The sequence below is a fragment of the Faecalicatena contorta genome (genome assembly GCF_022835095.1).
In the GTDB taxonomy this organism is placed as follows: domain Bacteria; phylum Bacillota; class Clostridia; order Lachnospirales; family Lachnospiraceae; genus Faecalicatena; species Faecalicatena contorta.
Window position 1 is genome coordinate 3,919,266 of sequence record NZ_BQNQ01000001.1, and the last position, 115,343, is coordinate 4,034,608.

83 protein-coding genes and 1 riboswitch (2 of these 84 cut by a window edge) are annotated in these 115,343 nt (G+C 46.3%); of the genes, 14 read left to right on the forward strand and 69 right to left on the reverse strand.

Translation table 11 applies throughout. The features are described from left to right. A protein-coding gene (locus MWG26_RS17565; protein ID WP_025656421.1) for an MFS transporter crosses the window boundary here: on the reverse strand, positions 1 to 460 show its 5' portion. 743 nt of this gene lie to the left of the window's left edge; 460 of the gene's 1,203 nt are visible here — the first part of the coding sequence; its start codon is at positions 458 to 460; its stop codon lies off the left edge, out of view. Positions 461 to 909: 449 nt separating this feature from the next. Continuing rightward, on the reverse strand, positions 910 to 2,439 hold the full coding sequence (locus MWG26_RS17570) for an ABC transporter substrate-binding protein (RefSeq protein ID WP_025656420.1): 1,530 nt from the start codon (positions 2,437 to 2,439) through the stop codon (positions 910 to 912). A 421-nt stretch (positions 2,440 to 2,860) separates the two neighbouring features. On the opposite strand from MWG26_RS17570, the gene MWG26_RS17575 reads away from it, so the two are divergent. From MWG26_RS17575 to MWG26_RS17590, 4 genes are read left to right on the forward strand one after another with little or no spacing between them, the layout of a single operon-like run. Beyond that, complete coding sequence (locus MWG26_RS17575; protein ID WP_025656419.1) at positions 2,861 to 3,808, forward strand: ABC transporter permease; 948 nt, start codon at positions 2,861 to 2,863, stop codon at positions 3,806 to 3,808. Between the two features lie 18 nt (positions 3,809 to 3,826). After that, complete coding sequence (locus MWG26_RS17580) at positions 3,827 to 4,708, forward strand: carbohydrate ABC transporter permease (protein ID WP_025656418.1); 882 nt, start codon at positions 3,827 to 3,829, stop codon at positions 4,706 to 4,708. 13 nt (positions 4,709 to 4,721) lie between these two features. Then, entirely contained in the window at positions 4,722 to 6,182 is a 1,461-nt protein-coding gene (gene gtfA / locus MWG26_RS17585; RefSeq protein WP_025656417.1) for a sucrose phosphorylase, read from the forward strand. A gap of 30 nt (positions 6,183 to 6,212) precedes the next feature. Beyond that, a complete protein-coding gene (locus MWG26_RS17590) occupies positions 6,213 to 7,052 on the forward strand; it encodes an alpha/beta hydrolase (protein WP_025656416.1) in 840 nt (279 codons plus the stop codon). A 942-nt stretch (positions 7,053 to 7,994) separates the two neighbouring features. On the opposite strand, the gene MWG26_RS17595 is transcribed toward MWG26_RS17590, so the two are convergent. From MWG26_RS17595 to MWG26_RS17630, 8 genes are all read right to left on the reverse strand, one after another. Further along, positions 7,995 to 9,125 (reverse strand): DUF362 domain-containing protein, encoded by a 1,131-nt coding sequence (locus MWG26_RS17595; RefSeq protein ID WP_025656415.1) that lies wholly within the window; start codon positions 9,123 to 9,125, stop codon positions 7,995 to 7,997. A gap of 327 nt (positions 9,126 to 9,452) precedes the next feature. Further along, complete coding sequence (locus MWG26_RS17600; RefSeq protein ID WP_244062759.1) at positions 9,453 to 11,690, reverse strand: serine hydrolase; 2,238 nt, start codon at positions 11,688 to 11,690, stop codon at positions 9,453 to 9,455. Positions 11,691 to 11,714: 24 nt separating this feature from the next. Beyond that, positions 11,715 to 12,827 (reverse strand): carboxylesterase family protein, encoded by a 1,113-nt coding sequence (locus MWG26_RS17605; protein WP_244062760.1) that lies wholly within the window; start codon positions 12,825 to 12,827, stop codon positions 11,715 to 11,717. 90 nt (positions 12,828 to 12,917) lie between these two features. After that, positions 12,918 to 14,417, reverse strand: a complete 1,500-nt coding sequence (locus MWG26_RS17610) for a CE1 family esterase (RefSeq protein ID WP_025656413.1) — start codon at positions 14,415 to 14,417, stop codon at positions 12,918 to 12,920. A 69-nt stretch (positions 14,418 to 14,486) separates the two neighbouring features. Beyond that, entirely contained in the window at positions 14,487 to 15,980 is a 1,494-nt protein-coding gene (locus MWG26_RS17615) for a CE1 family esterase (RefSeq protein ID WP_117441321.1), read from the reverse strand. A 159-nt stretch (positions 15,981 to 16,139) separates the two neighbouring features. Beyond that, complete coding sequence (locus tag MWG26_RS17620) at positions 16,140 to 17,657, reverse strand: stalk domain-containing protein (protein ID WP_025656412.1); 1,518 nt, start codon at positions 17,655 to 17,657, stop codon at positions 16,140 to 16,142. A gap of 53 nt (positions 17,658 to 17,710) precedes the next feature. Then, positions 17,711 to 18,520, reverse strand: a complete 810-nt coding sequence (locus MWG26_RS17625) for an alpha/beta hydrolase (protein WP_025656411.1) — start codon at positions 18,518 to 18,520, stop codon at positions 17,711 to 17,713. 74 nt (positions 18,521 to 18,594) lie between these two features. After that, positions 18,595 to 19,362, reverse strand: coding sequence for an alpha/beta hydrolase-fold protein (locus MWG26_RS17630; protein ID WP_025656410.1), 768 nt, complete (start codon positions 19,360 to 19,362; stop codon positions 18,595 to 18,597). Positions 19,363 to 19,651: 289 nt separating this feature from the next. Here MWG26_RS17630 and MWG26_RS17635 point away from each other — a divergent pair, with 289 nt between their 5' ends. From MWG26_RS17635 to MWG26_RS17645, 3 genes are all read left to right on the forward strand, one after another. Next, a complete protein-coding gene (locus MWG26_RS17635; protein WP_244062761.1) occupies positions 19,652 to 21,265 on the forward strand; it encodes a sensor histidine kinase in 1,614 nt (537 codons plus the stop codon). Between the two features lie 87 nt (positions 21,266 to 21,352). Then, positions 21,353 to 22,918, forward strand: a complete 1,566-nt coding sequence (locus MWG26_RS17640; protein WP_181969612.1) for a response regulator transcription factor — start codon at positions 21,353 to 21,355, stop codon at positions 22,916 to 22,918. A gap of 86 nt (positions 22,919 to 23,004) precedes the next feature. Then, the gene (locus tag MWG26_RS17645) at positions 23,005 to 23,595 is read left to right on the forward strand and encodes an HAD family hydrolase (RefSeq protein ID WP_025656407.1); all 591 of its coding nucleotides are present in this window, start codon (positions 23,005 to 23,007) and stop codon (positions 23,593 to 23,595) included. Between the two features lie 37 nt (positions 23,596 to 23,632). Here the strand turns inward: MWG26_RS17645 and aroD are convergent, their stop codons facing one another. The 26 genes from aroD to eno all read right to left on the reverse strand — a co-directional run bounded on the left by aroD (position 23,633) and on the right by eno (position 57,498). Then, a complete protein-coding gene (gene aroD / locus MWG26_RS17650; protein ID WP_025656406.1) occupies positions 23,633 to 24,394 on the reverse strand; it encodes a type I 3-dehydroquinate dehydratase in 762 nt (253 codons plus the stop codon). Between the two features lie 1,041 nt (positions 24,395 to 25,435). Then, positions 25,436 to 27,424 (reverse strand): glycoside hydrolase family 31 protein, encoded by a 1,989-nt coding sequence (locus tag MWG26_RS17655; RefSeq protein ID WP_117441318.1) that lies wholly within the window; start codon positions 27,422 to 27,424, stop codon positions 25,436 to 25,438. A gap of 95 nt (positions 27,425 to 27,519) precedes the next feature. Beyond that, positions 27,520 to 28,314 carry a response regulator transcription factor gene (locus MWG26_RS17660; protein WP_240285875.1) on the reverse strand — a complete coding sequence of 265 codons (795 nt, stop codon included), beginning with the start codon at positions 28,312 to 28,314 and terminating at the stop codon, positions 27,520 to 27,522. Positions 28,315 to 28,336: 22 nt separating this feature from the next. Beyond that, positions 28,337 to 30,118: a sensor histidine kinase gene (locus MWG26_RS17665; protein ID WP_025656404.1), complete on the reverse strand. Its 1,782-nt coding sequence runs from the start codon at positions 30,116 to 30,118 to the stop codon at positions 28,337 to 28,339. After that, entirely contained in the window at positions 30,073 to 31,362 is a 1,290-nt protein-coding gene (locus MWG26_RS17670; protein ID WP_025656403.1) for a uroporphyrinogen decarboxylase/cobalamine-independent methonine synthase family protein, read from the reverse strand. The genes MWG26_RS17665 and MWG26_RS17670 overlap by 46 nt, the downstream gene beginning before the upstream one ends. Then, positions 31,363 to 32,190: a carbohydrate ABC transporter permease gene (locus tag MWG26_RS17675; RefSeq protein ID WP_025656402.1), complete on the reverse strand. Its 828-nt coding sequence runs from the start codon at positions 32,188 to 32,190 to the stop codon at positions 31,363 to 31,365. Further along, a complete protein-coding gene (locus tag MWG26_RS17680; protein WP_025656401.1) occupies positions 32,190 to 33,098 on the reverse strand; it encodes a carbohydrate ABC transporter permease in 909 nt (302 codons plus the stop codon). The genes MWG26_RS17675 and MWG26_RS17680 overlap by 1 nt, the downstream gene beginning before the upstream one ends. After that, on the reverse strand, positions 33,095 to 34,372 hold the full coding sequence (locus MWG26_RS17685) for a sugar ABC transporter substrate-binding protein (protein WP_025656400.1): 1,278 nt from the start codon (positions 34,370 to 34,372) through the stop codon (positions 33,095 to 33,097). Before MWG26_RS17685 ends, MWG26_RS17680 begins: the two co-directional genes overlap by 4 nt. 334 nt (positions 34,373 to 34,706) lie before the next feature. Next, on the reverse strand, positions 34,707 to 36,887 hold the full coding sequence (locus MWG26_RS17690) for a YhgE/Pip domain-containing protein (RefSeq protein WP_025656399.1): 2,181 nt from the start codon (positions 36,885 to 36,887) through the stop codon (positions 34,707 to 34,709). Then, positions 36,887 to 39,418 carry a YhgE/Pip family protein gene (locus tag MWG26_RS17695; protein ID WP_117441317.1) on the reverse strand — a complete coding sequence of 844 codons (2,532 nt, stop codon included), beginning with the start codon at positions 39,416 to 39,418 and terminating at the stop codon, positions 36,887 to 36,889. The genes MWG26_RS17690 and MWG26_RS17695 overlap by 1 nt, the downstream gene beginning before the upstream one ends. Before the next feature lie 662 nt (positions 39,419 to 40,080). Next, positions 40,081 to 40,545: an SsrA-binding protein SmpB gene (smpB, locus tag MWG26_RS17700; protein ID WP_025656398.1), complete on the reverse strand. Its 465-nt coding sequence runs from the start codon at positions 40,543 to 40,545 to the stop codon at positions 40,081 to 40,083. Between the two features lie 13 nt (positions 40,546 to 40,558). Continuing rightward, positions 40,559 to 42,724 (reverse strand): ribonuclease R, encoded by a 2,166-nt coding sequence (rnr, locus tag MWG26_RS17705; RefSeq protein WP_117441085.1) that lies wholly within the window; start codon positions 42,722 to 42,724, stop codon positions 40,559 to 40,561. Positions 42,725 to 42,996: 272 nt separating this feature from the next. Further along, the gene (gene secG, locus MWG26_RS17710) at positions 42,997 to 43,239 is read right to left on the reverse strand and encodes a preprotein translocase subunit SecG (protein WP_025656397.1); all 243 of its coding nucleotides are present in this window, start codon (positions 43,237 to 43,239) and stop codon (positions 42,997 to 42,999) included. 88 nt (positions 43,240 to 43,327) lie between these two features. Then, positions 43,328 to 44,404 carry a PucR family transcriptional regulator gene (locus MWG26_RS17715; protein ID WP_025656396.1) on the reverse strand — a complete coding sequence of 359 codons (1,077 nt, stop codon included), beginning with the start codon at positions 44,402 to 44,404 and terminating at the stop codon, positions 43,328 to 43,330. Between the two features lie 168 nt (positions 44,405 to 44,572). Further along, positions 44,573 to 46,030, reverse strand: a complete 1,458-nt coding sequence (locus tag MWG26_RS17720; protein WP_181969592.1) for a PTS transporter subunit IIC — start codon at positions 46,028 to 46,030, stop codon at positions 44,573 to 44,575. A gap of 40 nt (positions 46,031 to 46,070) precedes the next feature. Then, positions 46,071 to 46,373: a PTS sugar transporter subunit IIB gene (locus MWG26_RS17725; protein ID WP_240285822.1), complete on the reverse strand. Its 303-nt coding sequence runs from the start codon at positions 46,371 to 46,373 to the stop codon at positions 46,071 to 46,073. 18 nt (positions 46,374 to 46,391) lie between these two features. Beyond that, positions 46,392 to 46,868, reverse strand: coding sequence for a PTS sugar transporter subunit IIA (locus MWG26_RS17730; RefSeq protein WP_025656393.1), 477 nt, complete (start codon positions 46,866 to 46,868; stop codon positions 46,392 to 46,394). Positions 46,869 to 46,882: 14 nt separating this feature from the next. Further along, the gene (locus MWG26_RS17735) at positions 46,883 to 47,161 is read right to left on the reverse strand and encodes an HPr family phosphocarrier protein (RefSeq protein ID WP_025656392.1); all 279 of its coding nucleotides are present in this window, start codon (positions 47,159 to 47,161) and stop codon (positions 46,883 to 46,885) included. Positions 47,162 to 47,184: 23 nt separating this feature from the next. After that, complete coding sequence (ptsP, locus tag MWG26_RS17740; protein WP_117441083.1) at positions 47,185 to 48,897, reverse strand: phosphoenolpyruvate--protein phosphotransferase; 1,713 nt, start codon at positions 48,895 to 48,897, stop codon at positions 47,185 to 47,187. Positions 48,898 to 48,916: 19 nt separating this feature from the next. Further along, on the reverse strand, positions 48,917 to 49,720 hold the full coding sequence (locus tag MWG26_RS17745; protein ID WP_025656391.1) for a Cof-type HAD-IIB family hydrolase: 804 nt from the start codon (positions 49,718 to 49,720) through the stop codon (positions 48,917 to 48,919). Between the two features lie 67 nt (positions 49,721 to 49,787). Further along, the gene (locus MWG26_RS17750) at positions 49,788 to 51,104 is read right to left on the reverse strand and encodes a RuBisCO large subunit C-terminal-like domain-containing protein (RefSeq protein WP_025656390.1); all 1,317 of its coding nucleotides are present in this window, start codon (positions 51,102 to 51,104) and stop codon (positions 49,788 to 49,790) included. A gap of 20 nt (positions 51,105 to 51,124) precedes the next feature. Further along, positions 51,125 to 52,174: a (Fe-S)-binding protein gene (locus MWG26_RS17755; protein WP_025656389.1), complete on the reverse strand. Its 1,050-nt coding sequence runs from the start codon at positions 52,172 to 52,174 to the stop codon at positions 51,125 to 51,127. After that, positions 52,174 to 53,481 carry an FAD-binding protein gene (locus MWG26_RS17760; RefSeq protein ID WP_025656388.1) on the reverse strand — a complete coding sequence of 436 codons (1,308 nt, stop codon included), beginning with the start codon at positions 53,479 to 53,481 and terminating at the stop codon, positions 52,174 to 52,176. The genes MWG26_RS17755 and MWG26_RS17760 overlap by 1 nt, the downstream gene beginning before the upstream one ends. Further along, complete coding sequence (glpA, locus tag MWG26_RS17765) at positions 53,474 to 55,126, reverse strand: anaerobic glycerol-3-phosphate dehydrogenase subunit A (protein ID WP_025656387.1); 1,653 nt, start codon at positions 55,124 to 55,126, stop codon at positions 53,474 to 53,476. The genes MWG26_RS17760 and glpA overlap by 8 nt, the downstream gene beginning before the upstream one ends. Positions 55,127 to 55,503: 377 nt before the next feature. Then, positions 55,504 to 55,920, reverse strand: a complete 417-nt coding sequence (locus tag MWG26_RS17770) for a secondary thiamine-phosphate synthase enzyme YjbQ (protein ID WP_025656386.1) — start codon at positions 55,918 to 55,920, stop codon at positions 55,504 to 55,506. Positions 55,921 to 56,226: 306 nt separating this feature from the next. Next, positions 56,227 to 57,498: a phosphopyruvate hydratase gene (gene eno, locus MWG26_RS17775; protein ID WP_025656385.1), complete on the reverse strand. Its 1,272-nt coding sequence runs from the start codon at positions 57,496 to 57,498 to the stop codon at positions 56,227 to 56,229. A gap of 142 nt (positions 57,499 to 57,640) precedes the next feature. Between eno and MWG26_RS17780 the strand changes: the two genes are divergently transcribed. Together MWG26_RS17780 and MWG26_RS17785 are read left to right on the forward strand one after the other, a co-directional pair. After that, positions 57,641 to 58,483, forward strand: coding sequence for a YitT family protein (locus MWG26_RS17780; protein ID WP_025656384.1), 843 nt, complete (start codon positions 57,641 to 57,643; stop codon positions 58,481 to 58,483). A 31-nt stretch (positions 58,484 to 58,514) separates the two neighbouring features. Next, positions 58,515 to 60,710 (forward strand): DNA topoisomerase III, encoded by a 2,196-nt coding sequence (locus tag MWG26_RS17785; protein WP_117441082.1) that lies wholly within the window; start codon positions 58,515 to 58,517, stop codon positions 60,708 to 60,710. Between the two features lie 238 nt (positions 60,711 to 60,948). Here MWG26_RS17785 and MWG26_RS17790 read toward each other — a convergent pair whose 3' ends face one another. The 4 genes from MWG26_RS17790 to MWG26_RS17805 form a co-directional block, all read right to left on the reverse strand. Next, on the reverse strand, positions 60,949 to 61,665 hold the full coding sequence (locus tag MWG26_RS17790; protein ID WP_025656383.1) for a cell wall hydrolase: 717 nt from the start codon (positions 61,663 to 61,665) through the stop codon (positions 60,949 to 60,951). A gap of 621 nt (positions 61,666 to 62,286) precedes the next feature. Further along, positions 62,287 to 63,096, reverse strand: a complete 810-nt coding sequence (phnX, locus tag MWG26_RS17795; protein ID WP_117441081.1) for a phosphonoacetaldehyde hydrolase — start codon at positions 63,094 to 63,096, stop codon at positions 62,287 to 62,289. Further along, positions 63,089 to 64,189 (reverse strand): 2-aminoethylphosphonate--pyruvate transaminase, encoded by a 1,101-nt coding sequence (locus MWG26_RS17800; protein WP_025656382.1) that lies wholly within the window; start codon positions 64,187 to 64,189, stop codon positions 63,089 to 63,091. Before MWG26_RS17800 ends, phnX begins: the two co-directional genes overlap by 8 nt. 189 nt (positions 64,190 to 64,378) lie before the next feature. Next, complete coding sequence (locus tag MWG26_RS17805) at positions 64,379 to 64,846, reverse strand: pyridoxamine 5'-phosphate oxidase family protein (protein WP_049915714.1); 468 nt, start codon at positions 64,844 to 64,846, stop codon at positions 64,379 to 64,381. A gap of 190 nt (positions 64,847 to 65,036) precedes the next feature. Here MWG26_RS17805 and MWG26_RS17810 point away from each other — a divergent pair, with 190 nt between their 5' ends. Beyond that, complete coding sequence (locus tag MWG26_RS17810) at positions 65,037 to 66,386, forward strand: MATE family efflux transporter (RefSeq protein ID WP_025656380.1); 1,350 nt, start codon at positions 65,037 to 65,039, stop codon at positions 66,384 to 66,386. Positions 66,387 to 66,437: 51 nt separating this feature from the next. Here MWG26_RS17810 and MWG26_RS17815 read toward each other — a convergent pair whose 3' ends face one another. From MWG26_RS17815 to MWG26_RS17885, 15 genes are all read right to left on the reverse strand, one after another. Further along, a complete protein-coding gene (locus MWG26_RS17815; protein ID WP_025656379.1) occupies positions 66,438 to 67,040 on the reverse strand; it encodes a response regulator transcription factor in 603 nt (200 codons plus the stop codon). Continuing rightward, positions 67,030 to 68,589 carry a sensor histidine kinase gene (locus MWG26_RS17820; RefSeq protein ID WP_025656378.1) on the reverse strand — a complete coding sequence of 520 codons (1,560 nt, stop codon included), beginning with the start codon at positions 68,587 to 68,589 and terminating at the stop codon, positions 67,030 to 67,032. Before MWG26_RS17820 ends, MWG26_RS17815 begins: the two co-directional genes overlap by 11 nt. A gap of 55 nt (positions 68,590 to 68,644) precedes the next feature. Then, positions 68,645 to 70,654 (reverse strand): ABC transporter permease, encoded by a 2,010-nt coding sequence (locus tag MWG26_RS17825; protein ID WP_025656377.1) that lies wholly within the window; start codon positions 70,652 to 70,654, stop codon positions 68,645 to 68,647. Continuing rightward, on the reverse strand, positions 70,651 to 71,412 hold the full coding sequence (locus MWG26_RS17830) for an ABC transporter ATP-binding protein (protein WP_025656376.1): 762 nt from the start codon (positions 71,410 to 71,412) through the stop codon (positions 70,651 to 70,653). Before MWG26_RS17830 ends, MWG26_RS17825 begins: the two co-directional genes overlap by 4 nt. A 207-nt stretch (positions 71,413 to 71,619) precedes the next feature. Next, on the reverse strand, positions 71,620 to 72,264 hold the full coding sequence (locus MWG26_RS17835) for a DUF4318 domain-containing protein (RefSeq protein ID WP_025656375.1): 645 nt from the start codon (positions 72,262 to 72,264) through the stop codon (positions 71,620 to 71,622). Beyond that, entirely contained in the window at positions 72,261 to 72,713 is a 453-nt protein-coding gene (locus MWG26_RS17840; RefSeq protein WP_025656374.1) for a LytTR family DNA-binding domain-containing protein, read from the reverse strand. Before MWG26_RS17840 ends, MWG26_RS17835 begins: the two co-directional genes overlap by 4 nt. Before the next feature lie 207 nt (positions 72,714 to 72,920). Beyond that, positions 72,921 to 73,547, reverse strand: coding sequence for an ECF transporter S component (locus tag MWG26_RS17845; protein WP_025656373.1), 627 nt, complete (start codon positions 73,545 to 73,547; stop codon positions 72,921 to 72,923). A 132-nt stretch (positions 73,548 to 73,679) separates the two neighbouring features. Continuing rightward, positions 73,680 to 73,806: riboswitch (FMN riboswitch) on the reverse strand. A gap of 375 nt (positions 73,807 to 74,181) precedes the next feature. Next, on the reverse strand, positions 74,182 to 74,670 hold the full coding sequence (locus MWG26_RS17850; RefSeq protein WP_025656241.1) for an HD domain-containing protein: 489 nt from the start codon (positions 74,668 to 74,670) through the stop codon (positions 74,182 to 74,184). 516 nt (positions 74,671 to 75,186) lie between these two features. Next, positions 75,187 to 77,550, reverse strand: a complete 2,364-nt coding sequence (gene yicI / locus MWG26_RS17855) for an alpha-xylosidase (protein ID WP_117441080.1) — start codon at positions 77,548 to 77,550, stop codon at positions 75,187 to 75,189. Further along, positions 77,547 to 79,976, reverse strand: coding sequence for a beta-glucosidase family protein (locus MWG26_RS17860; RefSeq protein ID WP_025656239.1), 2,430 nt, complete (start codon positions 79,974 to 79,976; stop codon positions 77,547 to 77,549). The genes yicI and MWG26_RS17860 overlap by 4 nt, the downstream gene beginning before the upstream one ends. A 53-nt stretch (positions 79,977 to 80,029) precedes the next feature. Continuing rightward, entirely contained in the window at positions 80,030 to 80,998 is a 969-nt protein-coding gene (locus tag MWG26_RS17865) for a sugar ABC transporter substrate-binding protein (protein ID WP_025656238.1), read from the reverse strand. Positions 80,999 to 81,022: 24 nt separating this feature from the next. Beyond that, positions 81,023 to 81,979 (reverse strand): ABC transporter permease, encoded by a 957-nt coding sequence (locus MWG26_RS17870; RefSeq protein WP_025656237.1) that lies wholly within the window; start codon positions 81,977 to 81,979, stop codon positions 81,023 to 81,025. Continuing rightward, positions 81,969 to 83,453, reverse strand: a complete 1,485-nt coding sequence (locus MWG26_RS17875; protein ID WP_244062762.1) for a sugar ABC transporter ATP-binding protein — start codon at positions 83,451 to 83,453, stop codon at positions 81,969 to 81,971. Before MWG26_RS17875 ends, MWG26_RS17870 begins: the two co-directional genes overlap by 11 nt. A 275-nt stretch (positions 83,454 to 83,728) precedes the next feature. Then, complete coding sequence (locus MWG26_RS17880; protein ID WP_025656235.1) at positions 83,729 to 84,748, reverse strand: LacI family DNA-binding transcriptional regulator; 1,020 nt, start codon at positions 84,746 to 84,748, stop codon at positions 83,729 to 83,731. 559 nt (positions 84,749 to 85,307) lie between these two features. Then, positions 85,308 to 89,165: a PAS domain-containing protein gene (locus tag MWG26_RS17885; protein ID WP_244062763.1), complete on the reverse strand. Its 3,858-nt coding sequence runs from the start codon at positions 89,163 to 89,165 to the stop codon at positions 85,308 to 85,310. Between the two features lie 366 nt (positions 89,166 to 89,531). Between MWG26_RS17885 and MWG26_RS17890 the strand changes: the two genes are divergently transcribed. Then, the gene (locus MWG26_RS17890) at positions 89,532 to 91,076 is read left to right on the forward strand and encodes a hypothetical protein (RefSeq protein ID WP_025656232.1); all 1,545 of its coding nucleotides are present in this window, start codon (positions 89,532 to 89,534) and stop codon (positions 91,074 to 91,076) included. A gap of 78 nt (positions 91,077 to 91,154) precedes the next feature. On the opposite strand, the gene MWG26_RS17895 is transcribed toward MWG26_RS17890, so the two are convergent. The 3 genes from MWG26_RS17895 to MWG26_RS17905 form a co-directional block, all read right to left on the reverse strand. Then, positions 91,155 to 92,102 (reverse strand): class II fructose-bisphosphate aldolase, encoded by a 948-nt coding sequence (locus MWG26_RS17895; RefSeq protein ID WP_117441078.1) that lies wholly within the window; start codon positions 92,100 to 92,102, stop codon positions 91,155 to 91,157. Positions 92,103 to 92,132: 30 nt separating this feature from the next. Beyond that, positions 92,133 to 93,257, reverse strand: coding sequence for a carbohydrate kinase family protein (locus MWG26_RS17900; protein ID WP_025656230.1), 1,125 nt, complete (start codon positions 93,255 to 93,257; stop codon positions 92,133 to 92,135). Between the two features lie 78 nt (positions 93,258 to 93,335). Beyond that, positions 93,336 to 94,367, reverse strand: coding sequence for a TIM barrel protein (locus MWG26_RS17905; RefSeq protein ID WP_025656229.1), 1,032 nt, complete (start codon positions 94,365 to 94,367; stop codon positions 93,336 to 93,338). Between the two features lie 290 nt (positions 94,368 to 94,657). Here MWG26_RS17905 and MWG26_RS17910 point away from each other — a divergent pair, with 290 nt between their 5' ends. Beyond that, on the forward strand, positions 94,658 to 95,596 hold the full coding sequence (locus tag MWG26_RS17910) for an AraC family transcriptional regulator (RefSeq protein WP_181969591.1): 939 nt from the start codon (positions 94,658 to 94,660) through the stop codon (positions 95,594 to 95,596). An 88-nt stretch (positions 95,597 to 95,684) separates the two neighbouring features. Here the strand turns inward: MWG26_RS17910 and MWG26_RS17915 are convergent, their stop codons facing one another. Next, positions 95,685 to 97,736, reverse strand: a complete 2,052-nt coding sequence (locus MWG26_RS17915) for a beta-galactosidase (RefSeq protein ID WP_025656228.1) — start codon at positions 97,734 to 97,736, stop codon at positions 95,685 to 95,687. A 354-nt stretch (positions 97,737 to 98,090) separates the two neighbouring features. Next, on the reverse strand, positions 98,091 to 98,423 hold the full coding sequence (locus tag MWG26_RS17920) for a nucleotide pyrophosphohydrolase (RefSeq protein WP_025656227.1): 333 nt from the start codon (positions 98,421 to 98,423) through the stop codon (positions 98,091 to 98,093). Between the two features lie 376 nt (positions 98,424 to 98,799). Between MWG26_RS17920 and dnaK the strand changes: the two genes are divergently transcribed. Next, positions 98,800 to 100,566, forward strand: coding sequence for a molecular chaperone DnaK (dnaK, locus tag MWG26_RS17925; RefSeq protein ID WP_025656226.1), 1,767 nt, complete (start codon positions 98,800 to 98,802; stop codon positions 100,564 to 100,566). Positions 100,567 to 100,792: 226 nt separating this feature from the next. Here dnaK and MWG26_RS17930 read toward each other — a convergent pair whose 3' ends face one another. The 9 genes from MWG26_RS17930 to MWG26_RS17970 form a co-directional block, all read right to left on the reverse strand. Further along, positions 100,793 to 102,004, reverse strand: a complete 1,212-nt coding sequence (locus tag MWG26_RS17930) for a hypothetical protein (RefSeq protein ID WP_025656225.1) — start codon at positions 102,002 to 102,004, stop codon at positions 100,793 to 100,795. Positions 102,005 to 102,250: 246 nt separating this feature from the next. Further along, a complete protein-coding gene (locus MWG26_RS17935) occupies positions 102,251 to 103,279 on the reverse strand; it encodes a LacI family DNA-binding transcriptional regulator (protein WP_025656224.1) in 1,029 nt (342 codons plus the stop codon). 151 nt (positions 103,280 to 103,430) lie between these two features. Next, positions 103,431 to 104,405 (reverse strand): glycyl-radical enzyme activating protein, encoded by a 975-nt coding sequence (locus MWG26_RS17940; protein WP_025656223.1) that lies wholly within the window; start codon positions 104,403 to 104,405, stop codon positions 103,431 to 103,433. A gap of 12 nt (positions 104,406 to 104,417) precedes the next feature. After that, entirely contained in the window at positions 104,418 to 106,682 is a 2,265-nt protein-coding gene (locus MWG26_RS17945) for a pyruvate formate lyase family protein (RefSeq protein ID WP_025656222.1), read from the reverse strand. A gap of 135 nt (positions 106,683 to 106,817) precedes the next feature. Next, entirely contained in the window at positions 106,818 to 109,358 is a 2,541-nt protein-coding gene (locus tag MWG26_RS17950; RefSeq protein ID WP_025656221.1) for an ABC transporter permease, read from the reverse strand. Then, complete coding sequence (locus MWG26_RS17955; protein WP_025656220.1) at positions 109,355 to 110,044, reverse strand: ABC transporter ATP-binding protein; 690 nt, start codon at positions 110,042 to 110,044, stop codon at positions 109,355 to 109,357. Before MWG26_RS17955 ends, MWG26_RS17950 begins: the two co-directional genes overlap by 4 nt. A gap of 81 nt (positions 110,045 to 110,125) precedes the next feature. Then, entirely contained in the window at positions 110,126 to 111,115 is a 990-nt protein-coding gene (locus MWG26_RS17960) for a sensor histidine kinase (RefSeq protein WP_025656219.1), read from the reverse strand. Beyond that, positions 111,102 to 111,788: a response regulator transcription factor gene (locus MWG26_RS17965; protein ID WP_025656218.1), complete on the reverse strand. Its 687-nt coding sequence runs from the start codon at positions 111,786 to 111,788 to the stop codon at positions 111,102 to 111,104. Before MWG26_RS17965 ends, MWG26_RS17960 begins: the two co-directional genes overlap by 14 nt. 246 nt (positions 111,789 to 112,034) lie before the next feature. After that, positions 112,035 to 112,982, reverse strand: coding sequence for an AraC family transcriptional regulator (locus tag MWG26_RS17970; RefSeq protein WP_055154661.1), 948 nt, complete (start codon positions 112,980 to 112,982; stop codon positions 112,035 to 112,037). 212 nt (positions 112,983 to 113,194) lie between these two features. On the opposite strand from MWG26_RS17970, the gene gnpA reads away from it, so the two are divergent. After that, a protein-coding gene (gnpA, locus tag MWG26_RS17975; protein WP_025656217.1) for a 1,3-beta-galactosyl-N-acetylhexosamine phosphorylase crosses the window boundary here: on the forward strand, positions 113,195 to 115,343 show its 5' portion. The gene runs 5 nt beyond the window's last position; only the first 2,149 of its 2,154 coding nucleotides appear in the window; the start codon lies at positions 113,195 to 113,197; its stop codon lies off the right edge, out of view.

Below are 115,343 nucleotides of genomic sequence, written 5' to 3' on the forward strand. Positions count from 1 at the left end.
TAATTCCGATTCCCGGAGCCACTGCAGAGCCGACCACCATGCCCAGTCCCAGATAGCCGATCCCTTCCCCCATTTTGGTCTTGGGAATATAACGGGAGGCCAGAGAAATCTGGCAGGTTCCTGATAACGCGAAGCCGATTCCATTGATAATCCGGAATCCGACTAAAAGGGGAATCTGAGTTGTCAGCGTAAAGCCGAGCAGTCCAATCCCCATGAGCACATTGCTCCATTTTAAAAGCGTCACATTGCTCAACCGATCCGCCATGATTCCGCTGAAGGGCCGGCAACACAGTGAAGTCAGAGAAAACAGTCCCACGATAAACCCTGCGATGGCCACAGTAGTCCCTATATTCACAAGATACTTGGACAGAATTGTGGCTGTCATATAAAATGAGAAAGCGTTCAATGTATTGACAAGAAGTACCGAGATATAATGTTTATTCCACAATCTTTCATTCATTATTTTATTTCCTTTATATTGTTAATTATGGAGTTTCGCTTGCGAAACTCGCGCCTGCGGCGGCCGCATCGCGGCATCTACCTTTACGCCGCAGTGCGCATCCCCCGGAGGGCCTTTTATCTTATAGACGAATTATTCTATAAGATAAAATGGAGTTTCGCTTGCGAAACTCGCGCCTGCGGCGGCCGCATCGCGGCATCCACCTTTTACGCCGCAGTGCGCATCCCCCGAAGGGCCTTTTATCTTATAGACGAATTATTCTATAAGATAAAATGGAGTTTCGCTTGCGAAACTCGCGCCTGCGGCGGCCGCATCGCGGCATCTACCTTTTACGCCGCAGTGCGCATCCCGCCGGGAGGGCTTATTGTTTAGCACGCAAGCGAGGAACGCTTGCCTGTTAAACAATAAGAGAGGGCGTTGCCCTCTCTTTCGTAATTACAACGGCTGGCTTATTGTTCTGCGAGCCATGCATCAAGCTGCGCCTGTTTCTCTGCGATGATCTCATCAATTCCGGCATTTTTAAGGTCTGCCTGGAATTTCGGAAGTGTGGATTCAATATCCACCTCACCGTACATCAGCGGCGTATAGTACTGCGCCACAACATTTGCACAGGCCGTCATCTGATCCGCAACCTTTGTGGAATCAAACGTAAATCCTAATGCCAGAGACTTATCACAGGTTTTATTCTTTTCCAGCATCTGATCGTAAATATCTTCCGGTTCGTAGTACCATGTCTTGCAGAGCATTACATTCGGCCAGTATGCCATAGATGCCGCTGCCCAGCCGAGGTCTGCCATGCCGCTCTTGCCCTCCGGATATACCATCTGTCCGTCTTCATTCAGTTCATAATCAAGTCCCTCGATGCCATTTGCAGCCAGCTGTGCCGCTTCCGGATCGGTATATAACACTTTCAGTATCCTCATAGCCGCTTCCGGTTCTTTACAGAAGGAACTGATATGCCACATATAGGTTGTTGCATCACTTGTCGTGGAAAGTGCATCTGTCACCTTTGTCCCCTCTAATTCGAGGTTGTTCTGTGCAATCGTTGCCTCCATAGACACCTCTGCATCCCAACCGTACCCGGTCGTTCCGTTTGCCACGCCCATCAGCAGGTTCATCAGGGACGCATTGCTGTTGCTGAGCGGATCCGGGCTGAATACGCCGGCTTCCTTCCACTCTTTTACATGTCCCAGCCAATTTTTAAAGTATTCGGATTCATAGAAATTCTCTACCTTTGTGCTTTCTGTCGGATTCGTCAGGACTCCCAGGTAATTTGTGTCGCCCAGGTAGTCAATGCTCTTTGGAACCCAGTAAGCCTCCGTTGAACCCGGGATGTAATAGCTGTCCGGATTCGCCGCTTTAATCTGCAGGATGGCGTCAGACATACTGTCAATATCCGTCACCTTACTCCAGTCTACATTTGCTTTCTGAGCGTCTTCTGTTCTGGCATAGTAAAGATTTTCGGTACAATAGGAATACATACATGGAATGCCGTACTGTTTTCCGTTAACCTCTCCGCATTTTAAGTACTGTTCCATTCCATCCGCGAATAAATCTGTAATTTCACTTCCTTCGGATTCCAGCAGGCCGTCAAGCTCCATAACCTGTCCGTTCGCTACGAGATTGGAAACCGATGTGTACCAGAAGGAGTTAAATAAATCCAGTGAATCATCTCCGCCGCCTGTCAGCATCAGGTTCAGCTGTGTTGCCCAGTTACCGAATTCAATCCCCACCAGATCCACCTCTGCATGGGCCTTTTCTCTCAAAATCTTATTCAGTTCTTCTTCAATTGCTTCTTCATCCGGTGATGGGAACACAACGGAATATGCCATTTTTATTACAGGGTAGTCTTCGTCTGCCGCCTGATCCTCTGTTGCTTTCTGCTTGTCGTCCTCCTTCTTTTCCGATGAGCTGCACCCCGTGAACAGAGCCGCCGCCATGCTGAGTGCAAGCAGGCTGGCAATTATTCTTTTCTTCATAAACTCTTCCTCCTTTTCGTGGATCTCTTCTTCATTTATAGCCTTTGCGCTTTGGCCTTTCGTTGTCTTGCATGGACATCATACCAAATCCGAATGTTGCTCTTCTATCATTTTTTTGTCCTAAAACATCAATTTTTTAATATTCCACACTATTTTTTTTACATTTTCGTCATCTTTATATACTATTTATTTTTTAAAATCAGAATTTTGACAGTTTGAATCCGTTTTTTGATAGAATTTTGTGCACCTTTCCACTACATTTATAAGTAAGACGCCAGATGCCCCGCCGCAAACAGCTTCAGATTTGCAGCACACCACACGGCAGAGCGTTTGGCCCTTCGGCATCTGCCAATTGGACATACATACCAGTCTGGCTCGCTGCCCACGGGAATAAAGGAACGTAAAAATCAAGGAGGTTCTTATGAAACAAGAAAAATTGAAAGTCAAGAAAAAGGGAATGTCAAGGCGCCGGATGAAAAGATATATCCCGCTTTATCTCATGATACTGCCAGGTCTGATTTACTTAATTATTAATAACTATATGCCAATGGCCGGGCTTGCACTGGCATTTAAAAAGGTCAATTATTCCATCGGCCTTTTCGAGAGTCCATGGTGCGGACTGGACAACTTCAAGTTCTTATTCAGTACCAATGATGCATTTATCTTTTTCAGGAATACAATCCTCTATAATCTGGGATTCATCTTCTTAGGGAATGCGCTTGGTGTATTTGTAGCTATCTGCCTGGATTCCATTTATAACAAGTTTTTCAAAAAATTCAGCCAGGTGATTATACTGATCCCCTACCTGCTTTCGACAGTCATCATCAGTTATATCGTATATGCATTTTTAAGCGGCAATAATGGTTTCATGAACCTTACTATTTTACCGATGTTAGGAATCGATCCGGTAAGCTGGTACAATGAGTCCCAATACTGGCCTTATATTCTGATACTCGTATATCTGTGGATGACGTTTGGATACAGTTCTATTCTTTACTATTCCACATTAATCGGAATTGATAAGTCCTATTATGAAGCTGCGGCAGTAGACGGCGCAGGTGTCTGGGCTCAGATCCGCCACATTACACTGCCGGCCCTGAAACCAACGATTATTACGCTGGTCCTTCTTGCCGTTGGCCGGATCTGCTACTCGGACTTTGGCTTGTTCTATCAGATCCCGATGAACAGCGGCCTTCTATACTCAACGACTCAGACCATCGATACCTATGTATACCGTGCCCTGTTAGAACTGAACGATATTGGCCGTTCCACAGCCGGCGGTTTCCTGCAGTCCATACTTGGCTTTATCTGCGTATTTACCGCAAATGCAGTCGTATCGAAGGTAGACAAAGACAGCAGCTTATTCTAAATACAGGAGGGAAATTTAATGATTTACAAAAATAAGATTTTTCGTTTTATAATGGGATTCATCATGATTTTATTCGTGTTGGCGTGTATCCTCCCATTCGTACTGTTAATTTCAAGTTCTTTTACTTCTGAGGTCGCGCTTGCCCAAAATGGATATTCCTTCATTCCTTCCGAATTCTCTTTATCCGCTTATAAATACATCTGGAGCGTAAAAGGAGATGTACTTAGGGCTTACGGTATCAGCTTTTTAGTTACAGGCGTGGGCACGGCAGTAAGCGTAGTTATGACGATGCTGTTTGCCTATCCGCTGTCCCGGAAAGATCTTCCCGGAAGAAGAGTTCTTTCCTTCATCATTTTCTTTACTATGCTGTTTAACGGCGGCTTTGTCCCGACCTATTTGATTTATTCACGGATCTTCCATATTACGGATACCATCTGGGCATTGATCGTTCCCTACCTGTTAATGAATGCCTTCTTTGTCATTATGGTCCGTACCTACATTAACACAAATGTACCAAATGAGGTGATCGAGGCTGCTACGATTGACGGTTCAGGCGAATTGCATACGCTGGTAAAAATCGTCGTTCCCATGTCCAAACCGATCATTGGCACCATTGCTCTGATGACTGCGATTGCATACTGGAATAACTGGACAAACGGCGTATACTTTATCCACACCAAAAGAGAACTTTTCGGCATCCAGAACTACTTGAATTCGGTTCTCAGCAACATCGCCTTCCTGCAGTCACATTCTGACCCAAGCGTAAAGATTACTGAACTCCCCAGTGTCAGCATCCGTATGGCGCTGGCTGTGATTGCCCTGTTACCGATCCTTGTCGCTTATCCGTTTTTCCAGAAATCCTTTGCCAAGGGAATCACGGTAGGATCTGTGAAGGGTTAGAGGAGGCCGCCCCATGAAGAAAATAGAAAATAAAATCATGCTCATCACTTATGCCGACAGCATGAGCAAAGACCTAAAAGAACTGGATGAAATACTGGACCGGCATTTCAGGGATGCCATCGGGGGGCTGCATGTACTTCCCTTCTATCCCGCATCCGGTGACCGGGGATTTGCCGTAATCAATTACGATCAGGTAGATCCCGCCTTCGGAACCTGGGACGACATCGACCGGCTGGCCGGACAATATTATATGATGGCGGATTTCATGCTGAATCATGTATCGATCCGTTCCGGAGAATTCCAGGATTATATGGAAAACGGCGATGCTTCTCCCTACAGAGATATGTTTATCCACTGGGAAGAATTCTGGCCCGAAGGAAATCCCACCGAAGAGCAGTACCAGGCTTTGTACCGCAGAAAAGCTGTATATCCATACATTGAATTTACAAGAAAGGACGGGAAAACCGTTCACTTGTGGAACACCTTTTTTGAGGAACAGATTGACATCAATCCCTATGCTAAAGCCACGAAGGATTACTATGCCAGAAATTTAGGCACAATCAGCAGCCATGTCCCCCTGGTCAGATTTGACGCCTTCGCTTATGCCTCGAAACGCCCCGGGACAAGCTGCTTTTTTGTAGAGCCGGACATATGGAACGTTCTGGATATCGGCATGGAGCCGTTAAGGAAGACGCAGACCGAAATGCTGCCCGAAATCCATGAGAATTATCAAATCCAGCTTAAGATGGCCAAGAAGGGCTATTGGGTCTATGACTTTGCTCTTCCTATGCTTTTACTCCACGGGCTGAAAAGCGGAAGAACCGACCGGCTGATCCACTGGCTTAACATTTGTCCGAGAAAGCAGTTCACCACCCTGGATACACATGATGGAATCGGTGTCGTTGATGTCGCTGGTTTACTCACAGAAGAAGAAATTGATTATGTGAGGGACGATGTGGATGAAATCACCAAAGAAGCAAAGCAGTACATCAAGCTTCCCAGCATGATTACATCAAAGGACGGCAAGTTTAAAAGCTACCAGCTGGGTTCCACCTACTACTCCGCACTCCGGTGCAGTGATCGTGCATACCTGATTGCAAGAGCCGTACAGTTTTATGCTCCCGGTATTCCCCAGATATATTACGTGGGCCTCCTGGCAGGAGAAAACGATATTGAGAGCATGAAGACGAACCCGGATCCCAGAACCATCAACCGCCACACATTCTCCAGGGAAGAGCTGGAAGCTGCGGTCCAAAAGCCGGTATGTAAGCGCCTGTATGAACTGATGCGTTTCAGAAACAATTATGAAGCTTTTAACGGAGACATCACAATCGGTGAAGACCGCGGCGATGGTACACTTACGATAACCTGGAAAAAAGACAATTATTACACGGCCTTAACAGCTGATTTCAAAGAGCTTACTTATCAGATTGTGTATTATGACGAAGCTTCCGGGCGGGAATGTATCTTATAGTTTTATAAAATATCAAAGGAGATTACAATTATGTCATTATTGACCTACAATTTTGAAAGCGAATATCTAAACAACAACCACCAGATCACCGTCATTCTGCCGGATAAGAAGCGTGGAATATCCCCCGCAGAGTTTTATGGCAGTAATAAAAAATATAAGGTTCTCTGGCTGCTCCACGGTACATACGGCGACGATACCGACTGGCTCAGAAAAACGAACATTGAGCTGTATGCCGCAGAAAAAAACCTTATAGTAGTATGCCCTTCCGCCTTAAACTCCAATTATTCAAACTGGCCGAATGCAATGCTGGGTTACAATATGTATGATTATTTCACAAAAGAACTGATGCCCCTGGTCTATGGCTGGCTGCCGGTATCCGATAAAAGGGAAGACAACTTTATTGCAGGCCTTTCCATGGGCGGGCGCGGCACCATTAAGTTTGCGGTAAACTATCCACAGTTATTTGCCGCTGCCGCTGTGCTCTCTGCAGTACCTGTTCCATTTGATGAACTAAGGCCCGGGCACCCATGTCTGATTATGGACACTGCGAATCCCCGAATGGTACAAACGATCGAAAATGCAGGAGGCTTCGAGGCTTACGTGAATTCAGAAGAAAATGTATGGGCCCTGATTGATGAACTGGCTCCAACTGGAGATCTCCCCAGGCTGATGTTCGCCTGCGGACACGAAGATGCAATCCTTTACGACAGATATAAGATATTCCGGGAGCATTGCAAAGAAATCGGGCTGGATGTCAAATGGTTTGATCTGCCAGGATATAAACATGAATGGCGTTTCTGGGATCTCGCAATACAGGAGGCACTGGTGTTCTTTGGGCTGGAAGATACGGACTGCGGGAATCCCTTCTAAATCGGGAGTTAGTTAACGAGCTTTAGACTCGTTGACGAATGGCGGACGCGAATGACGAGGTGAGTCCGGGAGCTGGCGGGGCAATGTCTGCTGGTGAAATGTCCTGACACTTCGCGAAGAAGCTGTAGAAGAAAACGGAACGGGAAGGGAGGTACATGCCGCATTTGGCCCGAATGCCGATGCATTCGCGCCGCAGGCGGCATCAGAATTTGCCTGGTAAGGCAAATTCTGCCCTCCCTTCCCGTTCCGTTTTCTTCAACAGCTTCTAATCGCTCGCTTTATGGACTTTTCACCAGCAGACATTGCCCCGCCAGCTCCCGGACTCACCTCGTCATTCGCTGTTGCATCCAAACGGTAGTTAAGAGCTCATTCCCCAGAGGGGCCCTCGTACGGTAGCAACGGATGGAACAGAATTGGTGATTCGTTTATATAAGTGTAAGTGTTAGATCGCCTTGTTACCCGTAAATATACTGGATTTAATGGGGACATAAAAGTCCCGCCAATTCAATACCATACGCTGCCCCCGTTTGAGGCCCCACCTTAGGAACGAGTCCTTTTCCTGCCGGTTGGATGCGCCAGCTCCATGAAGGGATAGCTGAAAGCCTCCCGGAGAACATCCATGTCCTTTCAAAAACGCTCAAAGCGGATCTTAGAAATTCTTGGTGGGAAACAGCCCTGAAAATGGAGAGATTTTTGGATTCCGAATCCAAAAATCAGCTGACCCAGCGCGAGAAATCATCGGATTTCTCGTGATGTGTCAGTGGTGCTCCATTTTCAGGGCTGTTTCCCGCCTAGAATTTCTTAGGTCCGCGGCCGCGTTTTTGAAAGGACGTGGATGTTCTCCGGGAGGTTTTCGGCTATCCCTTTATGGAGCGCCCCCATCCGCGCCGAGACTAAAGCTCGCCACTAAATCCCGATATAGTCCGCAGCTCTTCTATCCCCCTAAAGCTCAATCAAATCATACTTACGTGTCCCAAGCCCAATCTTCTCTGCATGTTCCAGACAGACACGCCACTCGGATTCCGGCGTAGAATTTTTGAAATGGTCATGATGATCCACGAAATCCGGGCTTTCCATATTATGCGCAAGCTGGCTTCCGGGAATTGGAGCTGCCTTCAGGCAGGCATCTGCACACGCCTGGTCCAATGCAAGAGGGTCAAAAGAAGCAAACATCCCAATATTCGGCAATATCGCCACATCGTTCTCTCCATGGCAGTCACAGTTCGGTGATACATCCACTACCAAAGAGATATGGAAATTCGGACGCCCATCCACGACCGCTTTCGTATACTCAGCCATCCGGCAGTTCAGCTCACTCACCGCCGAACTATTTGTAAACTCGATTGCATCAAAATTACACGCTCCGATACATCTCCCACATCCAACGCAATGCTCTGTAGCCACATGCATCTTATTCGCAGCCTTATCGAACACCAGTCCATTGTTAGCGCACTGCGCCTGGCAGCAGCCGCATCCTCTGCAGGCTTCTGCATCTATATGCGGCTTCCCGTTATAATGCTGGTCCTTCTTCCCTGCACGAGAGCCGCACCCCATGCCAATATTCTTAATTGTTCCGCCAAACCCTGTCAGTTCATGCCCTTTAAAATGCGTCAGGCTGATAAATATATCCGCATCCATAATGGCGCGCCCAATCTTAGCTTCTTTTATGTACTCGCCTCCCCTGACAGGCACATCGACATCATCCGTCCCCTTCAGCCCATCTCCTATCATAATCGGGCACCCGACGGTCATAGGAGTAAATCCGTTTTCCCAGGCACAGTAAAGATGCTCCAGGGCATTCTTGCGGCTGCCCGGATACAGAGTATTGCAATCCGTCAGAAAGGGTTTGCCGCCGAATTCTCTTACAACATCCGCCACTGCTTTTGCATAGTTAGGGCGGAGATAACTGATATTACCCATCTCGCCAAAATGCATCTTAATGGCGACGAATTTCTCCTCCATATCCAGATCTTGAACTCCTGCTTTTTTAATCAGCTTTTTCAACTTCGCAGGCAGGCCGTCTCCGAATGCTACTGTGTGAAAATCGGTAAAATATACTTTTGCTTTTTCCATATCTGTCTTCCTTCCTAAAAATAAAAGTCTGAGTAGTGGAGACTTTTTCCAACTCATAGATTTATTATATCTTTAATGACCGGAAAGGTAAATCCTAATTTTACTAACGAAAGACAGCATCAAAGCATCTATACAAAAGGGCCGCCCTTGATCATGATCGGACGGCCGTGTGTATAGGTTTGGCATTTTATTCACTTTTTTCATTCTGAATGTTAAACAATTGCATAACTTCCCCCAAACAACTCAATACGCCGCCCCCGTTAAAGATCCCCTCCCCAGTGCCTTCCCGGCCTCCCTGTCATGAAGCGTCCCCGTCCGTTGACAAGGCTAAAGCTTGTCACCTAATATCCCCTCATATGCAAGATCTCTGATTTTTGGATGTATCTCATGATAAGCTTTTGGATACCCAACAACATGCTGTGCATAGAAGATACTGACCTTATTCACCGTATCAATCAGCACATATGCTCCTGCCGCCCCATCCCAGCCAAACTCACCGACCGGTGATTTTGACATTCTGCCATCCACAAGTACTCTTACCCCCAGGCCGTATTCGTATCCGGCCTTGCCGCACATGGCAAAATCCCGGCTCATCTGCCCGGTTGTATATGGCACCGTGAACATCTTTACGGATTCTTCCGAGAGAATTCTGGCCCCATTTGCGCCTTCTCCTCCATTGCACAGTGCGTCGATAAATATGCTGTACGCATCCACCGTTCCGGCAAGGCCGGCCCCGCCGCTTTCATAATTGGCTGTGATCTGGAAACCCTCTGACAAGGAACCGTTATCCGGAACGATCTCATCCGTGCCAAAAACCCCCATATGCAGTGCGCAGACCCGGTCTGCCTGGCTCCGCTCCTGGCTCTTATGAAAATAGAGATCCTGTATGCCAAGGGGTTCAAAAATATTTTCTTTTAAGTAGTCTGAGTACTTTCGGCCTGTGATAACCTCGACTACCGCAGCCAGAACATCGTGCCCCAGCCCGTATGAATATCTGGCGGCAGGTTCATAAACAAGCGGCATCTTCGCGATCTCAGCAATGACTTCTCTTGTGGAAGCCTGATTGCCGCTCTTTTCCCGGACCGCCGTTATTTCTTCTGAATCGGTATCATAGGACAGCCCGGCTGTCATCGTCATAAGGTCTATAATTCGTATGGGATTGTGGGCGTAGTGGCATGGGTCTGATGACTTCGGCCATCTTATGGGAAACTCAAACTGAAACTCATCTGCCACTTTCATAATCCCGTATTCCGGAAGATACTTTCTTACTTCGTCATACAGCCCCAGGTTCCCCCGTTCGATCTGCTGCATCACGGCTGTCATCGTAATCAGCTTTGTAGCCGAAAAAAATCTGAAAAATGTTTGTTCCGTTATCGGCTTATTCTTTTCATAATCCGCATGTCCCACCATATGGCGGTAAATAACTTCATGGCCTTTTGTAATCTTACAATCTGCTGCCGGAATGCCATATTCTTTATTCAATGAATCCATATATTCTGTCAGCTTATCAAAATTCATTTTTTTAAGCTCCCTCTTATATTTTATCGTACTCTTTCTTTCGATCAAGCTTACCGGAAAGACAAAACGCCTGCTGCCTGCCTGTTCCTCAATTTCCTTCATAAGCTGGACTGCCGCAGCCGTTCCCATTTCTGCAATAGGCTGTGCAACAGAGCTTATCTGGAGCAGTTTGGATATTTCCAGACCATCGTAGGAAATGACCGGCATCTGATCCAGTATCCCTGTTTCCTGTACCTCAGGGCTGCAGATAATACTCGAGGCCAGCGCATCACTGGTTACAAATAATCCATCCATATTCCGGTGCTTCTCAAAACCGCGTAGAAACTCTGCTGCTGCCTCGCCCTCATCATTTCGGCGCTCGGAAGCCAGGATATGCCCCGGATCTTTCCCCAGTCTTCTGCACTCCTCAAAAAATCCGGTATTCCTGTCGTTCATAGGCATATATTGGGGAATATGGTCTCCAAAGAGCACCGGATGCGAACAGCCTAATTCAATTAATGCCCTGGCCGCCAGCGTTCCTCCCTGATAATTATCTGACATCACTGTGGAAAAGCCCTCAATCTCTCTGTCTATGCTGACGATCGGCATCGTGGTTTTTCCTGCATATATTCCGGTGTCTCCCAGCCTGCTGCAAAGGATAATCCCGTCTACCTTATTGCCCTCCAGCATGGATACCATCTCGATTTCCCGGTCTTCATTCTCGTCGGAGCGGCAGAGCATTAACTTATAACCATTTGCATGGCATGTCTCTTCTACCGCTTCGGCCAGTCTGCCAAAGAACTCATACTGAATTGACGGCACAATCAGGCCGATTATATTGCTTTTTTTCTTTTGCAGCGCCCTGGCCATTTCATTTGGCAGGTAATTCAGCTCCTTCATGGACTCATAAACCTTTTTCCGCGTTTTCTCGCTGATCGGCCCTTTATTGTTGATTATTCTCGAAACCGTTGCTATAGAGACATCTGCATGTTTCGCCACATCTTTGATTGTCGGCATCTTGTCAATCCCCTTTTTCCTTCTTTTATCCACATTCCTGTTACGATTCACGGCCTATGGACCGCGCATAGTAACTCATTCCTTTACATGTGAAATCATCCAGTCCAGAATCCCATTTTCATTGTGCAGGGTAAGGATCCAGCTGTTATGATTTTCTGCATCCAATTCTTTATCATTAATCCCTTCCGTGCTGCCAATTCCGTACTTTTCCAGTTCTTCCGGAAGATACATGGTATACTTCACATCCGTCCTTCCCTCGCCCCAAAGCTTGTTGCAGGCATTTAAGATGTATGCATGCCGGCCATGCTGATGATCCATATAAGCCGTTGAGATCCATACGGGCACCTTAGGCCAGTGCAGCAGCTGGGGATAGCTCTCCCCATTCATGCTCGGACAGATCGGCAGCGCTGCCGCAAACAGATCCGGAGCCGTGGAAACGGCATTGATCGTTCCGCCTCCGCCCATGCTCATGCCAATGACATAGACTCTTTTTGCGTCTACTTTTCCTTCCTCTATCATCCGGCGTATGATATCTGTGACCTTTCCCAGATAGTCCCGGTTCCAGCCCCTCTCTCCCTTGAGCGCAAACGGGGTCATTCCCATCTCCACACGGAATGGGTTGCCTCTTTTTCTCATGACTTCAAAGTTCTCCTGCATGGTCAGGGAACCGGCTGGGGCCTGGGGAGCCATAATATACATATCCGGCCACTTCTCGGCCAGCCTCAGGGCGCCCAGCGTCCCCGTCATCTGGAGCACATTGTCTTCCCCGCATTCACCCCCGCCGTGGAGAAACAGCACCAGGGGTCTCGCCGCAGCCGCCTCCGGTTCATATAGCCTGTAGATAACACCGTTTTCCTTCCTGGCAGTAAATGTATCCAAATCCTTTACGACTACTTCGTCAATGTTATCTTTTGTGACCTCTATGTCTTCCCCGCCGATCTTAACGGTGATTCTAAAATCATATCTGTATAAAAACGGATCAAACGCAGCCACAACACCGCCCTCAGTTTGTTCCACAGATAGTACGCCTTTGGAAAGGGCTTTTCCGCTCAAATCACAGAAATGTCCTTCTATATCAACCGATACATGACTCATAATTATTTCATTATCGGTGATAAACTTTATGTTGTCAACAGCCTGACCATAATCTCCTATATGCACATATGCAATGATTTTTTTCATATTCATCTCCATTCCGCCGCCTTTGGCCGGCGGCACAAATCTTGTCTCTTTTCACCTCTGCCAAATAGATAGTGCACCAGGCAAAAGCATAAACGCTTACAAAAGGTCACCGTAATTGCACGGAACCATTTCTCCCTTAAACAGATCCTTCATGATATCCGCCATAAACGCCGACAGATCCGCAAAATGGTCTGTGATGTATGTAACCCCATTACAGCTTGAGACCTGAAGGCCGTAGAAATATTTAGCAAACCATTCGATGGATACCAGCAGCTCGTTATCCCGGTGCAGTGCCTCACAGTACATACATCTGACCGTATCATCAATAACGCACCCAATGCTTCCCCTTGCAAACTGCAGCCTTCTTCCGTCTTTCAGGATCAGGACAACCGATGCCGCATGATCCTCCGCCTCATATTCCGCCTCAAATACCTCCGCGATAAACGACAGTGGAACACAAAGGTAGGATCCTCTGACAATCTGGTCTCCGTTCAGTCCGTGGTACTTCAGCTTATCCCATTGGACCGCTTTGGTCTTCAACTCCATCACCTGGTTTTTAAACCAGGCTTTGTCATATCCTCCTGCCACGGCGATCCCGAATTCATCGCCTGTTCTTGGAAGTTTACTTTCCTCATGGGTGATAGTTCCGTCTGGATTCCTCCTGGTACCGGAGAAAAGATAATCCCAATACAAAAATGCTTCATCCAGAGTCTGTCCATGGTCCCTGTTCTTAATATCCAGGTAAACCAGGTCTGCCTTGCTGCCTTTATAAAATGCAAAATTATTTTCCCCGATAATCCGGATCTGGGGGATTTGTCCGCAGTCATTCAGCTTCATCCAGTAGATCCTGTTCATCTTATTGATCGTATATTCATCGTATTCTTTTCCGGGAGGGAGGCCATTCTTTTCAGGTCTTGACTGCCAGACTGCAAGATGCCCCGCCCTGTTGATTATCTTCCCGTCCCGGTCGAAGATGTTCCTGAGCTCGCAGGGACCGCCCGACCCCGCCGCACCTGCCAGGATATCGCCGTACTGCCTTGCAAACTGCCCGGTCATGATATTGCCCATGGACATGCCCTGCATAAAGATTCTGCCCTCATCAATACTGTACTTTTCCTTCATCCTGCCGATCAGCGCAAGAATCATATTCATATCATGATTTTTCTCAATATCCTTAGGCGGCTTCACGATCGGAAGATCCGGTGCTGCTGCAGGATCAAAATCATCGAATACTCCGTAATTTGCCCACATTCTTTTTTCATGTGCATTGGGGAAAAGACAGATAAATCCCTCCCTGTCCGCCACCAATGTCCATGAGGTATAGACTGCATGGCCCCATCCCGTCATAAGGCCGCCATGCAGCCCGATGATAAGCGGGACCTTTTTGGATGGATCATAGCTTTCCGGAACATATTCATACCAGACATCTTCCACCCCGTCGATGACTGCCTCTTTGAATTCCTGAAGTCTTTTCGGATACACGATCGAATTGTTGCCGTTTTCATTGACAACAATGTCTGTATTTCTTATTTTTTCCGGCAGGTATTCCCGATTATCATCATCCGGTGTTCCCTGCAGAATTCTGATATCTGCCATATTGCTTTTCCTTTCACATGGGGTTTTGGGGAAAGGATAGCTTTTATTTCACGCTACCTCCCCTTCCCTTTAATCAATCACAATCTGCTCTTTCACGCCGCGCAGGAGATTGCGGATAAGATCCGCCATATTCACGCCTAATTCTGCGTGATGATCCGTGACATAAAGGACATCACCGCATTTTGATGCACACATATTCATGATAAAACGTGCAAACCACTCCAGTGAAATACACAATTCTCCATCCCGGTGCAGGGCCTCGCAGTACATACATCTGATCTCATTGTCAATCACACATCCAATGCTGCCTCTTGCAAACTGCAGCACTCTTTTATCTTCCAGATACAGATAGGCAATTGCCCCGTCCGCTTCATATTTATATTCCGCGCCAAACGCCTGTGCGATCAAAGAAACCGGAACACAGAGGTACTCTCCCCTGACCTTCTGGCCTCCGTTCAGGCCATGGTATTTTAACTTCTGCCATTTTACTGCCGGCGTTTTCATTTCGACTCTCTGGTTGCTAACCCATGCTGTCCTGCAGCCTTCTGCAACAGCTATGGCAAATGCATCTCCGGTCCGAGGAATTCTGGATCCTTCATCCACAATCGTTCCGTCTGCTTTTCTTCTAAGCCCTGAAAAATAGTAGTCCCACACAATCGCGGCCTCATCCAATGTCTGTCCATGGTCTCGGTTCTTAATTTCAAAAAACACCGTGTCTGCCTGATCCCCTTTATAAAAAGCGAAAGCATCCTCGCCAATAATACTGATTTCGGGGTCCTGGCGGCAGCCATTTACTTCATTCCAATACACTCTTGTGTATTTATAAATCGTCTGGTCATCAAATTCGCACCAGGGCGGGCACCCATTTGTTTCTGGGATGGAGGTCCACATTCCCACCGGACCGGCCTCATTTTTTATCTTCCCATTCTCATACAGAAGGCGTGGGTTCGGCGTGCCCCCTCCGGCCCCGGATGCCGCTGTCAGAAGGTTTCCATAATATCTGGCAAACTGGGAGGTAAACATATTTCCATTGGACATGCCCTGCATAAAAATCCGCTCTTCATCAATATTGTATTTCTCCTTGAGATATTCCAGTAAGGCAAATACCATTTTTATATCCGGGTTGCTCTCATTATCCGACAGATTTTGTTTGATATCATCGGGCATTTGTTCATCCACCCTCCGCTCAACCTCCGTAGCCTCCATGGTCCATAATCTTCTTGTATGGGCATTTGGAAATACCACGATAATATTGTCTCTGTCCGCCACCATTGTCCAGGATGTATAGACCGCCTGCCCCCAGCCTGTCATCAGGCCTCCATGCATGGCAAGTACCAGGGGCGTCTTCCTGGACGGATCGTAGCACTGTGGGACATATTCATACCATTCGTCTTCCGTTTCATTGCCCATAATCCCATGGAATTCCTGAAGGTTCTTTGGATAAGGCTGTGAATTGTTTCCGTTTTCATTCACAACGATGTCCGAGCCTTTGATCGCCTCCGGCAGATATTCCCTGTTGTCATCATCCGGCGTACCGGGCAGTATTTTTATTTTATTCTCCATTCTTCTCCCTCCTGTGGATTATCTGTTAAGTAACAGTTCAGGCACGCCCGAACTGTTACGCATCCAGCTCATCTAAATTCGCCAGCGGCGAAGAGCCGGATGCCTGCAGTTACCATGTTTTCGTACGGTCTGCGCAGACCTGTCTGAACTGTTACTCTGCTACAGCATATCGTCATAATAATCAGGTACAATCGTATCCATCAGTAAATCTTTTATCAGATCTGCCATGTTTGCCGACAGCTTATTGGAATGATCCGTCACATATACCACCTCTTCGCAGGCTGACACATGCATATTGCAGATATATTCTGAAAACCACTCCACAGAGACGTAAAGCTCCCCGCTTCTGTGCAGTGCCTCGCAGTACATCTGCACCAGGGAATTGTCCATGACACATCCGATGCTTCCCCTTGCAAACTGCAGTTTCTTTCCGTCTGACATAGTCATTCCTGCCGTCAGATTATCTTCTGCATATTCAAGTTCAGCGCCGAAAGCATCTGCCAGAAATGAAAGGGGAACCATGACATACTCCCCTCTGATTTTCTGTCCACCTTCCAGTCCGTGATATTTCATTTTCTGCCATTTCAGCGCCGGGCCGTGCATATTTTGAATGCGGTTTTGAAACCACACCTTCGAACTGCCGGGAGTAACAGAGAAAGCAAAGGCATCGCCGCGCCTCTCCCTGACGGGCTGCGTACATACGATGGTGCCGTCTTTTTCTCTTCTGATTCCGGAAAAGAAGTAATCCCAGATCAGCGCCGCATCATCAAATGTCTGCCCATGATCCCGGTTTTTAATGTCATAATATACCACATCTGCGTGCTTTCCTTTATAAAATGCCAGGTTATTTTCTCCCTGGATTGTAATCTCCGGAATCAGGCTGCTTTCATTGATCTGCATCCAGTACAGCCGGTTATATTTATGTACTTTCTTCTCAATCTCCCTTCCGGGGGGAATTGCATTGAGTTCCGGCCTAGACTGCCAAACGGCAAGCGGACCGCCCTGGTTGATTATCTTCCCGTCCTTATTATAAAGAAGAGACAAAAATGCGGCTGCTCCGGAGCCGGCGGCGCCAGCCAGAAGATTACCGAAATTTCTTGCAAACAGTCCCGTCATCATATTTCCCATGGACATTCCCTGCATAAATATTCTGCCCTCATCGATGTAATAGGTCTTCTTCATCAGCTCTATGAGCCCCTTCGCAAGCTTGATATCATGGTTCTCTGCTACATCTTCGGGACAGGACAGCACCCCCTGGGGTTCCCCTTCCATTGATCCGGGGGTGGGTTTTTCGGGGTCAATTTCCCATGTTCCCCACTGGACCTGCCAGAACCTGTTATAACTTGCATTCGGGAATACGACGATAAATCCATCCCTGTCGGCAGCCATTGTCCAAGAGGTGTAGACGGCCTGCCCCCACCCGGTCATCATGCCTCCGTGCATGGACATGACCAAAGGTGTCTTTTGCAGTGGGTTGTAGCTGTCCGGCACATAGACATACCACTCGTCTTCGATCCCGTCCGCTATCACGCCATGAAATTCCCTAAGGTTTTTGGGATACGGCTGCGAGTTGTTTCCGTTCTCGTTCACCACAATATCCGTCCCCTTCAATTTTTCCGGAAGGTACTCTCTGTTGTCATCATCCGGCGTTCCCGGTCTTAAATACATCTCTCCCATATTCTCCTCCTTGTGAACAGTTCAGACCGTTCCAAACTGTTACTCTCCTTATCCTATTCCGCATCCCGCTGAAAAGTCTCCCTGATGTCCAGCCAGTCCAGGAACTTTTTGACATGGCGGTTGCAGTACTCCCAATTATGCGCCCCATGGTCAATCGTCCTCTCGAATCTCAGCCCCATTGCCTCATATTTATCCATAAATGCAACGTTGTCTTCATAGTGCGTATCCTCTACCCCCGTAGCCATGTATCCCCTGGGGAGTTTTTTCCCTGCATCCAGCTGTTTCTTAAGCATATAGACTACATCGTCTTCTGTCCCCAGTGTATTGGCAGCATCTCCGAAGGCCGAGGCAAACATATAAAAATCGTCTTCCCTGTCCTCCTTTTCCGGAAGTATTTCCGGTACATTTTTAATTCCTGAAAACAGTCCGAATGCAGCAAACTTCTCCGGATCCCGCAGCATCCATTTGAGAGAACCATAACCGCCCATGGAAAATCCCGCTATATAGTTTTCCTTCGGATCCTCGGACAGGGGAAATAAATGTCTTACCACTCTCGGTGTTTCAATGGAAAGCTGTGTAAAATACTTGAAATCTCCATGTTTTGTATCCATATAACCTGAACAGTATGTGCCGCTGCATACCACTGCGACTCCTGCCTCCGCCGCATATAATTCCAGGGCCGTGTATCTCTGCCAGTCCGTATAGTCAAAGCCGCCGCCTGACTGAAGCCAAAGCACCGGATAACGGTATCCCTTCGGCCTGTCCGCCAGGGAATGCCCCCATGTATTTTCCGGGATAATTACGTTCACTCCTACCGTCATAAGCAGTGCCTCCGAAAAATAATGCAATCTGAAATTCGCCATTTTCTTTTCCTCCTACTCCAATATGTTTATGCCTCCTATGTCCGAGCCGTTCAGGACACGATCCATTTTTCATTTTATCTGCCGCATAACCATGCTATGGCCTTTTTCAATACCATTGGTTCACTGAAATCCATGATTTCCCCTTCTGTCTCCACCAGAACCGCCTGTTCCTTTAAGGATTCTGCCAGGCGATTTCTCTCTGCCGCATAGTTAGAAGTTTTGGTTCCTGTTATGTAAAACTCCCCTGCCCGGCACTTCTTCGCAAGCGCATACACATCATGCACGCTTCCCGGTATTTTTGTAATATCGCCGAACACGGCCCTGAGTGATTCCTCATTGTGGAAGATGCCTGTCGGTTCCCCGTTCATTGCCAGCCTGCAGATGTGATCCATATCAAAGATCCCGTCCATAGCAATACATTTTGTAAATATATCCGGGTGCTTAAGCGCAGCTTTTACCGCCCCGTAAGCGCCCGTCCCTGTTCCTCCGATCCAGTTCAACGCCGGATCTTCTGAAATGGGCAGATTATTTCTGCAGATCCCCGGCAGCTCCGATGCAAGAAATTTTTCGTATTTGGGGCCGTAATCCATGTTCGTACAAATGGAATGCTGCGCGTCTGGCGCGATGATAAATATGCCGTATTCTGCTGCACAACGCTCGGCCATCGTCCTGTTCCAGTCCAGCGACGTCCCGCCCTCGCTGTGAAGAAGCCATAATACCGGGTACTTTTTTTCGTGTTTTTCATCATCCAGGTCTAACCGGTCCATTTCCGGCAGATAGATCTTCGCACTGAATGATCCGCACAAAATCGTTGATAAAGCATTGAGTTCTAAATAAGCCATCAGTTCTCCTCCTGTTCTTGATGTACTAATTATATCTTCTCATCGCAGATGTAAAATGTCAAACGTTTACATTTTCGATTTTCCGGCTTATTTTATCGATTTCTTGACTTGCACTTTCGGTTTTGTTACTATGAAATCAGCTCTATCTTTATAAACGTTTAACCTGGGGGATTCTATGAAATTTTTAAAACAAAAGAGGCCATATTCTATTAAGAAATTTTTATATAGATACTTTCTGTTATTGTTTCTGTGCACTTCCGCAGTGCTGATCTTTTACTGTGTCGTTTTTATGAAGTCTTACTCCGACCAAATGTCCTCCAATGCAGCTGCCAGGATCGACTACTATTCCAGTTCCCTGGAAACTGAAATGAAAAAATGCACCTCCTTTGAGCAGAAGTTATGTTACTCGGACAGTTCATTTCAATTATTAACAATAAAAAATTTAAAGGATACCGATAAGGTTATCCTCCACTATAATGTCACCGAGATGCTGAAACGGCAGGTCGCCCCCTATGAATGTATCTTCATTTTCGATAAAGAAAGACGGGTATCCACCTATGCGGCAGGAGAATCCTTTTCTTCTAATGGGACACAATACATCTACCAGTTGAAGGATCATTTAAGAGATTATTGGTTAAATGAAAACCAGACAAGTTATAATAAATGGATCGTTTTCCAGGATACGCACCACACTGTTTTAATGAAGGCACTTAAAGTCAGAGATGTATACGTATGTACCACGATTGATCTGGAAAATTTTGACCTTCTGACGTATAATGAATCAGAGGACAATCCGGTTCAGTTCGGTTTTTTTAATAATACGGAAATTCTTACAAACCAGATAAGTGTCACTGAGGCAGGAATGGATTTGACAAATCTGACGTATCCTAAAAACCCGTTTTTTTCTAATTATTACATAATGACTACACCCATAGAGGAAACCGACATCAGCATGTTTTGTCTGGTCTATTCCGACTATATGGGGGATTTTGCCAAGGTATCCATTCTCGTATTCGTCCTGGCAGCGCTCGTGACCTGTATCATTATCGTTTATACATTTTATTCCTTTCATAAAATACTGCTGTACCCATTGGATCAGATCAATGCAGCAACAAAACATTTAGAACAGAACGATCCGGCCTCATTTTTATCCGACAGCCACAGCAATATTATCGAATACCAGAATATTAATAACGCACTGTCAAACCTGATCGAACAAAAGATCACTTTAACCAATGAAAAACAGGCGGAAGCCTTTGAAAAAGACCATGCACGCCTGCAGTATTACCAAATGCAGACCCGCTCCCATTTTTTTATCAACTGCCTGAAAAGCTTATACAATATGCTGGAAAGCAAAGAATACGAAAAAATGCAGCGGATGATCATCGCTTTCTCAAATCATCTCCGCTACATTTTCCATGACAACTTAAAACTTGTCACTTTACAGTCTGAGCTGGCGGAGGTAAACGACTATTACAATATCATTTTGCTGGACCGTGTCAGCCCGTTTATCCTGAATACACAGGTTGACGAAACATTGCTTCCTTACCGGGTGCCGTCGCTGATCATTCAGACGTTTCTGGAAAACACAGCCAAATACAACAGGGAATCCGGCAGCCTGCTCATCTTTGACATAAAGATAGAACGCGCTGAGCTGAACGGGAAGCCGGTTATGCAGATTATGCTGAGCGACAACGGAACCGGATATGACCAGGAGACACTTGACCGTCTCAACAGCTCGGAAAATGATCTGTTTGCCAGAAAGCACGTGGGAATTTCGAATTTGAAGCGCAGAATTGCTCTCATTTATAAAACAGATTATCAGTTTGCTTTCTATAATAAACCTGCCGGGGGCGCTTGCGGATTACTTTATCTGCCGCTCATAGAAGCGCCGCAGTTTTAGGCATCTGCCGGCAGAAGCCACCTGCAGCTGCCAGGCATGCCCTGGCCCGGACACTCAGAGTGCTCACTCATACAAAGGGGAGAAATCATGAATCTTTTAATCGTAGACGACCAGATCTCCGTACTGGATGGAATCCTTAAGGGGGTGGATTTTGCATCCCTTAAGATCGAAAACGTTTATACAGCAACCAATGTTTCAGACGCAAAAGATATCATCAAATCCAACGATATCCAGATCCTCTTGTCGGATATCGAGATGCCGGGGGAAAACGGCCTTTCATTAAATCGATGGATCGCCGAGAATTATCCGGTTATTGTCAGAATCCTCCTGACTTCCCATGCATCTTTCGATTACGTAAAAGAAAGCATGAAACTCGGATGTTTTGACTATATTGTGCAGCCGGCCCCCTACCACGAGATTGAAGATGTCCTTATGAGAGCCGTCTCCAAAATTCTCACCAGGCAGCAGCTCTCTGATTACTATAATTTCGAGGTGCTCAGCAATATCGTCCTGAATTTATTTTCTTCCAATCCGTCAAATAAGGAGCAGTCGCTGGTTTCCTTGAACCAGATGGGGTATATGATAAAAAATGAATCGAATGTGCAGGCCATTATTATTGATATTTATTCCTACACCGATTCTGTGGAACAGTCGCTTTCCGACTCCTCGATCTCGGTCATTCTGATGGAACATGCACTTAGAAACTTTGCCAAGCCTGACATTTACCCGCTAATCTGTCTGAACCGGTATAAGCAGTTTGTTCTCCTTATGTACTGTAACGGAGATTCTCTCACCACTCTTGCGCCCGATATGTACAGCTCCTACTATGAGGATATCTGCGGCAAGATCAGTTCCGAATTGGCCTGCTACGTTACGCCCCGCAGCCAGGTGGCTGCGATTAGGGATATCATATTACCCGGACATCAGCGGGCAGTAAATAATGTCTCCCGAAAACCGGGCCTGTATTTTTCTGACGAGGATATGCCCGTCCCTGAAAGTACGAGCCTTTCGGAAAATGTAGTACGGTGGGAGCGCCTTTTAGAGAATAATCAGTTTATATTTCTGGAAGACAATATCGATTCCTTTTTAGATTACAATACCTCTCTGAACAGATTCAACCTGGAGACACTTTCAGAATTCCACCAGGAATTAACCAAGCTGTTCTTTATTTATTCCTATAAACGGAAAATTGATATCATGAGCCTGTTTTCCGAAGAATACAGCTACAACGATTATATGAGCTGTTTTAAAGATATCCGGTCGCTGAAGACGGGAATCAGTTTCCTTATCACCGCCATATCAAACGCTTCCTGTGAAGATGACTCTAAAGATACCGTCCAGCGCGCCATTGATTATATCCTGGAAAATCTTTCGAAAGACATATCAGTGAAGGATGTGGCCGACTATGTATGTTTCAGTCCGGAATATTTTTCAAAATTGTTTAAGAAAGAAACCGGCGAAAATGTAAAGAATTATATACTCCGGATCAAAGTGGATGCCGCAAAAGACCTGCTGAGGAATCCCAATATTCCTGTCAGTATGGTTGCCGCAGAGCTGGGATACAGCAATTTTTCCCATTTTACTCAAATGTTTAAAAAACATGAAAATATGACTCCAAGCGAATACAGGAAACAGTTTTTAAAACATATTTAGTATGGAGCAATGGAAACGAAATACAGGAATGGTAACAGTTCAGGCCCGCCAGCACTGTTACCCAGAATGCGAAAGGGATTTTAATGATGAAATACAAACATATTATCTTTGATTTTGGAAATGTAATTGTAACGTTTGGAGAAAAGCAGCTTATCGGACCTTTCTGTCCGTCCCCGGAAGATTCTGCTATAATGAAACAGGCAATTTTTCATGCCTGGGACGACCTGGATCGCGGCACCATAGACTATGAAGAGTATATGGAACACGCCGCATCTCTGGCCCCTGAACGCCTGCGTCCAAATATCCGGCAGTTTGCCCGCGAATGGTGTCTGCACCTGACCCCATTAGAAGAAACATGGGAATTAATTCATGATCTGAAAAAGAAAGGATTTTCTCTATACATATTGTCAAACGCCTCCGCACATTTCGCCGCACACGCCGATTACTATGAGATTACGAAGGAATTCGATGGAATTGTATTCTCCGCCCCGGTTCAGATGATGAAGCCGGAACCGGATATATACCGGTATCTGTTCGAGACCTATCATCTGAATCCTGAGGAATGCTTCTTCCTGGATGATAAAGAAGAGAATGTCAGAAGCGGCAATGCTTTTGGTATGGACGGAATTGTGTTTACCGGTAATGTTGCCGAGGTCAGAAAGATTCTGGAAGTATAGATGCGCCAGATATGCCCTGCCCTGCAACCCACCAGGCTTACAGGTTATTGTGAAGCAGCTCGAGCACTGTGCGCAGATCCTCTGCCTTCATCTGCCCCGGTGCCGAAGCCTTCCCCGCAGATCCAAAAGTCAGAGCCGAACCGAATACTTCCCCGCACAGGCGGCTGATCACACCGGCGCCGGCCATAGACATCGTAATAATCGGCCGGTCTGCATGTACAGACACCATCTCTTCCGTAGCTGCCAGAAGTGTCAGCACGTCTTTTTTATTCCGGGGCATAACAGCGATCTTGGGGATATCTGCTCCCAGTGCCTGCATCCTGCATAGTCTGGATACAATTTCCTCTTTCTCCGGCGTTTTCTGAAAATCATGATTGGAAGCAATCACTTTCACGCCGTGCCCATGGGCCGTTTTTACCACCCGTTTCACTGCCTCATCCCCTGTAAAGATTTCTACATCTACCAGATCTACATATCCAGTCTCTGCAGCTTTTATATTCAGTTCTGCATATGTATCCGCTGCTACCTGCTTTTCTCCGCCCTCTTTGGCGGTGCGGAAGGTGAAAAGAAGCGGGGTCTCTCCGAGAACTTTCCTAAGTTCTTTCAACGTCTCTTCTGCTTTCGAAAAATCGAAAATATCCTCGTACCAGTCTGCCCGCCATTCCACGACATCGGCGTTGATCCGCACGATGTCGGCGGCAGAGCTTAAAATCCCTGCCCTGGTTACTTCTACTATTGGCACACAGATTTTCGGGATTCCGCTGCCTATCTCAACATTTCTGATTTTTACTGTGTTCATAGGTATTCTCCTTTTACATATATTGATCTTATCAGCAGTCTTCAGGCCCATATAATAGTCCGGAAGTCTAGCCTATTTACAACTTTTTCTACCAGTTTACCATAAGGCAGACCTATAAACAACGAGAATCGGGATTTAGTCGGCAAGCTTTAGCCTTGTCGACGGACGGGGACGCTTCATGACAGGGAGGCCGGGAAGGCGCTGGGGCTGTATATGCCGTTGCAATATGCACCCATGCTGCTAAGTGTTTCTAGAACAGCCGATGCCGGATAGACGGGTACGCTGAACACATCACGGGAAATCTGATGATTTCCCGCGCTGGGTTCAGCAAAAACTTGATTTGGAGATCAAGTTTTTCCCCGCCTATCCGGCATCGGCTGTTCAAGAATCACTAAGCGCACTCCAGCATATCGCAACGGCATATACAGCCCCAGCACCTCCCCGGCCTCCCTGTCATAAAGCTGGCTCATCCAATCGGCAGGAAAGCTCGCCAACCGGGTGGGATCCCGGACCAGGGCAGCGGATGTGGATTGGCTATGCGTATCTTTTCATCTTCAAGATGTGTATTGAGTTATTTTGATACTGAAACCGTATCCCATCGCTTATGTAAACCTACTGGCGACATAGAAGTCCCGCCAATTCAATACCATACGCTGCCCCCGCTTGAGGCATCTCCTTAGAAACGAGCTTTTTCCTGCCGGTTGGATGCGCCAGCTCCATGAAGGGATAGCCGAAAGCCTCCCGGAGAACATCCATGTCCTTTCAAAAACGCTCAAAGCGGACCTTAGAAATTCTTGGTGGGAAACAGCCCTGAAAATGGAGAGATTTTTGGATTCCGAATCCAAAAATCAGCTGACCCAGAGCGAGAAATCATCGGATTTCTCGTGATGTGTCAGTGGTGCTCCATTTTCAGGGCTGTTTCCCGCCTAGAATTTCTTAGGTCTGCGGCCGCGTTTTTGAAAGGACATGGATGTTCTCCGGGAGGTTTTCGGCTATCCCTTTATGGAGCGCCCCCATCCGCGCCGAGACTAAAGCTCGTCGCTAAATCCCGATTTTTTTGAAAACAGGAATTTCTTCCAAAGGAGCATTGACAGTTATCAGCTGTCCCCCCTGATATGTCTCTCCGCTCCAGGCATGTTCCCAGCTGCATCCTGCAGGCAGATACAGCTCTCTCTGACGCACCTCTTCATAAAGTACAGGCGCGACCAGCAGGCGGCTGCCAAACATATAAGCGTCTTCCACACTCCACGCCTTTTTGTCCTCCGGAAACTCATAGAACAGAGGACGCATAACCGGGGTTCCTTTTTCGTGTGCTTCCTGCATAAGTTTTTTTAGATAAGGCTTCATGTTCTCCCGGTACTGCAGATATTTTTTCAGAATCTCATACACCTCTTCCCCATAAGACCAGACTTCATTGTCAGCGCCGGATACGCATGCCCCGCCTCCAATCTGTGCCATTGGTTCTTTGTGCGGCTCGCGGTCGCCATGCAGCCTCATGACAGGGCAGAAGGTGCCGTACTGGAACCATCTAACAAATAATTCACGGAATTTCCCGTCATCCGGATTCCCTCCGTGAAATCCTCCGATGTCCGTTGTCCACCAGGGAATTCCGGCGATTCCCATGTTCAATCCTGCCGTAAGCTGGTTCCTCATACTTTCATAACTGGAATGGATATCCCCTGACCATACCAGTGCGCCATACCTTTGCGAGCCAGCCCATGCACATCTGAGTAGATTTACGATCTCTTTCTGTCCTGCATCCTTCATACCGTCAAAAAAGGTTTTCGCATACATAAGCGGATAGATATTCCCGACCTGGATGTTGGGCCCCAGGCTGTACCGGTACTGTTCAAAATCATAGACGGTGTATTCCGGCTCGGCCTCGTCCAGCCAGAATATACGGATTCCTTTCTCGTAATAATTCTGCTTCACCTTGCCCCATACATATTCCCGTGCGCCTGGGTTCGTGGCATCATAATGCAGGGTATTCCCCTGAAAGTCCATGGCAATCTGAATCCCCCGCTCTGTATGGATCAAAAAGCCGTTCTCTTTCATCTCAGCGAAGTTTTCGCTGCGGTAATCTACCTGGGGCCAGATGGATACCATCAGCTCGATGCCCATAGATTTTAATTCCTCTACCATAGCGTCCGGATCGGGCCAATATTCATCGTCAAAACGGTAGTCTCCCTGATAAGGCCAGTGGAAATAATCAACCACGATCACCGAGATCGGCAGATTCCTCCGCTTATACTCCCGTGCCACTCCCAGCAGCTCCTCCTGGGTGCAGTAACGCAATTTGCTCTGCCAGAACCCCAGCCCATATTCCGGCATTTTGGGAACCGTCCCGGTGACTGATGCATAATTTTCTTCTATTTCTGCAGGTGTATCACCTGCCGTCACCCAATAATCTATCTTTTTCGAAGACTCTGCCTCCCATGTGGTCTTATTTCTGCCAAAAACCACTCTCCCGACTGCCGGATTATTCCACAAGAATCCATAGCCCAGAGAGGAAATCATAAATGGCACGCTTGCCTGTGAATTACGGTGTGCCAGTTCCAGATCCGTTCCCTTCAGATTCAGGAAGGGCTGCTGATACTGGCCCATACCAAAGATTTTCTCTTCTGGATCCAGTGATTCGAAGCTTACAATTAACTTATAATCGCTTCCCTGCAAAGGCTTATAAGCCCTGCCTTCGATTTCAAGCGCGCTGCATTTGGAATCAAATACATCCCTGCGGTTCCTTACGTATTCTTCCAAAAGCAGTTTTCCCGCATTGTTATAGATCCGCAGCTTTCCCGCATGATTGATGGATGCTGTAATTTTCCCGTTACGTATGGTGCCTTCCGTCTCTGAGATATTTATTTCGCACCACGATTCTTTCTGTTTCAGAAGTGCCCAGTCTTCTTTGGGCATCTCATATAACCTGGCTGCACGCACCCTCAGCGAATCTTTCCCCCAGGCTTCCACCCGCACAGTCTCCGAATCATAACGAAATTCCAGGGCTCCCCCTACACACTTTAATCTTTCCATCTGATTTCCTCCTCAGAGTTAATTCTTATTTTCTATATTAAGGAACCAAAGTGGACAAGCCCGCTTCAACTCCTCATTCACACACCGGCTTTGCATTATTCCTCATGGCCTTCCCCGCGCAGAATCGTCTCCACATACTGTTCCCTGTACTTCTTCGGGGACATACCCATGACTTCCCGAAAGATATTGCAGAAATATTTATCATTATCATATCCGGTTACCGCTGCAATCTCATAAACCTTTAAATCTGTCTTTCGGAGTAAAACACAGGCATGTTCAATTTTCACCTTTTTTACAAAAGCCATAAACGTGATTTTCATCTCTTCATGAAATATCCTGCTTAAATACTCCGGCGACACACGCAGGTTATCAGCCGCATCGCTCAGCCGGCACCTTGCGCTTATATTCTTCCTCACGTAGTTCACCGCATTGCGCACCATGGATTTTTTCGTATCGATATCAGCAAGCAGCTCCTCTACCGCTGCAACTTTCACCGCCTGCTTCACCTCCCTGGGTACAGAATACCCGCCAAGGGTTGTGTATGCCTTATTTACCGCACGCTCGATATCCCCATAAGATACCGGCTTTAAAATATAACCTTTAATCCCCAGCTCTATCGCTTCCTGGGCATAGTGGAATTCACCGTAACCGCTGATAATCACATAGTTTACCTGCATTTTTTTTGATTGAAGGCTGCGAATCATATCCAGACCGGACATCCCCGGCATTTTAATATCTACAAATGCCAGATCCGGCAGCTGCTTTAAAACCAGCGCTCTGCCCTCATCCCCATTCGCTGCTTCCCCCACCACCTGGATACCAGGATCTGCCTGTCTGAGAAGGCGGATAATCAGCTGTCTGGCCTTATCTTCATCCTCAATAACTACCACTCTCAAATCTGTCCCCCCATCCTTACAGCGCCGGAAGCTTTAACGTTACGGTTGTCCCTCTGCCGCCTTTGCTCCCGATACTAAAAATAAACGCCGCTCCATAATACAGCCTCATCCGGTAGCAGGTATTCGCCATCCCCAATCCCAGATTTTCAGGGCTGTTTTCCAGGGCAATCCCTTCCCTTATCTTGTGCAGAATGTCTTCCTCGATCCCGTTCCCATTATCTGAAATGGTGATCACCAGCCCCGATTCCGCCTCCTTAGAGCAAATAACGGTAATGAGCCCGCCTTTGCTTTTTCTGTCAAAACCATGGATAATTGCATTCTCCACAAAGGGCTGCAACAGCAGTTTGCGTATTTTTTTCTCTTCAATCTCCGGGTCTACATCAATCTCAAAATCAAAACGCCCGTCAAAGCGGCTCCTCTGCAGAAACAAATACTGTTCCAGCCAGACAATCTCCTGCTTTACCGTAACAAGTTCATACCTGTTTTCTGTCATATAACGCAGGACATTGGCAAATACCTTCAGCAGATCACTTGTTTCATAGTCCTCATGCTCTATTGCCGTGTAATTAATGGAATTCAGTGTATTATAGATAAAGTGTGAGTTGATCTCAAGCTCCAGCGCCTTGATCTCCGCATCCTTCTGTTTTTTGAGGCCGGTCAGTTTTTCTTCGTTTTGCTCCTGAATTTTTCTTTTTTGGAGGACAATCTGATCCACCATTTTATTATAACCGGCAAAAAGGGAGTTCAGTTCGGCATTGCCGGCGGACGGCAGTGACGTATATTCACCTTTTTTGCGTATCTTAGACATGGCTCCTTCCAGAAGGCGCAGGGCCTTCATCCTGCGGCGGATAAATATATTAACTAATAGAATTGTCAAAAGAAATAATACCGATACAACCGAAAAAGCCGCAAGTGTTGACCCTCTGATATCTTTTCTGATTTTATCCGTATCCACGGCATAGGCAAGATGCCAGTTCGTCCAGTGCACTTCGTCTTCGTGTGTTTTATCAACTTGCAGATTATCGATAAATTCCAGGTTTTCATTATCCGCAAAAAGGCTGCCGCCCGTGGTTTGAAGGATATAGGACGTGTATCCCCCTTCTGAACTTTCTAAGATGGACTCTATTGTCTCCGGATACATGAGCATAACAAGGCTTCCATAGCACTCCTTGGTCTTATAATTATAAATTTTCTGGGACAGCCCCAGACACATCTTGCTGTGATACTCCAGCTTAGCAGTCACCAGCTCCTGGTTGTCCATCCCTTCATTTCCCAGCCGTATCAAATCTTCGTAAAACATCTTATTATTTTTAGTAACAATAATCTGCTGCCCTGCCGGAAGACGGATTGTGAGATATCCTGACTCATCTTTTCGCATCAAAAACATGAGGGCCACCTCATTGTTGGTAGGAGTTGAATATCCTTCTAATAAAGAAAATATCCGATTGCTGTTGCTTTTTACATCCCTGGTAACATCCTCGATCTCTGCCCAGATACTTCCGTCAATGACCGCCTTGTAATAAGGCTCCATATAGCGCTGCATATAATTGGACAGATGTTCCGATTTATCCACCATATTCTCAGATGCGGCCAGCGTTGTATGCCGGATCATATCCTGCCCGTGATAGATGTTCAGTGCAAGCAGAATCATAATAACCGGCAGATATGTAAATACCGTAAGCAGAATTTGAATCTGCGTGCTCAGCTGTGCCGCCCTGTACTTTTTCAGCAGTCTTTGTACTGTTGCGATAATTATGCATACCCTTTCTCTGCGATATTTTTTGCGGCATGAATCCATTTTTGGATACGCTCCGGCTTGTGCTGTACCGTAACTGTATCCTTCAGAATCATTTCCACAACACAGCTGCCGGCTATTTCCATAGTCTTTTGAATATCGCGTTCAGCCATCTCTCCGTCAAAACCCTGGGTGACCACTGTCGGAGCTGGCTTCCATGAGTATATGTACCGATCCGAAAGAGCACTGGCCGCTGCCTCCCTGTCCGTCCACGGATTTACCGACACGCGTCTTAAATTCTTAATACGCCTCTTTATTATATCAAATTTATCCGTCATTGGCTCGCAGCATCCATAACAACTCCATCCAAATCTTTCCAGCAGAGGCTGATGGTATGCAGTTGCGAATTCCTCATACATGTCCGGCGATACACCGGCAAGCTCCTGGGCATCTGAAAACCCCCAGCTGTTCGAATACAATGCCCTGTCCGCTTCCTGCCCCCGCATATATCCGATACCACCGGAACCAATATAGTCATTTCCGGTATTTGTATCCAGAAGATAAGGTTCCATCACGTCTAAGAGCTCCAGTGCAGCATCTTTCATAAAGTCCAGCACCTTATGAAGCCACTCAGGCTGGTCATACAGATCATAAAAAATTTGTTCCGTGCCTCTCATCTCGATAAACTGCCTCAGAAGGCTTGTGTCCGGCGCCAGGTATCCGCAGTGCCGCACTTCGATCAGATCTCCGATTACTTCCTGTATCAGATAAAGATTCCTTGCCGATGCTTCTCTATGAAGAAAAAACTCCGGTTTGAAAAACTTTTGAAAATCTTCCATATGTTCCAGAAGTATTTTCTTCTGATGTATCCCCTCTCCGGTATCTTTCATATCCATATGAATAAAAGAAGCTCCGCCTTTCATAAACGGTGTGATCTCATATACCAGCGGCACTTCTATCACCGGCTCTATTACAAAATCATCGTTAAAATGTTCATACCTGTAACAGAGGCGGCGCAGCATCCATTCGTATGCCCGGTAGAATTCATCTCTGCACACCATATCGTCCCACGGCAGAATCTCAAGCCAGGCCCCTTCCGGAAACACGAGCACCATAGGCCTTACCCTCTGCAGACTGTTATGTGCATACCACAGCTCTCTTTTCTTATCCTGTTTCGCGTCCTGGGCGTAATGCTGTACCTTTGAGGCAAGTTCCCGAAGCACATTCTTTTCCCTGTCGTTTAAACCGGTTTTCGGTGCTTCTGTATAGATGATTCTGGGGTCTATATATTCGATCAATTTCTTCACCTACTCCTTTACTGCGCCCGCCGTCAGCCCGGACACTATATACTTCTGCATCAAAATGAAAATAATTACAATCGGAATAATCAGGCAGACTCCAAATGCCAGAATACTGTTCCACTGTGTCCCGTATTTTGTCTGAAAATTATTAATCATAGTCGTCATCGGCCAGAGCGAGGAGTCGGAAATAAACGCCATAGAATATACCAGGTCATTCCACGCAAAAATAAAAGAAAAAACCGCCGCCGTCGCAAGGCCCGGCCGGGCAACAGGCACCATGATCCTGGCAAAAGCGCCCAGCATCGTACAACCGTCCACTCTAGCTGCCTCTTCCACCGATTTCGGAAGGGATGCAAAAAACGGCCGCATAAGAATGACGATAAATGGAATTGATAAAGTGGCCGTGGACAGAATCGGGGCTATCCTGGTGTTAATGATGTGCAGCCTGGTATACAGCAGAAACAATGGGGTCAGAAGTAAAGCCGGCGGCAGCATCTGGGTTACAAGGAAACCAAGTATCATAGGCTTTCGGGCCTTTGATTTAAAACGCGCCAGCCCATAGGCTGCCGGGATTGCTAAAACAATTGCAATCAGCATGGAAGAAACCGCGATTACAAGACTATTCCTTAATGCCGGAAACAGGCTGCTTTCAAACTGGTCTATGTAAGCCTGCGCCGTCGGGGTTTCCGGTAAAAAAGTGGGAGGGAACCTGAAGATTTCCACATCTTTTTTAAAAGAACACATCACCATCCAGATGACGGGCGACAGGAATAAAATCACCAGCAGAACTGCTCCCACATTGATTCCTAAATTTTTAATTCTGCCTTTTCTCATCACTCAATCACCTCATCATCATTGACAAATCTCAGATAAATGACTCCTACAATAAACAATAGTATAAACATAAAGTTAGCCACCACCGACGCCTGGCTGAAATTGAACTCACGAAATCCGAGTTTATAGGCATAGGTCGACAGCATTTCCGTGGCATTTACGGGGCCGCCCCCTGTCATCACCTGAACCAGGTCGAATACCTTGAACGTGTATATCACTCCCAGAATCAAGATAGAATACATGGTTGGCCTGAGCATGGGAAGTGTAATATGGAGAAACCGCTGAATCCTTCCCGCTCCGTCGATGGAAGCACTCTCCAGCACATTTTCCGGTATGTTTGCGAGACCTGTTGAGAGAAGTACCATATCAAACGGAATCCCTACCCAGCAATTGGCAGCAATGATGCACCAGATGGCAGTCCTCTCACTTGTCAGCCATTCGACCGGACTATGTACCACCCCCATCTGCTGCAGGATAAAATTCAGGATTCCACTGTCTGTCTGAAAGATAAACTTAAATAAAATCCCTGTCACTGTCATTGGAATCAGCCAGCTGACCAGCAAAAGGCTTTTGGAAAGCTTTGCCATGCAGAACTTTCTGCTAAGCAGCATGGCAAAAGCAAATCCGATCACAAATTGGATGACAGTACAAACGACGGTAAACAATACGGTGTTATAGGCAGCCGTCCAGATAACGCCTTTATCCAGAAGTTCTTTGATTGTATCAAGCCCCACGAACTGATGGTTCATAAAATTTCTGGTTGACATGTTTCTGAACATCAGATAGAAGTTATAAAGAATCGGATAGACTGCTATGATCCCCATATAAATACAGGCTGGCCCTGCAAAGCAGAATAAATACCTTGTATTTTTCGTTATAATTGTACGTTTTCCTGTCCCTTTTTTCATTTTTCCACCAGTCCGTCAATGGCTGCCTGGGCATCTGCACAGGCATTCTCCGCTGTTTTTTGTCCTGTCATTGTCTCCTGCAAAGCCGTATAAATTGCCGTAGAAATCTCCGGCCAGCTTACATCCGGCCCCAGTACTGCCGCATAGTTCAACTGGTCAAAGAATACCTGCAGAACCGGGTCGTCCGCCCAATCCGAATACTTATCTACCGCATCTTTTCTAGGTGGCAGCTTGCCCACTGCATGATCCCAGTCGGCCAGTGTATCCTTGTCCATCATAAACTCCATGACCGGCCAGATCTTCTCTACATCCGCTCCCTTGACGATAGAGAATCCTTCTCCGCCAAGGGCAGACGCCTGTTCCTTATCAATCGGTATCGGTGCACATTTCCAGTTCTTATCCGGTACATTTCCCTCCAGTGTAGGTACCTGCCATGGCCCGTTGATCATCATGGCCGCATTCCCCTGCATAAACTGCTGGCATACATCTGCCTGTGACCAGTTAATCACCTCTGAACTCATAGAGCCCGCATCAATCATATTCTTTAAAAACTGCATAGAGGATATTGCCTCATCGCTTCCCATTGAATACATATCGGCTCCGCTGGAATACAGGAACGGAAAGTACTGGAAAGTCCCCTCGTCATTATTCACAAGTGAAAGTGCAAATCCATACTGGCTGCCCTGGGTCAGCGCCTTCGCTGCCGACGCCAGCTCATCCCAGGTTTTGGGTACTTCTACGCCGGCTGCCTTTAACTGATCCTCGTCATAATACAGCGCCAGACAGTTGGAATTATAAGGCAGTCCATACAGCTTTCCTTCAATCGTTGTTGTATTCAGGGATGTTTCATAAAAATTCTCCGTCTCGCCCCATGTCTCCACCTGATCCGTAATATCCTGCAGCATCCCCATTTCCACATAGCTGGCCGTATCACAGTTATTAATCATCGTCAGATCAGGCAGTTCCCCTGAAACCATCCCCAGGGTATACTGTTTATTCAAATCCCCATAAGGGTACTGCACAATTTTAAAACGGTACCCGTTCTCTTCCCCCCACTTATTCATAATATCTGTAAAATATTCATGCTCCAGGTCTTCAAAATACTCCCAGATCTCCACCTCAACAATCTCTCCATCCCCCTCAGAGGCTGTCCCATTAACCTCCTGGGTACCCTCCCCTTCTTTCGCCGGCTCCTCAGCCGCTCCTTTCCCACACCCGGCCAGCAAACACAAAGTCATCATTACTGCAAGAATCATACTCATTACTTTTTTCATAGCTTTTCGCCTCCTTTTATTACATTATATTTCATAAACTTTTCCTTTTTAATTATAACATTTTGATAAAAGTGCACTATTTTGTTATTTTAAAATATATTCGTCTTGTAGTGAGAACAGCAATGCCTTTTAGACTGATAATTTTGCACTGTTTGCGCAGAGAAAGCACCTCTTTGTGATAGAATCTTTTGCCAAAGATTCATGCACACAAAGAAAGGTGCTTTCTATGATTTACAATATACAACATTTTATTGAAAAAACTTATTGATCGGGAAGCGGCCGGCAGCCGTACATCCTGCTTCTCACTGAAGCCCCTCCAGCCCAAATCTCCCGCTTACATAAGCTGCGTCTCCTCCAGTTTCTCTGAGAATGCAGTGTTAAGTTTTATAACTGGCTTTCTCAGCACCAGCCCCAGCATAAGTGATGCCGCCAGGAAAATCCCCAGTATCCCCAGTTCTCTCCAATACGTCATCCCATAAGCCCCGCCGATGCACTCACGCATGGCGGTCATACTATGGGTAAACGGAAGCAGCGGATAAACCTTCTGGAAAAATGCCGGTGCCACTTCAATTGGAAAGGTCCCGCCTGATCCTGCCACCTGCATAACCAGAAGCACAACGCAGACTGCTTTCCCGATATCTCCGAAGGACACGGTCAGGGTATATATGATATTTACATACACAATGCTGGTAATCCAGCCGGCCAGCAGAAACAGGAACGGATGCTCACACTGGATCTGCAGATAGTAAAGATCTCCCAGGCAGATAAGCCCGCTCTGAAACAGTCCCGCCAGCAGGAATAGGATATACCGCCCAAAATAGACTTGATAATTCTTTACACGCTTCAGTCCGTTCAGTGAATTTGGAGATACGGTAACCTTGAGCATTGCAACCAGTACGATGCCGCCCACCCAGATCGCCAGGGTGGAGTAAAACGGCGCCATGGAAGAACCGTAATTCTCTATGGGATACAGCTTGGTTGTCTCCAGTTCTACCGGAGAGGCAAGGAAGGCGCTGATGCTTTCTTTATTCCCGCCTACGATCTGTTCCAGCGTCTGAAAATCGCCGCTGCTCTGCGCCTGATTCAGCTTCCAGACCGTTTCCGTCAGCCGTGAGGCCGCCTTATCCAGCAGGGAACCGGACGTGTCCAGCGTTTCTTTTATCTGTGACAGGTCTGACGAAGCAGAACCGGATAAAGTGTAGATACCATCGGCACTCTCATCCAACTGTTTCAGAAGCCCGGATATACTGCTCCGGGTATCTCCCAGAGAGGCATAGAGGCCGTCCAGATTCTGTTTAACCTGTTCTTCATACTCACTCTGAACCTTTGACAGGTTCTGTGCATTCTGCTCAAGGAGGGCGTCCAGTTCTTCCTCCGAAGCAAGAGCTTCCTCCGGCTTGTTCCGGATCGTCTCCGCCGCTTTGCTCAGCTTATCATAAAGAGACTGCTGAACAGCTATCGATTCATTCAGTTTTCCCACAACACTGCCAATAGCAGGGGCAATTACCGCATGTTCCGCTCCAAGTGCCTGCAGGGCATCCCGCAGGTTCGTATAGGATTGTATGATGGCACTGATCTTTTCAGAAAACAGATCCAGAGTGGCTGCGGTTGCAGCCGCATCCGATGACAGGGAATCCAGTCCCCCATGAATCGTTTCCCCCATCTGTTGATAAAAACCTGCGCTGTCCGCCAGGGCCTGATTCATGCCTTCTGCTGCACCTGATATGGCTCCCTGCATATCTGAAAATGAGCTTTCTTTCTCTTTCAGCGCACTCAGAGTGCTGTCTGAATGCTCTCTGGACTGTTTTAAAAACCCTGATGTGGTATCCAGCATCTGCTGTGTAGACACCACCATGGAAGAAAATGCCTGGATTGTACCCGCGGCCGCGCTTAAATCGGCGGAAGTCCTTTCCAGGTTCGTTATCAGTGTGGCGGCAATTGATTCTGCGCCCTCCTGTTCTGCCGTATCTGCTACAGCCTGCATGGCCGTAATGGCCGTGTCGGATATGGTTTCAATAAACACTTCCTTTACCTGTGTCTGCACGGCGCTGGCACCCTTGTCCGTGACCTTGGGCGCTATCGCATTTTCCTTGGCATTGGAATAATAAGTGATCTCAGGGTTCGTAACTGCGCCTGAGAAGAGGCTCATCATATTCCTGCTGAAATCTTCCGGGATCACAATTGCAGCGTAATATTTACCGGATTTCACACCGTCTACTGCTTTGGCGCTGCTTGTAAAAGTCCAGTCCAGCTGTGTATTTTCCCGCAGCGCGGAGAGAACATTCTCTCCCAGATTGAGTGAAACCGGGACCAGCTCCCCCTCATACCCTTCATCCACACTTGCCACCGCAACTTTAAGGTTTCCCGTATTCTCATAGGGATCCCAGCTGGCGGCAATGTTAAACCATGCATACAGAGCCGGAACCACAACAATTCCAAGAACTACGATCAGAGCGATGACATTTTTATAGCACCGCTTCACATCCTGTCTGAAGATGCTCCATATATTCTTCATCACTCGTCCCTCCCTTTCATTGCATCCAGAAGCTCTTCCTGTGTCAGTGAGCCCAGCTCAATCTGCCGCTGCAGTCGGTCGTGGATGTATTCCTGACAGATCAGATAAACCGCGATTACAATAATTGATACAATCCATAGAACCAGAAAGACAATCTTCGACTCTATGCTGAACATCAGGATCAAAAAGACCGCCGGAAGGATCAGAATCGCTAAAAAGCCATTACGGATCCGTTTCTTATAGCCTGCTTCAAATGCAGCGGCTTTTGCAACCAGCTCTTCCCGCATGGTCTGATCCCGAAGCAGTGTCCTGACTGCCAGGGAGAAGGGCGTCTTTCCCCCATTTCCGTCCGAAGTTTCGCAGAGCATCAAGTCTGTCTCTCCGAGCTTTCTGTCAAACAGATCATTCAGATTCACCAGCAGCCTTCGCAGTCCAAGCCCGATCAGCAGGGCTGCCGGCAGATACACCGCCAGATGGAGCAGGCTGCCCCAGAAGGCATTTCCATACATTCCTGCAATCGCCTCTCTCATTGCATTGATTCCATAAGTAAAGGGAAGCAGAGGGTGCAGCTTTTGGAAGAACGGCGGCGTCATCTCAATCGGATATGTACCCGCAGATCCCGGAATCTGCAGAATTACCAGTATGATACAAAGCGCCTTCCCAATATGCTTCAGCGCACTTGACAGGGCATAGATCAGGTTCACATACACAAAGGAGCAGAACATTCCCGTGAGTACAAAGGCAGCGGGATGGAGGCACTGCACCTTCAAAAGCCACAGGTCCCCCAGACATACGATCAGCCCCTGGATAAGGCCGATCGCAGCAAAGAGAAGCCATCTGCCGAAGTATGCCTCGGATGTAGAGAAATGCCTGACACCACCGCCTCTGTCAACTTCCATTTTAAGAATCGCAATTAATACAATTCCGCCTACCCAGAGCGCCAGATTTGTGTAAAAAGGAGTCATGGAAGAACCGTAATTCTTTACACTGTACAGAGTTTCACTTCGAATGTTCACCGGCGATGCCATAAACTCTGCAATGGAGTCCGCGTCCAGCCCCTCCAGTGAAAGAAATTGCTGATAAGCCTCCGAACTCTGCAATGTCTGCAGATCCGTCACAATCCGGTCCATCTGCCCCTTCAAAGAGGATACAGAATCCCCGGTCCTGCCCAGCGCCTTAGAACTGTCCTCAAGGCTTGTGCCTAGCTGGGACAGGATTTCCTCCAACTGGTCTGTGGAGGCCGATACGCCAGACAGCGCAGCGGACATTTCCCCGCCCAGGGCAGAAAAAGTATCCATTGACTCATTCAGCTGGGGCAGAAGCGTCTGGTCAAAGTTCGTACGGTAATCCCGCAGCGACTGCCGGCTCTGAGATACCAGCGTTTCCAGCTGCTCCTTGGTGCTTTGCGCGGTGTCCATTGCATTTCCCATACTGGCATTGCTCTGGCTCAATGAGTCCAGAAGAGTTTGAAACTCCTCATTCTGCGCCTGCAGCTCAGCAATACGTCCGGAAACAGCCTCCTTAAGCGCATCCGGCAGATCCGCATTGATTTCCTCCAGCTTTTCCAGAATACTGCTGTTTGTATCCACCAGATTCTGTACCGAATCAATTCCATCTTTCACTGCCCCGTTCACCGTGTCCGCCTGATTCTTAAGGGAACTCAGGCTGTCGGATGCCGAGCCGTAAATATTGTTAAGCCAGTTCTCCCCGTCCGATAGGCTGCCGGAAAATGCAGAAGAAAATTCCCCAATACTGCCTCGTCCGCTGCTCAGTACAGAAGCAGTATCCGACAATGTGTCCGAACCCGCTGACGCAGCCGATTTCACACTGTCCAGCACTTCCTGCGTATTGCTGATCTGCCCGGAACTATCTCCGACCGTGTCCTGAAAATTCTTCAGCACAGTCTGATACTGCCCCAGATTCTGCTGAATCTCAGACAGCATAGACATCACTTCCGTATTCATACTGCCCATATCCCCGGAAAGCCGGGTGACCGAGCTTTGGATCAGTTTTGAAATCGTCTCTGCCGCCACAGAGGAAAAAGTGTCGTTGATCTCCTGCTGCACGGTGCCTGCCCCCGTGTCTGTGATCTTAGGAGCGATCGCATTTTTCTTTTCATTAATATAGTAATCCAGCCGGGGCTTTACCGGATACCCCGAGATAATGCTCAGAAGCGAACTGCTGAAATCCTCCGGTATCACGATAGCCGCATAATACTTTCCTGACTTCACCCCTTCCACAGCCTGGGATTCCTCCACGAATGTCCACCCCAGCTGATCATTTTCCCTCAGATTCTCCTCAATACGATCCCCCGCATTCAGGGTAATCAGTTCATTTTCCGCTTCCGTATCATGATTGGCCACAGCCACCTTAATCCCCTGCGTATTGCTGTATGGATCCATATTAGCGGCAATATTAAACCACGCATACAAAGACGGCAGGACACAAACGCCTGCCATCACAATCACGGCGACCCGGTTATGTACAAGACGCCCAAGATCCCTTTTGAATATCCGAAATGCTTTTTTCATAATGAATGCCCTCCTGCATATATCGGGTTAAGTATAACAAAAACAAACCAGGAAAACAACACAAAAATGACGATTGGTCATATTTTTTATAAGTTTCGGATGAAGGTGGATGAAAGGACGCCTGACATAGAACGGGACGGGGGGCTGGCTCATCCAACCGGCAGGAAATCTCATTCCCCCCGTGGGGATTCCCGGACGGGTGCGTCGGATGGATATAGATGATAGGAAATATTTTTGTGCAGTAAATTACTAGGTCTATATAAACACCCCAAAGAGGCAAGATACACACAGGCGATCCCCATCCGCTGCCCTCGTCCACAAATCCCCCCATGAATAAACAATACCTGCCGATTGAAAGAGCCAGCTCTATGTCAGGGATGCCGGGAAGGCGCTGGGGCTGTATATGCCGCTTTGTTATGCACCCGTGCTGCTAACTGCTTCTAAAAAAACCGATGCCGGATATGCGGGTACGGAGAACACATCACGGGAAATCATCAGATTTCCCGTGATGTGTTCTCCGTACCCGCATATCCGGCATCGGTTTTTTTAGAAGCAGTTAGCAGCACGGGTGCATAACAAAGCGGCATATACAGCCCCAGCGCCTTCCCGGCATCCCTGACATAGAGCGTCCCCCTGCCACCATGCATCCTCTGGTAAATTCATCAAAGATTCCGCACCTTAAATTCCCGCTGCGCCTCTCGTTTCTGATCTTTCTTCGCAATATCTTCCCGCTTGTCATACATCTTTTTCCCCTTAGCCAGCCCGATCTCTACTTTTACCAGACTGTCGCTGAAGTACACTCTGAGCGGTACAAGGGTGTTGCCTTGTTCTTTCATCTTTCCAAACAGCTTATTTATTTCGTTTTTATGGAGAAGAAGCTTTCTTACCCTGAGAGGGTCCTTATTGAAGATATTGCCTTTCTCGTACGGGCTGATGTGCATGCCATAAATAAAGATTTCCCCGTTTTCGATGCGGATGAATGCTTCCTTGATGCTGCACTGGCCCATACGCAGGGACTTTACCTCTGTCCCGTGCAGGACAATTCCGGCCTCGTACTTCTCCAGTATAAAATAGTCATGATATGCTTTTTTGTTGTTGGCAATCAGTCTGCCTTCCGTTTTTGCCATGGCACTACTCCCTCTATAAATCCTCTGCTTCACAGAATTCAAAATCAATGGTTCGCTGCAGGCGGTCTGCATCCAGTACCCTCACCCGCACCTTTTGTCCCAGTTTATATACCTTCCGGGTATGCTCTCCCACCAGTTCATACTGCTCTTCCCGGTAATCATAGTGGTCATCCCGCATATTTGTCACATGGACCAGTCCTTCTATTGTATTCTCCAGTTCTACATAAGCGCCCCATTTTGTAAGCCCTGATATGACGCCGTCGAACTCTTCTCCGATTCGGTCCCTCATATATTCCACTTTTTTCAGTTTCACTGTCTCACGCTCCGCTTCCTCTGCGCGGCGTTCGCATTCGCTGGACTGTCTGGCCACTTCCGGAAGAATCGTATTGTAATGCTCTTCCCGCTGCGCATCCATCCTGCCCCGGATATTCTCTTTGATAATCCGGTGAATCTGCAGATCCGGATACCGCCGGATCGGGGAAGTAAAGTGGGTATAATATTTTGCTGCCAGGCCAAAGTGGCCGGTGTTCTCGGGCGTATACTTTGCCTGCTTCATCGAGCGCAGAGCCAGACGGCTGATCAGCGGCTCCTGCGGCGTTCCTTCTACTTTTCCAAGGAGTTTCTGAACCTCCTTGGGCCTGATCTCACTGTTTCCCACATGGATGTGATAACCGAAATTATTGATAAAAGTACTCAGTTTCCGGATCTTTTCTTCATCCGGCTGTTCGTGGGTACGGTACAGGAAAGGCAGCTCTCTCCAGAAATACTCTTCTGCAACGGTTTCGTTTGCCATCAGCATAAAATCTTCGATGAGCTTTGTTGCCACATTCCGGTCATAGGGTTTGATGTCGACTGGTTTCCCATTTTCATCCAGGATCATCTTGGTCTCCGGGAAATCAAAGTCAATAGACCCCCGCTTTCTGCGTTTCTCACGCAGTACGCCTGAAAGTTCCGCCATCAGAAGAAACATCGGCACGAGCTCCTTGTATTTGCTGCTTTCCCCGCCATCTAATATGGACGCTTCCTGCTCCTTTAGTATCTTCGCCACACTTGTATAGCTCATGCGCTCATCGACCCGGATCACAGTCTCTGCGATCTCGTGATCAACTACTTCTCCGTTTTCATTGATGGTCATAATGCAGCTGAGCGCCAGCCTGTTTTCTCCTGCGTTCAGGGAACAGATTCCGTTGGACAGCTTATGGGGCAGCATGGGGATGACTCTGTCTGCCAGATAGACGCTTGTCCCCCGTTTCAAGGCCTCCCTGTCCAGGGCGCTTTTCTCCTGAACGTAATTCGAAACATCGGCGATGTGGACGCCAAGCCGGTAAAAATCCCCTTCTTTTGTAAGGGAAACCGCATCATCCAGATCCTTTGCATCTTCTCCGTCAATGGTCACCATCTGCCAGCCCCGCAGATCCATTCTGCCGGCCATATCAGCCTCGCTTACTTCTTTTCCCACACGCTCTGCCTGATTCAGCACCCGCTCTGGGAACTCCACGGGCAGGTCATATCCTTTCACAATGGACATAATATCTGTCCCCGGGTCATTAATGTGTCCTATAATTTCAACAACACGGCCCTCCGGCTTCATGTCCTGGCCGCCGTAGGAGGTCAGTTCTACCACCACCTTGTGTCCGGTCATGGCTCCTTTGTCTTTTCCCTCAGGAATATAAATATCATTCAGGACACGCTGGCTGTCCGGGCGCACAAATCCAAAGCTTTTGCATTTTTCATACAGGCCGACTACTTTCGTCGTTCCATGCGAAAGAATACGCACAATCCTGCCTTCTTTTCGCTTTCCGTCCGCTCCAAGCCTGCTGTCCGCTTCCTTCGTGACCACGAACTCCACCTGATCGCCCTGGAACGCGCCTCCAATGTTCTCCTCAGGAATAAAGATATCCTCTTCTTCCCCTTCCTGTATCACAAACCCGAATCCCCGGGCATTGGCCTGAAATACACCGGTCAGGCGCCTGGCCTCTCCCTTCGTATATTTTCCTTTTTTGGACACATGGATCTTTCCTTCTTCCTCCAGTGAGTCCAGCACTTCCTTCAGCTCACTGCGCTGCTCTTTGGGGATCTGAAGGACAATCGCTATCTCCTTGATCTTCATCGGTACATACATATCGTCACAGATAAAATCGTAAATGACTTTTTTTCTTTTTTCAAAATTCTGGTTCATATTCTCACCTTCTTTCTATTACTTTGGAACTTTTCTATAAAACAAAGTGGGCAAGTCCACTCCAACTTATATATCAAAGTATGCAAGCCTCTCACTCATGAGAGGCTTGCACACTTTGGCGCTGCCGCGATACCGCCTTGCGGCTATATACTTTATCGCGGCGTGTGCATCCCCCGGAGGGTTATTATAATATAGGAAATTCCAGCGGAATTTCCTATATTATAATAAAAAACACTCTATATCTGTATAGAGTGTTCAATCATCTTATCTTCTTAGTTAAATACACCCAGGTTCAAAACCAGTGCCAAAACCATAAATAAAATAGCAAGGAACTTTGTGGACTTTACAAGAGCACCTTCCATTGAACGTCCCTTATTCTGTCCCCAGTAAGTATCAGCCGCCCCGCTGATCGTCCCAAGTCCGGCCGACTTTCCCTCCTGAAGAAGGATAATTGCTGAAAGAGCAATACAATCTATTACAAATATAATTGTTAATATTATTTTCAAAATATCCATTCTTTTACACCTCCTGCGGATAAACCATGATCATTTTACCACAATTGGAAAGATTCTGCAACAACTTTTCTAAAGTTGAAGCCCTGTCTTACCCTTTACACTTAATATGGATATGGATCAGCATTGCGATCTTAAATACAATTGCGTGGTCAAAGATACGCACATCCAGCCCCGTCAGCTTTTTAATCTTTTCCAGCCTGTACATCAGGGTATTCCTGTGAATAAAGAGCTTCCTTGCCGTCTCCGAAACATTGAGATTATTTTCAAAAAAGCATTTTACAGTCTCCAGCGTCTCATTTTCCAATGTGTCGAATCCGCCTTTTATAAACACCTCATCCAGATACACCTCGCATAAGGGAATCGGCAGCTGATAGATCAGGCGCTTGATCCCCAGATGATTATAATCTATGACTGTCCTGCTTCCCTCAAACAGATACAGCAGCTCCAGAACATAAAGTGATTCCTTATATGAATCCGCCAGCTGCCGGATGTCGGTAACAATACTTCCGATTCCGATAACCGGGGAGGATTTGAAGATTTCCGCCGCCTTTTTCTGAAATGTAATGCCAATTGTCTCCAGCTCCGCATGAGAAGTATTCGTTTTTGCCTTCACAATAACAATTATGTCCGTTTCCGTCATAGAAAATACTTCGTATTTCTCGGATTCCTCTACGTTCTGGATCAGCATATTCAGATTCCACTCCGTATCCACATGGGAAAATCTCAGTAAAAATACTGCCCGTGCCATAATCGGGGGAATCTTCAGCATCTTGGCCCTTACATTTATGTCAGCCGCCAGAATATTTTCCAGAAAAAGCGCTTTGTAAAACAAATCCCGGCTGTACTTCTCTTCAAAATAGGATTTCATGCCCGTAAAGCAGACGGATAGTATCGTTGCATAGTCCTCTGCCTCCTTATCGGTTCCTTCGACAAAAACTGCAAACCGAACAAAACTGTTCTCATAGAAGATACGATATGTATTATTTTTAATAAAAAAGCATCTGCCTTCCTCGTTCTTCTGCTTCATCAGATTAAAGGAATTCGTGGTCCCTATCATCTCCTGATTGCTGCATGAAACGATCTCCTTATTGTCAATCACGCCAAACGTTCTGTATATACTTTTTTGTAACTGATATATATATCCCTGGAAGAACCTGTCTGCCATCTTTCCACACCGCCTTCAATTATTCAGACTAGAGCGTGTCTGAAAATTCATTATCGCAATATGCCACTCTGCTTCACAGTCTAGTGCAAATTATTATAACACATATTTTTACGCCGGCAAAGCCCACGGAAGCAGTTTTCACTACCTTCCAATGGGCTTTTCTTTACATTATTCTATGTATCCTCTCTCCATCAGGTATTCTTCACTTGCGCCTGCGGCAACCCACCATAGCTTTTTATTTTTCCGAAATGAAAGATAGATAGCCAGATATACCACAACAACGATAATAATCCCAACTATCCGCATCATACCGTCTGCCGAAAATGCTTTGTATACCAGATATAATACCGGATTCGTACCTACCGTCCATGAGGCAATTCCAAGCCCCTGGGCAAAGGCATTGGAAACAGAGTCCATCTGTGAAGCTACACCTGCGGATTCCGCAGCCTTTGTAAACGCGGCGCAGACATCCGAATTCAGCACATTTGCCACATTGAACCAGACTGCCCCGGAGACCACAGTCATCAGAATATCTCCCCGGAATACGCAGATCAGCCCCGCCGTCATAAATGCCATGGCCGGAATATCTGCAAGCATCAGAATCTTATTCCCCGGCAAAATAATGGATATAAAGAATACGATCGGAATCAGGATCAGCGCTGCTGCCATATTATCCCCGTTTCCAAAGAAAACTGCCGGATCCATGGCAATATGAAAATACTTTCTATTCGAGCTGCCGGAACGTGCACGTGCCTGCATGGACTGACTCAATGGAATCAGTCCTTTCACAAAAAGTCCGGAAACTGAGGGATAAATAACCATAACCGCCGCAATGGTAATTGACGCTGTCAGGATTCCGGCCCATGTATTTACATTTGCCAGACCGGTGATTGAACCCAAAATCGTTATCAACAGCCCTACTACCAGGCCGATGGAAAGAGGTTCTCCCCAAAATCCCAATTTTTCCTGCAGCCGCTCCGCACTGACCGGTTTTGTTTTAATCTTTAATTTTAATATGATCCATCTTACAATCATGGCAAATGGCGCTCCTCCGGAGGGAACACTGGTAAGTGTAAGGTTGTCATAACCGTTAAATTCCTGCAGAGACGGTGCGATAATATCTGCGATCAGAAGTACCACCAGGTTGCACATAACCGCCGCTGCAACACCCAGTGCAAAACTTCCTGTCGTAAACTGCACGATAACTGCCCAGAATACAAACTGATAGTAGTTCCATATATCCGTAGGCTGAAACGTATCGACCAATTTCAGCGCGAACAGAAGCAGATTCAGCCCAAGTCCGAGCACCAGATAAATATAACCCAGCGTATTGGAGTACACGACAACGGATGCGCCCTGCCAGCCGATATCAATGAATGGCAGCTGAATACCCACGTGATCCGCCATGGCAGTTACATATGGGGTAATAGCTGTCATCAGAACACCGAGCACGGCGTTGAACAAAGTCAGCCCGACCGCCATATAGATTGCCCCCTGAAAAGATTTCTTTACCCCAACACGCATAAACATACTAATGATGAATATAACTACTGGTACGATTATGGTGCTCCCAAATATGCCCATAATATTATTAACAGCATTTCCTATTTGTAACAAAGCCTGCATTTTTCTACCTCCCGATATTTAGTAGAATGTAGGATAAATACTATTCATCCATGATTTTTTTAACTGCTTCCAGCAGCTCTTCCGTAAACTGCTCCGCTCCCACTCCCGTAAACAGAGGCAGTCCCAGTAACACCGGAGCGCCTGCCTTGTTCTTTGCATTTGTCTTTCCCGTCACTACGATCAGATCATATCCCTCCAGATTGGGGACTTCCGTAATTTTATGAGGGTTAATTGAAAATGGTATTTTTTCCTTTTTTAATATATCTTTGATCTTATCCGTTACAACCGTTGTTGTAAAAATTCCGCCGCCACAGGCAACCGCTATATTAATTTTTGCTTTCATAATCATTCACTCCATTATTTAAATTATCAGATATTCCTCTAACAATTCCTTCATTTTCTGTATCATTGCTTCCGGTTTGTCAATTTCAAGCAGTTCGTTCATAATGCCGTCGTCCTGAAAAATATTGCTGAACTTCCTCAAAACTGCTGTCTGATAGCTTGGGTCAGTAATGCCGAACAGGAATACAAGTCTGGTTTCCACCGTTTCATCCGGATCCCCCATACATCCAAATACAACCGATGTGTCCAGAACGGCCATCGAGAAAAAGGATCTCAGGCAGCCGTCGTGAATGTGAGGGATAGCGATGGGAACGCCTGTGGGAAGCCCGGTCGGATACTCTTTTTCCCTTTCCAGCAGGGCTGTAATAAATACAGGCTCAATACATTTCATCTGCATAGCCCTATCGCACAGTCTTCTCATTATGTCCTCGGCATTTCTGGCTTTTATCCCTGTCAGTATCATTTCCTTGTTTGTATAAAGGCCTATTGCTTCCATCCAATCTCTCCTTCTCAGTCTTCGCCAAACTTGGTTTTAATCAGTGCCGCCAGTGCTTCCACTGCTTCCTTCTCATCTTCGCCCTCGGCGCTTATTTCCGCTGTTACACCCTTTCCAAGGCCCTGTGCAATCAGCATGACAATTGACTTTGCATTCGCCTTGCAGCTGTCTTCCTCATCCATATTTTGTATAAAGATTTTACTCCGAAATTTGTTTGCAAGTGATATGAAATCTGAAGCCGGACGGGCATGCAGGCCAGTCTCATTCTCAATCACTACCTGTTTTGCATACATAAGTTCTCCTCCTTTACCTGCCTTTAATCCGGCAGTTCACTTTTTATGTATTCTTCCACCTGGACTGCTGTAGAAAGTTCCAGCACTGTTCTGGCCATTCTCTCGGCTTTGCAGATATCAATCTGAGAGATCATTTTCTTCACGGAGGCCAGGGAGGAAGCATTCATACTGAACTTGCGCACTCCAAGTCCCGCCAGCAGCGCTACCGCCTGGGGATTTCCTCCCATCTCGCCGCATACACTGACCGGCTTCTTCTGTTTCCCGAACTCTTCCACAATCTGCCTGATCAGCCGGAACATAGCGGGATGAAAACTCTGATAATATTTCGCAACACTTGGATTGAGACGGTCAACTGCCATGAGATACTGGCAGAGATCATTTGTCCCTATACTTGCAAAATCGACCTCAGACGCTGCAATATCGGCCATAAGCGCGATTGACGGTATCTCTATCATAATACCTACTTTTACATCTGTGCGACAGGAGATATTTTCCTCCTGCAGTTCTTCCTTTACTTCTTCCACAATCTGCTTGGCAAACCGGATATCCCCAATGCTCCCAACCATAGGGAACATGATCCATAGGTTTCCGTACACAGCAGCCCGCAGAAGTGCTCTGAGCTGCGTTTTAAATATAGGTTTCATCTCGAAACAAAGCCGCAGTGCACGCAGCCCCAGAAATGGATTGTCTTCCCGCGGAAGCTCCAGATAATCCAGCTTCTTATCGCCTCCGATATCCAGCGTGCGGATAATTACCGGCCGTTCTCCGTACATGGTCACGATCTTTCTGTAAACTCTGAACTGTTCCTCCTCTTCTGGAAGCGCCTTTTTGCTCATATACAAAAACTCTGTCCGAAACAGTCCAACCCCATCTGTGTATGATTCCAGCTCCAGTTCACTCTTGTCGGCAGAACCAATATTCAGACAGACCTCGATTCTTGTTTTATCCAGCGTCTCAGGAACAAAGGGCAGGTACTGGCGCATATCGCTTATCTTTTTCAGATATACCTCGCGCATAACCTGATACTGCTTTTCCTGATCAACCGTCAGATGAGTGATTACCTTCCCATCCTTCGCATCTACAGCTATCTTCTGGCCGTTTTCTGTATTTTTCATAATATCTGCCACACCCAGAACCGCTGGTATTCCATAGTTTCTGGCCAGGATCGCCATATGTGAAGTATAGCCCCCCACTTCCGTAACAATGGCCTTCACATATTCTGTCTTCATTGCTGCCGTATCCGAAGGAAGCAGATCCCGTGCAACCACAATTACCTCTCCGGACAACGAGGAAAGCGGGTTTTCATGTCCGCCGTCCCACAGGCGGATCAACCGCTGACAGACATCTTTTAGGTCCGCTGCTCTTTCTCGGATCAGAGCATCCTTTGCCTTGGATATAATCTTAATATATCTTTCATAAACTTCCTGGATTGCCCATTGGGGAGACAGCAGATTGTCCCGGATTTCGTCCTCGATTTCGCGGCTCATCTCTTCATCCTGTACAATATCAATATGTGCCTGGAAAATTTTCCTTTCTTCCTCGTCCAGCTCAGAACCTTCGATCAGCTGTTTTAATTCTTCTTCCGCCTGGATGAGTACGCCTTTATACTTTTCCATACAGCTGTCTGCTTGGGCTTTTGCAATCGTCTCATGGCGGATTTCCGGCTGATAAGGCTCATATTGAAACACACGACCTATGGCTGCCCCATCCGAAACCGCCGTTCCTTCATAAATCATTCTATACCCTCTTTTTCGCTTACCTGGTTTTGCATCGCACGTACTTCTCTATGGCGTATGCGACGCCGCTTTCATTATTCGTTAATGTCACTTTTCCGGCTGCCTGTTTTACACCTTCCATGGCACCCTGCATGGCAATCGAAAGGCCGGCATACTCCAGCATGCTTTTATCGTTTTCACCGTCACCTATAGCCACCATCTCTCCGGGCTCTATATGATAATAAGAACCGATCCATGCCAGCGCACGGCCTTTATCGCTGCCGCCGAGCTCAAGAGAAAAATCATACGCACGATCCGCACTCACCACGCCGCCAAAGGCTGTGGACACCCATTCTCTGAACTGCGTAACTCTGCAGGGTTCATCCAATATTAAAATCTTTCCCAGGGGTGTGTTATTATAGCACATCCCGATATCCTCTGTATAGACAACCCTCTGTCCCATACATGTTTCAAATATCTCCAGATATGTTCCCTTAAGCCCGGAATAGACCTGGTCTTTCTGGTAAATAAGCGGCTGGTAGAGATGCGCCCTGCAGTAATCCAGTATTTTCCTGCAGTTTTCGGATGAAATCAACTCCGCATGCAGGATTTTATTCCCGGTATAGTCCAGTACCAGGCTCCCGTTCTGCGTCACGACTGCATCTTCCAGCTTAAGTGTTTCAATAATCCCTTTAAGCGCCGGATATCCCCTTCCGGAAAAAGGAATGACTTTCACCCCCTCTTTCCTGATATCTCCGATAGCCCTTCGGTTATTTTCCGACAACCTGTGCTTATCATCCAGCAGTGTTCCGTCCACGTCAACTGCTAATAATTTATATTTCACGTTACCTCCTGCGCTGCCCGCTGCTTCTAAGTTAGTTCTCAGGGCAGAAAACATCCTGTGGACTTTTCTATTTCTTTAAATCAAATAACTGCTGGTTCATGCCTTCACCCCAAAGATCAAGGGCAACCTTTAAGGATTCACAGTCTTTCGCAGCTTCACGAAGTGAAATTCCTTCTGCCGTTGCATCTGCAGCTTTGATTAAGCTCTCAACTCCTGCGGCTGCTCCCATTGGATGCGCGTGCATTGCCGCACCTGCTGAAATGGAGAAGTCCATTCCAAGATCGGATGCAACATCCGGGATCAGTCCCTGATATACACCTGCAGCCGGTCCCGGGAACGTGCGTTTCATTCCCCTGAAATCTGTCAGCAGAGCCTGTGCAATCCTGATATACCGCTCACGCTGAATGTCTACTTTGCCGTATGCACAAGGATAAATCACGATATCGGCTCCGCTCATTCTCATGAATTTGCCCAGAATCAAATGGCTTGATACACCTGAGTAGTGTGATTCGTACATCGCCCCTGCAAAAGCCGGATGCGCCAGGATCGGAAGCCCGACTTCATCGTTCTCTGCTACCATCTGCATGGCAGGCCAGCCTACAGTGAGTGCGTTGATCATGATTCCGGGAATGCCCATCTCTTTGCACATTTTCGCTTTATCAAGCATCTTATCCGGTCTGTCTGTGATATTAGGTGAATAGATCACGCGTTTTCCTGTTCTCTCATAGACATCCTTCAAAATTTCCGCAGCAATCTTAGCTCTTGCTTTTACTGTACAATATTCTGTATCGCTGAAGAGTTCATCGTCTTTGATCCAGTCGATTCCCGCCATTGCCAGTTCCCGTATCAGTTTGCCTGCGTTCTCCGGCGTTGCCCCTGTACACGGCTTAATCATGCTGACAATAAAAGGCCTTTTTTCAACACCTGTCAACTCTCTGAGGCCCTCCACGCCATATCTCGGCCCTTTAAAAGAATCCGTAAATACTTTCGGGAAGTCAATATCAATCAGTTTGAGTTTTCCTGCCATAGAAATATTTCCTATTACAGAGGTCAGTACCTGTGGAAGGTTCGGGCCCATATTCTCAAACGGGAATGCAATCTGGAATACTGCCATACGCTCTTTGCCTTCCATCTCCGGCATATTGAACTCATAGCACGGAATCTCGTGCACTGCGATTACTTTGCCGCCGTGTCTTCTCCTGACTTCCGGCGTCTCAAGGGGTACCGGCGCCCATGTGCCGGTAGTCTGCTCAATTGCTATAGATCCCACTTTGTTCAGCAGATCTGATGTATAACCTTCACAAAAGTAGGTGCAGATAATATGGGTGTCCTTGTCTACTGACTCTGGTAATTTAAAAATATTCGGATCATATTTTGCATTCATGATAAATTTCTCCTTTCACTCTATAACGCCCGTGCTACATATTCTGTAATATCAATGATCTCCATGTCTTTTTCTTGAACAGCCTCTTTTAACGCATGTTTTTCAAACACGCATCCCGTCACTACTGTCCTGCATCCCAGATCCGCAAGCTCCTTTGCCCGCTTCTTGCTGACTGCTGCCGCCAGTTCCGGATAAAAAAGACCCAGACCGCCGCCGAGGCCACTGGAAGACGTCCGGTATCCAGTTCTCTGCGGCTGTACTGCTTTTTGACCGCTCAGTTTGAAAATCAATTCTTCGGTAGCTTTTATCCCGTTTTTTCTGGTAAGCATATGTGCTGCGTGATAGGCTGCCTGCTCTGTAACCCCTGTGGCTTCTAATTTTTTCTTCTCCAAAAGATCCTCCAGAAATTCGCTTGTATGCAGATATGTATACTTCTCCGGATAATAATTCTGAAAAGCCTCGAACGAATAACTGCACGGTGTAACGATCACTTTTGCCTGTACTCTCTCAAATGCTTTTACATTGGTATCCACAGCCTTTTGCAGTTCCTCTGTCTGTCCGCTTCTGTCCAGAAAATATCCACTGTCTGCAGTGTCGGTCAGAAAAGTATAGGAAATTCCTGCCGCCTTGCAGATCTTATCAAAGGCATTCTGCATCTCCACATCCAATTCTCCTGCGTATCCAAGGAATACGGCAACATCTGCTTTGCCTTCCCGGATCTCCTGCGGTTTGCCAAGTATATTCTCCCCGGCCTCTGCCCTGTGCACAATATCGGTTACAGCTTCCGGCACGGTATTCTTCTCTCTGCATAAGCGGCGGATATATGCCATTGTATCTGCGATCGGAACATTTACGGGACATGCTGATTCACATTCATAGCAGTCAATGCACTGAAATGCTTCCTCCGTCACCATTTCCAGATCAAAACGGGATCCCAGCGCCGAGTATACAGCGGAATACATGGGGGCTTTATCCGTTCCGACCGCCCTGACAGCCGGACATCGGTCCAGACACAGGTTGCATCGCACACATTCCACGCTGTTATAATAAATATCATTAAAGTCTTTCATCAGTGCTCACTTCCTTTCGCCATATTTGCCGCGTTCTTTCCTGCAAGGTATCCGGAAGCTGCCGCGACTCCTGCACCGCTTCTCTCATAGACCCAGTCATAGCCTTCCATTAAATCCCCACAGGCAAATATCTGGCCGGAAAAGCTGCCCTGTGCTATGGTCATATTATCGTACACCCGGATGCCGGTCTTGATGAAAGGCTGGCCGCCTCCGGGGAATACTTTTTTATTTATCATATCAGCGGCAATCCTGCCCAGCGGCTCATGAATAACCGGAATAAACATATCTTCTCTATATGAGGTGATACCGCCTCCGATGAACCCTCCGGCAGCAAGCACAATCTTTCTTGCATATACTTCCCTGGTCTTTCCCTGCTGCTCGAACACGACACAAAATACCCCTTCTTCTGTTTTCTTGATTTCCACTGCCTTTGCCTGATTGGTTACCTTAATATTCAGATTCTCCAGGCCTTTTTCAAATGCGTCCGCAAGTCTCTGTGCACTGACCGAATGTCCGCCTGCAGAGATCTCTCCCACCGGGATCCCAAGTGTTTCAAACAAGAGTTCCATGTTCTGTGCATAATTTTGATAGCCCAGAACCGGTGGAACCAGAATCCTCTGAATACCGCCCATAACGTTCTTCATATCATGAAGTACTGCTGCAAGCTCCTCAATGCCTTCGCTGGTATCAAAAAATGCGGCAAGTTCTGCATTAGTCAACTTCTCCCTGTTTGTAAGAGAGGGGAGTTCCAAAGTGACTGCAATATAAGCAGCATCTGCCTTGGGAGCAAACTGTTTCTGATAGGCATTGTAGGACTTGCAGGCATATTCGGGATAAAATTCCGTATATCCCCTGAACCCTGCAACCAGTATTTTCCCCTGGGCTATTGTCACGTCTGCGTATTTATTATAGGAAGGGATGTATGCCGTATTTTTATAGGTTCCCAGAATATTCGGGATGGCGGCGTTCCTGATCCCGTCGCCTGTAAACTCCATTCCGCCTGCGCGGCAGACTTCCCGCAATGCTTTAATTCCATTTTCCAGACTGTCTTTAAGAACCGCATAGGGGTGCTTTGGATTTTTCTCCAGCAGCAGGTTCATGCCCTCACTGATTTCTTCTACAACTATATTTTTCTCTTCTCCCGGCACCGCTCCCAGGATATCCAGAACGCCCGAGCCCATCATGGTTGCCCCGGCGCCTTTTGTGATAATTTCTACGCCGGCCTGCTCATCCGCTGCCGCCTTTGCTGCAGTTACCCCAGCCATGCCGCTGCCGATTACAATTACATCTTTTATCTTATCATTCATGCGGAATCACCTCCGTTGGTTTGGTATCCAGAAGATCGTAGCTGCCCTGGGTTACATAAAATGCCTGCATAATTTCTGCCTGTGCCAGTTGATCTCCATATTGGAGCGTATAATAAATGCCCTTCCAGCGCTCCTGCATGTACTCTGCCAGCTGGTCATGAGCCTCCTGTGCCGTCGCTTGAACCGCTTTCTGGTACAGGGCAGCCACTTTATATGTACAGAACGTTCCCTGGCAGGTTCCCATGCCGTTGCGGATTCTTCTTCTAAGATCCTTAATGTTAAATACTTCCTCATTCTGGAATGCATTAATGACTTCTGATCCGATTACCTGGGCGCATTCACATATGACTCCGGCGTACTCCGGCGCAGCATCTACAATTTCCTTTGCCCTGCTGCCATATCTTGCGGTCATCTTATGTGCACTGTACAACGGTACTTTGTATTTCTTATGTATATATTTTGCATCTTTTTCTGCGTCTTCTTTTGTCTGGGCCCCATAGATCAGCCGCTTATGTGTCGTACATTCTGCATCGCTTCCCAGCTTTCTGCATACAAGATCTACTGTCTCTTCCGCCATCAGCCTTGCCGTTGCATATTTTCCGCCTGTGATTGTGACAATTCCTTCAATACCATGTTCTTCTGCGTGATCGATCAAAATCATTCTGCGGCTGACCGCCCTCCCGGTTTCTGATGTGGTTGAGTAAAGGGGTCTGACCCCTGTGCACATACGGAGCATTCTTGCATTTCTGATATCCGGAATGATCTGCTCTACACTGCTTTCCATCAGTTCAATCTCGTCCAGCCCCGGAACCGCCGCATCGGGATCCTCTATATCTACGGAAGATGTACCAAGCAGGGAAGTATTCTGATATCCCATGCTGACAAGGCCGTCGCCGTCTGAGGGTACTCTCAGAATACCAATCAGCGTTTTCGTGGGCCGCATGTTATAGACCCCCATGGTTCCTTTATTTGGCTTTACAGGTATCTTAAAGCCGGCCATTTCTGTCACTCTGGAGCCCCAGGGGCCTGCAGCATTTACCACAATCTTTGCGCAAATCTCATAGATCGTTCCATTCTTTCTGTCCAGTACCTTTACCCCTTTTACGGTATCCGCCTCCATGATCAGATCTATTACTTCGCTGTGCGTCCGGATGACTGCGCCTTTTACCTTTGCATCATATGCCTGTGCAATACAGAGACGGAAGGGATCAAATCCCGTGTCAATTGTACGCAGGGCGAACTGGATATCATCGGCCAGAAGAGGTTCATCCTGTACGGCTTCCTCCGGTGTGATTACTTCATAGGGCAGGCCAATCTCATCTGCATTCTCCATCCACTTCTTTGCAAATTCAAGCTGCTCTTCTGTCTTTGCCACCCACATTGCATCTGTCGGGTCGACTACCTGTGGGACTATCTCACGGAATACTTTGTTCTCCTGCAGACATTCCACTGCAGTCTGCTTATCTGTTACAACATATCTGGAACCGCCGTGCAGCGCTGAATGGCATCCTCCGGATGTACCCGCAGCCAGATCGTCTCTTTCCAAAAGAACAGAATTTGTATATCCGCGGAGTACCAAATCTCGAATCGCAGCTGTTCCTGTGGTCCCGCCACCAATTACTACTACGTCAAAATTTTCTCGCATAAATTCGATCTCACTTCCTATTTTCTATTTTCAACCCGGTTTGAATTAGACTTATAATATCACCGTTTATTTGCACAATCAAATCCGGTTTCTTTGCACTTTTTTCGTTTTTTTGTCCTTTATTTGTGCATCCTTTTCAATTTCCGTTCCATGTTTTAGGGCACTTTGTACACGCCACCATAATTTCAACTTTGTATAGCACAAAATAATTTTGTCATTCTGCACCATTCCTACCACTTCATTTTCTAACTGAATATAATAGAGTTTTTATGATATAGGAAATTCCGGAGTAATTTCCTATATCATAAAAAAGAGCCTGTCCGGGCTTCTTTTTCAAGTCCCGGACAAGCCCCTTTTCAGGCATACATCCTTCTCCTTTATTCTCCCATAATTTTAATGCAGATTTTTTTCATGCGCTTGCCGTTAAAATCAGCATAAAAGATCTGTTCCCAGTGTCCCAGATCCATATCCCCTTCCGTAACTGATATGAGCTCGCTTCTTCCGATTATATTCCTTTTCAGATGGGCGGGCGCATCCTTATCACTCTTATTATGCCAATAATAGGGGGCCTTCTGTTCGGGAATAATCTGCTCTAAAAACTCCAGAGTATCTCTGATCAGTCCCTCCTCATCATCATTTATAAAAATTGATGAGGTGGTATGCAGAGAAGATACGGTAATAACACCTTCTCTAATGCCGCTCTCTTCCAAAACCATCCTGACATGGTTCGTGATATTTTTTATCGTTTCCTTTTCTTCAAATTCAAAGCTTAGATATGTACGGTATGATTTCAAAATAACCCTTCCTCTTCTGCTGCCAGCATTCGTCTGACCGCCCTCAAAACAGCCTGTTCACTCAGGCCAATGCGCAGAACTGGTATACAGGCGCAGTCTAAGTTCAAACACACTCTGGTACTATTTATATGTCTGTTTTATTATAATACCGTAGTATTCGCCAAGTCAAGAAGACGTATAAAGCTGTACACCACAGACTGCAAACTCTGTTTTCATAAATTATTTTTAAATTTTATTTCCTGCAGATAAAAACAGCTGCGGTTGTCATTTCCGTCAAAACCACAGCTGTTTTTCTTATCTTTTTAACTATCTTCCCAGCTCTTCCTCTATCCTGAGCAGCTGGTTGTACTTAGCAACACGCTCTGACCTGCATGGAGCCCCGGTCTTAATCTGTCCCGTGTTAAATGCCACCGCAATATCTGCTATAGTCGTGTCTTCCGTTTCTCCTGATCTGTGGGATATGATCGCATTATAGCCCGCCTTCTGGGCCATCTCAATGGCATCAATCGCCTCTGTCAGTGTCCCGATCTGGTTTACTTTTACAAGTATGGCGTTAGCCGCATTCTGCTCAATTCCTTTTTTCAGCCGTTCAACATTCGTAACAAACAAGTCATCTCCCACCAGCTGAATCTCATTCCCCAGTCTTGTTGTCAAAAGTTCCCATCCGTCCCAGTCTTCTTCATCCAGCGGATCTTCAATAGATCGGATCGGAAATTCCAGTGATAAGTCTTCGTAATACTCAATCAGTTCCTCGGCAGAGCGCACGATCTTCTGTCCCTGCATCCTGCTTTCTCCCGGGAATTCGTATTTTCTGAAATCCTTATTATACAATTCTGATGCTGCAACATCCAGTGCGATCTGAATGTCCTTTCCCATCTCATATCCAGCCTTCTCCACCGCCTCTTTCAGAAATCTGAGCGCTTCCTTTGCATCCGGCAGATCAGGGGCAAAACCGCCCTCATCACCCACGGCCGTGCTCAGTCCATTTTCTTTCAATAAGGCTTTGAGTGTATGATAGATTTCTGCACACATGCGGAGCCCTTCTTTAAAGCTGGGCGCGCCAACCGGCATGATCATAAACTCCTGGATATCCAGTGTATTGTCCGCATGCGCCCCGCCGTTCAGGATATTCATCATCGGAACCGGAAGTTCGTGGGCATTGACTCCTCCCAAATATCGGAACAAGGGTACTTTCAGAGCGTTTGCCGCCGCCTTGGCCGCTGCAAGCGACACTCCCAGAAGGGCATTTGCTCCCAGGTTCTTTTTATTTTTGCTGCCGTCAGCCTTGATCAGCACTTCATCAAGAGCTGCCTGATCAAATACATTCATGCCGATCACGGCTCTTGCAAGCTGGTCATTCACATGTTCCGCAGCGCGCTGGACACCTTTTCCGCCGTAGCGGTCTTCTCCGTCACGCAGCTCCACTGCCTCATATTTTCCTGTAGATGCTCCAGAGGGTACCGCTGCGCGTCCTACTGTATCCTCCCCTACGAGCACCTCTACTTCAATCGTCGGATTGCCTCGGGAATCTATAATTTCTCTTGCGTATACGTCTCGAATTGGTAAATACTGATACATATAATCCTTCCTCCTTATGGGAACATAGTATTTCCAAATATCTTGTCTTAATGCGTTGACTTTTCATATTCCGGGCGTTACAATTCGGATAGAGTGAGAGGCTGTTAATTTCAAAATTATGTACATTACGGGGAGCATACAGATGAAGGGTAAACTGAAGCATTTTCTATTATTGACAAGCAGTACACTGATTATGGCTGTCGGTACTTACTTTTTCAAATTTACTAATAATTTTACATTCGGAGGTATCACGGGCCTGGCGGTTCTAGTAGCCAAGACCGGATTCATGTCTGCCAGTGATTTTACCTTTGTCATGAATATGATACTGCTGGTCATAGGATTTATTGTGTTAGGCCGTAAGTTCGCGGCTAAGACTGCCTACTGCAGTATCCTGCTTTCTGTAACGTTATCCGTTCTGGAGCGTGTTTATCCGATCACCCACCCGCTGACAGACCAGCCCATGCTGGAGCTCTGTTTTGCCATTGCACTGCCTTCTCTGGGTTCTGCTGTATTGTTTAACATCGGGTCATCCAGCGGCGGTACGGATATCATTGCCATGATACTGAGAAAATATTCCAGTTTTGATATTGGACGCGCGCTGCTCATCACCGATATCCTTATTACCATCGCAGGCTGCTTTATGTTCGATATAAAGACAGGGCTTTATTCCTTCCTTGGCCTGGCAATCCGCTCATTCATGATCGATACGTTTATCGAAAGTTTTAACCTCTCCAAGTATTTCAATGTCGTATGCGATGAACCGGAACCCATCTGTGATTTCATTGTAAATACTCTGCACCGCAGTGCCACCGTCTGCCATGCACAGGGCGCTTTTTCGGGCAGAGACAAGTATATCGTGTTTACGGCCCTTAACCGTCCCCAGGCAGTAAAGCTTCGTAACTTTATTAAGGGAAATCAGCCGGAAGCATTTATTCTGATTTCGAATACAAGTGAAATCATCGGAAAAGGATTTCATAATATATAGTACCCAAAAAGTTCAATAAAAGGAGACTTCAATGAAACATCTTGTGATTGCCGAAAAACCTTCTGTGGCCAGGGATATCGCCAGAGTCCTGCGCTGTACAAAGAAGACAAACTCTTATATAGAAGGAAATGAATATATCGTTACCTGGGCGCTGGGACATCTCGTCACCCTGGCAGATCCCGAACAATATGGCGAGCAGTATAAAACCTGGAACATGGACACACTCCCCATGATCCCTAAAGAATGGAAACTGGTGGTCATCAAACAGACCGGAAAACAATTTCATGCGGTCAAAGAGCTGATTTACCGCAAGGACGTATCCGATATCATCATTGCAACCGATGCCGGACGCGAAGGCGAGCTGGTTGCCCGCTGGATTCTGGACAAAGCGGGAAGCAAAAAGCCACTGCAGCGTCTCTGGATTTCATCTGTAACAGATAAAGCTATCCGGGAAGGTTTTGCGAACCTGAAACCAGGGAAAGCTTATTACAACCTTTACAGAGCCGCTATTGCCAGGGCGCAGTCCGACTGGGTGGTGGGCATCAATGCTACGCGGGCGCTGACCTGTAAATATAACGCACAGCTCTCCTGTGGACGCGTACAGACGCCTACGCTAGCCATGATCGCTGCACGCGAAGAAGAAATCCGCAGTTTTAAGCCACAGCCTTTTTATGGGATGAAAGCATCTGCCGGAGGAATCACGTTTCTGTGGTGCGACAGCCAGGCCGGCTCTTCAAGGACATTTGACCAGGAACGGATTCAAAAGCTTTATAAGCAGTGCGGCGGTGCACTTGAGATTACAGAGGTCATAAAAAAGGATAAAAAATCCTTCTCTCCTGCGCTCTACGATCTGACAACACTGCAGAGCGAAGCGAACCAGCGTTTTGGTTTTTCGGCAAAGGAGACCTTAAACATCATGCAGCGCCTGTACGAAAACCACAAGGTACTGACCTACCCAAGGACGGACTCCCGCTATCTCACTTCCGATATGACGGTAACACTAAAAGAACGCCTCAAGGCCTGTGCAGTCGGCCCTTACAGTAAGATTGCAGGTCGGCTGACCATGCAGCCCATTAAGGCCAATAAATCTTTTGTGGACAATGCTAAAGTCACAGACCATCACGCCATTATTCCTACAGAACAGTTTGTACAGCTGGATCATATGACAAACGAGGAGCGAAAAATATACGATATGGTTGTGCGGCGTTTCCTGGCCGTTTTATCCCCGGCATGCGAATATGAAGAAACCTCACTAAAAGGCAGGATTTCCCAGGAGGTGTTTACGGCCAAAGGAAATGTGATCAGACAGGCCGGCTGGAAGGAAGTATATGAGGCTGGCTTCGAAGATACAGATGAGGAAGAAGCGGAAGAAATTTACATCAAACAAACTCTGCCGAAAGTACACAAGGGACAGAAACTGCAAGTAAGCAGCCTGAACATAACAGAAGGAAAAACAAAACCTCCCGCATATTTCACAGAAGGCACACTGATCGCCGCTATGGAGAATCCGGTCAAATATATGCAGCATAAGGATAAGACGCTGATCAAAACACTGGGCGAGACCGGAGGTCTCGGAACCGTTGCAACACGCGCGGATATCATCGACAAACTGTTCAACAGTTTTCTGATGGAAAAACGTGGCAATGAGATCCATATCACAGCCAAGGGCAGGCAGCTCCTGGAGCTGGTACCCGGAGATTTAAAAAGCCCGGAACTGACCGCTGACTGGGAACTCCGTCTTCAGGCAATCGCCAAGGGCAAGGAAACAGACCGGCACTTTATGGATGAGATTGAGCATTACACACAGGCTTTGATCCAGGAGATTAAAACCGGGGACGGAAAATTCCGGCATGATAACCTGACCCGTACTAAGTGCCCGGAATGTGGAAAATATATGCTGGAGGTCAATGGCAAACACGGCAAGATGCTGGTCTGCCAGGACAGAGAATGCGGACATCGTGAGACCATTTCCCGCCGCACCAATGCCCGCTGCCCGGTCTGCCACAAGAAAATGGAGCTGGTTGGCAAGGGGGATGGACAGCGGTTTGTCTGCTCCTGCGGGCATAAGGAAAAACTAAGTGCGTTCGAAGCCAGACGGGCAAAAGAAGGCAAGGGGGCAAGTAAGAAAGACGTGAATAACTATTTGAAAAAGCAGGCCAGGGAAGTGAAGGAACCGGTGAATAACGCTTTCGCGGATGCATTTTCAAAGCTGGATATTCATTTATAGTGCCCATTTTTATAGGCAACTGATCCGGCTGCACTATACCGGTGTATGGATTTTTGACTTACGCCAAATTGTTTATTGACATTATAAATTATGAAGTATGATTATAATTAAAGAATGCTGCGAGATAGATAGTAGTCCTCGAAAATAAGTAACTTACTGTTATTTATTATTCGATGTACTACTATCTATCCTGCAGCATTTTAAAATGTATTTAAATTATTACATAAACTTTTCTTTCCTAATGGAAGAAATGATCCCCGATCTGGATTCCATAATCTCCATTCCCAAAGTAAAGGCAGTCCCCGATTGGATTAGATCCGGCAATTGCGTCTGCTGCCGCCTGCATAGCAGTATCGGTGTACCCCCCGCTCGCCAGCACGCTGTCCAGCCAGCCCGTCATAGCCGGCCCAAACTGTCCCGACTGGTAAATAACCTCTGAAACGCTGTTCGGATATACCCCGCTGCGTACCCGGTTCATAATAACGGCTCCCACGGCAACCTGTCCTTCATAAGGCTGATTTCCCGCCTCACAGAAAATAATTGCTGCCAGCAGTTCCTGGTCTCCCGCTGCCACGGGCTGTGCCACAGCCGCTGACGCTGCTGCCGCCTCGGCTTCCTCAGCCGCACGGGCCTCTTCTTCAGCCGCACGCTGAGCCTCTTCAGCGGCGAGCCTTTCTTCTTCCTCTTTCCGCTTTTTCTCTTCCGCTATCTTTTTCTGTTCCTCCTCATAAGCAGCTTTTGCTTCCTTTGCTGCTTTCTTTATCTCTGCTGTTTGCTCTACCGGAATGCTTTTTACGGTCTCTAACAGTAATGTATCTCCTTCCTGTTTATCTGCTGTATCAATTGTAACTGCCACAGGCATCTGTGAAGCCGCCTGTGTAGTAAAGCCAGCTGTGAATGTCATACACACCGTCACTGCTGACAATACTGTTATAAATTTTTTACCCTGTAACATATACTTGACCTCCTGATTTGTTGCAATATCTTTAAGTATTCTTAATAAGCTTGTAATAAAATATATGCTTTTAATTTCAAACTTATTACAGATATTACAAATTTGTTACAAAAGTCATTCTAATACAAAAAATGAAATCTGTCAACTTTTTTATTTCTTCCACAATCAGGTAAAATTGGGAGGAGGATTTTCTGGTGGAGGGACGCCTGTCTGAAATACGGTGAGGGATGCCGCCGGGAAGCAGGGGAGGGGGGCTGAAAGCAGCCCGTTGCGGAGTCGCATATTTTTCTTTTAACCACGCTTATCCGCATAGCCATTATAAATACGCCGCCCCCGCCAGCGCCTCCTCCGGAATATGGAATGTTTCTTACGACTGGGTAAAGCCCAGCTGTGCGGAATCGTGACAGGACTCTTTTGGATGCGTCTTTTGTGGTGTAACAGCCGCTTCATCAAAATGAAAGCCAACATATGAATTGAAAGCAGGGCCTCCAGCCCTGCTTTCAAGCCGACTTATACGGGAATGCATCCTGCATTCCCGTGTTTGTCGGCGGTATTCATCATGTTGGCTTTTATTTTGATTAGCGGCTGTTACACCACAATTCCGCATCCAAAAGAGTCCTGTCACGATTCCGCACAGCGACCCTTAGCCATCTCCCTAAACATTTCAATTTCCAGCAGCTCGTTCATATTCAGGATTACTGCGTCTGCGCCTGCATCCATGAATCTGCTGGTTACTGCCTCTGCTCTATCTTTTTTTTCTGCCTCCGGCAGTGCGTTGTATTCAGATTCTGTCAGGCCCATTTCTGAGCTGCCTTCTACTACTCCTATGGTATAGACGCCTGCATTTTTTCCTTCTTTGATGTCAGATATGGTGTCTCCTACCTTGATGACATGATCTATGGATTTTACTCTGAGAACTTCCATGTTTTTGAAGATCATATACGGGTAGGGGCGCCCTGCATTTCCGACGGAATTGGGGCTGAACCATGCATCCGGTTCATATCCTGCCTCTCTGGCTTTTTGCACGACGATCTGCATCATTTCGTCTGTATAGCCTGTAGTGGAGCCTATTTTGATTCCCAGTTCACGCAGCCTGGCTGTAGTTTCCAGTACGTGTGGCTTGGGATCGGCAAATTCATCCAGTATTCCCAGTAATTTATCTTCAAAGGACGCATATAATTGATCGATATCCGCCTCTGATGGGGATTTTTCGTACTTCTTTTCCCATAATCCACGGATTCTTGGCATTTCCAGCATTGTTTTAATATGATCTCTTTTCAGCATTCCCATTGGCTCTCTTACCTCGTCCATTGTGGGCTCAATTCCTGCCTGTCTGAATACCTCGGCAAATGCTTTTACCGGTGCAAAACAGCCGTAATCTACCGTTGTTCCCGCCCAGTCAAATATAACTGCCTCTATATTTTTATTCATGGCTGCTCTCCCTCAGAAATTCCGTTATAATCTCCATCAGTTTCAAAATGTCGTCTCTGTATATCTCTCCGATATTACCGATACGGAATGTATCCGCCTCTGTTACCTTTCCGGGATAAATTGCATATCCGCGGTCTTTGATGTATGTATACATTTCTGTAAAAGAAAACGTGTGGTTCTCCGGATAGCAGAAAGTTGTGATGATTGGCCCCTGATGTTCCGCTTCTATATACGGATGGATTCCAAGCTCCGCCATCTTTTCAATCAGAAGCCTGTTATTCTCGGTATAACGCCTGCTTCTTGCCGGGATCCCTCCTTCTTCCTCCATTTCCTTCAGTGCTTGTGAAAATGCCAGAACCACATGTGTTGGGGAGGTAAAGCGCCACTTTCCGTCTTTGTTCATTGTCTCCCACTGGTCGTATAAATCCAGTGAAAGGCTTCTCGCTTTCCCTTTGCTTGCGATCAGTTTTTCTCTGTCTGCAATGATAAATGAGAATCCCGGCACTCCCTGAATGCATTTGTTCGCACTGCTGATTATAAAGTCGATTCCCCACTCGCCTACAGGAATATCCACTCCCCCAAAACTGCTCATTGCATCCACTATCATCGTACGGTTCCTTGCTTTCACAGCCTTAGCGACTGCTTCAATATCATTGAGGATGCCGGAAGTTGTCTCACTGTGAACCATGGATACGTGGGTAATGGATGGATCGTTGTCGAGAATATCTGCAATCTTCTGCGCATCCGGTACTTTATAGTAAACTTCATTGTACACAACGTGACAAATACCAGCATGCGCTGCGATATCCGCCATTCGTTCGCCGTAAGCGCCATTGGCAATAATTAACAGCTTATCATCATTTGCTATCACACTGGTCAAAACCGCTTCCACGCCAAAAGTTCCGCTCCCCTGCATCAGGACAACCGTATACTCCTCCTCAGAAACATGTGCCAGCTCCAGAAGCTTTTTCCGAATATCCTGTGTAATTGATTTATAATCATCATCCCAGGTGCAGTGATCGAACAGCATTTCTTTCTTTACACTGTCTGTGGTCGTCAGCGGACCCGGAGTCAGCAATTTGTAATTCTTCATTTTATAAATCTCCTCTCAATCTTTGTATCTTCTATCAGTAAAAATCCAGACTACGGAAATTATAGCAGTCTGTTTTTTAATAAACAATCAAATAGAATTCAAGATTTTGTAAGAAATTTGTAAAATCGTAATTGTAAAACAATTCTGAAAACGGTAGGCAAAGGGGTCAGACCCCTTTGCCTACCGTTTCTATTCTCTCCGTTTTCCAGTCAGTTCTTTTGCCGTTATTTTAATAACTGACACAATTGTGACAAGCCGCTCGGTAAATTCAAAGTCTTTTCCCGTCTGGCATTTCATTAGTATACTCAATGCCTCCATCTTCTCCTGCGGCTCTTCCACAAACTCGGCCACACCTTTTCCCACCAGGCTGGCGTATCGGAATCCATACTGGCATGGGACTCTTCCTTCTATCAGTTCATGGTCACAGTCCAGTTCAAATCCCACATTAGGATTTTTTCTTAGCAGATCCAGCTTTTTGCCCTCTAGTGCTGCATGGATATAAATTACCAGGTTATTGTCTTCGTATGTATATCCAAAATTCATGGGCAGCATATAAATCCCATCTTCATCATACATGGCCAGATGTACGACCTTACATGTATCCAATACATGGAGTATCTCTTCCCGGCTCTCAATTTCACGGTCTCTTCTTCTCATTCGCGGCATTATGTTTACCCTCTCTTTCATCAAATATATTTTATCATACCATAAACTATAGTAGTCTGCACTCAATATTCATGCGTAAAGAGCTCCAAGGCCCTATCGACAGCAGATGTATTTCATGATATAGTATCGTTGTTAAGTTGGGAAACATGACATATACATAAGAAAAATGAGTGAGGTTTTTATGAAGCGGGGCAGTCAAACTACGAATCAAATCACGGAGGGTGTCATCTGGAGACAGCTTCTTCTTTTCTTTTTTCCGATTGTATTCGGTACATTTTTCCAGCAGCTGTACAACACCATTGACACCGTAATCGTGGGGCATTTTGTGGGGAAAGAGGCTCTGGCCAGCGTGGGCGGGTCTTCCGCACAGATTATTGCCCTGATCGTGGGCTTTTTCACTGGACTTTCCTCCGGTGCTTCTGTTGTAATCGCACAGTTTTTCGGAGCACAGGATGAACGTTCTGTGAGGCAGAGCCTGCATACGGCCTATGCTTTCTCAATCATGGGAAGTATTATAATCAGTATTCTCGGCATTGTACTTGCTCCGTCCATGCTGTCCTGGATGCACACCCCTGCCGAAATCATGGCTGATTCTATTCTGTATCTGCGCATCTACTTTGCGGGCATTCTCTTCGTCTTTATTTTTAATATGGGCTCCAGCATCCTGCGCGCGGTTGGGGACTCCAGACACCCTTTGTATTACCTGATTATCTGCTGTTTTCTGAATATCGTACTGGATGCAGCCTTTGTAGTCATCTTCCGCATGGGTGTACTGGGTGTGGCGCTGGCCACCTTCCTTTCCCAGGCTTTCAGCGCCGCTCTTGTCACGCATAAACTGATGAAAGCGGAAGGCATCCTCCGGCTTTTCCTCCGCCGGATCCGTTTCCACGGCTCTGTAATGAAATCACAGCTCCGCATCGGAATCCCCGCCGGTGTTGAGGCCGTTATGTACAGCATTACCAACGTCATCATTCAGGCTGCTTTGAACGGTTTCGGCACCGATACTGCTGCGGCCTGGTCTGTATTTGGAAAATTAGATGCTGTTTTCTGGATGGTTAGCAGCGCATTCGGTATCTCCATCACCACATTTGTGGGGCAGAATTACGGAGCTCGTAAGAATGGCCGGATCCGGAAAATCACCTGCGTCAGCCTGGGCATAGATTTTTTGGTCTCCGCGGCCCTCGTCGTCTTTCTGATTGCGGCACGGGTTCCCTTGTTCCGGCTGTTCACCACGGATACCGAAGTTATACGGATCGGTACAGAAATGCTTTTGCAGGTGACTCCGTGGTATATTACCTTCGTATTCATTGAGATCCTCTCCGGTTCTCTGCGCGGCATCGGGGATGTAATCATTCCTATGATCATCACCCTGTGCGGAGTCTGCCTTCTAAGGGTTCTCTGGATCGTCGGCGCCCTCAAAATCCAGCCCACCATATCGGCAATTATATTCAGTTATCCGATTACGTGGATTATGACTTCTATATTATTTATCTGCTATTACTTCTATAGAATAAAGAAGATGAAAATATAAACACAAAGGGGGTTCAGAATAAAAGTTCAGGCCTGTCAGAATTATTACGATTCAGCAGATTGGCGGTATATAGCCAAGCTGAATTGCCTTAGTGACTGCTTCCACAACAGAGGAAACCTCCAGCTTTTCAAAAATATGCTGCAAATGGTTCGAAAGCGTTCTTTCACTGATAAACAGCTCATCTGCGGCACATTTTCGTTTTTTTCCGCTGCTCATGATCTGCAGTATCTTCCGCTCCATCCCCGTTAAATCCTCGATGATCAGGCCGCCTCTTTCCTCAGGAAAACAGGCTGCACCCCCAAAAACGCGGATTAAGGACGCGACCAAATCATCGGGACTGATATTTTTATTCAGAAATCCGTTGATTCCATTCTTTTTCGCCTCATGCCTGTACACAGGCAGGTCGTACCCCGTTAGTATCACTATTTTTACCCCTGGATTTGATTTTCTCAGGTGTGCCGCGGTCTCCAGACCATCCGTATCGCTAAGGGTGCCGAGGTTGATATCCATCAGGACGATGTCAATATTCCGCTCCCGGACGATCTTATCCAGCCCGTCAATATCCTGGGTCGAATAAAAATGTTTGATCTCCTTATACTCATCCAAGGCCACGGAAAGGCTTTTTACAAATAATAAATGATCATCAACTAACAAAATATTGATAAGAACCCTCTCCTTTCATCGGAATCCTAATGTGTATGCAGATCCCCTGCGGGGCGTTGTCTGAAATCTGCATCGTGCCTTCCATATAATTTACCTGCTCTGCGGCAGAAGCGATCCCTTTATGCTTCCCTTTGTCTGCAGAAATTAATGAGTCTGCATGGGCGCTTCCATTATCACTGATATGAAGTTCGATCATACTATTTTCCTGTATAAGCGTTATCCAGGCCTGATTCCCGTCCGAGTGCTTGTAAACATTGGCCAGCAGTTCTTTCAGCAGACGATAGACCAGTAATTGATAAGGCTCCACCAGAAATAAAGTATCGTCACACGCAAAGGATACCGCAATATTCCGCTGCGGAAAAGTCTGAGAAACATCCTCTATCAGATTTTGATAGTTCTCTTTAGCGGTCAGGTTTTTCAGTAAAACGGGATGATAATCCTGCATCTGCTCCCGTATATGGATATTCAGCTTATCCAGCGTTTCGATGATAAGCTCCCGTACTTCGGGCCGGTGTGCCTTTGTCGTCATATTTTTTATGGAAAGCAGATCCTGCAGCACATCATTATGAAGAAAATTCGCGAACTCTGTTTTCAGCAGTTCCTCTTGCCTAAGCTGACGGAGGGCAGCATTGTATTTGCTCTCCTTGGCCATCTTACTTTCACCTTGTTTTAAATTCCTTCCCAAAATGATATTACACATATATAGGATAACAAACAAAACATTCACTGCAATCATCAGTTCTTCATACCCCCAGCCTGCAGACAGAGTGATCAGAACAAACAAAGACAGGGACATACCTAAGATTCCCAGAACCTGTATACCGCTAAATACGGTTGAAATCGGGTAACTGCTATGCTCCTTTCGTATAATCCCGTGGACACTGATAAAGAATAGAAGCATAGGGAGATATATTCCAAAATTTGAAATATGGTTTTTAATATCTACCGTTGTAATGAAATAAATGAAAAACGATATCCCAATAACTGCAGCAGAAAACAGGATACATTTCCATTCGCTTTTTAACACAAACACAGCCCGTTTCCAATGAACGATGATGATAAACAAACAGCAGAGCCCGCTCGCCAAAAACTGCAGCCCATACAAACCTGCATAGATCCTGTCCGGCATGCAGATACCGGCGATCGAACCGATACAGGTTCCCAGCAGTATCACATCGACCGGCTTTCGGAATCGGTAACCGCTTCCCTGGAACAGAAACATCAGGAAAAATTTAACGGAAACGAGACATATAATCGGGCTTAAGGCGTTGTAAACAAAGCTCTCCACCATATTTTCTTCAAAGGAAAGAAGTACATACCAGCCGTCCATGGCAAGCAGGCCGCAGAAGAGGGAGAGAACTTTATTTTCTTTGATATTACAGGCACTGATATAAGTCATATCTATCAGCAGCAGCGAGGAGAGCAGTAATGGGATTCTGCTCTCCAGCTCTGTCTGTCTCTCGTTCAAATGCCAGCTCATATAGAGGATAAGCAGAATATAGTTTACCAAAAATATCCGCTGCAATACCGTATTCTTCATCTTTGCCCTCCTTTGTTTTTCTCATTATAACATGGTCCCCGCCATTTCTACGAAATTATTTAATACAGGCTAACCGAAAGCAGGTACGGACAGTAACAAAGTAATAAATCAAATAAATAAGCGCTGTCACTACCACGGCAATTACAACTGGAACAAATTGAATCAGGGTGTCGCCAAGCAGATTTTGCATTAACCCTGTCTTATATACTGCTGTCGCAAAAATACAGTCTAACAGGCCAAGACCAAATGGAATACTAAAAAAGGCCAGCACCTGTTTCCTGATAATCTTTTTTATAAACCTGCCCGTATACCCCATTTTAATCAGAATGTCATAGTCGGATTTTGTATCGGCAACAGCAGCGATATTGTTAAAATACAAGATACTTCCGGCCGCGATAAAGAACAGAATCACAAGAAAACCAATCAGAAGGAACGTGGAGCTGTTTAGGGAAAACAGTTCGTTTACCCTATGTGAATGCCCCTGTAAATAGGGGCTTCCTCCAAGTAAACTGCTGATTTCTCCGTACAATGCTTCGTTATCTTCTATCGCTTTCCCATTCACACTTATCACTTTAGCCATTGGTTCATCAGCCGCTCTGATCCGGTCATACATTTCGTCGCTCACAATCAAGGTTCCAATACTATTTGCGAACGACAATGGATTATCAAGCGTTACCTTTTTTACCGTCAGAGGTGCCTCCTCCCCTCCTATTATTAACGGATAACTTTTCCCAGCCTCCGAACTGCCCCCGCCTCCAGGCTGATACTTTACTAAAATACACTCCTCATCCGTCAGTCCGGGCAAGGAATCGATCACCCCCTCCCTGCCCTGTGCACGCAGCAATGTTACATAGTCTGTGAATGAGATACATTCAAAGCCTGGCTCCCGTACAATCTTTTCATTTTGGGCATCACCTTTTGCAGAACCGACGCCATATTCCACAGGTAGCACGGAAGCAGAAGAAGCCGCCTTATAGATCTCTGTCTGCGTAAATGTAATTGTTTCGTCCGGTGCATACCTACTGACAATCCGCTTGACATTATCCAGCTGAGTCTCCTCTTCCATCCTGAACTCAATTTCCGATGGAGCAATGCGGGATACTGCGGCGATTGGATAGTATACCGTTAGTGCCATAACACCCGATACCGTTAAAACAGCCGCAGAAAGCAATGTCAGCATGATTAAGGTCTTCGCGTTAGAGCGGATGCGGTATATAAAATTTGGTATCGTAATGATTCTGGTTTCTGTGTAAAACGCCCGTTTGTTCCCTTTACGTCTTTTCATTACATAAGGCAGAAAGGATGAAATAAAAAATATAGTACCCATTACAACAAGCATTGCAGTCAGCATACCAACTGGATAAAAGCCGATAGAATTCCAGACGGACTTTGGGCCTCTGGTAATATCCAGCGCCAGCCTATAGCCTGCTATTATCATTACAATTCCAAGCAAAGCAGGCAGACGGCGGCATTTCAAATTCTTTTCCGCTTTCTTTTCAAAGCGTATCATTTCCATAAGAGATGCCTTATAAAGAAATCTGGCATTTGATGCTGTTAAAACACAAACAACCAGCGCAATAAAGCAGGCCGTTTTCATCATGGCATTTGCATTAAAAAACGGGATCTGTGAACCGTCCACCGCGAGTTTCAGAAGCACAGTAATTCCGCTTACAATCCCCTTATGTGCGGCTGCTCCTAAGATGATTCCTGCCAAATAAGCACCGCAGCTTATAAAAATATTTTCAAAAGTCAGCAGGCATAATATGGAAGACTTTCGATACCCCAGTAATGCGTAGACACCAAGTTCTTTTATACGGCGTTTTAGAAAAAAGTGATTCGAATAAGCCATATAAACCACCACAAATGCCATTAAAAATATAGAAATCGTATTGCACATGGACTCTACCCGCCCGTCCGCTGATATTTTATCAAGCATGACCTGGTCCACTGAAAACGAAGTAAATGCGAAGAATACTGTAATCACCAGGGAAACAGAAAATAAATAGAGGGCATAATATGAAACATTTTTTGTCAGGTTTTTATATGCTGCCGTCAAGGTATTCATTGCCTTTCCTCCTGCCTTCTAGTATCGAGCTTAGCTGCTTCCGAGGAGATAGCGTCATAGAACTCCTGTCTGCCGCCGCGTTTGAACAGTTCCCGGATGATGCAGCCGTCTTTAAATATCAATATACGGCTGGCGAAGCTCGCAGTGTAAGTGTCATGGGTTACCATGAGTATTGTAGTATGCAGTTCCCGGTTGGCTTCCTGCAACGTATTCAGCAATTCCGTAGCCGAATTGGAATCCAGCGCCCCCGTAGGCTCATCGGCAAATAAGATCTCCGGCTGTTTCACAATCGCCCTTGCTGCCGACGCCCGCTGCCTCTGGCCGCCGGACAGTTCACCCGGATATTTATTCAGTTGTGATGCTATTCCAAATCTCCCAGCCAGGTTCCACACCATACTTTCGATTTGTTCCGGCGGCAGTTTCATTAAAGTAAGGGGAACAGATATATTTTCCCGGATGGTAAGACTGTCCAGTAGAAAATATTCCTGAAAGATAAATCCCAGATTGTCCCTTCGAAAATCAGCAGCGCTTGTGTTTGCCAGTTTCTTTAAGTTAACGCCTTTGATCCAGATATTCCCGCTTGTGGGCGTATCTATGGTAGAAAGGACATTCAGCAGGGTGGTCTTCCCCGAACCAGAGGCGCCCATAATGCCGACAAACTCCCCTCTTTCTACGCGAAAGGATACTTTATTCAGGCTTGGGTACTGCGCCTTTTCATAGGTCTTCGTTACATCTTCAGCCACTAATAATGCAGTCATTGTGAAATCTCCTTTTACTTTTAATAAGTGTATAATACAAGCGCGGTAAAAAAAACGAATGAGTAAATCAGGCACTTTTTGTGTGGTCCGCCCATTTTCAAAAAAATTAACTTGCGTGTGTTTAAAAAATCCTAAAAAACGGATGCGGCGCCCTCCCTTAAGAAAGCGCCGCATCCGGGCTTTTTTCCGCTATTTTTTTGCCTTGAGCTATCCGTCTTTTCTGAATTTCAGTGCATACATAGGGCCAAACTGTGAGTAAAAGAAATCCAGTGTGACCTCATATTTCTCCCCATCCATCAGAATGACTGCCGGTTTCTCCCTTTGCAGAAATTCCAGCTTAATTTTATTCTTCCTGCAATAATCTTCTATTTCCCGGCAAAAAGCCTCCGCTCCTTTTGGGCATTCATCCAGATCAACGACCAGGTATCTGCCTTTGACAGTTCTGCCATTCAGCTCTTTCGCAATTTTCAAAACAGAACGGTAATCCAGTATCCAGCAGACCAGAACCACTGCCGCATTCACCAGAATGATGTGCCGCCAGGACTCCGACACTATAAAGGACAGCAATACAAAACCGACAGCGATCAAATCGATCCAGTACACAGCTGCCGCCCCTTTAAACCAGCTGCTGACCCTTCCCTTCTCCGGCAGGTAATGTAGCCAAACCAGCAGATTGCCGATCACCAGATATCCTGCCAGGGCTGCGGGAATAAATGGCAGTATCCGGCCCACCTCGTTCATATCTTTTCTAAGACTCAAAAACAGCGCAGTACTCGCAAAAAGAAGCAGCCCCAAAAAGCATCCCTGATAAATCTTCTCTCTTGTCTCTTCAGAAATCCTGTTTTCTTTCATAACAATCCCTCCTTAATCTTGGCTCTGAGTCCTTTTAAATATTTCCTTGAAATATAGGTAACGTCGCCATTTGCAAATTCTGCAATCATAATCCCACCGACTGACGGCTTATAGACCTCCACTTTCGCCATATTCAGAAGCACCGATTTGGATGCCCTGACAAATTCCGGCGGAAGCAGTCCCTCCAGCTCATAAAGACGCTTCCTCGTAGAATAAATATCCTCCCTGGTATGGATATACTGTACCTCCTGCATAGATTCGATGTAGTAAATTTCTCTGCACTTAATCTGATAAATCTTATCGTCCTTGTTGCAGGTTAATATCAGAAACTTATATCTTTCCTGTTCAATAAACTGAGCCAGCCTTTTCGTACTCTCGCTTTCCTCATGCACGCGGATCCTGGCAGATTCTTCCGTCTCTATCCCTACTTTTTCGATCTCCACCTTCATATCCGTTTCCTCCTGCCTTTAATTGAATTGTTTCCTTTTCTGTATTTATCTTATCCAAAATAAAAAAGAAAGTCTACAGAAAACCGGTCAGTGGCTCTTTTGGGCAGGTAAAAGGCTGCCAACCGGGGACTTGAATCCCCGAATGGCAGCCGCATCTTATTTTATCATCTTCTCATTATAAAATTATTTTACTTGCCTGACTCCTTATTACCGCATCCGAAAGATCGGGCTGATCTTTTTATAAATCAATAATACAATCAGGGATACCAGCACACCCTTTAATAGATTGAACGGCGCCACAGCAAACATAACGAATGTGGTAAGACCAGTAATACTTGCATTAATAGCCGATCCCATATCCACCAGCGCATCGATCGGCATCCCAAACGCTGCCGCATATGCCGGAAGAAGGATAAATGCATTCAGTACGCATCCGATCGCCGTCATAAAAATAGTCCCTGCGGTTAGTCCGATAATTGCACTTGATCTGGTGCGCTTTTTCTTGTAAATCAGTCCTGCCGGCACACATAATGCACATCCGATTAAAAAGTTTGCAGCTTCACCGACACCGGCAGTGATCGTCCCATTAATCACCAGGTTTAACAAAATCTTTACAAGCTCAATCACGGCTCCTGCCAGCGGCCCCATTACAAAACATCCTACCAGTACCGGAACCTCACTGAAATCAATCTGATAAAATGCGGGCGCAAATGGAAGCGGGATTTCGAACAGCATCAATACCGTTGCAATGGCTGATAACATTCCGATCTGTGCGATTGTACGGATTCCAATTTTAGATTGTGACTTTTGTACTACATTACTTTCTGTGTTCATAGTCGTTTCTCTCCTTTAATTATACAAATGATTTGAATTGAAAAGAAAGAAAATCTTCATGGAGATCGTGTCTCAGACATAATAAAAACCCCGGATGATAATTCCGGGGTTAAGATTACGCTTTTACGGCATCAATTTCTTCTCTCATCCAGACTTTACTGTCGGTACTGGAATTACACCAGTTCAACCGCTGTCATTATGGCAGTGGGTCGCGGACTATACCGCCGGTTGGGAATTGCACCCGACCCCGAAGAATTCATTCTATTCTATAGGTTATTATAACCCATTGTATGTGGTTATGCAAGCAGTTTTTTTGGTCAATTTTGCCAAAAATTTCACGTAGATCTTTGTATCTCGTTATAAGTAATCTTCGAAATGTCGTAAATTTGTCGTAAACGTTGCTGTGAATTCTGCCGTAAAGGCTATCAAAAATTCGGATTTATATCTGCAGAAATCAGATTACAGCCCTCTGTTTTTCCTCTTCCATTGGCTTCTTATTTAGTTTTTTCATTTGCTGACGGATACGTTCCGGGTTCACTGATTCGTAAACCTTTAAGATCATTTTTTGAGTATCCATCATCTTCATGTTTTGGCAGATTTTCCAATAATTTTTCCCTCAAATAGTAATTTACGGCTAACAAAGTCCAAACATTACTTTACAAATCTGCTTTCCACATTCTGTTCTGAAAATATGATTATACGCATTTAAAGCCGCTGTTTTTGACAGGTTATCCTCCATGATATTTACAAGAAAATCCGCTTCAACAAGTATTTGATAGTCTATTCCATCAATATTATCGTACGTATGATGATTTGCTATCAGATACTGAACTCTTTCAGATACGTAATCTTCAAACCCCAAATCTTTAAGTAACTTTTTTACTATTGCAGGGCCTTCTTTTTCCTGTAATTTTCCGCTACAATCCCCATACTTTTCTTCACATATGTGAATCCCTATGTCGTGAGTCAGGGCTGCAGCTTCAAGAATGAACAGACATTTCCCATCTACATTTTCTGTTTCAGCAATTAGTTTCGCATAACTGTGAACCTTGCAAAAATGCTGAATCCTCTTTGCGTCCCCACGATATAACTCTATCATTGATAAATGTAACTTATTTAACATTTTTAACACTCCTCTAAACGAATAAATATTTGTAGTATTAACGCCTCCAACGTATCCAATAAAATTAATATAAAACGGTTTATCCATTCACAGCTCTCGTAAACGGGTAGACCGTTGCCGACTATACACAACATTCTTCCCTTAAATTCTGGATTGTCGATTTGTATTTGCATTTTACCATATAAGCCTGAGAAGTTCTATTTATTTTCTTTTAATTTTAAGGAATAGTGGGCAGCTGCCTATCAGCTTCTTGTGTATTTCTTTATCACACTTGAGCATTTTGACATAGTATATATAACCTGTATTGAAAAACGAGCTGTGAAATTAGGTGATTCAAATCGAGTTTCCTTAAAATCTGCATATAATCATTGTTCTGTATTGGCAAAGATGGACTAAAAACAAATCAAATGCAAGATTGTATTGAAATCTGCGGAAAAAGATATTCAAAAATCTAAGGAAGGCTTCATTCGCTAGAGAGGTTCTCCTCATTTGGGAATACAAAAATCTTCCTGTTTTTTATTTCCCCAAAATCAACTGCTCCCCGTCCGCTGCAACAACAGCGCTTCGCCTCTCCTTATCGTACTGCACCGTCCCTCCACTTATGCTCCGGATTTCAGGAACATTGTAAAGTACATATGTTATCCTTTCATTTTTCCCACAACTAGACAAATAAATCTTATCTTTATCCGCATATGCCCTCACATTCAGCACAATATTACCATCTTTGTCGGGGATCCGGCATTCTGCTTTCTCTCCCTCCCGTAATTCATAGATACCGATCTGCACATTTTCCGCGAAGGAATACCCGGCTGTTTTTTCATTGCTTCCCATCGGGAGAAGCGAATTCTCGGCCACGAATAAAGGCAGGGAATGATAATCGTATGTTTCCCGGTACCAGCGTCCTCCTTCTTTCCGTTCTCCGTTCAGAAGGTGCGTCCACACACCTTTCGGCAAATAATACTCTCCGATTCCCTCTTTATTAAAAATCGGCGCTACCAGAAGACGGTCTCCAAGCATATACTGCATATCGAGATATTTTACTGCAGGATCATTTTCATATTCCAGGATCATCGGTCGCATCACAGGAATTCCCGTCTTGTGCGACTCCACTGCCATACTGTAGATGTAAGGCATCAACTTCAATTTCAGTTTCGTAAATTCTCTGCACACTTCCACAGATTCTTCGTCGAACAACCATGGCACCCTGTAGCTTTTGGAGCCATGTAGTCTGCTGTGAGTGGAAAGCAGCCCGAATTGCAGCCATCTTTTATATACATCTGCATCGGCTGCCAGTTCAAATCCACCAATATCATGGCTCCAGTAACTGAAACCGGAGAGCATAAAGGAAAGGCCGCCTCTCAATGATTCTGCCATAGATTCATATGTGCCTGTACAGTCGCCTCCCCAGTGTACGGGGAATCTTTGGCCTCCCACCGTCGCACTTCTGGCAAATAAAACTGCCTCCTTTTCTCCTCTTTCTCTCTTTAACAATTCAAATACCGTCTGATTATATAATAATGTATAATAATTATGCATTCCCCATGCATCTGCTCCGTTTGCATAAGTCACATCAACAGGAATCCTTTCACCGAAATCTGATTTAAAACAATCGACTCCCATATCCAGCAGTTCTTTCAGTTTTTCCTGATACCAAATCACAGCTTCCGGGTTCGTAAAATCAATGACTGCCATTCCAGGCTGCCAGTTATCCACCTGCTTTACGCCCAAACCATCGGCGCGCATTAGGAAATAGCCTTTCTTCAACCCCTCCCGGAAGAATCCCGTTCCCTGTGCTACATAGGGATTAATCCATACGCATATTTTCAACCCTTTGTCTTTATATCGCTTTAACATTCCCCTCACATCCGGAAATGTTTTCTCATTCCATTCAAAATCACACCAGTGCAGGCCTCTCATCCAAAAGCAGTCGAAATGGAATACGTCAAACGGCAGATCCCGCGCTTTCATCCCCTCGATAAATGAGTTAACAGTTTTCTCATCATAATCAGTCGTGAAGGATGAACTCAGCCAGAGTCCGAACGACCATGCCGGAGGAAGTGCCGGTTTGCCCGTCAGACTCGTATAGTGCTCAATCACTTTTTTCATAGAACTTCCGCCAATCACATAATAACGCATCTCCTCTCCTTTTACGGAGACGCCGACTGCTTCTACCTTTTCGCTCGCAACCTCAAAGGACACGTCTGTGCTGTGATCCACATAGATTCCGTAATTTTTATTCGTTATATAGAACGGAATATTTTTGTAACTAATCTGCGATGAAGTTCCCCCGTCCTCGTTCCAGCAGTCTACAGTCTGACCGTTTTTTACAAATGCGGTAAACCTTTCACCAAGACCATAAACACATTCTCCCGCTGCCAGTGAAAACTCTGAGACAATATAAGGATTGTAGTCCTCAGCAAGATAATTTGTCTCCGGGTACTTGGTTGAATTTTTTCTGTCATGTCTCATGTATCCGACATTTTTAAACCCACATGATGTCATATCTTTCCCGTTTCTTTTGTAGCTGATATAGAACTCTTTTAGTCCCACATGTACACTAACATTCCCTGCTGACATCACCGCCTCATCCTCGCTGATGTCTATATTTACTTTACATTTTTCTCTATTCAGCATAAACCGGGGTTCTCTCTTTTCGTATCCTTCAAAATGAAAACATCTTACGGAAATAATATCCTCGCCGGCTGAGGTAAACTCAAACGTCAGCGTTCCGACGTCCAATGCGCCTGCGCGGCTGCAGATGGTCCGGAACGGAGCAATCACCCTCATGCCGTTTTCTATTTCTTCCACTTCGTACGCCTGTACCGCATAACATGCGTGAGCAGCCTCGCTCTTTTCCCAGAATCCCTCTGTAAATTTCATGGCTTACTCCTCCTGCTAATGTTCTGTAATACTTCCGCCTTTGCATAAAATCCTCTCGTTCTACCGTCGATTACTGCACTGTCAGCTACTTGCAACTGTTCCTGAAGACGGATATCCCTGCAGGACGCTCCAAGCGAAATGATGTAATTCCCCTTTTCCACAAACCATTGCATGTCACGGTCCAAGAAGGCAAACTGAGACACCTTCATCTCAAACCGCACTTTCTTTTCTTCGCCCTTTTTCAATTCCACTCTCACGAATCCGGCCAGTTCCATTGTCGGACGCACCATCTGCGATACGGCATCTGTAAAATACATCTGGACAACTTCTGTTCCGTCACAGCCACCTGTATTTTTAATCCGTGCTTCCACCTTGATGACAGACGACGCACTAACGACCTTTTCCTCGATTTTCATATCAGAATACTCAAAAGAAGTGTAGCTCAACCCATGTCCGAAATAATAGAGAGGCTCTGCCGTATCATTGATATATCCGTTTTTATTCCGAATCATTCCGGTGTGCCCAGCTGCAACATAGCCGCTTCCTCTCGGAAGGCCATAGTAAATCGGAAGCTGTCCTGCATTTCTTGCCACAGTGACCGGAAGACGCCCAGACGGATTCACCTCGCCGAAAAGCAATCTGCACAGAGCGCTGCTTCCCATTTCTCCCGGCTGCCATACTTCCACGATAGCATTGAAATGTGACGCGGTAAACTCGTTTGACAGGGGACGTCCGTCATAATGAAGTACGACTGTTTTCTTATGTAATCCGTAAATTTTTCTCGCAAATTCCTCCTGTGCTCCCGGCAGATCAATGTCGGTAGCATCCACGCCCTCCCCAACCGTGGAAGTACTTCCCCAGCCATTTTTACCTCCGAGCGTCAGCAAGACTACATCGGAATCGGCCGCAGCACGCACTGCCTCTTCCATTCCGCCAAGTTCAGTTCCTGCACAGTTTATCCCCTTTGCAAATACCACCTCTGTGTTAGGAAGATATTCTTTTAATTTTTGATAAAGTGTTTTTGCTTTCGGAAAATCTTTCTGTATCCGCTTATTTACCCTGGGTGAGGTATCACGAACCTGTCCTATATAATCCTGATCAATATCATAGATAATGACTCCCGGTTCCTCAAAGTCCTGCCCATCTTCCTCTCTGGACATCGTCATATCGATTACTGCAGGATAAGAAAATGTCCCGAACAAGCTACGGATGTTGTCCGCATGAGGACCAACTACCGCAAGTTTTTTTATCTGTTTTGACAGTGGAAGAACTTTGTTCTCATTTTTCAATAAAATAAAACTTTCCTCCGCTATCTTCTCATTCAGCCGCTCTGTTTCTTCTAAATGTAATGTCTTTTTTAGTTTTCTTAAATCCGGATAAGGGTTTTCAAAAATACCCATTTCAAACTTCATTCTCAGAACTCTCTCCACCGCCTGATCGATCACAGATATGCTCAGTCGCCCGTCATTTACCGCTTCTTTCATGCAGTAATGGAACCCTTTCGGTCTCGGATACTCTACATCCAGCCCGGCCTCAATTGCCTGAATTCCGGCCTCTTCAAATGTGGCGGCCACCGAAAATGGGTCTACCAGACGGTCCACTGAGAGATAGTCAGAGACAACAAATCCACGGAAACCAAGCGCATTTCTCAGTATTTCTGTAAGCATCTTTTTCGATCCCACAACCGGTTCCCCATCGATGGAACCATATGAATTCATAACACTCTTCAAATTGGCTTCCGTTATTGCACACTGGAAAGGTTTGCAGTGAATTTCCAGAAGATCTCTCTCCGAAACAAGATTGCGCCCCATATTGATTCCACCCTCTGTGACGCCATGCCCAGCAAAATGTTTTGCCGTTGCCAAAATACCTTTTTTCATATCCTCTGACTGAATCCCTCTGACAAAGGCACTCGACATCGCCGATACAAGAGCCGCATCTTCTCCGTATGTCTCTGTCATTCTTCCCCACCTCGGATCCCTGTCCACGTCCATCACAGGAGAGAGTGCCTGTCGAAATCCCACATATAGCATCTGGCGGCGTATGATATCCGCCATCTGCTCCACAATCGCCGGGTCAAACGTAGACGCCTGAGCGATTGCACTAGGAAATACATCAGCCTCCGTATACTGTGCCCCCGCACACGCTTCACAATGAATCAGTGCTGGAATTCCGAGCCTTGTCTCATTTACCAGATATCTCTGTAATTTGTCCGCGTACTTCACAATTTCTTCTACACTGTCTGCCACAGTAAATGCGCCAACATTCCCTATTCCGTTTGGTACATATTCCTTAAAATCAGGAATCTCCTCCGTGATTGTCACAAGACATGTAATCTGATCGATTTTCTCCTCAAATGTCATTCTCTGCATTAGGTCCTTAAGCCTTTCCTCCACCGGAAGGCTGCTGTCTTTGTAATTCGCCATCTCCTTTTACCTTCTTTCTTGCGCTGTCTTTCTGAATGGACTGCTTTATCGGATTATTTCAGATACTCGTCCACATTTTCTGCTGTGACGATTTTAAACGGAATGCTGACATCCTCGATATCTGCCGGATCTGTCCCGTTTTTCAGGTCCTCGAAAATCTGAGCACCCGCTTCTGCCTGTGCTTTTGCATCCTGCAGAGAAGTCATCGTCATTTCTCCGTTTTTAATAGATTCCAGTGCGTCATCACTTCCGTCCACACCGAGCACCTGAATGCTGTCCTGTTTTCCCGCAGATTTCAATGCCTCAACAACTCCCAATGCCGCATCGTCATTCTGGCATACAATTGCGTCAAAACTGTCATATGACAACAGACAGTCATCCGCCGTACTCATTCCGAGATCTTTTGCGTTTTCCACGTTATATTCACCTAAAATTGTAATATTACTGCCTTTCAGAGCATCTTCCAGACCCTGTTTACGGTCAATATACTGCTGGTCGTTTGGTGCTCCTGTGAAGTATAAGATAGATGCTCCTTCCGGAAATACCTCTCGAAGGTATTCACCCTGTGCTTTTCCCGCGTCATAATTCGGAGAACCAACATAAATATATCCGTCATAGTCATCCCCGCCCGAAACCGTAGTCAAAAATGAGATGTAAGGAAGTCCTGCGCTTTTCGCCGCCTCAAGAGCCGGTATAGATCCGTCCAGATCGTTGCTGATAGCTGAAACTACATTTACGTTCTGTACAATAAAATCATCAATTTGTCCGTTCTGTACATTTGTATCTCCACCCGCATCTGTGACCGTAATATCAATTCCTTTCGCCTCTGTCATCTCTTTTAAATACGTTCTGAATTTTGCACAATAATTGTACGTATCACTGTTGTTTGCAAATCCGACTAAGTACCCTTCACTTTTCTTACCTGTTTCGCCCGTATCACCTGTCTTGTCCGTACCGCATCCTGTCATTACCGTCATACATGCCATAATTCCCGCCACCATCACTGCTAATTTTTTCTTCATTGTTTTTTCCTCCTTAATTTTTATTTATTTACTTTTTTTATTTTCTTTTGTCTTAATATCAATAATCACTGCCACTGCGATTAGCACCCCCTTCACAATCAACTGATACTGGGTGGATACATGCAGCAGATTCAATATGTTGTTGATCAATCCTACGATGACCGAACCGATCAAGGCTCCTGTTACCGTTCCGATTCCTCCTAAGAAGCTAGTCCCGCCCACAATCACCGCAGTAATAGCATCAAACTCATACCCTTCTCCCACAGAAGGCATTCCCGCCATCAAACGCGCCATCAGCACTACACCTGCCAGTCCTGTCAGTGCACCGCTCAGTGTAAATATCAGCCTCTTTATGCGCTTCGTATTAATGCCCGAGGCAATTGCCGCCTTCTCACTTCCTCCGATAGCATAAATATAAGTTCCGAATGTTGTCTTTTTCATCAATATCGCTATGACTACAACCATAGCAAGCATAATGATAACCGGAACCGGTATTCCGAGGACTGCCCCATATCCCAATGGTCTCGCTTTCTGCACGCCTCCGATTGTCTGCCCGTTTGTATAAATCTGAACAATTCCCTGAAGTACATAGGTCATAGCCAGAGTCGCAATAAACGGCTGTAGTTTATAGTGGGTAATTAAAAATCCGTTCACCCAGCCGCAAAGACATCCGATTGCGATACCCGCCAGTATCGCCAGCGGTAGATTTCCCGTTCCCGCAAGGATTCCCGCCGAAATGCACGCTGATGTTGTACACAAAAATCCCGCTGACAAGTCAATCATGCCTGATACGATAAGCATCGTCTCGCCGCAGGCAATAATGGTAACAACAGAAATCTGTTTTAATATGTTAATCAAATTCTGGGGTTTTAAAAAGTTATGATTAATGACTGCCGATGCAATAAATAAAAAAAACATGATAAGTACGATTCCGTATTTTCTGTATATCTCTCCCGATGATAATCTCTTCTTATTTTTCATCTTTCGCCTCCACAATTATTTTCATAATTTTATCCTGAACCAGATCCTCACGCTCTAAAATTTTTAACAATTTCCCGTCACCGACCACTCCTACTCTATGGCTCATGGAAAGCACTTCCGGCATATCAGAGGAGATGAGTATAATTGCCATACCCTGCCTCGCAAACTCTGTAATGAGGGAATAGATTTCTTCCTTTGCACCTACATCAATCCCTCTTGTCGGCTCATCTAAAATAAGAAGCTTAATATCCCGCACAAGCCATTTTGCCAATACTACCTTCTGCTGGTTTCCGCCGCTTAAATTCTCTGCAAGTGTACTCATACCCGGAGCTTTCACTGAAAGTTCCGAACAAATAGCATTTCCCTTTTTCTTTACCTGCTTTACATTCCAGAAACCTATTCTCGCAAACAAATCCCCATTCGGAAGTTTGATATTGTCTTCTATCGATCTCACACCCACAAATCCGTAAGTCCTTCTGTCCTCCGTCACCATTGCAATCCCATGCCGTATTGCATTTTTGACAGAGCGTATCTTTACCTCTTTTCCCTCCATCAGGATCTCTCCTTTTTCCAGATGATCCAATCCGAATATTGTCTGAACAATCTCACTTCTCCCTGCGCCTACCATACCTGCAAGGCCGAAAATCTCTCCTTCATGAACCCGGAACGAAATGTCTCGAAATACCCCGTCATTAGTCAAATTCTTCACTTCAAGCACAATTCGATCCTTATGTTCTGAAATTGGGGGATAGATATCTTCGATATCCCTCCCTACCATCATAGATATAAGCTGCTCTTCCGTAGTGTCTTTTATTTCCCCCGATGCAATCCACTTACCGTCGCGCAAAACTGTATATTCATCGCAGAGTGCGAAGACTTCTTCCAGCCTGTGAGAGATAAAAACGAATGCAATCCCAGTCTCTTTCAGTTTGCATACTGTCTTAAAAAGAATGCCGGTCTCCGCACTTGTCAGAGATGATGTCGGCTCATCCATTATAATGACTTTACTGTTTCTCGAAATTGCTTTCAGAATTTCAATCATCTGACACTGAGCCACATTCAGATTTCCCATTTTTTCATCGGGGTCATAATCCAGGTTCATTATTTTTAATAATTCCTTTGTTTGCTTCTTTCTCTCCTTTTTGTTCAAAAATAATTTTCCTTTTTTCTGTTCTCTCCCTAAAAACAAGTTCTCTGATATCGTCAGCTCAGGTACATAGTTCAATTCCTGTGCAACAATAGAAATTCCTTGTGCATAGGCATCCTTCTCTGACTTCATATGAATCTCTGTTCCTTCACAAAAGACTGTTCCACCATAACCGGTATAAGTTCCCGACAATATCTTCATCAGTGTTGACTTGCCGGCTCCGTTTTCACCGACCAGTGCATGAACTGTGGAAGAGCGTATCTTCATATTGACCTGATCCAATGCGACTACACCCGGAAACTCTTTGCGTATGTTTTTTAGTTCCACAATTGTACGCCTCACCAAAATGTTCTCTCCTCCTTGTCTAAACGTTTTAACATTTATTTTTTCAAATCCTTTTTTGTACGTTAGAATTATATCATATTTATCATGTTTATTCAATTAATTAGGTTTATTTTTGTTTATTTTGTATATTATCACTTGTCTAAACGTTTCAACAAATATGTCTAAACGTTTCAACACTGTTAAAAATAGACAGACACAAATGGTATTATTTTACAGAATAAAAGAGCCGGTTTCACCGACTCTTACATAAAACCATTTTAAATTTTCTTTGTACTGCCCCGAAGCAAAAGTTGTGGTTTATACTCTCTCACATTCCTTCCCTTTTTTTCTGTGCACTCGATCAGCTCCATGGTGCGTTCTCCTATATACTTTCCCATTTCCTCTACCGGAATGCCTATTGTTGTCAGCGGCACCTGCATCACATCCGCAAACGGAACGTTGTCGAAACCGACCACAGAAACATCTTCTGGGATACCAACCCCGTACATTCTCGCCGCACGATAAATACCAAATGCCATCTCGTCATTCATAGAGAAAATAGCCGTCACCTTTTTTCCCATAATATAGGGAAATAACATGTATCCGCTATTCATTGTATAATCCCCATAGACAACCAGTTCTTCATCGTAAGAAATTCCAGCTTCCTCAAGCGCCATTTTATATCCTTCCAAACGCTCCTGTGTCACCTGATAGTTCTTTTTCCCCGCCACACAACCGATCCTTCTGTGTCCGTACTCTATGAGATGCTTCGTCGCGATATATCCGCCCTGACGGTAATCAAACACTACATCCGTCCCCTCACAGGCAAATCCGTAATTATCCATAGTCATTACCGGAACATCTAGCTGCAACATGGCATCATTCAGTTTCTTTTTTTCTTCATCCGTATATTTCTCAAGCGATTTCGCCCAGATCAAGGCACTGATATTTCCCGCACCCACGTTCCGAATCAGATCACACTCCACCGCTCCGTCATCTTCGATAATATGGCAGACAAGAGAGTAGCCTCTTTTTTCAAACACATTGTTAATCTCCATGAAAAGTGATGAAATATGGGTGTTCCGCAAGTCGTTAAAGACAATCCCTATCAGCTTACTCTTTTTATTCACAAGGCTTACCGCTGCATTATTCGGCTGATAATTATACTTTCGTGCAACTTCTATTACTTTTGCTTTTGTTTTCTCCGACACCCTAGTTTTCTTTGAAGACAGTGCCATAGACACCGTAGCCACCGAGACTCCACACTCACGTGCAATATCCTTTATCGTCACCTGCATCACTGTTCCTCCGATATATCTTCCACTCTATTTCTATCCGCGTTTCTGTATATCTTACTATTGTAAAGCAAATCATAATATCTGACAAGGAATTTCCCCTGTACTTTCTTGTCTGGATTTTAAATTTATTTGCTTCAGCCACCCTAATTGCTTCTGCATACCAGCAAATTTGGGCCGTGTTCTTTCTTAAAAGAACACGGCCTAAAATGGGCAAGGGGTGTCCCAAACTCAGACAGCTCTGCTCCCTATTATCCCTTCTTTTCCGTTATCCCCCATCCGGCATTGCCAATGCAGCGCATGACCTGTCCCGATGGATCCACAATTGCAGCATCGCAAAAAGCGGTCCTGATAACCCTTGCCGCTGTTCATCAGGGGTTCGTTCTTGATCTTTTTTATGTTTATTATATCATGAACAAAACTGTAGCCAAGGTGTAAATATTTACACAAATGCAGTATATAAATTTACAAATCATACATTATACCAGATTTGGTTTTGAATTATTTGCTTATTTCTGATAAAGCGCCATCAATTTCTCCACTGCTTTCAATAACACAAGCCTCATAGTTCCATATATTTCTTTAATGCCTCATATAAAATTGCTGGTTCAATGGGTTTGGTCAGATGCATGTTCATACCAGACTCTTTTGACTTTTTTCTATCCTCATCATAGGCATTCGCAGTCATAGCAATGATCGGAACCGTCTTTGCATCGGCACGGTTCAGCATACGAATTGCCTTCGCTGCCTCTAATCCATCCAGTATAGGCATACGTATATCCATCAAAACGGCATCAAATGCCCCCACCGGTGAGTCCTCAAACGCTTGCACTCCTTTTTGTCCGTTGTCCATCCAATACACCGTGCAGCCCACCCTCTCCAACAGTGTTTGGGCTATTTTAGCATTAAGCGGATGATCCTCCACCAAAAGGACTTGTTTTCCCGAAAGCTTTTCCGCTGTATCAGTACGTTCGTTCTGGTCGTTTGTCAGCGATTTCAGCGCTTTTTCTGAGTCTACTTGTTCAAAATCCAAGTAAACAGACATAGTAGTCCCTCTGCCAAGTGCACTCTCTACTTCGATACGCCCCCCCATCATCTCTAACAAATTACGCGTGATAGAAAGTCCGAGTCCGGATCCTGCATATTGGGAAGAAACCATATTCTGCTCTTGTTCGAATGGTGTGAACAACCGGGTTTTCACAAACTCTTCACTCATCCCAATCCCATGGTCAATAATCTTAATGCAGTTATGAGAAATCATCCCTTCTCTTGCAAGATATTGTATATCCATGATTATCGAACCGCCTGCCGGAGTAAATTTTACCGCATTAGACAATAGATTGACGAATATCTGTTTGATACGTACAGGATCCAGATACACATACCAATCCAGATCTGCATTGTGGTTGACGATTTGAAAGTCGATCTTCTTTTTCTCCACAGATGGTTTGATCAAAGCAACTATACTTTCATATAAAGTTTTAATATATACAATTTGTTTGTTAAGCTGCATCTTTCCACGTTCGATGCGCTGGAAGTCCAACGTGTCATTAATGAGGCTCAGTAAATATATACCAGATTCTTTCATTCTGGCAATATAGTCCTTTAATATGTTCGGATCATTCTCCTGGGACGAAAGCTCCGCCAAGCCAAGAATTCCGTTCATAGGCGTCCGCATATCATGGCTCATTCGGGAAAGAAATTCCGATTTGGAATGACTTGCCTCTTCCGCGGCATGAAGCGCCCGGGCCAGTGCTTCTTTTTGCTTTTCTTCCTGCTCGTAGGTATCAGAAACATCCTGAACCGCACAAAGAATTGTGTCCCGGCTGTTCTCAAGATAAGTGTACATGATGCGCTTATATACCGGCTTATCACCGGTTCGTTTGACATAAAGACTATCATAAACTGCCATTTTTTCAAGTTGCTGTTTGATGTACTGCAGGCTGTTTTCACGGCCAGTCCGGTCTGCATTTTCCGTATTCTCAAAGACATCAAGGCCAGCCTGTATTTCTGTGAACGCCTTTAAATGTGCTTCTTTCATCCCGTTTTTAAATGGCTGGACAGCCCCTGTTTTTGCATCAACAGTCATGATGATCTGATAATCCACATCAAGAAGACGATTTACTACAAGCTCTGCCCGTACCATATCTGTAATGTCCCGCAAAACCGAGGCTGCCTCCACATCGCCGGTATAAGGGTTTACAAGCATATCAAAACTGCTTTGCACCCATCGGGAATCATGTTTGAGATGATGGCGGATTTCAATATGTGTTGTACCATTTTCAAACGCCCGCAGCATGGTTTTGCAATCATAGACGGGTAAGAATCGTTTTTCCTCTTCAGCATCGGCGGAACATTCCCGAATACCACGCAGAACATCATCCACCGTCGTACACGACATGATTCTATATAGCTCTGGATTAGAGCTCTCTGCCTCAGTCATTCGATTCTGCGTAAGATTATAGCTTGCCATTGCAAGCGCTTCCTGAGCTGCGACCTTCCGAAGCCGCAGCTGCTCCTCATAGTTTTGTTCGCGCTCCTTTTGTTCCGTGATATTAACGGCAGTGCCAATACACTCTTTACACATACCATTTTTATCAAAAACAGGTGTATAAATCACACGCTGCCATATATATTTTGAGCCATCCGGCGACTTACAACGTATATCTTTTTGAATCCGCCTTCCTTCGCCGCAATGGGCAAACAGCCACGCAAAGTCCTCTACGCTGTCCTGATGGATTAAGCCATCCCGTCCTGCATCAAGAAACACGTCCGGGATATTCTCAATTACCTTTGGCCAGCCATAATTTGTGCCGAACGCGCCGGAATCTGTTACAATTTTACGTTTAAAATCATAACGCCATTCCATAACCTGGGCACTAGCCAGTGCGGCATTAAGCATCGTGCGGTTGTTTTGCAGCTCCTGCTGCGTACGCATCATCTCATCACAATCACTAAAAGCTGCATATACCTTGATAAAATTTTCGCGGCGCTCAACCGCACAGGCCGTCAGGTTCAGCCATTTCCATTGGCCATCGCCACATTTGGCACGATACAGAGCATTTACTTTATCCTCTCCAGCTTTCAACCTCAGGATAGCGGATTCTATAATTTTGCGGTCCTTCGGATGGACAGCCTCCAAGGAATTTGTCCCTAAAAATTGTTTGCGCGCAGCCGGCTCCGCACCGAGCATATTATAATAGGCCGCATTTAAATTGAGAAGAGACGCTTGGCCGCCTTTGATTTCATAGATACCGATCCCGGCAGGCACCTCATCCAGCAAGTTATTCAACAGAAACATTCGTTCCTGTTCTTCGTTGATGTCTATAAGAACGCCAATCGTCCTGGTTGGTGTACCTTCTGTATCTCCATAGAAAAAGGCTATCATACGGCACCAATGAAACGTACCATTTTTCATTTTTAGGCGTAAAGTCACCTCTACACGTTCATTACTGCTGCCTGATGAAGTTTCTGCGAAAAAACGCTGCAACTCAGCACGGTCATCCGGATGCACAATATCTGCCGGACCGCGGTTGTTCAGGATATCCTCATTGCTGACATCACTGATTGCATAATTTTGGTATGCCTCCGAGCTATAAAAACTGCCGTCCTTTAAATTCCATTCAAACACAGCAGCGTTAAGTTCACTGATAACGGTTCGGAATCTGCTTTGTTCCAACGCCGTATTCAACTCCGCTTCCTTTTCCTTTGTCACATCTGTAACAATAGACACAATAAGAAACGTGTCCGGCGAATCCTGTTTAATTGCAGCAAAACGCCGATTCAGCCATAGTGTTTTTCCATCTGGGCGGAGATAGCGGTGGGTAATATCTGCAGGCTTTCCACTCGAAAGCGCTGTTCGGGCTGCAGCCCATATTCTCTGACAATCAGTCTCCGATACCGCAGCACTGATAAACGCTTCCATCTCCGCCTGATATTGTACGCGTTCAACTCCTACATTATGAAAAAAAGCATCGTTGGCATAGATAAGTTCTTTTTTGTTGTCTATAATTTTAATCAGGGACATACTGCTTCCGGCATTTTCTGCAATCAGAGATAATTGCGAGGCAACTTCCTTTTCGCCTGTAATATCCGTAAAAGAGGTAAAGGCAAACTCCTGCCCGCCAAAATTAACCTTGGAAACATTCAGCTTCACCCATCGGATTTGGCCGTCTTTGCGTACGATCCTGTATTCATAGCCCGTGGCTTCTCCCTCTTGGTCAAAGACAAATTTGCTCTGACGTGTAACAGGTGTATCCTGCGGGAACATCAGCGCGTCAAAATCTGTTTTGATAGGCTGGTATTCCTCCTCTGTATATCCGATCAGCTTATAATACGCCTTATTTAAAAAAATAGGTTCAGAGGTTTCTAAATCATACAGACCTATCCCACAGGGTGCCAAATCACCTATTATCTTCATTTGCTCTAAAACTTCTGTATTTTCACTTTTCATCACTGTTGGCCTCTTTTCCAGATCTATTGTACTCGCTCTTCTTCAACTCCGATGCTGCAAAGGTAATCCCCAATTCTCAGTACAATATTATTGCCGCTTTGTATTATTTATCTTTTGTCAAATCCGCAATTTTATTGCCATATCTATAGTTGTTTTGTGAGAAAATCATTAAATCACAGCTTTTATCTTTACTTTATTACATTATAAAGGCAATCCTTCTTTTTTGCAACATGTTTACTTTTAGTGTCAACTTGAGTTTTAGTCAATTTTATTGCCAATTTTCATTGCTGTTTTTACTTTTTCTTGTTATACTATTTCCAGGAGGTATTGCATATGGAATTTTCAGAAAAACTATCGGCGTTGTTATCCCTTACCGCCACAAAAAATGTAATGCTGGCCCGTGCTCTGGAGATAGATACCGCACAGATCAGCCGTCTGAAAAAAGGAACCCGAAAAATGCCAGCGAAACTCTCCCTGGTACAAGGCATAGCCGGTTATTTTGCCGGCCGGTTTGACAGCGAGTATCGCCTCTCCGCACTATATGAGCTGACAGGAGACGTACGCTTGCATACAAATTTAGATGAATCGACCCTTACAAAGGTCATCTACGAATGGCTGATTGCACCAAACTCTGCTCCTAAAAGTCAAATAAGCCGTTTCCTCGACCGTTTCGGCACTTTCTCCATGGAGGATATCAAAACAATTGCGTCCGAACCCGAAACGAAACCACTCACACTCGAGGAAACAGGATTCGTTGCCTACTACAATAATGAAGGAAAAAGGCAAGCCGTACGTGAGCTTGCCGCTTATGTTCTCTCTCTTAATACCCCCTGCACTATACGCGTATTCACAGACGAGTGTATGGATTGGATTATTGAAGACAACAGCTTCACGCGGGAATTAGCTGGATTGATCAGCCAGTGCGTGAAAAAGGGCTGTAAGTTCCAGCGCATTCAGCCGCCCGCACAAAATTCAGAAAGTATTTTCAGGTCTATTGAACGCTGGCTCCCTGCCTATTTTGCCAATGCGCTCAAGCTGTTTTACTACCCCTGGTCACGGGATGATTTGCATCGCCGTACGATCTTTGTAGTACCCGGCCATATTGCTCTGCATTCCGATTCACTCAGCGGCCAAAAAGAAACCCCCATGACCATCCTGACCACTGACCTCATGACGGTACGGCTTACGGACGAACACTATAGCAGAATCTTAGAGCGCTGTCATCCCGCAATGGCCGTTCATACTGTAGACACAGCCATTAAACCCGCTGACCGGTACGAGAGGATATCCGCCGTAGAAGATACCGCTATCTGTAAACCCGGCATGCTTTCCATTCTTGCAATCCCGCCGGATTTGATTACTCAGATTCGCAGGCGCGGCACAGCAACCGTACAGAGAATGTTTGAAGACTATACGAAAAATGCACAGGCTCGGGCCCAGGTATTGGAAAATAAAGTAATAACGGATATCCTCTGTCTGCCGGATCTGGATGAGGTATTAAAGAACACTGTACCAATTCCGGGCACGAAAATTTCCCCAACTGATTGGCTCTACTATACGCCGGAGGAGTATCAGATGCATTTGGAATACATCTTATGGTATATGGATACCTATCCCAACTATCATGTGATACTCTTGGACAAACCGCTATTTGATAATGTAACTGTGTACGTAAAAGGAAACTGCTTCGCTTTATTGATTCGTGAGAACGATCCTTTTGCATTGTTTGAAGTTACAGAGCAGGCTTTGATCGCTTCGCTGCATGAACATCTGTGGCGTCTTATCAAAGAAACCTCTCATATCGATTCCCGCCAAACAGTGGCCAAGCGCCTGCGCAGTGAATTAAAACAGCTGAAAAAAGCAATGAAAAAAAACTGATTTATAGATATGTGATCAAAAAAGAAGAAATGGGTGTATCTATAGTTTCGCTCAAATATCGAAGGTTAGTCCGCAAGCCTAAAGCTTGCGGACTAACCTCCGGTTTACCTCCTCAACAACAACCTGTACCAGGCGGTCCACGTCCATTTTCTCGTTATAACATGTATTCGCGGCTTTCCTTTCACTGCCAAACAGCTTCATCTTTTTCATTGATTCCTGCTTAACCGCCTCCACCGCTGCTGGAATCAGGTCAATAATCCCTTTATTCATATCACTGAATTTTTTAAATTCCGCCTCTACCGCAGCGATATTGATATCCGTAAAAATATTCACCTTACTGATGCCCTCCGAAACAGCCTGTTTGAAGTCAGAGTCCGTAAGGCCGGAGCCCCCATGCAGTACAAGAGGGACATCCACGGTGTTTGCAATAGTCCGAATTCTCTCAAAATCTAATTTTGGCGGCAGCTTGTATGCTCCATGTGCATTTCCTACCGCGATCGCCAATGCATCTACTTTTGTCTTTTCCACATAATCCTTCGCCATCTTCGGTTCCGTATAAAACTGCTTCGGATCAATCATATGAGAGTTACCTTCTGCAGAGCCTTCATTATCTCCTACATGACCAAGCTCCCCTTCGATTGTTGCGCCGTAAGAGTGGGCAATATCTGCCATTTCCCTTACTTTTTTTACATTCTCCTCATAGGGATCTGTAGAACAGTCATACATAATGGAAGAAAACCCTAATTCAAGTGCTTTCAGGCAAGTTTCCTTATGAAGGCCGTGATCCAAATGGATGACAACCGGCACATTTGCCTTCTTCGCCATAGGAATCAGGTAATATGACACCTCCTCCAGCGGTCCGTATGGAAACAGTACTTCCGCAGTGCCCATGATTACAGGCGAAGCCGTACTTTCCGCTGCACTTATAATTCCTCTTGCAAGTTCCAGATTTACCGCATTGAAAAGTCCTACTGCATAATGATTTTTTTTCGCAGGAATCAATACTTCATTTAAATTTACTAACATATTCCGCCTCCTAATTTTTATTAGATCATTTTATGACCCTATTTTGTGCCATCCGGCATTTATTTTCTGTTCCAGTTCGTCAAAAGTCTGCAATCCGCTCAAAGCATCATAGGCCGCCACGCAGGAAGCCCCGGTTGCCGTCGACAGCTGCAGCGTTTTCTCCAGCGGATATCCTTCCAGCATGGCAGTCAAAAATGCAGCGATGCTCGTATCCCCGGCCCCGGTACCGGAAAGGATACACTCCGGCACATAACTCTTTTCAAACCCTTCTTTGTCTGCCCAGCTGTTTAAATCCAGCCCCACCCGGTTTCCAATATTCAGGAGTGCCCTCCGGCCCGCGGTTTTATAATACATCCCAGGCGCGCCACATTTGATCAGAAGGACTTTGGCACCGAATTCCATGCATTGTCTTCCCAGGGGTTTTATATCTTTTTCGATGTCCAGAACCTCTGTGATGTCCTTCCCCGAAGCCCTTTCCTGCCATTGTTCGTAACGTTTCTTATCCAGCATAAAACAAAGTTCTTCCACGCTGGGCACAAAAAAGTCCACAAAAGGCATGACACATTCCAGAATCTTCTCCCAGTCAGCCCTGCCGGCTTGCGCATCAGGATCTACAGCCGCCATATCAAGTGAAGTTGCTGCACCCGCCGCTTTTGCACGTTTCATTATTTCCACCAATTCCGCTCCGTCATTTTCATACATAGATCTCATCAGCGGAGGATAACCAAAATGAAACAACGCCGCTTCCTCTAAAGCTTTCTGAGGAATGTCCGATGCCCGGAAGGAATGGTTTGCTCCTGAATTATGAAGAAAGATGCGGTCAATTCCCGGAACTGCCAGGATTACCGTATAGGATGTAGATTCCTTGTCTGATAAAATCATTCCCGCCTCTGCATCATATTTCTTTAAAATATTATATACCATATCGCCAAATGCATCTTTTCCGATCTTCCCCATCAAAGTAACATCCGCACCGAGTATCTTCATTGCCAGTCCGGTGTTGGCTACGGCCCCGCCAGTGTGTACGTCCGCCTGCCCCATCTGTATCAGACTGCCCGGAGAGAGTGTCTCGCTTAACTGCTTTACCTTTTTATCAGGGAATACCGGCGTGATATCCAGACAAATATGTCCGGCTGCGATTACTTTTTTCTTCATAGCTGCCTCCTGTCTTTCTTTTTCTAATACGGAAAATGGGAGACCTTTTGATCTCCCTGTTTTTTGTGTCAAGACTTATTAGATTCCCATCAGAAGATTCATCACATACATTTCCAGCGCCTCAAAATCTCTGTTATCAACACATTTTTTCTGGAAATCATAATCGAACTTATCCACCTTTTCTTCCAGAGCCTTAAATATCTTCAGGCTATTTTCCAGATGCTTATAGCTGTCCTCATCCTTTGTCGTCCTCATCGCCTTGACATCGAGACCGACATACTCTCCGTTCTCCCCATAACCATTTTCCTTCAGGACCTTGACCTGATTGAATGCAGCGCGCAGATTCTCGACGCCAAATGATTTGTCCTGGTCATAACGGATTCCGTTCTGGTCATTCAGATGCACGGTCATCAGTTTTCCCATTGCCATCGCAAATCCAATCTCATTGGCCGGATCCAGCCCTGCCAGAATTGCGTGTGCACTCTCCAGATTACCGCCTACACGAGCCGGATCTATCGTAGCCGCAGAAACAGCCATGACATGTCCCATTGTTCCGCAGATGCTTCTGTCAATCGGCTCATTTGGCTTCGGCTCGATGCAGACACGGATCTTCGGGTCATATTCCAGCATCTTATTAATTGCCTCCACCAGCATCTTTGTTGCCCAGACCGGAGATTTTGACTCTGCACACAGCGTTCCCTCTCTTGCAAGCCAGAGCACAATCATATCACAGCCAAGTTCGTTGGCGATATCTATCGAGCGGTAAGCCCTCCACATCGCATACTCTCTGTCTTTTTCAGATGTGCTCATGAATCCGCCGTCCTGCGTGTGATCATCCATCCAGAGGCGCGGAGCGACAAATTCTGCCTTCAGATCGTATTTGTCCAGTGTTTTCTTCAGTTCGCGCGCCTTCTCTTTGATTTCCTCTTCCGTGTAATCATTGATGTTCGGCACTGCATCGTCATCGTGGAACTGCACTGCGGAAAACCCCAGTTCTGCAAACCTTTTGTACTTCTCCTCTGCCGGAATGTCCCTTCTTGTTGCCGGACCATAAGAATCTGCTCCCGTATGTACATTCCAGGGACCAACTGAAAATTTGAATTTCGTCATAATAATTTTTCCTCGCTTTCATAAAAATGGGCTTTGGCGCTATTATAAGTGCTAATTATGGGAATGCCGCAGGCCCTTAACTGCTATATCTTATTTATATCAGAGACAGCAGGCTGGAAAATGACTATGTTGCGATTTTTTTTGTTGTTTATTGTTTTCACGTGGTGTATCATAAAGCCAGAGCCCCCGCAGTGAGCAGCGGAGTATTTGTCACTTACCTGCCCGCCGCCTGCATAGACAGGAATCTTATCTACTTTATTGATAAAATGTATTTCAAGGAGAATGAAGACATGTTAAAAAAAGAGGAATTTGAAATCGTACAGCATACAACGATGAACTATCTGGAAATCTTTCTGGTAGAAATGACTGCCCGCAGTCCTCACGGGCACGGAGACCTGGAAATCGGCATTCTTCTGGATGGGAGCCTTACACTTTTCACAGAGTTTAAACAGCATGAACTGCATGCCGGGGATATTTATATTATCAACAGGTATCAGATACATTCTTTTTTTAATCATGGCAGTCAGAACCAAATACTTGCGTTTCAGATTCATCCCGACTTTTACCGCAGAATTGATTATCAGCTCGGTTTCCTTCGTTTCGATAACAATATCATCCGAAACGGTGAACTGCATGACGCTCTGTACCAGACTTTGCTGTCCTGTGCTGCTTCCTATTTTTCTTCTTCCGCGCACAATGCCATCAAATGCTCCAGCCTGCTTCTGGAAGCCATTTACCAGCTGCTGACAAGAACGAAGTATACAATTGCGAGTGAAAAAGAATCCGCCACCGCCAAAAACAACTCCAAGCGCCTGAACCGGATCACAGACTACATCTCAGAACACTATATGGAACATATTGCCCTGCAGGATATCGCCGGCCTGGAGAATATCACCACCTATCATGCTTCGCATTTCATCACGCAGATGCTGGGGATTTCCTTTCAGGAATATCTGAATAATATCCGGTTCGAGCACGCCTTCCAGTTAATCTCAAAATCCGATCTGCCAATTCTGGACGTCTGCCTTGAGACAGGATTCTCCAGCAGCAGGTACCTCAATCAGATGTTCATGAGAAACCTTGGGTGCAGTGTAAAAGAGTATCGAAAAAAGCTGGAAAAGCCGCGCCCGGTTGGCGCAGCTCTCCCTACTGACAATATACAGAACCGGTATTCATTTGAACAGGCGGCTTTTGTTCTGTCCCGCATATGGAATACGTGTAAACTGTAAATGGCTTTATGAATCCTCAAACTTTTCCCGTATGTATTCATATTTGCGCTCCATTGGGCTGTGCTGAGACCCGGGGCGCAATGCCTCCCTACCCCACCTCATAAACCGCTGTCCCAAAAGCCGGAATAACCTGCCGTCCCTCCTGCCATTCTCCCGTATACAATAGCGGCATCTTCTGCTTTAGTTCAACCACAGCTTCCTCTGCGCAAAAGTTCAAAACAAACAGGAAACTTCTGCCATCCTTCCTGCGCATGATAAGCTCCACATCCTCCCCTGCGTTTACCAGTTCAGCAAATGGTTCCGAGACATTCGTATATTCCAGCAGCATTTTTACATTTTCCCGTGAAAAAGCACTTCCAAGATGCAATACTTTTCCGTTTCCCACATGGTGTTCTATGAAAGCCGCTTTTCCCGCATAATAACTGTTTTTGTAAGCAGCAAGCACTTTGCCGCCGGCAGGCTCCATAATATCGTTAAATACAGGCATCTCCATTTCACGGCCATTCCAATCTGCATAGACCGGTACCTCCGCAGGACTTGTAAAGGTATATTCTTTTATATCAGAACCTGTCAGCTTTGCAAAAAGCCCCGGCTGCGGTTCCATCACACATCTTCCATTCATGTCCTTATACCCGGCCCTGCAGCCGATAATCAGCGTACCGCCCTGTTCCACATAAAGCTTCAATAATTCCACACGCCTCTTATTCGCGATAACCGGATGCGGATAGAATAAAACCGGATACCGTTTCAGCTCATCCAGTTCGCTGCCGTGCTGCAGATAAACAACATCATAAGGGGTATGGGACTTTTCTGCTGCAGCAAAAATTTCATTTTCACTATACTTGCCGATTCTTTCATGCCATACGTCCACTTCTGCGTCCAGTACATTATCGTAATCCTTTAAAACAGCAAAACCAGCCACATAATCTGCCCCGCATAGAGGTTCCAGTGTCTGAAGTTTTTTATAAAAATCCTTTACTTCCGCCAGTTTCCGATTATCCCTGTTATCATAATCTAAGATTCCATGCCAGTACATTTCGGTTCCAAACGTGCAGGTACGCCACCGAAAAAATGATATAAAATCCGCGCCATGTGCCACACTCTGCATTGCCCAGAGCGTCAGCTGCCCCGGGTGCGGAGCCGGCCCTTCCATCCGGGTTGTCCAGCCGTTGGCCCCAGCCTGCTGCTCCATAATTCCAAAATGCGGGCAGACTGACCGCACTTCTGTCAGATGCTTAGACCACTTCCTGTCATTCAGGTCCTGTGATTTCAGCGGTTCCCGGTCCAATCCATAAGCAAAACTGGGGTAAGAATCATACATATATACATCCAGGCATTCTTCCATCATCCGATGGTTATCCACATGGTCGAACATTCCGTTCGTCATAACAAAATCTTCCGGCTTTTTATACTTACGGATGATCTCCGCCTGCATGCTGCAAAAGGAAAGTGTACTGTGGGAAATAAACCGGTAATAATCCAGATGCATATGTGGGTTCACAGCTCTGCTCAGTGTTGGCCGCGGCACATAAATCTGTTCCCATTGTGTATAGGTCTGATTCCAGAATACAGTTCCCCATGCTTCATTCAAAGCATCCAGTGTCTTATATTTCTCCTTCAGAAATACACGGAATGCTTCAGAATCCGCATCGGAATAGAATTCGGAAACCTCACAGTTCAGCTCATTGTCAATCTGCCATCCCACAATCGCCGGATGCCCGCCATAATGTGCCGCAATTTCCGTTACCACTCTTGCTGACAGTTCCCTGTATACCGGCGCATTATAATTATAATGCCTTCTGCCGCCATGGCGGTACAAAACGCCCTCCATGCTGCTGTTCAGTACTTCCGGATATTTTTCCGTCAGCCATGCCGGCGGCGTTGCTGTGGGGGTTCCAAATATGACTTTCATTCCCTTCCCCTGGCACAGTTCTAAAAAATCATCAAAAAATGTAAACGTAAAGCGTCCTTCCTCCGGTTCAAATTTATTCCACGCAAACTCCGCAATACGAATTACTGTAATCCCGATATCCAGCATCCGTGTTAAATCCGCTTCCCACAGCGCTTTATCCCAGTGCTCGGGATAATAGCACACTCCCATTGTCATTTTGTTCCATTGAAAATTCTGCTTTTTCTTCATAACTCCACTTCTCCGTTTCCTGCATAAGTTGCCCGTTATTAATTTTACGATGTACTGGTATAGTAGTTTTTTCCCAAGAACATGAACTGCGGCATGCCCTCAGGGTTTGAGAAACAAAATTTCTTCTCCCTATCTATTTTACAGAATCGTAAACGGAGCGAAAAGAGAGAAATCCGAACATTTATAAATAAATGGGCATGTCAGAAATCCCGGACTTCTGACATGCCTGTTTTATACTGCTCCGGTACTGAAGGATCCGAAGAATACGGTTACAGATGTGGCCTACCAGTTGAACTTTTCCTCAAGTAATCCTTTTTCTTCGGTGTTTAGAAAGTATATGGGATGCACGCCTACCTATTTCCGAGCCGGATATTTCTCTGCATTCTTTTCTGCTTTGTCTTCCACCGCCCGTGCCAGATCGATGTCAAAGTGTTTACATATCCGGCAGAGATACCAGAAGACATCGGCGATCTCTTCCTGCAGATGTTCAAATTCCCGGGGTTCTTCCTTTACACTGTCCGCTTCATCAGAATGAAGCCACATAAATATTTCCGCAAGTTCTGCTGCCTCAACGGTGAGAGCCATCACAAGATCCTTAGCGTTCTGATCTTTACGCCAGCCCCGGGCGTCTGAAAACTCCTGAATATACTCCTTAATCTCCGCCAATGTTGTAACTTTGTCTTTCATTTATATAATCCTCATTTCTCATATAATCTTGTAATTCAGTGTCTACTCACCTTCATACACCACATCCAACTTCTAAATATAAGCATATCACCGGCCGCCACATCTGGCAATCCGTCTCTAGTACATCGTAAAATAACCAGCTGATTCATAAGCTGAGACACATTTTTGAGAGTGCTGCTCCGCAAACACAAGCGTAGTGGGCTGCGCTGAGGCTTGTGGAGCAGTGCTATCGGAAATTTAAGCCGGCTTATGCGGCAGTTAATTATTATACAATTACTAGTTTCACATTTTACTCTTTTTTTAGGAACCAATCACATTCCCGACATATTTTGCCGTTATACTCAAAAACAACCATAGAGAAAAGGAAGGATTTACTATGTCCAGAGCAATCGGTATTGATTTAGGAACTACGAACAGCTGTGTTGCAGCAATCGAAGGCGGTAAGCCCGTGGTGATCGCCAATGCGGAAGGTATGCGAACCACTCCGTCCATCGTCGCTTTTAAGAATGACGGCGAACGCCTTGTCGGAGAAAGCGCCAAAAGGCAGTATGCGCTGAATCCCACAAGAACCATTTCTTCCATTAAACGCCACATGGGTACGGACTACCGTGCCCGCATTGACGGAAAGGATTATTCCCCTCAGGAGATCTCCTCCATCATATTAATGAAGCTAAAAAAAGACGCAGAGCAATATCTCGGCCAGCCCGTTACGGATGCAGTCATTACGGCGCCTGCCTATTTCAGTGATTCCCAGCGCCAGGCAACCAAGGATGCAGGAAGGATAGCGGGCCTGAACGTACTGCGTATTATCAATGAACCAACCTCTGCTGCCCTTGCATATGGGCTTGATAACGGGGAGCCTCAGAAGATTATGATATACGATTTCGGCGGCGGAACATTCGATGTTTCTATTATTGAAATCGGAAACCAGGTCATCGAAGTGCTTGCCACCAATGGGGATAATCACCTGGGCGGCGATGATTTTGACCAGCGCCTGACAGACTATATCGTTAAGACCTATAAAAAGCAGGAACGGATTAATCTGGAAAAAGATTTTTCTGCGCTTCAAAGAGTCCGGGAGGAATCTGCAAGAGCAAAAATCAGCCTTTCTTCTGCGGCACAGACAGATATCAATCTGCCGTTTATCACAACAGATAAGAAGGGCGAGCCAAAACATCTGCAGATGACCATTACCCGCGCACAGTTTGAGGAGCTGACCAGCGACCTGGTGGAGCGGACAGCAGGCCCGGTGAATACCGCCCTGAAAGATGCCGGCATTCGTGCAGCCGACCTCAGTAAGGTCATTATGGTGGGAGGCTCCACACGGATTCCCGCAGTCCAGAATAAAGTAAAGCAGCTGACAGGCCTTGAGCCCTCGAAGTCCCTGAACCCGGACGAATGTGTTGCCCTGGGAGCGGCAGTCCAGGCAGAAAAGCTCAGCGGGGGCGCGGCACTGGCAGCAGGCTCTTCCGCTTCGGAAATTATTCTCATGGATGTCACACCGCTCTCTCTTTCCATTGAAACAGTGGGAGGCGTGGCAAATGTACTGATTCCTAAGAATTCGGCTATTCCCACAAGGAAAAGCAACATTTATACAACCGCCGCTAACTTTCAGACTTCTGTAGATGTTAAAATCTATCAGGGTGAGCGTAAATTTACACGCGACAATAAGCTGCTCGGCAATTTTAAACTATCGGGGATCAAGCGTGCCCCTGCCGGAGTTCCACAGATTGAAGTCACCTTTGATATTGATGCAAATGGAATCGTCAACGTGTCTGCTAAAGACCTGGGTACCGGCAAACAACAGCAGATTACAATCACGTCCAGCTCCAATCTGTCCGAGGCTGAGATACAGAAGGCCATGGCCGACGCCAGATTTTATGAGAGCCAGGACAACAAACGTCAGGAAAACATTGATATCCGTAACGAAGCGGAAAAGCTTGCATTCCAGGTAAGCCAAAGCCTGAAAGATTCTAAAAAAGATATGGAGAAGACCGAGTACAAACAGATCAAAGCCGACCTGAATACTCTTCAGAAACTGCTTGGAAAGACAACCATTGAAAAAATTACCGATCAGCAGGCCGGAGAAATCAGGGCCGCCAGGGAAACTTTGGAGAGATCAGCGGCGGAGCTGCTTTCCTAAAGCCCAAGCAGATTTTCTTTTCCGGGTAGGGATGGGCAGAAGGGGGTCGCGAAAAGAAGGGATCTCCGCAAGCCGTCCAAGTGCACATATGCCGTTGCAAAATGCGGACATGGACGGCTTGCGGAGATCCCTTCCTTTCACTGGTTGCATCCAATCGGTAGTAACGGTCGTCAGCTGGGAAGGCTCCTTGATGTGGACAGTGTATGGATTCGCTTGGTGGTACAGCTTAATCCAGAATCAGATCAGGATTGTCTGAAAAGTGTTTCAGTATAACAATTGGGTCTGTTTCTGATGGGTTTACGATCTTTACGCCTTCTTTTGCTGCCTTTTCGGTCACAAAGTACTCATCGTGGGTAAGCTGACCATAGCGGATCAACGCGGGGGATTCTATCTCCCACACGCCAAATGTTCCATGCCCTTCCAGGCAGATCAGGCCGTATGGTGCGCTGTCTTTTATGAAGACTGTACGCCCGGGCAGTACTGTCAAACGTTTTGCGCTGACACAGTCACATTTATAGCAGATCCACTCTTCTATATATCCATCCTGCAGCATTTCTTCCATAGGACGTACTGGTTTGGGCCTCATATAATTATGCTTATGAAAATCAGGGTCGATATTCTTTTCCCAGTCAATGACATCCAGAAGATACTCATAATTCCCCTTTTCTTCTTCCGGACAGTTCTTCCAGAGCAGGTCTTCGCCTACCACCTGTCCGTTCAGCAGTACGGACTGATACATGGCATAGACATCTGATGCAAACTGTGGTTCATATGTACACAGTGAGCCCGGTGCATGCATAACTCCCGGGTCTACATGGAAACCGGTATCGTGTTCCAGCTTATATGCTCTGGAGAGGCCGAGAATGTTGTTATCACCCTTCTTAAAGTTTCTGAGGCTTTCCAAGACCTCCTCTTTCGTGGTTTCCGGATTAAATCCGAAAAATGTGAAGGGGAACTCTCCTCCATGGTTATTCAGCTGGGATGGGAAAAAGTACATTTCGGGTTTACCGTCTGCCCCCACTCTTTCTGCGTGTGCCTGGCGGTGATGGATATGATGAGGCAGAGGCCCGGCATTGTCAAAGAATTTAGAAAACATAGCCCATCGATGGTACTTATTCCACAGCTTCTCTCCGATCAGCTCTGCGCCTGACAGTTCAACTGCGTCCCGCAGGAGAATCCGCTCGTTCCCCTCTTCGTCAGCTATAATATAGCTTAACCCTTCATCCTCCGGAGTTCCCGGCCCATTTTCCGCCCATGTCGTGGAAGAAAACCACCGTTCATCAATTCCGCCCCGCGTGCCCAATATATAGTAATCATCGGGGTGCAGTTTAATTCTCTTCCCCGGACGGCAGAATGCTCTGGGTACCCAGGCCGGCGCCAGGCGGAGCACTCCTTTTCCCTTTGACAAAGCTTTTTCTGTCAGACCTTTTTTGTCCATAATAGCCTCCTTACTCATTTTATCGAAAACTCTTTACGAGGTACTAGTATAAGCCACACTAAATGCCTTGCTGGTTTATACTAGATGAGTTTAGACTATCACGCCAGAAAACGTTCGTCAATTCAAAATAATATTTTCGGCTTAATACACATTTTATGACGCAATTCATCGTGTTTTAGCACAAAAAAGGAGCGAACACCAGAAAACATTCTTCGTTTTGTTCGCTCTGGTTATCGATGCCGGCACTTACCATCCGAATAATTCCCACTCGCTCGCTGCCAGTTTATTCGTAGATCTTCGAACAATCAGATTACAGGGCAGTTCTACGCTTTTTTCTTTTATATCCGGGTCTGCCAGCATTTTTACCGCCATACGGCCCATTTGATACGTGGGAACATTAACCGTTGTCAAAGACGGCTCTATCATTGACGATACGCTCAGATTATCAATCCCGGTCACAGCAAACTCATCCGGAATCGTCCGCCCCTCCGACCGGACCGCCTTAATTGCTCCTATCGCCATCTGGTCGTTCGCTGCAAATATAGCAGTCAGGCCCCGGTTCCTGATCATCAGCTCCTTCGCCATCATATATCCGCTGTTTGGCGTAAAATCGCCCTCTGCAATCAGATCCACCGAATAGGGCACGCCGAATTCTGCCAAAGCTCTCTTGTATCCCTGGACCCTGCATATTGTAAGAGGATTAGACATCTTGCCTGAAATGTGGGCGACACGCCGGTGTCCGTTTTCCAACAGTTCCCGGGTCGCCATATATGCATTCTTCTCATGATTTACATACACACTTCCGAACCCTGTTTCCTCCAGTTTTCTCTCCAGAGTTACAACCGGGATCCTCCGTTCCAGAAACGTCTGTTTTATAAAACTGAAATATTCCTTTTCTTCTGTAGCCGGGCAGACAGTATCAATAAGAATTCCGCACAGCGCCTGCTTCCGGATCGTTTTGATGAACCTTTTTTCCTTATTAAAATCGAAATCCGAGTTGCCAACTACCAGGACATATCCCTCTTCTGCCACCGTGTCTTCGATTCCGTTCAGGAGATTAGAAAAAAATGTGCTTGCAATATTCGGAAGAACAACCGCAATAATCTTATCTCTTTTTTTCTGCCTTTCCGGAAGCTGATACCCCAGCTCACCAGCTGTTTCAAGCACCCTGCTCCGGATCTCTTCACTCACATATTTTCCGCTGTCACTTAAGACCGCTGAAACCGTAGATAAAGATACGCCGGCAGCCTTTGCCACATCTCTCATACCAGGCATCTCCGCAACCTCCCTGATCTGTGTTTTATACTATGGTACTCCGGCAGCGAACGTTTGTCAATTCATTTTCCTTTTATTTAGATTCCTTTCCCACCGAAGCCTCCGGCTCACGCTGGAAATCCCCAACCTAAGAGACTACATGAACATTGTATTATTCTCCATTGGGGACTGCTGATGCAGCCCCCTGTTTTCTGGTCAGCCCTGAGACTACAAGATACCCATCTGCATATTTCCCGGCTGCCTCCGCCAGTTTCTGCACCTCTTTTTCTTCCATCAGTTCAGTTGTGTCATAATCCCATTCCTGTCCAATCTTAGCATATTTCTCTTTACACACATTATTAAATGCACATAATTCCCAGCGTTCTGTCACATCCGCCAGTTCTTTCCGAACAAACAGGCCGATTTCCTCTATATTTTCTTTTGCTGCTGTCGCCCCCGGAATTAACGGCGTCCTGATCCACAGCCTTGTGTCCCTCTTTTTCCGAATTTTACCGGCTATGAACTTCAGGTTATCCAATATGATCTTGTTGCTGACGCCCGTATATTCTCTATGCAGTTTTTCATCCATGAATTTGATATCATAGAGAAATGTATCCACATATGGATATATCTCCTCGTAAACCTCTTTCTTACCGAAACCAGATGTATCCAGTGCGGTATCCACACCCTGACGCTTCAGCGCCTCCAGAAATTCAGCCAGAAACCGGTGCTGGAGCACAGGTTCGCCGCCCGACACGGTCACCCCTCCTGAAAAATCGTCAAAAAACATATCGTCTTTACATGCCTCTTTCACAAGCCGGGCTGTTTCCCAGTATTCTCCCACCGTGCCCATCGCTTTTGCCGGGCACTGGTCAGCACAGGTGAAACATTGTCTGCAGGCTGTTCTGTCGATCCGTATCCCACCGGTCTCCGCAGCCAGCGCATTTCCCGTACAGTGGGCGGCGCAGCTCATACAGCCGATACATTTTTTTGCATCCCACTGCAGCTCCCTGTCCGGACTGATACTTTCCGGATTCTGGCACCACCTGCAGTGCAGGGGGCACCCCTTCAAAAACACAGTGGTGCGCATACCAGGCCCATCGTGGGTTGTTCCTCTGTGTATGTCAAAAACCAGTCCCTTTTCCATCTTTCTTCCCCGCTAAACACTTGTATAATTTACTCTGTTCACAAATTCTTTTCTGAACTCGTGATCCATAACCACAAAATGAGCGCTGTACCCGGTGACCTTTACGACAATGTCCGCATATTCCGGGTTCTCGATATCGTCTACCGCCCTCTTAAGCTTTTTCAGATCGATTACATTAAAGTTAATCTGAATGCCGCCCTTCTTCATGTATGCCTTAGAAAAGTTTTCGATATATGCGCCTTTGTTTTCCTTTCCGTCAAAGAATTTCGGCTGCAGTTCGATCTGCAGCGAACCGCCCTGGTACTCTCTGAAAGGCACCTTCAGTAAGGACTTTGCGGTTGCAGTGATCCCCTCATGGTTTCTTCCATGCATAGGATTGCACCCATGCGCGATCGGTTCCTCGGCAAACCTGCCGTCCGGCGTCGCGCCCAGTATAGGACCGGCATAGGTATGCCCCATATATTGGAATAAAGAGGCCCGGAAGTTGAAGCCTTTGATATTGCGCTGTTCCTCCAGCGTATCGTGGATATTTTCCGCTACTCTTACGTACATCTCGTCCACACCGTCCCGGTCGTTCCCGAATTTCTCCTGGTTCAGCATGATCTGGCGCATGATTTCGTGATCTTTCCAGTTGTTCTGAACAGCCTTATTCAGCTGGGCCATCGTATATTTCTTTTCCTCGAACACCACTTTCTTTATGGCGTACAGAGAATCCACCACATTGGGCACTCCCAGAACATTAACAGAAGTAAATGCATTATGAGGCCCGCCTATTGACGTAACATCCAGCCCTTTTTCAATGGTGTCTTTCATGCAGAGGGTAGTGACCATTTCCGGCCATACCCGGTCCTGCCACTTATACACACAGTTCTTAAATTCGGTAAATGCTTCTGCCGTCCGCTTTACTTCCCGGGTATATAAATCCCAAAACTCCTCAAAAGTTTCTGCATTCTGTTCTTCTGCCAGCTTCATGGCTCTCTGCATGGGGGCCGGCAGAACAAAAGAGTTCAGGTCATGGTCGCTGTACTCGGCTCCCACCGCGCAGTACCACTGACAGCCGCTGTACGACACATTCCAGGCATCGTCTTCGCTGTAACCACTGTACAGCTCGGAATCCCGCATTACATCATAGTTGACCAGAGTAGGAACCCCGCAGCCGTGTCTTGTCACCACGTCACATGCATAGCTGTAGTAGTCCGGATCCATATCTTCATGCCACATCACACCCAGATGATTATAGCCGCCTATCATATCGTAGGCCTCCAGTCCGATCCAGCTGATTTCATTGGTGGCGTCCCGGCCTTCCCGGTCTCTTCCGCCGAAGGAGAAATAATTCCCGCCGTATTTCAGGTACAGTTCTGCCAGGATATCTCTGGCTTCCTCCCTTGTGATTTTCCCTTCTTCCAGATCCTTTCTATAAAATCTGATCAGCATCTGGTCCAGCCTTCCATATCCGTTGCCATGGCCGTTTATCCTCTCTACAACCTGGAATAACTGGATCCACTGTACTGCCTGCTCAAAACTCTCAGGCGCCCCCTCTGCCAGCTGTTTCATATTGGCAGCAATTTTCTGATACCTCTTCTTTTGTTCCGGGTCGCCCTCCGCCCCTGCAAGTTCCGCAGCACGCAGGGAATGCCGCATAGTATAGCGTATGATTGCCTGTACCACTTGTTCCTGTGCCTCCAGATAGGCGCGCCTCTTTTTGTTTCCATACCGTTTCCATTTTTCTTTGCTTTCCGTCACATCTTTCAGCAGTCCGGTCCATCCCTTCTTTAGGCCGATGTTAAGATCCGGGCAGGTATGTGCCAGGCTTGTTCCTCCGGCGCCCATCTGGCGCAGGTCAAATCCCAGCTCTGCCACTTCATCCGGATACACAAACTTTCTGGCCTCATCCAGCTGCCAGTGGAATTCTCCCACAATCGTCTCATTTGGATAAATTTCTGCAGGACTATGGTCCAAAAAAAAAGCATAATCCTCCGCCCAGTTAGTTGCAGAGTATTCGAAGCCCTTCACTCTGGACGGCATCTCGTCCAGATACGGAAACGGAGTGCCCACATCCACCCGGCAGTTGTGGTCCCCCAGATTGATTCTCTCGTCATCGGAAAGCGCCAGCTCTCCGGTTGCCGGTGAGAATCCCGCACTGTGCCCGGACCAGTGGTACACAAGAAATTCTGCGTTATCCACATATACATTCCTTCTCCCGCTTTTTGATAAACCGGTGCTTCTCTCCCACAATTTTTGTATTCTTTCATTTTTCCTAAATTTAGATTGTTCCATTTTAGTACCTCCATTCATGTTTCATTTTCTGTCTTTATTTTATCAGCCAATAAAAAAGCCACAACTTCCCGTTGTGACTTTAAGGTTGCATGATACGACTATTTCTGAATTAACCAGCCGTTTTGTTGTTTTATATCAATCCATCTCATCCCGCAGAGCGTCGATGATATTCTCCTTTTTGATCTTTCCTGCGGCATATACCATGGTAATAAAGACTACCAGGAACACACCAAGTATACTGGCTCCCATACTGCACCATGGGAACACAAATTTCATCTCTCCGCCCCCGGCGTTCATACCCACATAAATCAGACAGGATAGAATCCCTGCGAGGGGCAGCCCCCAAAGCATTGTCCGCACTCCGTAAAGAGAACACTCAAAACGCATCATCTTATTAAAATCCCGGTCGGACATCCCCACCGAACGGAGCATGGCAAACTCCCGCCTGCGCAGCTTGATGTTCGTGGAGATCGTGTTGAAAACATTCGCAACCGCTATGAGCGAAATCATGGTTATGAAAACAATCGCAAACAAGTTGACAATGAACGTCATATTTCGGTTCTGATCAAGAATTCCATACACATTATACAGGGTATAGTCAGCGGTTATGCCGGCTCCGTCAATCATCGCCTGCATCTCGGACGTGGACCGTCCCGGATTGTCTGACTTGAAAGTCATCCCCAGTTTTACAGGCTTTGAAGACGCCCCCAGAGCGTCAAACTGAGGTTTTGCCTGGTATGGAGCGATCACCATAAGCGTGTATCCGCGCCAGTCTCCCGGCTCTGCGGGCAGCAGATCCGGATAGGCATCTACAAAGGACGCACGGATTGTTTTGGTTTGATCTCCTGAATCGGAACGCAGCGTAAATTCCATGGGCTCTTCCTGCATATAATAATGTTCCGGCAGTATTCCTGTCACGATCATATTGTCTTCCAGCCCGCTATATTCCGTTTCGGAAAGCTCCAGGCCTTTGAGCAGGTCCTGATAGACCCCATCCTCTACAAACTGGATATCCAGCGGCGCTTCAACCGTTTCATTCGTCCCGTCATAACCAATAAGTTCCCCGAATTCATCCAGAAAATGTCTGGTCAGATCTTTCGTATTAAGTACGCAGGAATAGGTCGAAAGCGCCTGATAAGAACTTTCTTTTACTCCGCTGGCATTTTTCATATCTTCATAAAGCCGGAGGAGCTCGTCTTCTTCCATGTCCCGTGTATAGAAACAAATGTCATAGTCTTCAACTGCCACAGCAGAATTCTCTGCTATCTGGTTCAGATAGGTACCGAAAGAACTTGCCGTCACGGTCAGCACCACGCTTAACGTAAGCGACAGGATTATGCTGCGGTAACGCCGCTTGTTTCTTTTGAAGTTCTTTAACGCAAGCATCCCCTCCAGACCGTAAAGGCGTTCCGTGAGCTTTGAGGTTCTGAGCGCCCTGGCTTCCACCCTGACCTCGTTGGTCTGGCGGATACATTCCATCACAGGGGTCCCTGCAGCCTTCTTTGCCGGAATATAGGCCGATATTAAAATGGTAATCAAGCTGACAACAACCCCGGCTAAAAGAGCAGGAACCGACACTTTCAAGGTCAGCGGCACATTATCATACATCATATTTGCAAAATTCTTTGCCACAAGGGAAAGCACCAGCCGGATACTTGGAATCCCAATTAAAATCCCCAGCGGTATGCCCACAGCACCGATGCATATTCCCTCAAACATGACCGAATTGCGCAGCTGCCTTTGTGTTGCGCCCACCGACATGAGGATTCCAAACTGGTGCGTGCGCTCATTCAATGAGATGTTGAATGAATTGTAGATCAGGAATACTGAGCCGAGCATTACCAGGGCAATTAAGATTCCTCCAACCGAGTATAAAAGGACTGTAAGCAATTTTTCCCCTGACAGACCCATAAACCGCAGTACGTCATCGTTCAGAACATAGCTGTAATTATCCGGGATACCGTCTGTATAGGAATGAACTTTATAGGGATTCTTTAGCGTAACAAATACGGAAAGACTGTCCGCTGCGGCTGCATCCTCCGTTGTAATTAAAGTGTATCCCGGCGCGGCAAACTCCTCGGCAGCCGGCCGCTGGCAGATGCCCACAACCGTATAGGTCTTCTCTTGTGCCGGAACCAGTGTTTCTTCCCCGCCGCAGTATGGATCGTGCTGGCTGAGCTTCTGGCCGTCTTTCATGCGGCTTCCCACCTGCAGGGTGATCGTGCTGCCCACCGGAATTTTCACCCCGCCGTTTGCTGCAATATGCGCCGGTATCAGAACCTCGCTGCTGTCCCTGGGCATTCTTCCGGAAAGAAGCTGTAGTGGCAGAGTTTCCAGGGCTTCTTCATTCCACCCAGAAAGAAAAAGATAGGGCTTGTCGGGATTCTGGCCCCCTTCCAGCGCGGCATAACCAATGTTCTGCAGGGCAGCCGTACCTGCCACCCGGCTGTCGACGGCCTGAGACTGTAGATAGGCAGAATCTGCATCCGGGATTTCAACATGCCAGCCGCCATACTTTGAAGCAGCCCCAAGAATCATATAACTCTGCAGGGAAACGGCAAATGTAGCGACACCCGTGATCAGGGCCGCAGACAGGGCCACGCCGACCACCGTTACAAAGGTCCGCGTGCGGCTCTTTTTTAATCCCTGCAGGGCAACCTTGTGGAAAATATTCATGACCGACCCACCTGCCTCTCATCCCGCACTACTTTACCGTCTGCGATCGTAATAATGCGTTCTGCCTGCAGAGCAATATTTTCATCGTGGGTAACGAGGAGAAGAGTCTGCCCATATTTTCTGTTGCTTTCTTTCAGCAATTTGATAATCTCGTGTCCATTGCGGCTGTCCAAAGCACCTGTAGGTTCGTCCGCCAGCATGACTGCCGGTGCGTTCATCAGTGCACGTCCGATGGCAACACGCTGCTGCTGCCCGCCCGAAAGCTGGTTGGGAAGATGGGACTTTCGCTCCTGTAATCCCAGCAGGTCTAATAAATCGTTCAGCCGTTTTTTGTTCACTCTGCGCTTATCCATCAGGATCGGCAGTGTGATATTTTCTACAACATTCAGAGTGGGAATGAGATTGTTGAACTGGTATATCAATCCAACCTGCCTGCGGCGGAAGATGGCCAGCTTCTCATTGCTCCCTGCATAGACATCCTGCCCGTCCAGATAGATCTTACCGCTGGTGGGCGTATCCACGCCGGCTATCGCATGCAGAAGAGTGGATTTGCCAGATCCGGAAGAACCAATAATTGCAGTAAATTCCCCTTTCTCAATGGTAAGCGACACATGGTCCAGCGCGATCACCTGATTTTCTCCTGCGCCATAAACCTTACATAAATTTTCAACTTTTAAAAATTCCATTATGTGAATCTCCTTCCCTTTTTCTACTCATATAATAGAACTTCCCGCTTACATTTCAGTGACTTTCCGGTGAGAGATCCGTCACTTTGGAAAACGGATAGAAAATACCGCGCCGCCCTGAGGATGATTTTTAGCGGTAATGGTTCCGCCCTGTCGGGTGATAATGGTCTTGCAGAGTGCCAGCCCGATCCCATAACCAGCCGTACCAGTATTTTTTCCCCGATAGAACCTTTCAAACAAAACAGGCAGGTCTTCCTTATCAAATCCTGCACCGCTGTCATGAAGGGTAATACCGGTAAACAGGGGCGTATCCTCACACATAATGTGAATCTTCCCGTGATCTCCTGCACCCTCGATGCAGTTTTTAAGAATATTCTGGATTGCTTCCGACAGCCAGCCTGCATCGCCCCGAATCACGATCCCCCTGGGCACGTCAATCTTAAGCTCGATGCTGTGCAGCTCTATTGGAATAAAAAGTGGGCGAAGCGCAGTGTTTATCAGGCTGTCTACCTCGATCTGCCCGTTTTGGAACATCACAACACCGGCATCCAGACGAGATAATTTCAGCAGTGAACTGAGCAGCCAATCCATCTGTGCAAACAATTCCTCCGTCTCCCTGAGGAATTGCTTCCTTTCGTTTTCATCCGGGCTGTTCTCCAGCAATGACAGAATCAGATTTGCGGATGTAAGCGGGGTGCGGAGCTGATGGGCAATGTCGGCCAGTGAATCTGCCAGATGTCCTTTTTCTTTTTTCAGCGCATCGTTCTGTTCCCGGATCCGCTGTGTCATTTTGGTTATCTCGCTCTGCAGAATGGAAAGTTCCCCTTCTTCAGCTTCACTGATAAACAGATGATCCGTATTATGAAGCACAAGATCGATTTGCTCTGAAATCTGTGCAATCCTTTTGTACCTGGCCCGCGTAAATACAAAAAATGCCGCGCCAAAGGCAGCGGCACAAACGAGGGCCAGTCCCCCGGCCGCCGGATTCATGTAAAATCCCGCTGCCGCAGCGGCAGCGGTTATGATAGCGCATGCAATGGCAAACTGCCGGATCTCCCTATTCCGAAACATATCCATCCCCCAATCGGTAGCCCGTTCCACGAACCGTCAAAATGATCTGCGGGTCTGCCGGATCATCCTCGATCTTCTCCCGCAGCCGCTTAATATACACGGACAACGTATTGTCATTGACAAACTCACCCGCCGCATCCCATAATTCATCCAGCAGCCTGTCCCTCGTAAGAATATGATTAGGATTACTGATAAAAACCAGCAGAAGGTGGTATTCAAGTGCAGAAAGAAAAACCCTGACGCCATTTTTTTTCACAATACCGCTTGCCGTATCGACAGAAAGCCCGCAGATTTCCAAAGCCGACGGCGACTGCCCCGATCTGCGAAGTGCAGTCTTGATCCGCGCAATCAATTCCCGTGGGCGGAATGGCTTAGTGATATAATCATCTGCGCCCATGTTCAACCCCGTAACAACGCTCGCCTCATCACCCGAGGCCGTCAAAAAAATCACCGGAATATCCCGCGTCTGTTTGATCTCCGTGCACACCGTAAACCCATTACCATCGGGCAGTGAAATATCCACCAGCGCCAGATCAAATCTATGCTCCGCGAACATGGCAATGGCTTCATTCTGCGTAGAAGCATGCGTAACCGCAAACCCCTCAGAGTGCAGCAAAAGCATAAGATTTTTGGCGATTGCTCTATCATCTTCCACTAAAAATATCTGTTTCATACATTTTTATCATCCTTTATTTATTTTTTAACCTCTAATAACTATAATAATCTCCATACATCTTTCATTATATTGCCCGCCCCCCTGAAATGCAACTTACAGAATTGTCATCTCCCCCCTCACTATTTTAACATTCCGGAAAATCAATACGCTGCTTCGGTTACAGCCCCTCCCCCGGCAGACGAACTTATCTGCTGACCAGATGTGCCCAGTGAAATGAAGGGGCGGCCGATCGATCCCCCAACCTCACGCCTCTGGCTGCATCCACCCATTGTAGTTTAAAAGGGTGTCGGCTATTTGCGTGCGGTATTCTCTCGGGGACATTTTTACGGTCTGCTGGAAGTTGCGGTTGAAGCTGGATACGGAACCAAAGCCCGTGTTTTCTGAGATGCTCAGGATGGAGTCTTCGGTAGTACACAGCATGTTGCATGCTTCTGCAATCCGTACCTGGTTGATGTATTCCAGGGGGGACATTCCCATGATCTGGGAGAATACTCTTCTGAAATGGGTGGGGCTCCAGTGACATAGTTCGGCAAGAGTATCTGTCGTAAAGGATTCCATGTAATTTTGTTCTATATAATCGAGTGCGGGTGAGAGTACCATGGTATTGGACTTGCTTTCATCTTCTGTAAGGGAAAGATTCCGGGAAGCTTTCAGGTTCTGGATCCGATACAGTTCGATGTACAGGGACAGCAGCAGGCCGCGTGTGCTCAGCTGGTAGCCTGGCTTTTTCCCGGTCATCTCTGAAATCACCTGCATTGCGAGGCTGTAGATTCGTTCGGAGTCTTCTTTTTTTAATAGGTACTGATATCCGTTTGTTCCTGCTGGCGCCAGGTTTATATTTTCCCAGGAACCGGGCATCCAGCCGCCGAACATCCTGCCGGGATCAAAAAACAGATAGGACCATTTGCTTTTTCTGCCCTTGTCAGAATAGGTAGTGTGAGGTATATTTTTAGGAATGCATGTCACGTTTCCTGCCTCAAATCCCAATGCCCCGCCATAGAATTCTATTTTTCCGCTCTCCGAATGGCAGATCCCTACTTCCAGACAGTTGTGAAAATGCAGGCGCCCGCTGGGAATATCCGATATCTTCCAGTGCTCCCCAGTCAAAAGCAGCACGGGAAAATACTCCGGAAGATGATAGCTGCGGAATTCCGTTATTTTATATTCTCCTTTTGAAACATTTTTACGCATATACTTCTCTCCCTGTTTTAAATTTGTGTATAGAATCCGGTGAATAAGACTGTCTAAGCCTGTCTTTCGGATGTTTGATTTATATTTTATCATAAATGGTCATTTTTGCGCACTTTTTTTATCCGGGTGATTAGACGGTATCGGTCATTTGAAGGATAATAATGCTACAAACATGTATAACACGTAATCCAAAGATAGAGAGGAGACCAGATATGAGCACAACAAAAGGGGGCTTTACCCTTCCCGGGGAAGCCGGATATGAAAAACTGACGCTTGAAATGGCAGAGAAATGGGGGGCCGATGTTATCCGTGACAGCGATGGAACGGTGCTTTCCGATGAGATTCTGGAAGCAGGATACGGTATCTACTCCACCATCTGCATCATCCGAGACCATAATGACTGGGCAAAAAAGAACATGGACAAACTGCAGCAGACTTTTCTCATCACACAACCGGTAACCGCTGCAAGTGATACGCTGGAGATTGATTTGATGAAAGATTTCTTTGAGGAGCAGTTTGCTGTCAATGACACTCCCGATGCCTTTAAATACTGGCAGGTATATGACAGAACCACCGGCCAGGAGGTTGACAGGAAGCACTGGGATTACTCAGCCGGAAACCGTCAGGTACGGCTAAAAGGGATTACTCCCTGGCATAATTACACGGTCTCCTTTATGGCATACCGTATCTGGGAAGAGATCTCTATGTACAACCATACGACCAACCATTGGGAAAAGGAGCATTTGATGCAGATTGATCCCCGTTACGAGGAGGCACAGGAGTATCTGCTTGCGTGGATGAAAAACTGGTGTGAAACGCACCAATCTACGACAGTTGTCAGATTTACTTCCATGTTTTACAACTTTGTCTGGATCTGGGGCAGTGATGTAAGAAACCGGAATTTATTCACCGACTGGGCATCTTACGATTTTACCGTCAGCCCCAGAGCGCTGGATCTATTTGCCGAGACATATGGATACAGTCTGACCGCGGAAGATTTTGTAAATCAGGGGAAATATCACGTCACGCATATGCCCGCCGGAAAGACGAAGAGAGACTGGATGGATTTTATCAATGATTTTGTAATCGAATTTGGTAAAAAACTGGTATCCATGGTTCATGACTATGGCAAAAAAGCCTATGTCTTTTACGACGACAGCTGGGTGGGAATCGAGCCTTACAACGGACGTTTTGAGGAATTTGGGTTCGATGGAATGATAAAATGTGTTTTCAGCGGCTATGAGGCGCGTCTCTGCAGCGGTGTTCCTGTGGAAACCCATGAACTTCGCCTGCACCCATATCTGTTTCCTACAGGGATAAATGGTTCGCCTACATTTCTGGAAGGGGGCAATCCGAAAGGGGAAGCCCAGAAATACTGGCAGGCCGTCAGACGCGCTGTTTTAAGATCCCCCATTGAACGGATCGGACTTGGAGGTTATCTGCATCTGGTTGAAAACAGCCCGGAATTCGTGGAGTATATTGCCGACACCGCAGACGAGTTCCGCATGCTCAAAGATCTTCACAGCCACGGAAAACCCGCTGTGTTAAACCCAAAGGTGGCTGTACTTCATTATTGGGGCGCCCTGCGCTCCTGGACATTGTCCGGACATTTCCACGAGACATATATGCATGATTTGATCCATATCAACGAAAGCCTTGCTGGACTTCCTTTTGATGTCTCATTCATCAGTTTTGAAGATGTCAAAAACGGTGCATTAAAAGGAATCGATGTCGTAATCAATGCAGGATATGCAGGAAGTGCATGGAGCGGAGGAGACTGCTGGAAAGATGAGCATACCATAAGTATTCTGACCGAATGGGTTTATAACGGCGGAACCTTCATCGGAGTCAATGAGCCTTCCGCATTGGAGGGGTGCGACACCTTTTTCCGCATGGCACATATACTGGGCGTTGATGAAGATACGGGGGCCAGAGTGTGCCATGGCAAATGGTCATTTACAGAAGAGGCCCCGGAAGGTCTCTTCCCGGCTGGAAGTTATATACATGCAAGAAAGGGAATTTATCTGACTGACGGTAAGGCATCCGTCCTCAGAGAAGAAGCTGGCATGCCAGCCGTGACTTCCTGCGGATTCGGCTCCGGCAGGGGGATATATCTGGCATCCTTTGAGTACTGTCCGGAAAATACACGGCTGCTAATGAATCTGATCCTGTACGGAACAGGCGGGCAGCTTATGCCGGAACTGGTAACAGATAACCTGCATACGGAGTGCGCTTATTATCCGGAGAGCAGTATGCTTGTCGTGATCAACAACTCCGGCCAGGAACAGAACGCAGCTGTAGTTGTAAACGGGAAGAAAATCACATGCCGGATGGAGGGCTATGGAATTTATTGTGAGCGGG

Bases quoted from the DNA above. Each gene is read 5' to 3' on its own strand.
- MWG26_RS17570 (WP_025656420.1), bottom strand. From the start codon at position 2,439: ATGAAGAAAAGAATAATTGCCAGCCTGCTTGCACTCAGCATGGCGGCG.
- MWG26_RS17575 (WP_025656419.1), top strand. From the start codon at position 2,861: ATGAAACAAGAAAAATTGAAAGTCAAGAAAAAGGGAATGTCAAGGCGC.
- MWG26_RS17580 (WP_025656418.1), top strand. From the start codon at position 3,827: ATGATTTACAAAAATAAGATTTTTCGTTTTATAATGGGATTCATCATG.
- gtfA (WP_025656417.1), top strand. From the start codon at position 4,722: ATGAAGAAAATAGAAAATAAAATCATGCTCATCACTTATGCCGACAGC.
- MWG26_RS17590 (WP_025656416.1), top strand. From the start codon at position 6,213: ATGTCATTATTGACCTACAATTTTGAAAGCGAATATCTAAACAACAAC.
- MWG26_RS17595 (WP_025656415.1), bottom strand. From the start codon at position 9,125: ATGGAAAAAGCAAAAGTATATTTTACCGATTTTCACACAGTAGCATTC.
- MWG26_RS17605 (WP_244062760.1), bottom strand. From the start codon at position 12,827: ATGAATATGAAAAAAATCATTGCATATGTGCATATAGGAGATTATGGT.
- MWG26_RS17610 (WP_025656413.1), bottom strand. From the start codon at position 14,417: ATGGCAGATATCAGAATTCTGCAGGGAACACCGGATGATGATAATCGG.
- MWG26_RS17615 (WP_117441321.1), bottom strand. From the start codon at position 15,980: ATGGAGAATAAAATAAAAATACTGCCCGGTACGCCGGATGATGACAAC.
- MWG26_RS17620 (WP_025656412.1), bottom strand. From the start codon at position 17,657: ATGGGAGAGATGTATTTAAGACCGGGAACGCCGGATGATGACAACAGA.
- MWG26_RS17625 (WP_025656411.1), bottom strand. From the start codon at position 18,520: ATGGCGAATTTCAGATTGCATTATTTTTCGGAGGCACTGCTTATGACG.
- MWG26_RS17630 (WP_025656410.1), bottom strand. From the start codon at position 19,362: ATGGCTTATTTAGAACTCAATGCTTTATCAACGATTTTGTGCGGATCA.
- MWG26_RS17635 (WP_244062761.1), top strand. From the start codon at position 19,652: ATGAAGTCTTACTCCGACCAAATGTCCTCCAATGCAGCTGCCAGGATC.
- MWG26_RS17640 (WP_181969612.1), top strand. From the start codon at position 21,353: ATGAATCTTTTAATCGTAGACGACCAGATCTCCGTACTGGATGGAATC.
- MWG26_RS17645 (WP_025656407.1), top strand. From the start codon at position 23,005: ATGAAATACAAACATATTATCTTTGATTTTGGAAATGTAATTGTAACG.
- aroD (WP_025656406.1), bottom strand. From the start codon at position 24,394: ATGAACACAGTAAAAATCAGAAATGTTGAGATAGGCAGCGGAATCCCG.
- MWG26_RS17655 (WP_117441318.1), bottom strand. From the start codon at position 27,424: ATGGAAAGATTAAAGTGTGTAGGGGGAGCCCTGGAATTTCGTTATGAT.
- MWG26_RS17665 (WP_025656404.1), bottom strand. From the start codon at position 30,118: ATGGATTCATGCCGCAAAAAATATCGCAGAGAAAGGGTATGCATAATT.
- MWG26_RS17675 (WP_025656402.1), bottom strand. From the start codon at position 32,190: ATGAGAAAAGGCAGAATTAAAAATTTAGGAATCAATGTGGGAGCAGTT.
- MWG26_RS17680 (WP_025656401.1), bottom strand. From the start codon at position 33,098: ATGAAAAAAGGGACAGGAAAACGTACAATTATAACGAAAAATACAAGG.
- MWG26_RS17685 (WP_025656400.1), bottom strand. From the start codon at position 34,372: ATGAAAAAAGTAATGAGTATGATTCTTGCAGTAATGATGACTTTGTGT.
- MWG26_RS17690 (WP_025656399.1), bottom strand. From the start codon at position 36,887: ATGAAGAATATATGGAGCATCTTCAGACAGGATGTGAAGCGGTGCTAT.
- MWG26_RS17695 (WP_117441317.1), bottom strand. From the start codon at position 39,418: ATGAAAAAAGCATTTCGGATATTCAAAAGGGATCTTGGGCGTCTTGTA.
- smpB (WP_025656398.1), bottom strand. From the start codon at position 40,545: ATGGCAAAAACGGAAGGCAGACTGATTGCCAACAACAAAAAAGCATAT.
- rnr (WP_117441085.1), bottom strand. From the start codon at position 42,724: ATGAACCAGAATTTTGAAAAAAGAAAAAAAGTCATTTACGATTTTATC.
- secG (WP_025656397.1), bottom strand. From the start codon at position 43,239: ATGGATATTTTGAAAATAATATTAACAATTATATTTGTAATAGATTGT.
- MWG26_RS17715 (WP_025656396.1), bottom strand. From the start codon at position 44,404: ATGGCAGACAGGTTCTTCCAGGGATATATATATCAGTTACAAAAAAGT.
- MWG26_RS17720 (WP_181969592.1), bottom strand. From the start codon at position 46,030: ATGCAGGCTTTGTTACAAATAGGAAATGCTGTTAATAATATTATGGGC.
- MWG26_RS17725 (WP_240285822.1), bottom strand. From the start codon at position 46,373: ATGAAAGCAAAAATTAATATAGCGGTTGCCTGTGGCGGCGGAATTTTT.
- MWG26_RS17730 (WP_025656393.1), bottom strand. From the start codon at position 46,868: ATGGAAGCAATAGGCCTTTATACAAACAAGGAAATGATACTGACAGGG.
- MWG26_RS17735 (WP_025656392.1), bottom strand. From the start codon at position 47,161: ATGTATGCAAAACAGGTAGTGATTGAGAATGAGACTGGCCTGCATGCC.
- ptsP (WP_117441083.1), bottom strand. From the start codon at position 48,897: ATGATTTATGAAGGAACGGCGGTTTCGGATGGGGCAGCCATAGGTCGT.
- MWG26_RS17750 (WP_025656390.1), bottom strand. From the start codon at position 51,104: ATGAATGCAAAATATGATCCGAATATTTTTAAATTACCAGAGTCAGTA.
- MWG26_RS17755 (WP_025656389.1), bottom strand. From the start codon at position 52,174: ATGAAAGACTTTAATGATATTTATTATAACAGCGTGGAATGTGTGCGA.
- MWG26_RS17760 (WP_025656388.1), bottom strand. From the start codon at position 53,481: ATGAATGATAAGATAAAAGATGTAATTGTAATCGGCAGCGGCATGGCT.
- glpA (WP_025656387.1), bottom strand. From the start codon at position 55,126: ATGCGAGAAAATTTTGACGTAGTAGTAATTGGTGGCGGGACCACAGGA.
- eno (WP_025656385.1), bottom strand. From the start codon at position 57,498: ATGTATCAGTATTTACCAATTCGAGACGTATACGCAAGAGAAATTATA.
- MWG26_RS17780 (WP_025656384.1), top strand. From the start codon at position 57,641: ATGAAGGGTAAACTGAAGCATTTTCTATTATTGACAAGCAGTACACTG.
- MWG26_RS17785 (WP_117441082.1), top strand. From the start codon at position 58,515: ATGAAACATCTTGTGATTGCCGAAAAACCTTCTGTGGCCAGGGATATC.
- MWG26_RS17790 (WP_025656383.1), bottom strand. From the start codon at position 61,665: ATGTTACAGGGTAAAAAATTTATAACAGTATTGTCAGCAGTGACGGTG.
- phnX (WP_117441081.1), bottom strand. From the start codon at position 63,096: ATGAATAAAAATATAGAGGCAGTTATATTTGACTGGGCGGGAACAACG.
- MWG26_RS17800 (WP_025656382.1), bottom strand. From the start codon at position 64,189: ATGAAGAATTACAAATTGCTGACTCCGGGTCCGCTGACGACCACAGAC.
- MWG26_RS17805 (WP_049915714.1), bottom strand. From the start codon at position 64,846: ATGAGAAGAAGAGACCGTGAAATTGAGAGCCGGGAAGAGATACTCCAT.
- MWG26_RS17810 (WP_025656380.1), top strand. From the start codon at position 65,037: ATGAAGCGGGGCAGTCAAACTACGAATCAAATCACGGAGGGTGTCATC.
- MWG26_RS17820 (WP_025656378.1), bottom strand. From the start codon at position 68,589: ATGAAGAATACGGTATTGCAGCGGATATTTTTGGTAAACTATATTCTG.
- MWG26_RS17825 (WP_025656377.1), bottom strand. From the start codon at position 70,654: ATGAATACCTTGACGGCAGCATATAAAAACCTGACAAAAAATGTTTCA.
- MWG26_RS17830 (WP_025656376.1), bottom strand. From the start codon at position 71,412: ATGACTGCATTATTAGTGGCTGAAGATGTAACGAAGACCTATGAAAAG.
- MWG26_RS17835 (WP_025656375.1), bottom strand. From the start codon at position 72,264: ATGAAAGAAAACAGGATTTCTGAAGAGACAAGAGAGAAGATTTATCAG.
- MWG26_RS17840 (WP_025656374.1), bottom strand. From the start codon at position 72,713: ATGAAGGTGGAGATCGAAAAAGTAGGGATAGAGACGGAAGAATCTGCC.
- MWG26_RS17845 (WP_025656373.1), bottom strand. From the start codon at position 73,547: ATGAACACAGAAAGTAATGTAGTACAAAAGTCACAATCTAAAATTGGA.
- MWG26_RS17850 (WP_025656241.1), bottom strand. From the start codon at position 74,670: ATGTTAAATAAGTTACATTTATCAATGATAGAGTTATATCGTGGGGAC.
- yicI (WP_117441080.1), bottom strand. From the start codon at position 77,550: ATGAAATTTACAGAGGGATTCTGGGAAAAGAGCGAGGCTGCTCACGCA.
- MWG26_RS17860 (WP_025656239.1), bottom strand. From the start codon at position 79,976: ATGGCGAATTACAAAGACAGCAGCCTTCCGGTGGAGGAAAGGCTTAAG.
- MWG26_RS17865 (WP_025656238.1), bottom strand. From the start codon at position 80,998: ATGAAGAAAAAATTAGCAGTGATGGTGGCGGGAATTATGGCATGTATG.
- MWG26_RS17870 (WP_025656237.1), bottom strand. From the start codon at position 81,979: ATGAAAAATAAGAAGAGATTATCATCGGGAGAGATATACAGAAAATAC.
- MWG26_RS17880 (WP_025656235.1), bottom strand. From the start codon at position 84,748: ATGCAGGTGACGATAAAGGATATTGCACGTGAGTGTGGAGTCTCGGTG.
- MWG26_RS17885 (WP_244062763.1), bottom strand. From the start codon at position 89,165: ATGAAGATAATAGGTGATTTGGCACCCTGTGGGATAGGTCTGTATGAT.
- MWG26_RS17890 (WP_025656232.1), top strand. From the start codon at position 89,532: ATGGAATTTTCAGAAAAACTATCGGCGTTGTTATCCCTTACCGCCACA.
- MWG26_RS17895 (WP_117441078.1), bottom strand. From the start codon at position 92,102: ATGTTAGTAAATTTAAATGAAGTATTGATTCCTGCGAAAAAAAATCAT.
- MWG26_RS17900 (WP_025656230.1), bottom strand. From the start codon at position 93,257: ATGAAGAAAAAAGTAATCGCAGCCGGACATATTTGTCTGGATATCACG.
- MWG26_RS17905 (WP_025656229.1), bottom strand. From the start codon at position 94,367: ATGACGAAATTCAAATTTTCAGTTGGTCCCTGGAATGTACATACGGGA.
- MWG26_RS17910 (WP_181969591.1), top strand. From the start codon at position 94,658: ATGTTAAAAAAAGAGGAATTTGAAATCGTACAGCATACAACGATGAAC.
- MWG26_RS17915 (WP_025656228.1), bottom strand. From the start codon at position 97,736: ATGAAGAAAAAGCAGAATTTTCAATGGAACAAAATGACAATGGGAGTG.
- MWG26_RS17920 (WP_025656227.1), bottom strand. From the start codon at position 98,423: ATGAAAGACAAAGTTACAACATTGGCGGAGATTAAGGAGTATATTCAG.
- dnaK (WP_025656226.1), top strand. From the start codon at position 98,800: ATGTCCAGAGCAATCGGTATTGATTTAGGAACTACGAACAGCTGTGTT.
- MWG26_RS17930 (WP_025656225.1), bottom strand. From the start codon at position 102,004: ATGGACAAAAAAGGTCTGACAGAAAAAGCTTTGTCAAAGGGAAAAGGA.
- MWG26_RS17935 (WP_025656224.1), bottom strand. From the start codon at position 103,279: ATGCCTGGTATGAGAGATGTGGCAAAGGCTGCCGGCGTATCTTTATCT.
- MWG26_RS17940 (WP_025656223.1), bottom strand. From the start codon at position 104,405: ATGGAAAAGGGACTGGTTTTTGACATACACAGAGGAACAACCCACGAT.
- MWG26_RS17945 (WP_025656222.1), bottom strand. From the start codon at position 106,682: ATGGAACAATCTAAATTTAGGAAAAATGAAAGAATACAAAAATTGTGG.
- MWG26_RS17950 (WP_025656221.1), bottom strand. From the start codon at position 109,358: ATGAATATTTTCCACAAGGTTGCCCTGCAGGGATTAAAAAAGAGCCGC.
- MWG26_RS17955 (WP_025656220.1), bottom strand. From the start codon at position 110,044: ATGGAATTTTTAAAAGTTGAAAATTTATGTAAGGTTTATGGCGCAGGA.
- MWG26_RS17960 (WP_025656219.1), bottom strand. From the start codon at position 111,115: ATGTTTCGGAATAGGGAGATCCGGCAGTTTGCCATTGCATGCGCTATC.
- MWG26_RS17965 (WP_025656218.1), bottom strand. From the start codon at position 111,788: ATGAAACAGATATTTTTAGTGGAAGATGATAGAGCAATCGCCAAAAAT.
- MWG26_RS17970 (WP_055154661.1), bottom strand. From the start codon at position 112,982: ATGCGTAAAAATGTTTCAAAAGGAGAATATAAAATAACGGAATTCCGC.